This window comes from Kribbella sp. NBC_01484 (genome assembly GCF_036227145.1).
Taxonomy (GTDB): Bacteria; Actinomycetota; Actinomycetes; order Propionibacteriales; family Kribbellaceae; genus Kribbella.
This window is the reverse complement of sequence record NZ_CP109437.1, coordinates 8,554,961-8,667,867: the sequence shown is the minus strand read 5'-3', so window position 1 is coordinate 8,667,867 and position 112,907 is coordinate 8,554,961. Positions and strand designations below refer to the sequence as shown.

General features: G+C 68.2%; 111 protein-coding genes and 1 rRNA gene (2 of these 112 running past the window's edge). 77 read left to right on the top strand and 35 right to left on the bottom strand.

The window, feature by feature from the left end; all coding sequences use genetic code 11:
• The 4 genes from OG555_RS41770 to OG555_RS41755 all read left to right on the top strand — a co-directional run.
• On the top strand, positions 1-1,108 hold the 3' portion of the coding sequence (locus OG555_RS41770; protein WP_329479568.1) for a lytic transglycosylase domain-containing protein. Its footprint begins 53 nt before the window's first position; the window shows 1,108 of its 1,161 coding nt (coding positions 54-1,161); its start codon lies off the left edge, out of view; the stop codon is at positions 1,106-1,108.
• Positions 1,109-1,133: 25 nt separating this feature from the next.
• Positions 1,134-2,222, top strand: a complete 1,089-nt coding sequence (locus OG555_RS41765) for an amidohydrolase family protein (protein WP_329479566.1) — start codon at positions 1,134-1,136, stop codon at positions 2,220-2,222.
• Between the two features lie 83 nt (positions 2,223-2,305).
• Positions 2,306-3,538 carry a sensor histidine kinase gene (locus OG555_RS41760; protein WP_329479564.1) on the top strand — a complete coding sequence of 411 codons (1,233 nt, stop codon included), beginning with the start codon at positions 2,306-2,308 and terminating at the stop codon, positions 3,536-3,538.
• Positions 3,538-4,167, top strand: coding sequence for a response regulator (locus tag OG555_RS41755; RefSeq protein ID WP_442914549.1), 630 nt, complete (start codon positions 3,538-3,540; stop codon positions 4,165-4,167). Before OG555_RS41760 ends, OG555_RS41755 begins: the two co-directional genes overlap by 1 nt.
• A gap of 67 nt (positions 4,168-4,234) precedes the next feature.
• On the opposite strand, the gene OG555_RS41750 is transcribed toward OG555_RS41755, so the two are convergent.
• Positions 4,235-5,584: an SPFH domain-containing protein gene (locus OG555_RS41750; protein ID WP_329479560.1), complete on the bottom strand. Its 1,350-nt coding sequence runs from the start codon at positions 5,582-5,584 to the stop codon at positions 4,235-4,237.
• Positions 5,585-5,624: 40 nt separating this feature from the next.
• Positions 5,625-5,819: a hypothetical protein gene (locus OG555_RS41745; protein WP_184830799.1), complete on the bottom strand. Its 195-nt coding sequence runs from the start codon at positions 5,817-5,819 to the stop codon at positions 5,625-5,627.
• Positions 5,820-5,943: 124 nt separating this feature from the next.
• Between OG555_RS41745 and OG555_RS41740 the strand changes: the two genes are divergently transcribed.
• Entirely contained in the window at positions 5,944-6,327 is a 384-nt protein-coding gene (locus tag OG555_RS41740) for a hypothetical protein (protein WP_329479558.1), read from the top strand.
• 1 nt (position 6,328) lies between these two features.
• Positions 6,329-8,614 (top strand): caspase, EACC1-associated type, encoded by a 2,286-nt coding sequence (locus OG555_RS41735; protein ID WP_329479556.1) that lies wholly within the window; start codon positions 6,329-6,331, stop codon positions 8,612-8,614.
• On the opposite strand, the gene OG555_RS41730 is transcribed toward OG555_RS41735, so the two are convergent.
• The 4 genes from OG555_RS41730 to OG555_RS41715 form a co-directional block, all read right to left on the bottom strand.
• Positions 8,580-9,404, bottom strand: a complete 825-nt coding sequence (locus tag OG555_RS41730) for a carbohydrate ABC transporter permease (protein WP_442914548.1) — start codon at positions 9,402-9,404, stop codon at positions 8,580-8,582. The genes OG555_RS41735 and OG555_RS41730 overlap by 35 nt on opposite strands.
• On the bottom strand, positions 9,404-10,354 hold the full coding sequence (locus OG555_RS41725) for a carbohydrate ABC transporter permease (protein ID WP_329479552.1): 951 nt from the start codon (positions 10,352-10,354) through the stop codon (positions 9,404-9,406). Before OG555_RS41725 ends, OG555_RS41730 begins: the two co-directional genes overlap by 1 nt.
• Positions 10,355-10,469: 115 nt before the next feature.
• Positions 10,470-11,756: an ABC transporter substrate-binding protein gene (locus OG555_RS41720; protein ID WP_329479550.1), complete on the bottom strand. Its 1,287-nt coding sequence runs from the start codon at positions 11,754-11,756 to the stop codon at positions 10,470-10,472.
• Between the two features lie 5 nt (positions 11,757-11,761).
• Complete coding sequence (locus tag OG555_RS41715) at positions 11,762-12,709, bottom strand: carbohydrate kinase family protein (RefSeq protein ID WP_329479548.1); 948 nt, start codon at positions 12,707-12,709, stop codon at positions 11,762-11,764.
• Positions 12,710-12,885: 176 nt separating this feature from the next.
• Here OG555_RS41715 and OG555_RS41710 point away from each other — a divergent pair, with 176 nt between their 5' ends.
• The 11 genes from OG555_RS41710 to OG555_RS41660 all read left to right on the top strand — a co-directional run bounded on the left by OG555_RS41710 (position 12,886) and on the right by OG555_RS41660 (position 21,103).
• A complete protein-coding gene (locus OG555_RS41710) occupies positions 12,886-13,668 on the top strand; it encodes a DeoR/GlpR family DNA-binding transcription regulator (protein WP_329479546.1) in 783 nt (260 codons plus the stop codon).
• Positions 13,665-15,008, top strand: a complete 1,344-nt coding sequence (locus tag OG555_RS41705) for a 6-phospho-beta-glucosidase (RefSeq protein ID WP_329479544.1) — start codon at positions 13,665-13,667, stop codon at positions 15,006-15,008. The genes OG555_RS41710 and OG555_RS41705 overlap by 4 nt, the downstream gene beginning before the upstream one ends.
• 174 nt (positions 15,009-15,182) lie before the next feature.
• Entirely contained in the window at positions 15,183-15,701 is a 519-nt protein-coding gene (gene rpsP, locus OG555_RS41700; RefSeq protein ID WP_329479542.1) for a 30S ribosomal protein S16, read from the top strand.
• A 5-nt stretch (positions 15,702-15,706) separates the two neighbouring features.
• A complete protein-coding gene (locus OG555_RS41695) occupies positions 15,707-15,958 on the top strand; it encodes an RNA-binding protein (RefSeq protein WP_328526964.1) in 252 nt (83 codons plus the stop codon).
• Between the two features lie 96 nt (positions 15,959-16,054).
• Positions 16,055-16,603 carry a ribosome maturation factor RimM gene (gene rimM / locus OG555_RS41690; protein ID WP_329479540.1) on the top strand — a complete coding sequence of 183 codons (549 nt, stop codon included), beginning with the start codon at positions 16,055-16,057 and terminating at the stop codon, positions 16,601-16,603.
• Positions 16,604-16,614: 11 nt separating this feature from the next.
• Positions 16,615-17,814: a tRNA (guanosine(37)-N1)-methyltransferase TrmD gene (trmD, locus tag OG555_RS41685; protein ID WP_329479538.1), complete on the top strand. Its 1,200-nt coding sequence runs from the start codon at positions 16,615-16,617 to the stop codon at positions 17,812-17,814.
• Positions 17,815-17,969: 155 nt separating this feature from the next.
• The gene (gene rplS, locus OG555_RS41680) at positions 17,970-18,329 is read left to right on the top strand and encodes a 50S ribosomal protein L19 (RefSeq protein WP_329479536.1); all 360 of its coding nucleotides are present in this window, start codon (positions 17,970-17,972) and stop codon (positions 18,327-18,329) included.
• A 143-nt stretch (positions 18,330-18,472) separates the two neighbouring features.
• Entirely contained in the window at positions 18,473-19,102 is a 630-nt protein-coding gene (gene lepB / locus OG555_RS41675; protein WP_329479534.1) for a signal peptidase I, read from the top strand.
• Positions 19,099-19,863, top strand: a complete 765-nt coding sequence (gene lepB, locus OG555_RS41670; RefSeq protein ID WP_329479532.1) for a signal peptidase I — start codon at positions 19,099-19,101, stop codon at positions 19,861-19,863. Before lepB (OG555_RS41675) ends, lepB (OG555_RS41670) begins: the two co-directional genes overlap by 4 nt.
• 141 nt (positions 19,864-20,004) lie before the next feature.
• Positions 20,005-20,703 carry a ribonuclease HII gene (locus tag OG555_RS41665; protein WP_329479530.1) on the top strand — a complete coding sequence of 233 codons (699 nt, stop codon included), beginning with the start codon at positions 20,005-20,007 and terminating at the stop codon, positions 20,701-20,703.
• Between the two features lie 76 nt (positions 20,704-20,779).
• Positions 20,780-21,103 (top strand): DUF2469 domain-containing protein, encoded by a 324-nt coding sequence (locus OG555_RS41660; RefSeq protein WP_012922325.1) that lies wholly within the window; start codon positions 20,780-20,782, stop codon positions 21,101-21,103.
• Positions 21,104-21,118: 15 nt separating this feature from the next.
• On the opposite strand, the gene dprA is transcribed toward OG555_RS41660, so the two are convergent.
• From dprA to OG555_RS41640, 4 genes are all read right to left on the bottom strand, one after another.
• Positions 21,119-22,375, bottom strand: coding sequence for a DNA-processing protein DprA (dprA, locus tag OG555_RS41655; protein WP_329479528.1), 1,257 nt, complete (start codon positions 22,373-22,375; stop codon positions 21,119-21,121).
• A gap of 125 nt (positions 22,376-22,500) precedes the next feature.
• Positions 22,501-24,063, bottom strand: coding sequence for a YifB family Mg chelatase-like AAA ATPase (locus tag OG555_RS41650; RefSeq protein WP_329479526.1), 1,563 nt, complete (start codon positions 24,061-24,063; stop codon positions 22,501-22,503).
• Positions 24,063-24,419 carry a YraN family protein gene (locus OG555_RS41645; protein WP_328519468.1) on the bottom strand — a complete coding sequence of 119 codons (357 nt, stop codon included), beginning with the start codon at positions 24,417-24,419 and terminating at the stop codon, positions 24,063-24,065. The genes OG555_RS41650 and OG555_RS41645 overlap by 1 nt, the downstream gene beginning before the upstream one ends.
• Positions 24,420-24,567: 148 nt before the next feature.
• Complete coding sequence (locus tag OG555_RS41640; RefSeq protein ID WP_329479524.1) at positions 24,568-26,052, bottom strand: APC family permease; 1,485 nt, start codon at positions 26,050-26,052, stop codon at positions 24,568-24,570.
• Positions 26,053-26,326: 274 nt separating this feature from the next.
• Here OG555_RS41640 and OG555_RS41635 point away from each other — a divergent pair, with 274 nt between their 5' ends.
• From OG555_RS41635 to OG555_RS41625, 3 genes are all read left to right on the top strand, one after another.
• Positions 26,327-27,268: a tyrosine recombinase XerC gene (locus OG555_RS41635; protein WP_329479522.1), complete on the top strand. Its 942-nt coding sequence runs from the start codon at positions 26,327-26,329 to the stop codon at positions 27,266-27,268.
• Positions 27,269-27,331: 63 nt separating this feature from the next.
• Positions 27,332-27,811, top strand: a complete 480-nt coding sequence (locus OG555_RS41630) for an RrF2 family transcriptional regulator (RefSeq protein WP_328519471.1) — start codon at positions 27,332-27,334, stop codon at positions 27,809-27,811.
• A 69-nt stretch (positions 27,812-27,880) separates the two neighbouring features.
• Complete coding sequence (locus OG555_RS41625; protein ID WP_329479520.1) at positions 27,881-28,279, top strand: VOC family protein; 399 nt, start codon at positions 27,881-27,883, stop codon at positions 28,277-28,279.
• Positions 28,280-28,290: 11 nt separating this feature from the next.
• Here OG555_RS41625 and OG555_RS41620 read toward each other — a convergent pair whose 3' ends face one another.
• Positions 28,291-28,944: a M23 family metallopeptidase gene (locus OG555_RS41620; protein ID WP_329479518.1), complete on the bottom strand. Its 654-nt coding sequence runs from the start codon at positions 28,942-28,944 to the stop codon at positions 28,291-28,293.
• A 291-nt stretch (positions 28,945-29,235) separates the two neighbouring features.
• Here OG555_RS41620 and rpsB point away from each other — a divergent pair, with 291 nt between their 5' ends.
• The 6 genes from rpsB (at position 29,236) to OG555_RS41590 (ending at position 34,142) form a co-directional block, all read left to right on the top strand.
• Positions 29,236-30,273, top strand: coding sequence for a 30S ribosomal protein S2 (gene rpsB / locus OG555_RS41615; RefSeq protein ID WP_329479516.1), 1,038 nt, complete (start codon positions 29,236-29,238; stop codon positions 30,271-30,273).
• A 110-nt stretch (positions 30,274-30,383) separates the two neighbouring features.
• On the top strand, positions 30,384-31,202 hold the full coding sequence (gene tsf / locus OG555_RS41610; RefSeq protein ID WP_329479514.1) for a translation elongation factor Ts: 819 nt from the start codon (positions 30,384-30,386) through the stop codon (positions 31,200-31,202).
• A gap of 44 nt (positions 31,203-31,246) precedes the next feature.
• Positions 31,247-32,008: a UMP kinase gene (gene pyrH, locus OG555_RS41605; RefSeq protein ID WP_329479512.1), complete on the top strand. Its 762-nt coding sequence runs from the start codon at positions 31,247-31,249 to the stop codon at positions 32,006-32,008.
• A 150-nt stretch (positions 32,009-32,158) separates the two neighbouring features.
• Positions 32,159-32,713, top strand: a complete 555-nt coding sequence (frr, locus tag OG555_RS41600) for a ribosome recycling factor (protein ID WP_329484939.1) — start codon at positions 32,159-32,161, stop codon at positions 32,711-32,713.
• Positions 32,713-33,561, top strand: coding sequence for a phosphatidate cytidylyltransferase (locus OG555_RS41595; RefSeq protein WP_329479510.1), 849 nt, complete (start codon positions 32,713-32,715; stop codon positions 33,559-33,561). Before frr ends, OG555_RS41595 begins: the two co-directional genes overlap by 1 nt.
• On the top strand, positions 33,558-34,142 hold the full coding sequence (locus OG555_RS41590; RefSeq protein ID WP_329479508.1) for a GNAT family N-acetyltransferase: 585 nt from the start codon (positions 33,558-33,560) through the stop codon (positions 34,140-34,142). The genes OG555_RS41595 and OG555_RS41590 overlap by 4 nt, the downstream gene beginning before the upstream one ends.
• On the opposite strand, the gene OG555_RS41585 is transcribed toward OG555_RS41590, so the two are convergent.
• Both OG555_RS41585 and OG555_RS41580 read right to left on the bottom strand, forming a co-directional pair.
• Entirely contained in the window at positions 34,119-35,117 is a 999-nt protein-coding gene (locus OG555_RS41585) for an LLM class flavin-dependent oxidoreductase (RefSeq protein ID WP_329479506.1), read from the bottom strand. The genes OG555_RS41590 and OG555_RS41585 overlap by 24 nt on opposite strands.
• Positions 35,118-35,148: 31 nt before the next feature.
• Positions 35,149-35,553, bottom strand: coding sequence for a MarR family winged helix-turn-helix transcriptional regulator (locus OG555_RS41580; protein ID WP_329479504.1), 405 nt, complete (start codon positions 35,551-35,553; stop codon positions 35,149-35,151).
• Between the two features lie 62 nt (positions 35,554-35,615).
• Between OG555_RS41580 and OG555_RS41575 the strand changes: the two genes are divergently transcribed.
• The 4 genes from OG555_RS41575 (at position 35,616) to rlmN (ending at position 38,297) form a co-directional block, all read left to right on the top strand.
• Complete coding sequence (locus OG555_RS41575) at positions 35,616-36,524, top strand: LLM class flavin-dependent oxidoreductase (RefSeq protein WP_329479502.1); 909 nt, start codon at positions 35,616-35,618, stop codon at positions 36,522-36,524.
• Between the two features lie 111 nt (positions 36,525-36,635).
• Entirely contained in the window at positions 36,636-36,767 is a 132-nt protein-coding gene (locus OG555_RS41570) for a hypothetical protein (RefSeq protein ID WP_329479500.1), read from the top strand.
• A gap of 34 nt (positions 36,768-36,801) precedes the next feature.
• Positions 36,802-37,101 carry a SelT/SelW/SelH family protein gene (locus OG555_RS41565; RefSeq protein WP_329479498.1) on the top strand — a complete coding sequence of 100 codons (300 nt, stop codon included), beginning with the start codon at positions 36,802-36,804 and terminating at the stop codon, positions 37,099-37,101.
• 77 nt (positions 37,102-37,178) lie between these two features.
• Positions 37,179-38,297 (top strand): 23S rRNA (adenine(2503)-C(2))-methyltransferase RlmN, encoded by a 1,119-nt coding sequence (gene rlmN / locus OG555_RS41560; RefSeq protein WP_328519484.1) that lies wholly within the window; start codon positions 37,179-37,181, stop codon positions 38,295-38,297.
• Here rlmN and OG555_RS41555 read toward each other — a convergent pair whose 3' ends face one another.
• Positions 38,298-38,990, bottom strand: a complete 693-nt coding sequence (locus OG555_RS41555; protein ID WP_329479496.1) for an alpha/beta fold hydrolase — start codon at positions 38,988-38,990, stop codon at positions 38,298-38,300.
• 31 nt (positions 38,991-39,021) lie between these two features.
• Positions 39,022-40,110, bottom strand: a complete 1,089-nt coding sequence (locus OG555_RS41550) for an LOG family protein (protein WP_329484938.1) — start codon at positions 40,108-40,110, stop codon at positions 39,022-39,024.
• A gap of 61 nt (positions 40,111-40,171) precedes the next feature.
• Here OG555_RS41550 and OG555_RS41545 point away from each other — a divergent pair, with 61 nt between their 5' ends.
• Complete coding sequence (locus OG555_RS41545; RefSeq protein WP_329479495.1) at positions 40,172-41,461, top strand: aspartate aminotransferase family protein; 1,290 nt, start codon at positions 40,172-40,174, stop codon at positions 41,459-41,461.
• 43 nt (positions 41,462-41,504) lie between these two features.
• Here OG555_RS41545 and OG555_RS41540 read toward each other — a convergent pair whose 3' ends face one another.
• The 5 genes from OG555_RS41540 to OG555_RS41520 form a co-directional block, all read right to left on the bottom strand.
• Positions 41,505-42,404, bottom strand: a complete 900-nt coding sequence (locus OG555_RS41540) for an amino acid ABC transporter permease (protein WP_329479492.1) — start codon at positions 42,402-42,404, stop codon at positions 41,505-41,507.
• Positions 42,401-43,090 carry an amino acid ABC transporter permease gene (locus OG555_RS41535; protein ID WP_329479490.1) on the bottom strand — a complete coding sequence of 230 codons (690 nt, stop codon included), beginning with the start codon at positions 43,088-43,090 and terminating at the stop codon, positions 42,401-42,403. Before OG555_RS41535 ends, OG555_RS41540 begins: the two co-directional genes overlap by 4 nt.
• Before the next feature lie 80 nt (positions 43,091-43,170).
• Positions 43,171-44,004, bottom strand: a complete 834-nt coding sequence (locus OG555_RS41530) for a glutamate ABC transporter substrate-binding protein (protein WP_329479488.1) — start codon at positions 44,002-44,004, stop codon at positions 43,171-43,173.
• Positions 44,005-44,052: 48 nt separating this feature from the next.
• Entirely contained in the window at positions 44,053-44,814 is a 762-nt protein-coding gene (locus OG555_RS41525) for an amino acid ABC transporter ATP-binding protein (protein ID WP_329479486.1), read from the bottom strand.
• Positions 44,815-44,967: 153 nt separating this feature from the next.
• Entirely contained in the window at positions 44,968-46,659 is a 1,692-nt protein-coding gene (locus tag OG555_RS41520) for a sigma-54-dependent Fis family transcriptional regulator (protein ID WP_329479484.1), read from the bottom strand.
• Between the two features lie 182 nt (positions 46,660-46,841).
• Here OG555_RS41520 and OG555_RS41515 point away from each other — a divergent pair, with 182 nt between their 5' ends.
• Genes OG555_RS41515 through OG555_RS41470 form a run of 10 tightly spaced genes read left to right on the top strand, consistent with a single transcriptional unit; the run spans position 46,842 to position 56,114 of the window.
• Entirely contained in the window at positions 46,842-48,479 is a 1,638-nt protein-coding gene (locus OG555_RS41515; protein ID WP_329479482.1) for a hypothetical protein, read from the top strand.
• A gap of 56 nt (positions 48,480-48,535) precedes the next feature.
• Complete coding sequence (locus OG555_RS41510) at positions 48,536-49,591, top strand: FAD-binding oxidoreductase (protein WP_329479480.1); 1,056 nt, start codon at positions 48,536-48,538, stop codon at positions 49,589-49,591.
• Position 49,592: 1 nt separating this feature from the next.
• Complete coding sequence (locus OG555_RS41505) at positions 49,593-50,690, top strand: aromatic/alkene monooxygenase hydroxylase subunit beta (RefSeq protein WP_329479478.1); 1,098 nt, start codon at positions 49,593-49,595, stop codon at positions 50,688-50,690.
• A gap of 2 nt (positions 50,691-50,692) precedes the next feature.
• On the top strand, positions 50,693-51,028 hold the full coding sequence (gene mimD, locus OG555_RS41500; protein WP_328526967.1) for a propane 2-monooxygenase effector subunit MimD: 336 nt from the start codon (positions 50,693-50,695) through the stop codon (positions 51,026-51,028).
• 6 nt (positions 51,029-51,034) lie between these two features.
• Positions 51,035-52,054 (top strand): amidohydrolase family protein, encoded by a 1,020-nt coding sequence (locus tag OG555_RS41495; protein WP_329479476.1) that lies wholly within the window; start codon positions 51,035-51,037, stop codon positions 52,052-52,054.
• Entirely contained in the window at positions 52,051-52,776 is a 726-nt protein-coding gene (locus OG555_RS41490) for an iron-sulfur cluster assembly protein (RefSeq protein WP_329479474.1), read from the top strand. Before OG555_RS41495 ends, OG555_RS41490 begins: the two co-directional genes overlap by 4 nt.
• Complete coding sequence (locus OG555_RS41485; protein ID WP_329479471.1) at positions 52,773-53,798, top strand: NAD(P)-dependent alcohol dehydrogenase; 1,026 nt, start codon at positions 52,773-52,775, stop codon at positions 53,796-53,798. Before OG555_RS41490 ends, OG555_RS41485 begins: the two co-directional genes overlap by 4 nt.
• A gap of 13 nt (positions 53,799-53,811) precedes the next feature.
• Positions 53,812-55,461: a chaperonin GroEL gene (gene groL, locus OG555_RS41480; protein WP_329479469.1), complete on the top strand. Its 1,650-nt coding sequence runs from the start codon at positions 53,812-53,814 to the stop codon at positions 55,459-55,461.
• 12 nt (positions 55,462-55,473) lie between these two features.
• Positions 55,474-55,677, top strand: coding sequence for an iron dependent repressor, metal binding and dimerization domain protein (locus OG555_RS41475; RefSeq protein ID WP_329479467.1), 204 nt, complete (start codon positions 55,474-55,476; stop codon positions 55,675-55,677).
• The gene (locus tag OG555_RS41470) at positions 55,674-56,114 is read left to right on the top strand and encodes an ArsR/SmtB family transcription factor (RefSeq protein WP_329479465.1); all 441 of its coding nucleotides are present in this window, start codon (positions 55,674-55,676) and stop codon (positions 56,112-56,114) included. Before OG555_RS41475 ends, OG555_RS41470 begins: the two co-directional genes overlap by 4 nt.
• On the opposite strand, the gene OG555_RS41465 is transcribed toward OG555_RS41470, so the two are convergent.
• A complete protein-coding gene (locus OG555_RS41465; protein WP_329479463.1) occupies positions 56,047-57,573 on the bottom strand; it encodes an amidohydrolase family protein in 1,527 nt (508 codons plus the stop codon). The genes OG555_RS41470 and OG555_RS41465 overlap by 68 nt on opposite strands.
• 101 nt (positions 57,574-57,674) lie before the next feature.
• On the opposite strand from OG555_RS41465, the gene miaB reads away from it, so the two are divergent.
• The gene (miaB, locus tag OG555_RS41460; RefSeq protein WP_329479461.1) at positions 57,675-59,147 is read left to right on the top strand and encodes a tRNA (N6-isopentenyl adenosine(37)-C2)-methylthiotransferase MiaB; all 1,473 of its coding nucleotides are present in this window, start codon (positions 57,675-57,677) and stop codon (positions 59,145-59,147) included.
• Positions 59,148-59,176: 29 nt separating this feature from the next.
• Positions 59,177-59,833, top strand: coding sequence for a phosphotransferase (locus OG555_RS41455; RefSeq protein WP_329479459.1), 657 nt, complete (start codon positions 59,177-59,179; stop codon positions 59,831-59,833).
• A gap of 695 nt (positions 59,834-60,528) precedes the next feature.
• Here the strand turns inward: OG555_RS41455 and OG555_RS41450 are convergent.
• Positions 60,529-61,020, bottom strand: coding sequence for an NUDIX hydrolase (locus OG555_RS41450; protein WP_329479457.1), 492 nt, complete (start codon positions 61,018-61,020; stop codon positions 60,529-60,531).
• Between the two features lie 465 nt (positions 61,021-61,485).
• Here OG555_RS41450 and OG555_RS41445 point away from each other — a divergent pair, with 465 nt between their 5' ends.
• The gene (locus OG555_RS41445) at positions 61,486-62,367 is read left to right on the top strand and encodes an alpha/beta fold hydrolase (protein WP_329479455.1); all 882 of its coding nucleotides are present in this window, start codon (positions 61,486-61,488) and stop codon (positions 62,365-62,367) included.
• Positions 62,368-63,085: 718 nt separating this feature from the next.
• On the opposite strand, the gene OG555_RS41440 is transcribed toward OG555_RS41445, so the two are convergent.
• Both OG555_RS41440 and OG555_RS41435 read right to left on the bottom strand, forming a co-directional pair.
• Positions 63,086-63,331: an antitoxin gene (locus tag OG555_RS41440; protein ID WP_329479453.1), complete on the bottom strand. Its 246-nt coding sequence runs from the start codon at positions 63,329-63,331 to the stop codon at positions 63,086-63,088.
• A 126-nt stretch (positions 63,332-63,457) separates the two neighbouring features.
• The gene (locus OG555_RS41435; protein WP_328519508.1) at positions 63,458-63,700 is read right to left on the bottom strand and encodes a hypothetical protein; all 243 of its coding nucleotides are present in this window, start codon (positions 63,698-63,700) and stop codon (positions 63,458-63,460) included.
• Positions 63,701-63,926: 226 nt separating this feature from the next.
• On the opposite strand from OG555_RS41435, the gene miaA reads away from it, so the two are divergent.
• The 4 genes from miaA to ggt all read left to right on the top strand — a co-directional run bounded on the left by miaA (position 63,927) and on the right by ggt (position 68,007).
• Positions 63,927-64,916, top strand: a complete 990-nt coding sequence (gene miaA, locus OG555_RS41430) for a tRNA (adenosine(37)-N6)-dimethylallyltransferase MiaA (RefSeq protein WP_329479451.1) — start codon at positions 63,927-63,929, stop codon at positions 64,914-64,916.
• A complete protein-coding gene (locus OG555_RS41425; protein ID WP_329479449.1) occupies positions 64,903-65,418 on the top strand; it encodes a SigE family RNA polymerase sigma factor in 516 nt (171 codons plus the stop codon). Before miaA ends, OG555_RS41425 begins: the two co-directional genes overlap by 14 nt.
• A gap of 7 nt (positions 65,419-65,425) precedes the next feature.
• Positions 65,426-66,121, top strand: coding sequence for a hypothetical protein (locus OG555_RS41420; protein ID WP_329479447.1), 696 nt, complete (start codon positions 65,426-65,428; stop codon positions 66,119-66,121).
• 80 nt (positions 66,122-66,201) lie between these two features.
• Positions 66,202-68,007: a gamma-glutamyltransferase gene (ggt, locus tag OG555_RS41415; RefSeq protein ID WP_329479446.1), complete on the top strand. Its 1,806-nt coding sequence runs from the start codon at positions 66,202-66,204 to the stop codon at positions 68,005-68,007.
• 70 nt (positions 68,008-68,077) lie between these two features.
• Here the strand turns inward: ggt and OG555_RS41410 are convergent, their stop codons facing one another.
• A complete protein-coding gene (locus OG555_RS41410) occupies positions 68,078-69,172 on the bottom strand; it encodes a M20/M25/M40 family metallo-hydrolase (protein WP_329479444.1) in 1,095 nt (364 codons plus the stop codon).
• A 98-nt stretch (positions 69,173-69,270) separates the two neighbouring features.
• Here OG555_RS41410 and OG555_RS41405 point away from each other — a divergent pair, with 98 nt between their 5' ends.
• The 5 genes from OG555_RS41405 to OG555_RS41385 all read left to right on the top strand — a co-directional run bounded on the left by OG555_RS41405 (position 69,271) and on the right by OG555_RS41385 (position 74,150).
• A complete protein-coding gene (locus OG555_RS41405) occupies positions 69,271-69,933 on the top strand; it encodes a hypothetical protein (protein WP_329479442.1) in 663 nt (220 codons plus the stop codon).
• The gene (locus tag OG555_RS41400; RefSeq protein ID WP_329479440.1) at positions 69,926-70,570 is read left to right on the top strand and encodes a MurR/RpiR family transcriptional regulator; all 645 of its coding nucleotides are present in this window, start codon (positions 69,926-69,928) and stop codon (positions 70,568-70,570) included. The genes OG555_RS41405 and OG555_RS41400 overlap by 8 nt, the downstream gene beginning before the upstream one ends.
• Positions 70,560-71,675: an o-succinylbenzoate synthase gene (gene menC / locus OG555_RS41395; RefSeq protein ID WP_329479438.1), complete on the top strand. Its 1,116-nt coding sequence runs from the start codon at positions 70,560-70,562 to the stop codon at positions 71,673-71,675. The genes OG555_RS41400 and menC overlap by 11 nt, the downstream gene beginning before the upstream one ends.
• A gap of 17 nt (positions 71,676-71,692) precedes the next feature.
• The gene (locus OG555_RS41390) at positions 71,693-72,523 is read left to right on the top strand and encodes a Na+/H+ antiporter NhaC family protein (RefSeq protein WP_329479436.1); all 831 of its coding nucleotides are present in this window, start codon (positions 71,693-71,695) and stop codon (positions 72,521-72,523) included.
• A 76-nt stretch (positions 72,524-72,599) separates the two neighbouring features.
• The gene (locus OG555_RS41385) at positions 72,600-74,150 is read left to right on the top strand and encodes an N-acyl-D-amino-acid deacylase family protein (protein ID WP_329479434.1); all 1,551 of its coding nucleotides are present in this window, start codon (positions 72,600-72,602) and stop codon (positions 74,148-74,150) included.
• Positions 74,151-74,283: 133 nt separating this feature from the next.
• On the opposite strand, the gene OG555_RS41380 is transcribed toward OG555_RS41385, so the two are convergent.
• Complete coding sequence (locus tag OG555_RS41380) at positions 74,284-74,547, bottom strand: hypothetical protein (protein WP_329479432.1); 264 nt, start codon at positions 74,545-74,547, stop codon at positions 74,284-74,286.
• 104 nt (positions 74,548-74,651) lie between these two features.
• Between OG555_RS41380 and dapF the strand changes: the two genes are divergently transcribed.
• Positions 74,652-75,494 (top strand): diaminopimelate epimerase, encoded by an 843-nt coding sequence (gene dapF / locus OG555_RS41375; protein WP_329479429.1) that lies wholly within the window; start codon positions 74,652-74,654, stop codon positions 75,492-75,494.
• 84 nt (positions 75,495-75,578) lie between these two features.
• Positions 75,579-77,069 carry a GTPase HflX gene (hflX, locus tag OG555_RS41370; RefSeq protein WP_329479427.1) on the top strand — a complete coding sequence of 497 codons (1,491 nt, stop codon included), beginning with the start codon at positions 75,579-75,581 and terminating at the stop codon, positions 77,067-77,069.
• A 63-nt stretch (positions 77,070-77,132) separates the two neighbouring features.
• On the opposite strand, the gene OG555_RS41365 is transcribed toward hflX, so the two are convergent.
• On the bottom strand, positions 77,133-79,508 hold the full coding sequence (locus tag OG555_RS41365) for an immune inhibitor A domain-containing protein (protein WP_329479425.1): 2,376 nt from the start codon (positions 79,506-79,508) through the stop codon (positions 77,133-77,135).
• A 285-nt stretch (positions 79,509-79,793) separates the two neighbouring features.
• Between OG555_RS41365 and macS the strand changes: the two genes are divergently transcribed.
• From macS to ligD, 5 genes are all read left to right on the top strand, one after another.
• Positions 79,794-80,918: a MacS family sensor histidine kinase gene (gene macS, locus OG555_RS41360; RefSeq protein ID WP_329479423.1), complete on the top strand. Its 1,125-nt coding sequence runs from the start codon at positions 79,794-79,796 to the stop codon at positions 80,916-80,918.
• Between the two features lie 279 nt (positions 80,919-81,197).
• Positions 81,198-81,836 carry a response regulator transcription factor gene (locus OG555_RS41355; protein ID WP_328519523.1) on the top strand — a complete coding sequence of 213 codons (639 nt, stop codon included), beginning with the start codon at positions 81,198-81,200 and terminating at the stop codon, positions 81,834-81,836.
• A 149-nt stretch (positions 81,837-81,985) separates the two neighbouring features.
• Positions 81,986-84,286, top strand: coding sequence for a protein translocase subunit SecD (secD, locus tag OG555_RS41350; protein ID WP_329479421.1), 2,301 nt, complete (start codon positions 81,986-81,988; stop codon positions 84,284-84,286).
• A gap of 540 nt (positions 84,287-84,826) precedes the next feature.
• Positions 84,827-86,824: an ATP-dependent DNA helicase gene (locus tag OG555_RS41345; RefSeq protein WP_329479419.1), complete on the top strand. Its 1,998-nt coding sequence runs from the start codon at positions 84,827-84,829 to the stop codon at positions 86,822-86,824.
• Complete coding sequence (gene ligD / locus OG555_RS41340; RefSeq protein WP_329479417.1) at positions 86,821-87,792, top strand: non-homologous end-joining DNA ligase; 972 nt, start codon at positions 86,821-86,823, stop codon at positions 87,790-87,792. The genes OG555_RS41345 and ligD overlap by 4 nt, the downstream gene beginning before the upstream one ends.
• Before the next feature lie 947 nt (positions 87,793-88,739).
• Here the strand turns inward: ligD and OG555_RS41335 are convergent.
• Positions 88,740-89,249, bottom strand: a complete 510-nt coding sequence (locus tag OG555_RS41335) for a glutathione peroxidase (protein WP_328519527.1) — start codon at positions 89,247-89,249, stop codon at positions 88,740-88,742.
• A gap of 48 nt (positions 89,250-89,297) precedes the next feature.
• A complete protein-coding gene (lexA, locus tag OG555_RS41330; RefSeq protein ID WP_328519528.1) occupies positions 89,298-90,080 on the bottom strand; it encodes a transcriptional repressor LexA in 783 nt (260 codons plus the stop codon).
• A 359-nt stretch (positions 90,081-90,439) separates the two neighbouring features.
• Here lexA and OG555_RS41325 point away from each other — a divergent pair, with 359 nt between their 5' ends.
• Complete coding sequence (locus tag OG555_RS41325) at positions 90,440-90,976, top strand: LysM peptidoglycan-binding domain-containing protein (protein ID WP_329479415.1); 537 nt, start codon at positions 90,440-90,442, stop codon at positions 90,974-90,976.
• On the opposite strand, the gene ubiG is transcribed toward OG555_RS41325, so the two are convergent.
• Positions 90,977-91,753, bottom strand: coding sequence for a bifunctional 2-polyprenyl-6-hydroxyphenol methylase/3-demethylubiquinol 3-O-methyltransferase UbiG (ubiG, locus tag OG555_RS41320; protein ID WP_329479412.1), 777 nt, complete (start codon positions 91,751-91,753; stop codon positions 90,977-90,979).
• 39 nt (positions 91,754-91,792) lie between these two features.
• Positions 91,793-92,362: a GNAT family N-acetyltransferase gene (locus tag OG555_RS41315; RefSeq protein ID WP_329479410.1), complete on the bottom strand. Its 570-nt coding sequence runs from the start codon at positions 92,360-92,362 to the stop codon at positions 91,793-91,795.
• 75 nt (positions 92,363-92,437) lie between these two features.
• Here OG555_RS41315 and OG555_RS41310 point away from each other — a divergent pair, with 75 nt between their 5' ends.
• Complete coding sequence (locus tag OG555_RS41310) at positions 92,438-93,028, top strand: TetR/AcrR family transcriptional regulator (RefSeq protein WP_329479408.1); 591 nt, start codon at positions 92,438-92,440, stop codon at positions 93,026-93,028.
• Here the strand turns inward: OG555_RS41310 and OG555_RS41305 are convergent.
• Positions 93,021-93,971 carry a nucleoside hydrolase gene (locus tag OG555_RS41305; protein ID WP_329479406.1) on the bottom strand — a complete coding sequence of 317 codons (951 nt, stop codon included), beginning with the start codon at positions 93,969-93,971 and terminating at the stop codon, positions 93,021-93,023. The genes OG555_RS41310 and OG555_RS41305 overlap by 8 nt on opposite strands.
• 98 nt (positions 93,972-94,069) lie before the next feature.
• Here OG555_RS41305 and OG555_RS41300 point away from each other — a divergent pair, with 98 nt between their 5' ends.
• From OG555_RS41300 to OG555_RS41270, 7 genes are all read left to right on the top strand, one after another.
• Positions 94,070-95,104, top strand: coding sequence for a glycerophosphodiester phosphodiesterase (locus OG555_RS41300; RefSeq protein WP_329479404.1), 1,035 nt, complete (start codon positions 94,070-94,072; stop codon positions 95,102-95,104).
• A gap of 66 nt (positions 95,105-95,170) precedes the next feature.
• The gene (locus OG555_RS41295; RefSeq protein ID WP_329479402.1) at positions 95,171-96,883 is read left to right on the top strand and encodes a GH39 family glycosyl hydrolase; all 1,713 of its coding nucleotides are present in this window, start codon (positions 95,171-95,173) and stop codon (positions 96,881-96,883) included.
• Positions 96,880-97,767: a dihydrodipicolinate synthase family protein gene (locus OG555_RS41290; RefSeq protein ID WP_329479400.1), complete on the top strand. Its 888-nt coding sequence runs from the start codon at positions 96,880-96,882 to the stop codon at positions 97,765-97,767. Before OG555_RS41295 ends, OG555_RS41290 begins: the two co-directional genes overlap by 4 nt.
• Complete coding sequence (locus OG555_RS41285) at positions 97,764-99,467, top strand: dihydroxy-acid dehydratase (RefSeq protein ID WP_329479398.1); 1,704 nt, start codon at positions 97,764-97,766, stop codon at positions 99,465-99,467. Before OG555_RS41290 ends, OG555_RS41285 begins: the two co-directional genes overlap by 4 nt.
• Before the next feature lie 257 nt (positions 99,468-99,724).
• Positions 99,725-100,219, top strand: coding sequence for a transcriptional regulator NrdR (gene nrdR, locus OG555_RS41280; protein WP_328519537.1), 495 nt, complete (start codon positions 99,725-99,727; stop codon positions 100,217-100,219).
• A 94-nt stretch (positions 100,220-100,313) separates the two neighbouring features.
• Positions 100,314-103,208, top strand: coding sequence for a vitamin B12-dependent ribonucleotide reductase (locus tag OG555_RS41275; protein ID WP_329479396.1), 2,895 nt, complete (start codon positions 100,314-100,316; stop codon positions 103,206-103,208).
• A gap of 164 nt (positions 103,209-103,372) precedes the next feature.
• The gene (locus tag OG555_RS41270; RefSeq protein ID WP_329479394.1) at positions 103,373-105,367 is read left to right on the top strand and encodes a glycoside hydrolase family 3 protein; all 1,995 of its coding nucleotides are present in this window, start codon (positions 103,373-103,375) and stop codon (positions 105,365-105,367) included.
• Positions 105,368-105,515: 148 nt separating this feature from the next.
• On the opposite strand, the gene OG555_RS41265 is transcribed toward OG555_RS41270, so the two are convergent.
• Complete coding sequence (locus OG555_RS41265) at positions 105,516-105,872, bottom strand: MerR family transcriptional regulator (protein WP_329479392.1); 357 nt, start codon at positions 105,870-105,872, stop codon at positions 105,516-105,518.
• Between the two features lie 222 nt (positions 105,873-106,094).
• Complete coding sequence (locus OG555_RS41260) at positions 106,095-106,919, bottom strand: aldo/keto reductase (protein WP_329479390.1); 825 nt, start codon at positions 106,917-106,919, stop codon at positions 106,095-106,097.
• A gap of 202 nt (positions 106,920-107,121) precedes the next feature.
• Between OG555_RS41260 and OG555_RS41255 the strand changes: the two genes are divergently transcribed.
• From OG555_RS41255 to OG555_RS41245, 3 genes are all read left to right on the top strand, one after another.
• On the top strand, positions 107,122-107,751 hold the full coding sequence (locus OG555_RS41255; RefSeq protein ID WP_328519549.1) for a hypothetical protein: 630 nt from the start codon (positions 107,122-107,124) through the stop codon (positions 107,749-107,751).
• 437 nt (positions 107,752-108,188) lie between these two features.
• Positions 108,189-108,659, top strand: a complete 471-nt coding sequence (locus tag OG555_RS41250) for a hypothetical protein (protein ID WP_329479388.1) — start codon at positions 108,189-108,191, stop codon at positions 108,657-108,659.
• Positions 108,660-108,680: 21 nt separating this feature from the next.
• Complete coding sequence (locus tag OG555_RS41245; protein WP_329479386.1) at positions 108,681-109,106, top strand: hypothetical protein; 426 nt, start codon at positions 108,681-108,683, stop codon at positions 109,104-109,106.
• 59 nt (positions 109,107-109,165) lie between these two features.
• Here the strand turns inward: OG555_RS41245 and OG555_RS41240 are convergent, their stop codons facing one another.
• On the bottom strand, positions 109,166-109,459 hold the full coding sequence (locus tag OG555_RS41240; RefSeq protein ID WP_328519551.1) for a hypothetical protein: 294 nt from the start codon (positions 109,457-109,459) through the stop codon (positions 109,166-109,168).
• Positions 109,460-109,599: 140 nt separating this feature from the next.
• On the opposite strand from OG555_RS41240, the gene OG555_RS41235 reads away from it, so the two are divergent.
• The 5 genes from OG555_RS41235 to OG555_RS41215 all read left to right on the top strand — a co-directional run.
• A complete protein-coding gene (locus OG555_RS41235) occupies positions 109,600-109,953 on the top strand; it encodes a helix-turn-helix transcriptional regulator (RefSeq protein WP_329479384.1) in 354 nt (117 codons plus the stop codon).
• 51 nt (positions 109,954-110,004) lie between these two features.
• Entirely contained in the window at positions 110,005-110,208 is a 204-nt protein-coding gene (locus tag OG555_RS41230; RefSeq protein WP_329479382.1) for a KTSC domain-containing protein, read from the top strand.
• Positions 110,209-110,280: 72 nt separating this feature from the next.
• Positions 110,281-110,508, top strand: a complete 228-nt coding sequence (locus OG555_RS41225) for a hypothetical protein (protein ID WP_328519554.1) — start codon at positions 110,281-110,283, stop codon at positions 110,506-110,508.
• Positions 110,509-110,585: 77 nt separating this feature from the next.
• Positions 110,586-111,902, top strand: coding sequence for a serine hydrolase domain-containing protein (locus tag OG555_RS41220; RefSeq protein WP_329479380.1), 1,317 nt, complete (start codon positions 110,586-110,588; stop codon positions 111,900-111,902).
• Positions 111,903-112,772: 870 nt separating this feature from the next.
• Positions 112,773-112,907: ribosomal RNA gene (locus tag OG555_RS41215) — 16S ribosomal RNA — on the top strand; it runs 1,383 nt beyond the window's last position.

Here is a 112,907-nt window from a genome sequence, read left to right as displayed (position 1 = left end):
CCCGGTCGCCCCATCGCCTGGAGCCGGGCTGAACAGCGGTGAGTTCGACGAACTGACGATGATCGTGCCGCAGCGTCCCGGTGTGGACGGCCGGCTCGGATCCGACAAGCCCGCCCGCGCCGACGTCCCCGTCCAGGGGGCGACCGACGGCAGATCCGTCGTCCGGCCCGGGCGGCCGGGTGCCGTCAACGGCATCCCGCGCGGGGTCTTCCCCGCCTACCGCCGCGCCACCGCGAACCTCGCCGTCGTCCGGCCGAACTGTGGGCTGACCTGGCCGTTGCTGGCCGGCGTCGGCAAGGTCGAGTCCGACCACGCCAGTGGCGGCCGGGTCGACGTGGCCGGCACCACCCGCGGCAAGATCCTCGGCCCGGTGCTGAACGGCCGGAGCGGCAACGGCCGGATCACCGACTCCGACAAGGGCCGGTACGACGGCGATCCGACCTGGGACCGTGCGGTCGGGCCGATGCAGATCATCCCGCAGGTGTGGGACGAGTTCGGGGCCGACGGCAACGGCGACGGCTTCCGCAACCCGAACAACGTGTACGACGCCGTCACCACGGTCGCGGTGGTGCTGTGCTCCGAGGGTGACGACCTGAAGCAGCCGCGCGACCTGGTCGCCGCCCTGCTGCGGTACCAGCACTCCAAGGACTTCGTTGCCACCGTGCTGAAGTGGATGCGGGTCTACAGCAAGAACGCGGTCCTGATCGCGAACGCCAAGGGCAGCCTCTCGGTGCCGAAGTCGTCTGGCAACGCCGAGCGCAAGGTCGACCCGCGCGCGGTGCCGGACATCCCGGACGACACCACGGCGACCTCTACGACGGCGACACCGCTCCCGACGACGCGGCCGTCCACGCCGATCGGCGAGGCGACGCAGCCGGACCCGGTCACGACGCCGACCACGACGCCGACGCACCGGCCGACCCGGCCGACGCAGACGCCGACCAGGACGCCCACGAGGACGCCTACGCCTACGCAGACGCCGACCCCCACTCCGACCCCGACGCCGACCCCCACGCCGACGCCGACGGACACTCCGTCCGGTACGCCGTGCGCGAGCAACGACCCGACCACCCCGACCTGCACGCCGGGCGGCGGCTCGCACGGGTGACGGAACGCCGGATACGGTCGGCCGTATGACCGAATCCGGCGTACTAAGGCTGGTCGGCACGGTGCTGCCGGCCGGCGAGCAGCGGGAGCTCCACCTGAGCGGTGGGCTGGTCGTCGACCGGCCCACCGCTGCCGATGTCAGCACCGTGCACACCGGTGGCTGGATCGTGCCCGGGCTGGTCGACGCGCACTGCCACATCGGCCTCGACCAGCACGGCGCCGTCGACCGGGAAACCCAGGAGCAGCAGGCGATCGCCGACCGCGCGGCCGGCGCGCTGCTGGTCCGGGATGCCGGTTCGGCCGCGGACACCCGCTGGATCGACGAGCGCGAGGATCTGCCGAAGATCATCCGGGCCGGCCGCCACATCGCCCGGTCGAAGCGCTACATCCGCAACTACGGCTGGGAGATCGAGCCGGACGAGCTGGTCGCGTACGTCGAGCAGGAGGCCGGCCGTGGTGATGGCTGGGTCAAGCTGGTCGGCGACTGGATCGACCGGGACGCCGGCGACCTCACCGCGTGCTGGCCGGCCGAGGCGCTGACCGCGGCGATCGCCCGCGCCCACGAGCTCGGCGCCCGGGTCACCGCGCACGTGTTCGGCGAGCACGCCCTCCCGGACCTGCTTGCCGCCGGCATCGACTGCATCGAGCACGGCACCGGCCTGCTGCCGGACATGCTCGACCGGATGGCCGAGTACGGCGTCGCGGTGGTCCCGACGCTGATCCAACTGGAGAACTTCCCGCAGTACGCCGACCAGGCCGCCGCCAAGTTCCCGGTGTACTCGACCCACATGCGCGACCTCTACGATCGCCGCCTGGTCCGGCTGCGGGACGCTTACGAGGCCGGCGTACCGGTGTACGCCGGGACCGATGCCGGCGGCGTACTCGGGCATGGCCTGGTGGCGCAGGAGATCCAGGCCCTGACCGAGATCGGGATGTCGGGGGAGCAGGCGCTGGCCGCCGGGTCATGGGGTGCGCGCGAGTGGCTCGGCGCGCCCAGTGAGCTGAAGCCCGGCGATCCGGCCGACCTGGTCGTGTACGACGAGGACCCACGGGCGAACCCGGCCGCCCTGACCCACCCGCGGCTGATCGTCCTCCGCGGTCGGGTGGTGGATTGATCCCCCCGCTCCAGCTCACGCCAGTATGAACAGTAGAGCCTGCTGTACCGACGGGCGGCGGTAGGTTGCCGGAGGATTGAGGCATGTTGACCAAGATCTGGCTCCGGGGCCTTCGCGCCAGTGGATACCTGGTGGTCCGCTCTCTGAAGGCGATGGTGCTGCTGGCCGCGCTGCCGATCGGCCTGCTGGTCGGCTGGGCCTTCCCGGGCGGGACCGCAAGCCTGGTCCGGCTCGCGAACAATGAGCGGTACAACGCGACGGGGTACCTCGGTCTGGCGCAGGACCCGCCGCTGCCGCCGGCCGCCCCGCGCAAGCCGGGCGACGTCGTGACGCTGTTCCGGGACAAGTCCTTCAAGCGCAGCCTGTGGATTCTGCTCGGGCCCCTGGTCATGATCCCCGAACTGATCATCGGGGTGATCTCGGTGAGCGGGATCCCCTCGGCACTCCTCAGCATGGCGCTGTGGCCGTTCACCTCAGGCCAGTCCAGCCTGATGGCTGTCGACGTCGACAGCTGGTTGAAGGCACTGACACTCGGCCCGCTGCAGGTGGCAGTCACTCTGGGCTTTCTGGGCTGGGTCGCGCCGGCCGTGGCCCGCGGACACGCTCGAGCGGTACGGCAGCTGCTCGCACCGAGTCAGGCCGAGTTGGACACCGCACGGTTGCAGCAGCGGGTCGTGGAGCTGACCAAGAGCCGGGCCGGCGCCGTGGACTCGCATGGTGCAGAGCTACGGCGCATTGAACGCGACCTGCACGACGGCACGCAAGCTCAACTGGTGTCACTGGCCATGCGGATCGGCATCGCCAAGCAGACCATGGCCGACGACCCGGAGAAGGCGGCCAAGCTGCTCGACGACGCCCGCGACGGTGCAGAGCAGGCGATGAACGAGCTGCGTGGCGTACTGCGGACCATGTACCCGCCGATCCTCGCCGACCGCGGTCTGGACGGTGCGGTCTCCGCACTGTGCGCTCGCTGCCCACTGCCCGTCGACCTCCGGCTGGGCGAGCTCGGGCAGGTGCCGGCACCCGTGGAAGCGGCTGCGTACTTCGTCGTCGCCGAGTCGCTCACCAACGTGACAAAGCACAGTGCCGCCGGGCATGTCGACGTACTGATGGAGCGGCGTGGTTCTGAGCTCTGTCTGGTGATCACCGACGACGGGATCGGTGGAGCGCGGATCAACGAGCAGTCCGACCTGCTGGGTCGGGGGAGTGGGCTGCATGGGATGCTCCACCGGGTGCAGGCGATCGACGGTCAGGTGGAGCTGCAGAGCCCGATCGGTGGGCCGACCACCATCGAGGTGATCCTTCCGTGCGGGTGATGATCCTCGAGGACAACCCGATCCTCGCCGAAGGCCTCAGCCTGCTCCTGGACAACTCCGGCTTCGAGGTCGCCGCGATCGCCACCGACGTCGAGGAGTTCGCGGAGGCGATGGCGACGCACGAGGTGGACGTCGCGGTGGTCGACGTACGCCTCCCGCCGACCTTCACCGACGAGGGCCTCCGTGCCGCGATCGAGGCCCGCCGGGTCCGGCCCGGCCTCCCGGTGCTGGTCTTCTCGCAGTACGTCGAGGAGGTCTACGCGGCCGAATTGCTCGCGGCCGGCAGTGAAGGCGTCGGCTATCTGCTGAAGGACCGGGTGTCCCGGGTCGACGAGTTCATCGAGGCGGTACGGCGGGTGGCCGCGGGAGGGACTGTGCTCGACCCGGAGGTGGTCAGCCAGCTGATGGTCAAGCGGAGCAACCCGCTGGACCGGCTGACGCCACGGGAACATGAGGTACTCGCGCTGATGGCGGAGGGACTCGGCAACACAGCGATCGCCGAGAAGCTGGTGATCTCCGAAGGCGCCGTCCACAAGCACGTCGGCAACGTCTTCCTCAAGCTCGAGCTGCCCCCGACCGATTCCGGTCACCGCCGCGTGCTCGCCGTACTCGCGCACCTCGGGCTCTGAAAGCCGTAACGTCCGAAGAACCGAGCGCTATAGGCCACAGTTCTTCGGACGTTACGCGGGGGGCTTACTACGCGGTCTCGTCGGGGACGGACTCTAGGAGGGGCTTCTCGTTCTTCTTGGTGGCCAGGGAGTCGATCAGCTGCTTGGCCAGGGCGAAGCCGGAGCCACCCATGGTGATGGTCTTCACCAGGGTGTCCTCGATGCCCTGGGCACCGTTCAGCACGACCATGTTGCCGACCTTGTCGAACGACGACGACGCGGCCCGGACGATCTCCGGGTAGGCCTCGGCCAGCTGCTGGGCGACGACCGCGTCGGTGTTGGTGGCCAGCGCCTCGGCCCGGGCCTTGATGCCGGCCGCCTCGGCCATCGCCTTCGCCTGGACGGCGGCGGCCTCGGCCTTACCGGTCAGCTCGGTCGCCTTCGCCTGCGCCTCACCGCGCAGGTGGACCTCCCGGGCCTGCGCCTCGGCGGCCGCGATCTGCGCGTCCCGGGCGGCCTGGGCGAGCGTGCGCTGCCGGTACGCCTCGGCGTCGGCCGGCTTCAGCACGGTCGACTCCAGCTGCTTCTCGGCCAGCGACGCGTTCAGCTTCGCGGTCTCCGTCTCGGCGACCACGACCTCCTGCCGGGCCAGCGCCTCGGCCAGCGGGCCGGACTGGGACGCCTTCGAGTTGGCCTGGTCGACCTCGGCCTGGTAGCCGGCCTGGGCGATCGAGCTCTCCCGGACGGCCGCGGCCTTCTGCGCCGCGGCGGCCTGCTCGCGCTCGGTCGCCTCCCGGTCGCGCTCGGCCTGCGCGATCCGGGCCGCGGCCTCGACCGCGGCGGCCTGCGGGCGGCCCAGGTTCTTGATGTAGCCGGACTCGTCGTCGATCTCCTGGATCTGCAGCGAGTCGACCACCAGGCCGAGCTTCTCCATGTCGCCGGCCAGCGAGCCGCGGATGTTCGTCGTCAGCGTCTCCCGGTCGTGCAGCATCTCCTCGACCGTGGTCGAGCCGACGATCGCCCGCAGGTGACCCGCGAACAGCTCGTGGATCGTGCTCATCACCTGCTCGTCGCTCTGCTCCAGGAACCGCCGGGCCGCGTTCGCGATCGAGCCGTAGTCGTCACCGACCTTGTACGCCGTGACGCCCTTGATGTGCAGCGGGATGCCCTGGCTGGACACGCAGGTGACGGTCAGCGGTGTCGCGCGGATGTCCAGCGGCAACCGCCGTACGGTCTGGAAGCCCGGCAGTACGGCGGTGCCGCGGCCGACCACGATCTTGAAGCCGAGCGTCTCGTTGATCTGCTCGGAGCTCGAGTGCGCGCCGAGGCCGGAGATGATCAGAGCCTCGTTCGGCTCCGCCACCCGCCAGACCATCCGGAACACGATGAGGAGGACGACCACCGCCACCGCGGCGATGATCACGTACGTCCAGAGCATTTCCCCTCCAGGGGCTGTACAGATTCAGAGGAACAGGGAGTCAGATGGCGCGAGCGACGTACACGGTGCGGGGCGGGTCGAAATCGACCACGACCACCTGTGTGCCCACCTCGATCACCTCGTCGGTCGCCGGGTAAGCGTAGAAGGCCTCGGTGGCACCCCGGACCGGCAGCATCACCTCGCCGACGATCCCCGGTGCGATCCGGCCGATCACACGTCCCCGCTTGCCCACCATGACGCCCCTCCGACGTACAGCTGCCACTCTGGGTTCCGCAGCCTACCCGCAGGTCACGCCTTGTCGCCGGGACGGCACAGGAGCATGGTTGAACCACGCGCGGCCTGGGGGGCGGGGAGGGGTCATGAGCGCCGATGTTCGCGTAGGGGTGGTCGAGGAGGGATCCGACGAGGCGCGGCTCGAGGAGCTGGCGCTGTTGCTGCGGGAGGAGTTGCTGACGCTCGACGTCCAGTCGGTCGAGCCTTACTACGAGGGTGCGGCACCCGAGGGGACGCGGAGCGGCCTCGCCGCGCTCGCAGGCGTTCTGTCCGTCTCGCTGGCACCTGGCCTGCAGGCGATCGGCGCGGTTGTCGCCGTCGTGCGAGGGTGGCTGCGCAGGTCCGGCGGCGGGCGGACGGTGAAGCTCACGATCGACGGGGACGTGATCGAGCTGACCGGTGCCAGCGATCGGGCGCAGCAGGAACTCGTGGACGCCTTCATCCGGCGTCACAGCGGCGCGGACGGATGAGATGGGCGGCTCGCGCGTCGCGCTCGTCGTAGCCAACGACGAGTACGCCGATCCTGGGCTGCGCAGCCTGGCCGCCCCGGCCCAGGACGCGGCCGCGCTGGCGGAGGTGCTGACGGATCCGTCGATCGGCGGGTTCGAGGTCCGCGTCCTGCACAACGAATCGGCCCAGGAGATCAGGTTCGCGGTCGAGGACTTCTTCGCCGACCGCGCGCCCGAGGACCTGCTGTTGCTGCACTTCTCCTGCCATGGCTTGAAGAACGCGGCCGGCGAGCTGTTCCTGGCCGTCGCGGACACTCTGCCGACGAGGCTTGCGTCGACCGCGGTGGCGGCGGACTTCGTCAACCGGCAGATGGCCGACAGCCGCGCCCAGCGGATCGCACTGTTCCTGGACTGTTGCTACGGCGGCGCATTCCCGCGGGGCATGGTGGTCCGCGCATCCGGCGAGGCGCAGGTCCGGGACGCGTTCGCCGGGCAGGAGCAGGTCGGCGGCGGGCGTGGCCGTGTGATCGTCACGGCGTCCAGCGCGATGGAGTACGCCTTCGAGGGCGGCCAGCTGACAGCGGATGCGTCGACGCCGGCTCCGTCGGTGTTCACCAGCGCCGTCGTGGACGGCCTGACCACCGGTGAGGCGGACAAGGACGGCGACGGTTGGGTCGGACTCACCGAGCTGGTCGGGTACGTGACCGACCGGGTGCATCGGGTTACGCCGAATCAGAATCCGCAGATGTGGACGTTCGGATCGCAGGGCGAGCTGCTGATCGCACGCAGCCGGATCCGCCGGATCACCCCGGCCCCGCTCGCACCGGAACTGTCGGAGGCGATGGAGAGTCCGTTGCCGGCAGCAAGGTTCGGGGTCGTCGACTACCTGCGCGAGCGCCTGGAGGACGCGGATCTCGGGCAGGCGTATGCCGCTTGGCAGGCACTGCACCGGATGGTCGACGACGACAGCCGCAAGGTCTCCGAAGCCGCGACCGAAGCGATCGCCCAAGGCGTCCCGCGAGTCACGCCGGCCGAGCTGGACCTCGAGCTCGCCGATGGCGTGGCGGTCGGCGAGCTGCGGGTCGAGGGACCACCGATCGCCCGGACCGCCGTCGCGTCATCCGGGGCCGGCTGGGTCAGGGTGGAGCAGGACGGCGCGACCGTGCGGTTGACCGCAGTGCCCACCTCGCCGAGTGACCGCATGGCCTCGGTGGTCGTCGAGGGACCGACCGGGCAGTGCACGGTGCCGGTCCGGCTGACGATGCCGGACACCGAGTCCGAACCACCACCCCCACCGCCCGAACCCGAACCCCCGTCCAAGCCGACCCCGGTCCCGCAGCCACCGGCACCCGAGCAGGCCCAACCGGCGCCGGTTGTCAGCCAGCAATCCGAAAAACCCCGGAAGACACCGGAATCCGAGAAGCCTCCGAAGACGTCGGAATCGGAGAAGCCTCCGAAGACGTCGGAATCGGAGAAGCCTCCGAAGACGTCGGAATCGGAGAAGCCTCCGAAGACGTCGGAATCGGAGAAGCCTCCGAAGACGTCGGAATCGGAGAAGCCTCCGAAGACGTCGGAGCAGGTGCCGTGGTGGGCGATCGCCGCACTGACCGTCGGAGCCCTGCTCCTGGTCCGCCTGAACTGGCCGGGCGCGTACCGGTATGCCTGGTACGACCACGACAACACCGGGTGGTACGTCTACCGCGGCTGGGGCGACCCCGTGATCCTGTCCTCGTTCGCGGCTTTGCTGGCCGGCCTGGCCGCGCGATGGGTGGGACCCATCGCGCTAGGGATCGTCGCCGGATGTGCGGCGTCGCTGATCGAGGGCGGCCTGGTGATCCTCGGCGCCGGCATCTCCTGGAACGAGACCGGCACCTGGGTCGCCACGGTCGCGGTCGCCGCCGCGATGGCCGCCGTACTGCTGATCGTGCTGCGCCCGGCCGGCTGGAGATTCTGGCCGGTCGCGGCGCTGACGGCAGTCCTGATCGTTGCCGGCGGCCTCTTGTTGCTGGCGAGCGCATTGATCAAGCACCCGGACGGTATTTCGTGGTTCACCGTCACCAAGCTGGCCGTGCTGGAGCCCCTCGTCACGGTTGGACTGGCCTGGCTGGCCGTGGCAGCAACGGAGACCAGGACCCGGATCTGGCTGACCACCGCGGTGACGACGTACGCCGTGATCAGCGTCATCGGCAGCATCCCCGCCGCGACTCGGGGCGACTCACCGCCCGCCTTCCTCACCGCACTGCTCGGCAACGCGCTGGTGGCGGCCGCCGTGCTCATCCGCGTACGGCGCCCTCCGTCGCACCCTTGATGAACTGGCGGGCGAAGATCGCGAAGACGATCACCAGCGGCACCATCGCCATCAACGCACCGGTCATCACCATGCTGTAGTCGACGCCATGCGACCGGTTGAGCGTGGACAGCGCCACCTGCAGGGTGAGGTGGTCGGGATTGGTCAGCACGATCAGCGGCCACATGTAGTCGTTCCAGGACGCGACGAACGTGAAGATGCCGAGGAACGCCAGCGCCGGCCGCGCCGATGGCAGTGCGACGTGCCAGTACGTGCCGAGGAACCCGCAGCCGTCGAGCGTCGCGGCCTCGACCAGTTCGTCGTGGATCGAGTTCTGGAAGTACTGCCGCATCCAGAAGATGCCGAAGGCGTTCGCCGCCCCCGGGATGATCAGCGCCTTCAGCGAACCGACCCATCCGAGGATCGCCATCGTCTGGAACTGCGGTACGGCGGCCAACTGCGCGGGCAGCAGCATCGTCGCCAGCAACAGCACGAACAGCGCCTGCCGTCCGGGGAACCGGAACTTGGCGAAGGTGAACGCGGCCAGCGAATCGAAGAACAGCACCAGCAGCGTGGTCGAGATCGCCACCACCGCGGTGTTCGCCATCGACTGGAAGAACGCTACGTTCGCCAGCACGTGCCGGACGTTGTCGTCGAACTGCGACCCGAAGGTGAACTTCGGCGGGAACCGGTAGATGTCCGCCGTACTGTTCGACGCCATGATGACGGTCCAGGCGAACGGGAACATGAACACCAGCAGGGCCAGCACGAGGACGGCGTGCAGCGCGATCCCGCGCCATCGGTAGCGCATCATCGGTCCTCTCCCCGGCCGCGGAAGATCCGCCAGTTGACGGCCGTGAACAACAGCACGAGCAGGAAGATGCTCAGCGCGATCGCGGCGGCGTACCCGTAGTCGTTGTCCAGGAACGCGGCCCGGTAGAAGAACAGGACGACGGTCATCCCGCTCTGCCCGGTGCCGCCGCTGTTGCCGACCATCACCTGCGGCTCGGTGAAGGTCTGCAGTCCGCCGATGGTCGAGATGATCACGGTGAACAACACGACCGGCCGCAGTTGCGGCAGCGTGATCGAGAAGAACGTCCGGACGGCGCCGGCCCCGTCGACCTTGGCCGCTTCGTACTGCTCTCTCGGGATCGCCTGCAGACCGGCCAGATAGATCAGCGTGTTGTACCCGACCCACTGCCACACGATCATCGTCGAGATCGCGATCTTGATCCCCCAGGGCTCGCCGAGCCAGTCCTGCTGCGGGATGCCCAGCGAGCGCAGGGCCGCGTTGACCAGGCCGAAGTTGGTGCTGAACACCGAACTGAAGAAGATCGCCATCGCCACCAGCGAGGTGACGTTCGGGATGAAGTACGCGATCCGGTAGACGTTCGTGAACCGTACGGCGGACTGCAGCATCACCGCGAGCACCAAGGCAATCGCCAGCGTCGGAACCGTGGACATCAGGAACAGGACCACGGTGTTCTTCAGCGCCTGCCAGAACGTCGGGTCCGCAGCCAGGAACCTGAAGTTGTCCAACCCGGTGAACCGGCGGGCGCTCAGACCGTCCCAGCGCTGGAACGCCAGCACGATCGTCGAAACCAGCGGGTAGAGCCCGAAGACCGCGAACAGCACGTAGAACGGCGACAGCGCCAGGTAGAACCGCCAGTACGACCAGACCCGGCGCCCGCGCCGCCGACCAGCAGGGGATCCGGTCAGCGGCGCGGTACTCGTGGCCGGCGCGGTCGCCGTTCCGGTCATGGGGCCTCCCGGCCTGGACTGAGGAGCGGAGGGAGCGAAGCGACTGGAGCGACGAGGGAAGGCCGGGAGCACCAGCCCCATGACCCGCCGCGCCGGAGGCGCGGCCATGACTCAGTCATTGCACGCCCTGGCGCTTGGCGATCGCCTTCGCCTTCGAGACGGCGGAGGCCCAGGCGGCGTCGGAGGTCTTGGAGCCGGTCTGTACGGTCTTGAGCTCGTCGTGGAACGGCGCGGCCACAGCGTCGTCGAACGGGCTCTGGTACGCCACCGGGATGGCCTTGGCGGCCGGGCCGAACGTCTCGATCGGCACCTGCCCGCCGAAGAACGGGTCGGCCGCCTTCAGTTGCGGCTTGTCGTACGCCGCCGGTGCGGAGGGGAAGATCTGGGCATCGGCGAACGCCTTCGCCTCGTTGTCCGGGCTGAGCATGTACTTGATCACCTCGAACGCCTTCTGCGGGTCGGCCGCGTTCTTGGTGATCGCGAGGAACGAGCCGCCGAAGTTCGCCGGTCCGCTCGGTGTCGGGGCCAGCCGCCACTTGCCGACGCTGGTCTTGACCGCCGACTTGATGTCCAGCGCCACCCAGGCGGCGCCGATGTGCGCGGGGATCGTGCCCTGGTCGAGGCCGGCGTTCCAGTCCGGGCCACCGCTCGGCGTCTTGCCGTCGATCTTCAGCGTCATCGCCTTGACCGAGGTGTCCCAGGCCTTGCGGATGTGGTCCTGGTCGCCGATGAACGTGTTGTCCTTGGAGATGTACCGCTCGGTGCCCTGGCCGACGACCATGTCGTACAGGTCGGTGGCGTCCCAGACGAGCGGCGCCTTCGGGTTCGCCTTCTTCAGCTCGACCCCGGCGGCGAAGAAGTCGTCCCAGGTCTTCAGCTGCTCGGCCACCTTGGCCGGGTCGCTCGGCAGTCCGCCCGCCGCGAAGACGTCCTCACGGTAGAACAGCGCGGTCGGGCCGACGTCGATCGGCAGTCCGATCACCTTGCCGTCCAGTGTCGTGGCCTGCTTGACCTTCCAGTCCAGGTAGTCGCCGAGGATCGAGTCCGCGCCGACCGTCTTCAGGTCCACGAACCGCTCGGCCTGCGGCAGCAGCGAGGCGATGTCCTCGCCCTTGAGGCCGGTGATGTCCGGGATGCCCGTACCGCCGTTGAAGGTGGTGATCAGCTTCTGCTTGAAGTCGCCGCCGATCTCGGAGTACTTGATCTTCGGGTCGGGGAAGTGCGCGATCGTGTCGTCGAGCACGGACTTGCCCAGACCGCCCGGCCAGCACCACATCGCCAGCGCGGTGGTGGTGTTCTTCTTCGCCGTCGCCCCGGTGTCCATCCCGGACGAGCAGCCGACGAGGGATCCGCCAAGCACGGCCGTGAAGCCCCCGAGCAGCGTCCGACGTGAGAGCTCCATGGGTTCTACCTTCCTGAGTGGGCGCTGATCAGCGCATGGAGGTGGTGGTCTTCGGGGTGCGCGGCCTGCCAGGCCGCCAGGTCCGCCCAGCGGGGCGCGGCGTCGGCGCCGCCCAGCCGGGTGACCGACAGCGCCGCGGTGAGTGCGGCGAACCGCACGCGCTGCTCGAGTGGCAGCTCCCACAACGTCGCGGCGATGAAACCGGCGGCGAACACATCACCCGCCCCGGTGGTGTCCGCCGCCGGGACCGGATACGCAGGTACGGCGACTTTCTCGCCAGTACTCGCGTCGAGCGCGAGGGCTCCGGCGGCGCCGTTCGACACGACGACCAGCGGCACCTGCTCCGCCAGCCGGTCGAGCGCCTGCTCCGGACTGTCCGTCCGGGTGTAGCTCATGGCCTCGCCGGCGTTCGGAAGGAACACGTCGCAGTGCTCGAGCTGATCGAGGACGGCGGGATCCCACTGCTCGGACGGATCCCAACCCACGTCGGCGAACACCACGCAACCGGCCGCCTTCGCCTTCGCCAGCCACTCGTTCGGCCAGGGGCCGATGTGGGCGGCGACGGCTCGGGCGGCCGGTGGCGCGGTGATCAGCTCGTCGGCCGACAGCGGGGGACGGGTACCGCGGGTGACGAGTGCCCGATCGTTGTCATAGGCAAGGGCCACGGTGAGCGGGGTCCGCCAGCCGGCGAGCTTGCGGGAGAGAGTCAGGTCGATGCCCTCGGCGGTCAGGCTGTCCCAGATGTGGTCGCCTTCGGGGTCCGAGCCGAACGCCGCGGCCAGTCCGGTCCGCAGGCCGAGCCGGGCGAGCGCGACCGCGAAGTTCGCGATGCCGCCGGGGCTCTCGTGCGAATCGGCGGCCCAGACTTCGGTGCCGGGCCGGGGTGGCGTGGCCAGGCCGAGCACCAGGTCCTGGAAGACCAAGCCGGACACCACCACGTCCAGCGCACTCATCCACGTCCTCGCTTCGCTCCGGGCGCGGATGAGGCACGAAAGACGCTGTGTTGGATGGTGAACTCGCTCCGCTCGTCCACGTTTCAGCACACTCCTGCAGGGTCGATCAAACTCGTGCATGAATCTTGGAGCTACTGCGCAAGATCCGCAATACCTGCTCACGACTTTGACGGAAAATGACAGAGTTTGCGTGGTACGGTCTGTCTGTGTTGCCGAAGCAGCGACAGGATCAGATCGTCCGCGCGCTCCGGGCCGACGGGGCCGGGGGCGTCAAGGTGCTGGCCGGCCAGTTGGGGGTCAGTGAGGCTACGATTCGCCGCGACCTCGAGCAGTTGCACGCCGAGGGCCGGCTCACCCGGGTCTACGGTGGCGCGCTCGCGGTTGACGGCGGTGACGAGCCGTTCGCGGACGTGAACGCCGTACATGCCGAGGAGAAGGACCGGATCGCGCGGCGGGCCGCGGAGTTGGTGAGTGACGGCGAGTCGGTGTTGCTCGACATCGGGACCACAGCGCTCCGGGTCGCGCAGCACCTGCACGGCCGGTCGTTGACGGTGGTGACGAGCAATCTCGCCGTACTCGAAGAGTTGCAGCACGACGAGCAGATCGAACTGATCGTGCTCGGCGGGTTCGTCCGGCGGAGCTACCGGTCTCTGGTCGGGTACCTGACCGAGGAGAGCCTGCGGCAGATCCACGTCGACTGGCTGTTCCTCGGGACCAGCGGGGTCCGGCCGGACGGGCGCGTCATGGACAGCACGATGATCGAGGTGCCGGTGAAGCGCGCGATGATCAAGGCCGCCGACCGGGTGGTGCTGCTGGCGGACCGGACGAAGTTCCCGGGGCACGGGGTTGCGCGGGTCTGCGAGCCGGGCGAACTCTTCATGGTGGTGACCGAGCCCGACGCCGACGAGGCGACCCGGGCCCAACTGGCGGAGGCGGGGGTACAGGTGATGTTGGCGTGAGGCTGACCATTCTCGGCGGCGGTGGATTCCGGGTGCCGCTCGTCTATCAGGCGTTGCTGGGTGATCGTGGCGCAGGCCGGATCACGTCGGTGGTGCTGTACGACGCGGACCGGACGCGGCTCGCGTCGATCGCCGCGGTGCTGCGGCAGCAGGCCGCAGCGGTGGCCGACGCTCCGGTAGTCACCGAAACGACCAATCTGGACGACGCGCTGCGTGGTGCGGACTTCGTCTTCTCGGCCATCCGGGTGGGCGGTCTGGAAGGGCGGACTGTCGACGAGCGGGTCGCGCTGGATCTCGGCGTACTCGGGCAGGAGACGGTCGGAGCCGGTGGGATCGCTTACGGCCTACGGACGCTGCCGGTCGCCGTGGGGATCGCCCAGCGGATCGCGGCGGTCGCGCCCGAGGCCTGGGTCATCAACTTCACCAACCCGGCGGGGATGGTGACCGAGGCGATGATCCCGTACCTGGGGGACCGGGTGATCGGGATCTGTGACTCACCGTCCGGGCTGGGCCGTCGGGCGGCGCTGGCGCTCGGACTCGATCCGTCGACTGCCTTCTACGACTACGCAGGGCTGAATCACCTGGGCTGGCTGCGCGGTCTGCGGTCGGGTGGAGTGGATCGGCTGCCTGAGCTGCTGGAGTCGAGCGATGCGCTGGCGTCCTTCGAGGAGGGGCGGCTTTTCGGCGCGGACTGGCTGCGGTCGTTGGGGTGCATCCCGAACGAGTACTTGCATTACTACTACTTCGCGCGCGAGACGCTGGCCGCCGTACAGGGTGTTCGGCAGACGCGGGGGACGTTCCTGCTGGAGCAGCAGTCCGCGTTCTACGCCGAGACCGAGCGGCAACCGGAGCATGCGCTGGAGCTGTGGCAGAAGACGCGGGCCGAGCGTGAGTCGACGTACATGGTGGAGAGCCGCGAGATCGCCGACGCGGGAGAGCGCGACGAGCGGGACATGGCGGCCGGGGGATACGAGCAGGTCGCGCTGTCGCTGATGCGGGCGATCGCCCACAACGAGCGGGCCTCCCTGATCCTGAACGTCCGGAACCGTGGCGTACTGCGTCAGCTGGACGACGACGCCGTGGTCGAGATCCCCTGCACGGTCGACGCCAACGGTGCGCTGCCCGTCACGGTGTCCCAGCTGACCGACCACCAGGCCGGTCTGGTCTGCTCGGTCAAGGCTGTCGAGCGGTCCACGATCGAAGCCGCGGACTCAGGATCCCGGGATGCGGCGTTGCGGGCCTTCGCCTGGCATCCTTTGATCGACTCCGTGACCGCCGCGGGGAAGCTTCTCGACGCGTACGCCGGCCAACTGCCGGATCTCGCCCGCTTCCGGGCGTAATGCCGGATTCGTCGCCGTACCCGACTATCTGGCACAATGGCCTGCTGAGTCCGTCCAGGTTCGTGCAGCCCTCTAACTCCACTGCCTGATGCGGCCCATTCGAGTGGTCACCCGTTGTCCCCACGACGCTGTGCTGCTCACCCAGACATGTAATCCAAGGGAGACCCCACAAACGTGGCAGTCAAGATCCGTTTGAAGCGCATCGGCAAGAAGCGTGCGCCGCACTACCGCATCGTCGTGATGGATGCCCGCACCAAGCGTGACGGCCGCGCCATCGAGGAGATCGGCAAGTACAACCCGAAGACCGAGCCGTCGTTCATCCACGTCGAGTCGGACCGGGCGCAGTACTGGCTGAGCGTCGGCGCGCAGCCGACCGAGGCCGTCGAGGCGATCTTCAAGGCCTCCGGCGACTGGCAGAAGTTCAAGGGCGAGGCCGCTCCGGCGCCGCTGCGGGTCAAGGAGCCGAAGCGGGACAAGCAGGAGATCTTCAACGAGGCCCTCGCCGAGGCGCACGGCACGCTGAAGACCGAGGCCGTCACCGCCAAGAAGACCGCGGCGAAGAAGACGGCCGAGAAGAAGGACGACGCGCCCAAGGCCGAGGAGCCCAAGGCCGAGGAGCCGAAGGCCGAGGCTGCTGAGGCTCCGGCCGAGGCTGCCGCCGAGGCCGCGCCGGCCGACGACGCCAAGGCCTGACGATGATGGAGACCGAGGCGCTCGAGCACCTGGTCCGAGGCATCGTGGACAACCCCGACGACGTCAGCGTCCGGGCCCGGAACCTGCGGCGTGGCCGCACCCTCGAGGTGCACGTCCACCCCGACGACATCGGCAAGGTGATCGGCCGCAACGGCCGGACCGCCACCGCCATCCGTACCGTCGTCGGCGCCCTCAGCTCCGAGTCCTCCCTGCGCATCGACTTCGTCGACGAGCTCAACCGGCGTCCGCGCCGCTGACTCGCAGCAGTCCCCGAAGGGCCGCACCCCACCGGGTGCGGCCCTTCGCCATATCCTCAGGTGAATCGTCGTGTCTGCAGAGAGAGGTTTGTGCGGGTGTTGGTGACTGTCGGACGGATCGGCCGGGCGCATGGTCTCAAGGGCGAGGTCGGGGTGGACGTCCGCACGGATGAGCCGGATCGGCGGTTCGCGGAGGGCGCGACCGTGGTGACGGACTCGAAGGTGCCGCGGACGCTGACCGTGGCCGCGAGCCGCTGGCACAGTGGGCGGCTGCTGGTGAAGTTCGCCGACGTGCCGGACCGGACCGCGGCCGAGCAGTTGCGGAATCTGACCGTGCGATCCGAGGTCTCGGAGGACGAGCGCCCCGAGGACCCGGAGGAGTACTACGACCGCGAGTTGATCGGTCTGGCCGTCCGCACCGACGACGGCGCCCAGGCCGGCGAGATCATCGACGTCGTACACCTGCCTTCGCAGGACCTCCTGGAGATCCGCCGCCCTGCGGGCAACGCCGTACTTGTGCCACTGGTCGAGGAGCTGGTCCCGGAGATCAACGTGGACAAGGGGTACGTCGTCGTGGCCGACCGGCCCGGTCTGCTGGACCCGGAGGGCGCCGAGGTGGCCCCGACCGAGCCGGGCCCGGAGTGAGGCCCGGACAGATGAGACTGGACGTCGTCACGATCTTCCCGGAGTACCTGGCCGCGCTCGACGTCTCCCTGGTCGGCAAGGCGGCCAAGAGCGGCCTCCTGGACATCCACCTGCACGACCTGCGCGACTGGACCCACGACCGGCACCGGACCGTCGACGACACCCCGTACGGCGGTGGCGCCGGCATGGTGATGAAGCCGGAGCCGTGGGGCCAGGCCCTCGACGCCATCGCGCCCGCAGACGGCCCGACGCAACCCCGGCTGATCGTGCCGACGCCCGCAGGCCGCCCTTTCACCCAGGAACTCGCCTATGAGCTCGCGGCTGAGCCATGGCTCGCTTTCGCGTGCGGCCGCTACGAGGGCATCGACGCGCGGGTCGCGTCGTACGCCGGTGAGCGCATGCGGGTCGACGAGGTGTCCATCGGCGACTACGTGCTCAACGGCGGTGAGGTCGCCGTACTCGTCATGGTCGAGGCAGTCGCTCGCCTCCTGCCCGGAGTGATCGGCAACCCGGAATCCCTGGCCGAGGAGTCGCACTCCGGCGACGGCCTGCTCGAGTACCCGGTCTACACGAAACCCCCGAGCTGGCGCGGGTACGACGTACCCGACGTACTGCTCTCGGGGAACCACGGCCTGATCGCGGACTGGCACCACGAGGAGTCGGTACGCCGTACTGCCGAGCGCCGGCCTGATCTGCTCGCGGCGTGGGGCGATGCGGTCGCCGGGAAGGATGATGCCGCGTCTCAGGTCCGGCTGCTGCCGGCCACCGAGGAGGACGCGGGGGAGCTCTACACGCTGCAGCTGGCAGCCTTCCTCTCGGAGGGACGGCTCTACGGCGATCTCGCCATCCCGCCGCTGGCCGAGGAGCTGGACGCGTGTGTCGCCAGGGTCAAGCAGGGCGGCGTGCTCAAAGCGGTCGCGGGCACGCGGATCGTCGGCTCGGTGCACCTGACCGTGGACGGTGAGGTCGGCCACATCGGACGGCTCATGGTCGCGCCGGATTGGCAGGGCCGTGGTCTGGGCGCCCGGTTGCTGCGGGTCGCCGAGCAGCTCGCGCCCGCCGGCGTCACGTCGTACCAGCTCGACACCGGTGCGGAGAGTGACCGCAACCTCGAGCTGTATCGGAAGGCCGGTTACCGTGAGGTACATCGACGGCAGCAGACCGCGAACGTCGAGCTGGTTGTGCTCACGAAGCGTCGCAAGCGGCGCTGATTTCGGTTCCGCTGGCGCGGTGTGGCAAGATTGCTCGTTGCTGCCCTTCGGTGCTCCTGCCACAGGGGGTGACCACCGACCGGCAGCTTTTGATGACTTCATCACCACCGACATTTCGTGGGTGACCTGTGGCACGCGCGAGGAAGAGACACCTGATGAGCAACGTCCTGAACGAGCTCGACAACGCGAGCAAGCGCGACGATATCCCCTCCTTCCGCCCCGGCGACACCGTCAAGGTGCACGTCAAGGTCGTCGAGGGCAACCGGTCCCGCGTCCAGGTGTTCCAGGGTGTCGTGATCCGGCGCCAGGGTGGTGGCCTGCAGGAGACCTTCACGGTCCGCAAGGTCAGCTTCGGCGTCGGCGTCGAGCGGACCTTCCCGCTGCACACCCCGATCGTCGAGAAGATCGAGGTCGTGACTCGCGGCGACGTCCGCCGGGCCAAGCTCTACTACCTGCGCGAACTGCGCGGCAAGGCAGCCAAGATCAAGGAGAAGCGGGACGTCCCGGCCTCCTGAACGTCTTCTAGCGACGACGGTCACCTATGGCGCCGAGCACTGCGACTCGCGCTCGCCCTCGCCCGGCATCGAGGGCACGTCGCAGCAAGGGACGTCACCGCAGGCTGAAGCAGCGCAATCCGCTGCTCAGTCTGCTTGTCGAGATGACCACCGTGACGGTGCTCGCACTCGTCATCACGGTGGTGCTGCGGTTGTTCGTCGCGGAGGCGTTCTACGTCCCGTCGGAGTCGATGTACGACACCCTGACCAAGGACGACCGGATCCTGGCCGAGAAGATCAGCTATCTGCACCGGGACGTCGACCGCGGCGACATCATCGTCTTCAAGGACCCGAGCAACTGGCTGAACGAGGAGCAGGCGCAGCCCGGCCCGTTCCGCAAGGTCGGTGAGTTCGTCGGCATCCTGCCGCGCAGCGGCGAGGGTCACCTGGTCAAGCGCGTCATCGGCATCGGCGGTGACAAGGTGGTCTGCTGCAACAAGGCCGGCCAGATCACCGTGAACGGGATCCCGCTGGACGAGCGCGAGTACCTGCTCAAGGACGCCAAGCCGTCCGAGGTGCCGTTCTCCGTGGTCGTGCCGACCGGCCATCTGTGGGTGATGGGCGACAATCGGGCCGAATCGGCCGACTCCCGTGCCCATATGGGCGGCCCCGGCGGTGGATTCGTGCCGGTCGAGAACGTGGTTGGCCGGGCCTGTTGCGTAATCTGGCCGTCTGACCGGATGACGATGCTGCGTCCTCCGGAAACCTTCAAGAAGCCGGGGCTGAAGAAGTGACCGATACACCGACCAAGACGGACGCCAAATCCGGCCACCGCTCAGGCTTCGGGGCGGCGGCCCGCGAATTCGTGCTGATCGTGGTCGGGGCCCTGATCGTCTCCTCGATCCTGCGGGCGTTCGTCGGGCAGATGTTCATCATCCCGAGCGAGTCGATGGAGAACACCCTGCTGGTCGGGGACCGCGTCGTGGTCGAGAAGCTCACCGACGTGAAGCGCGGCGACGTGGTCGTCTTCGAGGATCCGGGCGGCTGGCTCGGCCCGGAGGAGAGCGGTCAGAAGCGCGGCTCGATCGGCCGGTTCTTCGAGGTCGTCGGCCTGCTGCCCGACTCCAGCCACGGTCACCTGATCAAGCGCCTGATCGGCATGCCGGGCGACAAGGTCGCGTGCTGCGACTCCAAGGGCCGGCTCCTGGTCAACGGTCAGCCGCTCGACGAGACCAGCTACCTGTATCCGGGCGACGCGCCGTCGCAGATGGTTTTCCAGGTCACTGTCCCGGCGGGGCGCGTGTTCGTGATGGGTGACCATCGCTCTGCCTCGGGGGACTCCCGCGTCCATCTGCAGGACACCGACTCCGACGGCGCCAACCAGGGTGACGCCGCCTTCGTCCCGATGGACAAGATCACCGGCCGCGCGATCATGATCGTCTGGCCCGCCGGCCGCTGGGCCAAACTCGGCGTACCGGACACCTTCAAAGCCGTTCCAGCGCCCGGGCCGGCCCCGGACAAACCCTCGATCTCCCTCACCCCACCACCCAAGTGAGAGACCCCCGGTGCCCAACCTCTCGCCCTTCGGCCCCGGCCACACCCGACGCACTCGCCACACCCACCCATCCGCACCCGACCTCCTGCAATGTTGGTCGGTGCGGCTGCCTAGGGTGGGGTGTGTGATGCGGAGGGCTGCATGAGTGCGTTGCCGCGCGGGAGCACGGTCCGGCGGGATGCCGGGTTGTACGGGTACGAGCGGGCTCTGCGCCGCGTCGGCCTGGACCCGATCGCCGGCGTGGACGAGGCCGGCCGTGGACCCTGCGCCGGCCCGCTGGTCGCCGCCGCGGTGATCCTGCCGGAGGGCAAGCGCGGTCAGATCCCCGAGCTCGCCGACTCCAAGCTCCTCACCGCCAAGGCGCGCGACCGCTGCTACGACGAGATCCGCAACCGCGCCCTCGCCTGGTCGGTGGTCTCGATCGAGTCGACGGAGTGTGACCGCCTCGGCATGCATGTCGCCAACGTCGAAGCGCTCCGGCGAGCCCTTTTCCGTCTCGACGTACGCCCGGCGTACGTGCTGACCGACGGCTTCGGTGTCGACGGTCTCGACGTACCGGGCCTGGCGATCTGGAAGGGTGACCGCGTGGCGGCTTGTATCGCCGCCGCATCTGTGATCGCCAAAGTGACGCGGGACCGGGTGATGGAGCACTGGGACAAGGTGTACCCGCAGTACGGTTTCGGGATCCACAAGGGCTACTGCACACCTGAGCACCAGGCGGCACTGGACGAATACGGCCCGTGCCCACAACATCGACGGCGGTTCGAGAATGTCCGCCGCAGTCTGCGGCCCGATATGGGACAGAATGTGACCAGTCCCACCGGAGTGGAGAGCCTGTGAGTGAGCGTAGCGAGCGAACCAACAACTCAGCGCCCCGCAGCGCTCATGCCGGAGCCGAGCGTAGCGAGGTGGCGGCATGAGCGCTGACGACCTCGAGAAGTACGAGACCGATATGGAGCTACAGCTCTATCGGGAGTACAAGGACGTCGTCGGGATCTTCAAGTACGTCGTGGAGACCGAACGGCGTTTCTACCTGTGCAACGCGGTCGACCTGAAGGTCCGCACCGAGGGCGGCGACGTGTACTTCGAGGTGACGATGGCCGACGCGTGGGTCTGGGACGTCTACCGTTCCGCCCGCTTCGTCAAGAACGCCAAGGTGGTCACCTTCCGCGACGTCAACATCGAAGAGCTCGCCAAGTCCGACCTGGAAGTCCCCAAAGACTCCGACTTCGGCCGCTGACCGCCGCACCAGGGCTCATGAGCTCGGCAGGCTTTGGTCTGGTGGTGGAGTTGTTGGGGTCAGGTGCCAGCCGGAGTCGTCGTGCTCGATGAGGTGCAGGTCTGCGAGGGTGTCGAGGCAGCTCTCGGTTGTGGGGAGGTCCAAGCCCGCGGTGGTGGCTATCCGGTCGGCAGGGGCGGAACGGACGACAGGGACGGCGTCGAGCGTGCGGCGGACGTCGTGGTTCAGGTCGTCGATCGGATTCTTGGGGGCGTGCGGGTACGGGCTGAGGTGGGTGCCGAGCGGCGAGATCGCTTCGATGATGTCGGCAACGTTCGTGACGAGGACTGCGTCTCGTTCGCGGACCAAGAGGTGGCTGCCTTCGGACATCCGCGACGTGATCGGACCTGGCACGGCGAGCACAGCGCGACCGCACTGCTCGGCCCAGCCCGCGCTGTTGAGGGCACCGCTGCGTACGGCGGCCTCGATCACGACCGTCCCCAGCGTGCCGGCGGCGATGAGCCGGTTGCGGGACAGGAACCGCAATTTCGTCGGCGAACATCCCGGCGGTAGTTCACTCACGACCAGGCCGTCCTCGACGATCCGGCTGAACAGGGCCGAGTTGCTCTTCGGATAACTGACGTCGACCCCGCACGCCAGCACCGCAACCGTCAGCCCCGACGCCGCGAGCGCGCCACGGTGAGCCGCTGCGTCGATCCCATAAGCCCCGCCGGACACCACCGTGACGCCGTTGTCCGCCAATCCCGACGACAGCTCAGCCGCGACATGCTCGCCGTACGACGAACACGCGCGCGCACCCACCATCGCCACGGCCTGGGTGAGGGCACGCCGCAGGTTCGCCGGGCCGCGGACCCACAATCCGAACGGCACGCCCGCTCGGCGGCTCAGCTGGCCGGCCTCCGCGAGGATCTCCACCTGCTCCGGCCACTCGTCATCCCCAGGAATCACAAACCGTGCCCCCGCCGCAGCCGCTCGCTCCAAGTCGCGCTCCGGCTCAGCCTCAGCCAGCCTGGTAGACCACCGCTCCACCCCAGGAGCCTTCTGCTGCAGCAGCTCCCAGATCTCCAGCACGTCCAACCCGTCGAACGCCTTGAGCGCCGCCAGATCCCCGGGCTCCACCACCCGAGACAACCCGACCCGAGCCAACCGCTCCTCGTCATCACCCCCACCAACCCCAGCCCGACCCGGTCTGTTCGGCGGCGGAGGCGTCTTGAGCGGCAGACTCGCGTCCGTCGCGAGGCCGTTGGTCGTGGTGGCGCAGGTCGAGTTCATATCGGGCTCCTTGTGCGGGACGGCTGTCGGTGGGGTCAGTCAGCCGGGGAGACGGGTGAGGCCGGCCGGTCGCCGCCGGGTCAGGTGAGGGGTGGGTGTTGTTCGGGCGGACGTTGTGCGGTGTTTCAGCTGAGGGGGCGGGTGTCGGCGAGGTTGGTCAGGGGTTCGCCGGTGCGGAGCTGGAAGGCTTGGTGGGTGAGGTCGACGGTGGGTTGGGCGATGCCTTCCAGGTCGGCCAAGGTCCAGGCGAGGCGGACGACGCGGTCGAAGCCGCGGGCGGTGATGCGGCCGCCGGAGTAGAGGTCCTCGAGGAGTTTGTGGCTGGCGGCATCGAGTGGGTAGTCGCGGCGGAGGACCGGGCCGGGGACCTCGCTGTTGAGGATCCAGCCGGTGTCGCGGTAGCGGTGCCCTTGGCGCTCGCGAGCCGACTGGACGCGGGCGGCGACGACTGCGGTCGACTCCGGCTTCTCGTCGTTGATGGCGCGGGCGGCCGGCAAGATCTGGCGCTGGATATCGAGGCGGTCCTTGATCGGGCCGCTGATCCGTTGCCGGTAGCGCGCCAGCACTTGAGGCGTGCAGTTGCAGATCCCTTGGTTCGTCCCGGACAGTCCGCAGGGGCAGGGATTGGCCGCCAGGACGAGCATGAAGCGTGCCGGGAACTTGGCCACGGCGGCCGATCGATGCACCTCGATGTAGCCCGACTCGAGCGGCTGCCGCAGCGTGTCCAAGGTGAGCGGATGCATCTCGGGCGCCTCGTCGATGAAGAGGATCCCGCGGTGTGCGCAACTGATGGCACCGGGCCGCGGCATCCCCGAGCCGCCGCCGACGAGGCTGGAGAGCGACGCCGTGTGGTGTGGCGCGATGAACGGCGGACGAACGACGAGCTCGGCGTCGCTGGTCAGCAGCCCGGCCAACGAGTGCACAGCCGACACCTCCAGCGAGTCGTCCGTGCTCAGGTCGGGCATCAGTCCAGCGAGCCGCTCTGCCAGCATCGTCTTGCCGGACCCTGGCGGCCCATGCAGGAGCAGATGATGCCCACCCGCGGCAGCGGCCTCGATCGCCCGCCGCCCTTCGTGTTGGCCGATGACATCGTCGAGGTCGACCTCTGGAACCCGCGTCAGCGACTCGGACAACAGCCGCGGCTCGGCGCGGGGTGGGGCCTCGTCAGGGACCTCGGTCCCGCGGAGCAGCGCGAGCACCTGCCGCAATGACCGCACGCCGTACACCTCGATGCCGGGGACCAGGCGGGCTTCGCCGGAGTTGAGCTCGGGGACGACGATGCGCTCGAAGTTGGCCCTGGCGGCGGCCAGCGTCATCGCGAGGGCACCGCGGACCTCACGGATCCGGCCGTCGAGTCCGAGCTCGCCGATGATCGCCGTCTGCCGGAGCGGGCCAGGCTCGACCACCCCGGCCGCCGTGAGCAGAGCGAGAGCGATCGCGACATCGTAGTGAGAACCGGTCTTGGGCAGTGTGGCCGGCGAGAGGCCGATGGTGACCTTGCGGTCGGGGAATCGCTCCCCGCTGTTCACGACCGCGGCGCGGACCCGGTCGCGGGCCTCGGACAGCGAGGCGTCCGGTAGGCCGATCAGCGTTGTCTTCGGCAGGCCTTGGGCGATGTCCGCTTCGACCTCGACCAGATGCCCTTCCAGGCCGACCAGAGCGACCGACCACGTCTGTGCGAGCGACATCAGGCCGCCCCCCGCACGTGGTCGACGCTCGGGGGCGTGTTGTGGTCGAAGAGGACCGCGATGATGTCGATCCGGATTGCCGCGGGTCTGAGCTGGTGGGTCTGCAGCCAGCGGCCGGCCAGCTTGCGGAGCGTGGTCAGCTTCCGGTAGGTGATCGACTCCAGCGGGCTGCCGTAGTTCAGCCCGCGGCGCGTCTTCACCTCACAGACGACCAGCGTGTCGCCTTCGCGCGCGACGATGTCGATCTCGCCGAGCTCGCAGCGCCAGTTGCGCTCGAGCACGGCGAAACCGTGCGACGTGAGATACCTCGCGGCGAGATCCTCGCCGTACCGCCCGACTGCGTTCTTGGTCCGCATCGATGACCACCTCCGGCTAAGAACATGCCGGGATCAGGCCACGATTTCAGACCTCAGTTTTCGCCTGTGGACAACTCTGTCACCGATGATGTTGCCGGGGACAACGATCACGGGCACGACGTTGCCGCGGACAACCGCCGGGACGGCGTCAGTTGCGCATGTGCTTGCCGCGGGACGGTTTGTGCTGCTCGTGCGGCGGTGTGCGCACCGCACGCAACTCGTTCGGATCGGGCCGGATGGCCTGCAGGCCGCCGGTCCCGGGATCGGTGTCGCCGATGTCGAAGTCCCAGCTGTCCTCGTTCGCCAGCCGGCTGTGCCAGCGCCCGTACAGGCCGTAGATCGCCAGTCCGATCGCCATCCAGATGCCGAACTTCGTCCAGGTGCTCGTCTTCATGTTGAGCATCAGCCACAGTGTTGCGCCCAGCGACAGCAGCGGGATCAGCGGCACCATCGGCACCCGGAAGCCGCGCTCCAGGTTCGGCTCGGAGCGGCGCAGGGTGAGGACGCCGATCGCACAGAACGCGAAGCAGAACAACGCGCCGATGACCAGCAACTCCTCCAGGTCCAGCACCTTCGGATAGAGCGTCAGCGCCAGGGCGGCGAGGCCGGCAGCGGCCGCCGCGCGGGCGGGGGAGGAGTAGACCCGGCTGACTCGACCAAGGCTCTTCGGCAGGAGACCATCGCGGCCCATGTTGAACAGGACGCGGCTCTGCGCGATGAGAACAACCATGATCACCGTCATCAGCGCCAGCAGGGCGCCTAGGTTGACCACTTTTGCGGCCCAGCCGACACCGACCGCGGCCATCGCCTCCGAGACCGGTGCGCTGCCGCCCAGCTTGCCGTACGGGCGCATTCCGACCAGTACGACGGCCATCGCGATGTAGAGGATCGTGACGGCGCCGACGCCGAGCAGCATGCCCTGCGGAACCGTCTTGCGCGGGCTGCGCGCGTCCTCGGACGCGGTCGCGATCAGGTCGAACCCGATGTAGGCGAACACGATCGAGCTGGCCGCGGTGAAGATGCCCATGATCCCGAAGGAGCCGAACGACGAATCCAGGATCCAGCCGAGCAACGTCGGACTGGCGGTCGCGGGCGCGGCCCGGGCCATCGGCACGAACGGGTGGTAGTTGGCCATGTTGATGTGCGCGGCGCCGACGATCACGACCAGCAGGATCACGGCGACCTTGGCGATCACCACGACCGTCAGCACCCGGGCAGACAGCTTGGTGCCGGTCACGATCAACGCGGTCAGGATCAGCAACAGCACCGGGGCGACGAGGTTGACCTCAGCGTTCGGGCCGAAGAACTTGGCCACACCGGCGGGCAGCGTCACGCCGAATCCGTCCAAGGTGGCCAGGAAGTACGCCGACCAGACGCGGGCGACGATGGCCGCCGCGGTGACGAGCTCGAGCACGAGCGCCCAGCCGACCAGCCAGGCCCACATCTCGCCGAAGGTCACATAGCTGAAGGTGTACGCGCTGCCCGAAACAGGAATGGTGGACGACAGCTCGGCGTAGCAGGCCGCGGCCAGCACACACACGATCGCCGCGATCACGAACGAGATGATCACGGCCGGGCCGGCGACCGTGGCCGCCTGGTTACCGCTGATGCTGAAGATGCCGGACCCGATCATCACGCCCAGGCCAAGTACAACCAGGTCGCGACGACCGAACAAGCGCGGCAGACGGTGTCGCGCGTCCTCGACTCGAGTGAACGCCGACTCGACCGGCAGGCGCCGGCCTACGGTCTGTCCGTTCGCTGAGGGGGCCATGGTCAGGGGTGCCTCCGTTGCTACTAGGGCAATCGGGCCGAACAGTAGTCGACCGTCGGGCTATCGACCAGACCTCCCCTCCTCGACCCCCGCGCGGTGGCTTGCGATGCCGGGCCGGCTCCCGCATCGTCGAGGCATGACGCCGGACGCTGTCAGCACGAACCCCGACTGGCCGGAGGGTTTCGCTGCGTTATTGGCTGACTACGAACGGCATCTGACGGCGGAAAGAGACCTCAGCAGACATTCCGTGAGAGCCTACATCGGAGATGTCGCGGATTTACTCGAACATTTGATTCGGCTTGGTCACGATGATCTCGAGTCCCTCGACATCCGCGGGCTGCGCTCCTGGCTGGCCAAGCAGCAGAGCCTCGGCAAGGCGCGCAGCACGATGTCGCGGCGGGCCACGGCCGCGCGTGTCTTCACCGCGTGGGCGCAGCGGACCGGCCGGATCAGCACGGATCCGGGGGCGTTGCTGGCGAGCCCGCGGCCGCACAAAACCCTGCCCGGCGTGCTGGGCCAGGCCGACACTCGAGCCGTCCTGGATGCCGCCGCGGTGGCAGCGGATGACGGCAACCCGGTCGGGCTGCGCGATCTGGCGATCATGGAACTCCTGTATGCGACCGGCATCCGCGTCGGCGAGCTTTGTGCCCTCGACATCGACGACGTCGACACCTCGCGACGCGTCGTCCGCGTCTTCGGCAAGGGACGCAAGGAACGCTCCGTCCCGTACGGCGTGCCCGCTGCCGAAGCTCTCCAGAGATGGCTGGACGAGGCGCGACCGGAGGTGGCGCGACACGGGAGCGGCCCGGCTGTCTTCCTCGGCGCTCGCGGCGGCCGGATCGACCAGCGAGCGGTACGACGTCTCGTCCACGAGCGGATCGGGGTCGTCGACGCGCCGGACCTGTCGCCGCACGGGCTCCGGCACACGGCCGCTACCCATCTGCTCGAAGGTGGTGCCGATCTTCGCAGTGTCCAGGAACTGCTCGGGCACGCCTCGCTGGCGACCACGCAGATCTACACCCACATCTCGACCGACCGGCTCCGCAAGGCCTACGAGCAGGCCCATCCTCGAGCCTGATCCGCGGCCAGGACGGGGTGTGGATGCGGCGCGGTGGCAGGGCGATGGGGCAGACTGCGGGACATGCGGGTTTCGGCGAAGTCTGACTATGCGTTGCGGGCGTTGATCGAGATCACTCAGCGATGGGTGGCGAACGATCCCTCGGTGGTGTCGGCCGAGGAACTCAGTCGCGCGCAGGGGATTCCGCACGGCTTCCTGCAGGGCATCCTCGCCGACCTGCGCCGCGCCGGCGTGCTGGTGAGTCAGCGCGGCCAGTCCGGAGGGTGGCGGCTGGCCGTCGATCCGAACGAGATCTCGGTCGCCGACGTGATGCGCGCGGTGGACGGACCGATCGTGAGCATCTCCGGGGTGCGGCCCGAGAGCGTCGCGTACAACGAGCGGGCCGTCGTCCTGCAGCGCGTCTGGATCGCCGCGCGGGCCAGCCTGCGCGACGTGCTCGAGCACACCACGCTCATCGACCTCGCCAAGAACAAGCTTCCGGCCGGCGTCGAACGCCGCTCCCGCGACGAGGACGCCTGGCAGGCTCGGGTCCCCGGCAGCTGAGGCTCGCGCTCCGGCCCGGCCATTGCTACAGTGACGACTTATATAAGTCGATACTACAGGAGGGGTTTGATGGCTGAGCAGATCTCCACGTTCCTGATGTTCGAGGGCAGGGCCGAGGAGGCGATGAACTTCTACGTGTCGCTCTTCGACGACGCAGAGGTCGTCTCGATCACTCGGCACGGCGCGGAAGGTCCAGGCCCCGAGGGGTCGGTGATGACCGCGGTGTTCACGCTCGCGGGGCAGCGGCTCATGTGCAGTGACAGCTTTGTGCAGCACCAGTTCACCTTCACTCCGTCGGTGTCGCTGTTCGTCGACTGTGCGGACGAGGCCGAGCTCGACCGGCTGTACGCCGCCCTGTCCGAGAAGGGCGGGGTGCTGATGCCGCTCGGGGAGTACGGCTTCAGCCGGAAGTTCGGATGGGTCAACGACCGCTTCGGGGTCTCATGGCAGGTCAATCTGCCCGCCTAGGTCTGGCCGGACTAGTGGCGCCTGATCAGCAGTCCGCCGGCCAGCATCAGGGCTGCCGTCGCGCCGACTATGGCGGCGGCCGTCCGCTCGCCGGCTCGGGACGTGTCGTGTGGCGCGTCGGCACGCTCGGCGCGCGGGCTTGGTTCAGGTGGCGGAGCTGCCGCCCGGGGTGGCGGATCTGGGCTGAGTGGAAGTAGGCGGACCGGGCGGTCGGGGACCAAGGTGAGGGGGTTGAGGTACTGCTTGCCCTGGATGAGGCCCCAGTGCAGACAAGTCGCGGGTCTGCAATGCGAGCCGGCGGCAGAGAGATGGCCGATCAGGGTGCCAGGGGTCACGGCGGTCCCCACCGCCAGCGCCGGGACGACCGGCTCATAGGTCGTACGGCGAGGGCCGGTCGAGACCGTGACCACGCCGCGTCCCGCGAGCGGACCGGCGTACGTGATGGTGCCGGTGGTCGCCGCGAGGACGGGTTGGCCCGGGGTGCCGGCCAGGTCGACGCCGCGATGGCCCGGGAGCCAGGGTTTGGCCGGGAGTTCGAAGCCGTGCACGACCTGTGGTCGTGGCTGGAGAGGCCACGCCGGTAGCACCGGCGGGGCCGCCGTGGCGGGTGGGGTGGTTCCGAGAGTCAGCGCGGCTGTGGTCAGGGTCAGGAGGATGAGCTTCATACCCTGGAACATGCCGTCGGGATGGGCGGTTGCGGACAGTGAGTTCGCGGCCTGTGGACAACCGGTGGCCGGTTCGCCTTCGGCGGGGCTGGTCCCGTACACTTCCGGTGGCGTCCCATGTGAGTGGGACGACTACGCATGCCCGCACAACAGCGCGTTTCCCTCGGTCCCGGGACCTCCCGGGTGGGTTCGTGCGACGGGCATCAGGAGCGGCGGGCCACCCGGTTCGGCGCGAGACAACCGAGAACAGCGCCCGCGCGAGCAGCCGGGCGCGACAGGAGGAACACCCTCATGGCCGTCGTGACCATGAAGCAGCTCCTTGAGAGCGGCGTGCACTTCGGGCACCAGACCCGGCGCTGGAACCCGAAGATGAAGCGCTACATCCTCACCGAGCGCAACGGCATCTACATCATCGACCTGCAGCAGTCGCTGTCGTACATCGACCGCGCCTACGAGTTCGTTCGTAGCACGGTCGCCTCCGGCGGCGCGATCCTGTTCGTCGGCACCAAGAAGCAGGCCCAGGAAGCCATCGCCGAGCAGGCGACCCGGGTCGGCATGCCGTACGTGAACCAGCGCTGGCTGGGTGGCATGCTCACCAACTTCCAGACCGTGAACAAGCGGCTCCAGCGGCTCAAGGAGCTGGAGCTGATCGACTTCGACGACGTCGCGGCCTCCGGTGTCACCAAGAAGGAGCTGCTGCAGAAGCGGCGCGAGCACGACAAGCTGCTGAAGACCCTCGGCGGTATCCGCGACATGGCCCGGGTTCCGGCCGCCGTGTGGATCGTGGACACCAAGAAGGAGCACCTCGCGGTCGACGAGGCGCGCAAGCTGAAGCTGCCGATCATCGGCATCCTGGACACCAACTGCGACCCGGACGAGGTCGACTTCCCGATCCCGGGCAACGACGACGCGATCCGTTCGGTCGGCCTGCTGACCCGCGTGGTCGCCGACGCCGTCGCCGACGGTCTGATGTCGCGTGGTGGCCAGGGCGCTGCCGCGGCCGGCGAGGAGCTGGGCGCCGAGGAGCCGCTGGCCGCCTGGGAGCGGGAGCTGCTGGAGAGCCAGAACGGCACCACCGAGGCCAAGGCCGCTGACGCCCCGGCCGCTGCCGAGGCCCCGGCTGCCGAGGTCCCGGCTGCCGAGGTCCCGGCTGCCGAGGCTCCGGCTGCCGAGGCTCCGGCCGCTGAGGCTCCGGTTGCCGAGGCCCCCGCCGCGGAGGCCCCGGCCACCGAGGTGCTGACCGAGCCGATCGCGACCGACGCCGTCGTGGTCGAGGGGACCGAGTCCGAGGCCAAGGCCGAGGAGACCCCGAAGGCCGACGAGGCCTGACAGCCACGGATGCCGCCCGGTCCGCCGGGCGGCACCCCGCTGCGCCGCATGGTCCGCAACCGGGCCTGCCCCGCTCATCCAGCCGCATCGACAAGACGAGAGAACGAGGAATGGCGAACTACACCGCCGCTGACGTGAAGAAGCTCCGCGACGCCACCGGCGCGGGCATGATGGACGCGAAGAAGGCGCTCGAGACCACCGACGGCGACTTCGAGAAGGCGATCGAGGAGCTGCGCATCCACGGCGCGGCCAAGGCCGCCAAGCGGGGCGCCGAGCGCTCCGCCACCAACGGTCTGGTGGCCGCGGCGGAGAACGCGCTGGTCCAGCTCAACTGCGAGACCGACTTCGTCGCCAAGAACGAGCAGTTCCAGCAGCTCGCCGCCGACATCGTCGCGCACGCCGCCGCCAGCAAGGTCGGCGACGTCGAGGGCCTGCTGAGCGAGAAGCTGGCCGACGGCAAGTCGGTCGCCGAGAACATCGAGGCCCTGGCCGCGGTCATCGGCGAGAAGCTCGAGCTCGGCAAGGTCGCCGTGTTCGACGGCCAGGTGACGGCGTACATGCACAAGCGCGCCGCGGACCTGCCGGCCCAGGTCGGCGTGCTGGTCGAGTTCGAGGGCGACAACGTCGAGGCCGCTCGCGGTGCCGCCATGCAGGCCGCCGCGATGCGCCCGCTCTACACCACCCGCGACGAGGTCCCGGCCGAGACGGTCGAGAACGAGAAGCGGATCGCCGAGGCGACGGCCCGCGAGGAAGGCAAGCCGGAGCAGGCCCTGCCGAAGATCGTCGAGGGCCGGGTGAACGGGTTCTTCAAGGATGTCGTGCTGCTCGAGCAGGCGTCGGTCCAGGAGAGCAAGAAGTCCGTGAAGGCCGTGCTCGACGAGGCCGGTGTGACCGTGAAGCGGTTCGCCCGCTTCGAGGTCGGCGCCTGATCGCAGGAAAAGCACAGTTCTTCATCGACGAGGAGGCCGGAATCGTGACGGAAACCCTGGGTACCGAGACGAGTCCGGCCTCTTCGCCGTTCGCGCCCGCCTACCATCGGGTGCTGCTGAAGCTCTCGGGTGAGGTGTTCGGCGGCGGCAAGCTCGGCGTCGACCCCGACGTGGTGAACTCGATCGCCAAGCAGATCGCCGAGGTGGCCCGGTCCGGTGTCCAGGTCGCGGTCGTGGTCGGTGGCGGCAACTTCTTCCGCGGCGCCGAGTTGCAGCAGCGCGGGATGGAGCGCAACCGGGCCGACTACATGGGCATGCTGGGCACGGTGATGAACTGCCTGGCGCTGCAGGACTTCCTGGAGAAGCTCGGGATCGAGACCCGGGTGCAGACCGCCATCACGATGGGCCAGGTCGCCGAGCCGTACATCCCGCGCAAGGCCGAGCGGCACCTGGAGAAGGGCCGCGTGGTGATCTTCGGCGCCGGCTCCGGCATGCCGTACTTCTCCACCGACACGGTCGCCGCCCAGCGTGCGCTGGAGATCGGCGCCGAGGCGCTGCTGATGGGCAAGCAGGGCGTGGACGGGGTGTACGACTCCGACCCGAAGAAGAACCCGGACGCGGTGAAGTTCGACCAGCTGTCGTACGACGACTTCCTGGCCCGCGGCCTGCGGGTGGCCGACGCGACCGCGATCAGCCTGGCCCGCGACAACGCGCTGCCGATCGTGATCTTCGGGCTCGAGGAGGGCAACATCGCCCGGGTCGTCCACGGCGAGAAGATCGGCACCGTCGTTTCCCCGGGCCAGTAGCCCCAGGTACGCCGTACGCGCCCGTACGACTAGGATCGTTCGACACGGGTGGATGTCCGTTATCTGGTAAACCTGCGTTCGTAGGGTTCCTGTGTTCGTTGGTTGGAGTGGCCGCGCCGAGGCGGCCCTGAGGAAGCGAGGAATGTCGTGATCGACCAAGCTCTCCGCGAAGCCGAGCAGAAGATGGCGAAGGCCGTGGAGGTCGCGAAGGACGACTTCGCCGCGATCCGCACCGGCCGGGCGCACCCGCAGATGTTCGCGGGCATCCTGGCCGACTACTACGGCACGCCGACGCCGCTGCAGCAGCTGGCCGGTTTCCAGGTGCCGGAGCCCCGGACCGTGCTGATCTCGCCGTACGACAAGGGTGCGATGACGGCGATCGAGAAGGCGATCCGCGACTCGGACCTGGGTGTGAACCCGGGCAACGACGGCGCGGTGATCCGGGTGGTGATGCCGCAGCTGACCGAGGAGCGGCGCAAGGAATACATCAAGGTCGCCAAGACCAAGGCCGAGGAGGCCAAGGTCTCGGTCCGCAACATCCGCCGGCACGCGATGGATCAGGTGCACAAGACCGTCAAGGACGGCGATGCGGGCGAGGACGAGGGCAAGAGTGCTGAGAAGCGCCTCGACGGGTTGACGAAGAAGTACGTCGACTCGATCGACGAGCTGCTCAAGCACAAGGAAGCCGAACTGCTCGAGGTGTGATGGGCGTCGAGAGCACGCCCGCGCCGAGTCCCAGCCCGAGCCGCGCCGGGCGGAACCTGCCTGCGGCGATCGCCGTGGGTGTCGGCCTCGGCGCGCTGATCCTCGGATCGCTGTTCTGGCAGAAGGTGCTGTTCACCGTCCTCGTGCTGGCGGTCGTACTGATCGCCGTCGACGAGATGATCAAAGCGCTGCGGACCGGCGGGGCGATCATCCCGCGGGTCCCGCTCTTCGTCGGTACGACGGCGATGCTGCTGTCGGCGTACTTCGGCGGACCGATGGCGCTGCTGGTCGCGCTCGCGCTGACCGTGCTCGGGACGATCTTCTGGCGGGTGCCGGGCGGGACGGTCGGGTTCGTGCGGGACGCGAGCGCCGGGGTCTTCCTGATCGGCTACGTGCCGCTGCTGGCCGGGTTCGCGATCCTGCTGGTCCAACCAGAGGTGGACGGCCCCGAGCGGGTGGTCACGTTCTTCCTGGTCGTGGTCGCCAGTGACGTCGGCGGTTACGCGGCCGGTGTTCTGTTCGGCAAGCACCCGATGGCGCCGACGATCAGCCCGAAGAAGTCCTGGGAGGGCTTCGCGGGCTCGGTGCTCGCCTGCATCGGAGCCGGTATCGCCTCGGTCGTCTGGCTGCTCGACGGGGACTGGTGGGCCGGTGCGATCGTCGGTGCGGTCGCGGTGCTGACTGCCACGGTCGGCGACCTCGCCGAGTCGATGATCAAGCGCGACCTGGGCATCAAGGACATGTCGAACCTGCTGCCCGGGCACGGCGGCGTGATGGACCGGCTGGACTCGTTGCTGGCGACGGCGCCCGCGGTCTGGCTGGTGCTGCATCTCCTGGTGAAGCCATGACGGTCGCACCGGACGGACGGTCCCTGGTGGGCGGCGTCGTACGACTGGACCGGCTGCGGGACAGCGACATCGAGGAGCTGTACGCCGCGATCGGCAACGAAGAGGTGTACGCCGGGGGATTCGGCGGCGGTCGTGGGCCCGAGAGCGCGGAGGCGATGCGGGCCGCGTGGATTCCGGCTGCGGCGAAGCGGTTCGCCTACGCGGTGCGGTTGGTTGCCGACGGCACGGTTGTCGGTACGTCGAGCCTCGGGGACGTCGACCTGGTCAACGAGAGCATCCACCTCGGCTGGACCGGCTACGCGCCGGCGGTCTGGGGTACGGCGGTCAATCCGGCGACGAAGCTGCTGTTACTCCAGCATGCCTTCGAGGACTGCGGATTCGGCCGGGTGAAGATCCAGACCGGCTCGAAGAACACCAGGTCTCAGGCAGCCATCGCGAAGCTCGGTGCGACGCGTGAGGGCGTGCTGCGCCGGCACAAGAGACTGGCCGACGGCTCGTTCCGCGACACTGTCGTGTTCTCGATCCTGGCCGATGAGTGGCCTGAGGTCCGCAAGGGCCTAGAGGCGCGCATCAACCGGTAGCGCCAGCTCCGCGAGGGCGGCGTACGACGCCAGCAAGTCAGCCCGGTCGTAGGTGTTGGTCGTGATCAACACTTCGTCGACGGCGGTACGGCGTACCAGACCGCCGAGTGCTGCGTCGACCTCGTCAGGCGTGCCGTAGATCTGGCCACGGAGACCGTTCTCGAAGAACTCTTGCTCGCGAGCGGTCATCTCGGGTGGAACGTCCGGCTGCAAAGGCGGGAACACGCCACGCGTGCGTGAGTACGCGCTGGCCCATGCCTCGGGCAACAGGATCTGCCGGGCAGCTTCGGTGGTGTCCGCGACCGCGGCGGTGACGGCGAGGATCACGTAGGGCTCCAACGCCCAGGCTGATGGTTGGAAGCTCGTGCGGTACTGGTCGAGGGTCTCGAGCACCTGAGACTCGGAGCGAGCGGCGAGGACCACCGGCAGGCCCAGAGATGCTGCGATCGCGGCGCCTTCGCCGACCGCCAGGATGAACGGTGGGATGTGCAGACCTTCGCCTGGGCGGGCGTGGACCTGGTTCTGCTGGGTGCCGGCGAGATACGCCAGCAGTTCGCGGACCTGGGCGGCGAAGTCTTCGGTCGCATCCTTCTCGACGCCCAGGGCACGACGGATGCCGTTCGTGAAGCCGACTGATCGGCCGAGGCCCATGTCGATGCGGCCCGGGTACAGCGACTCCAGCACTCCGAACTGCTCGGCCACCACGAGCGGCCGGTGGTTCGGCAGCATCACACCGCCGGTGCCGACGCGGATGCGACTAGTACGGGCGGCCACTGCCGCAGCCAGCACTGTGGGAGCGGAGCCGACCACTCCGGGGACACTGTGGTGCTCTGACACCCAGAAACGCTTGTAGCCAAGCTCTTCGACCTGCTGAGCCAGCTTGACGCTTGCACGCAGTGTCTCGGCTTCCGTCTCACCTACTCGCGTCCGCGAGCGGTCCAGCACGGATATGGGAACGCCGGAGAGTGCAGCCATGATGCAGAGTCCAACGGGCGCGGCAGAACCGTCATTCCCCCAGCAGGGCCTGAAGATCCGACCGGAAGCGTTTCCCGTCGCGCAGGGGAGCGAGGAATTCGCGCTCGACCTCGAGCCGGATCCGTTCGGCCGTGGCGTAGGTGGATTCGCCCAACTCGGTCAGCGCGACTACGTTGCGGCGCCGGTCCTCGGGGCTCCGTCGGCGCTCCACGAATCCTCGGTCCTCCAGGCCGTCGATGAGGTCGCCGATCGAGGTCCGGTCGACGCGGAGCCTGGATGCGACCTCGAGCTGTGACAGCGGCTCGCCGGACGCGACTGCGGACAGCACGGCCAGATCGCGGCCGTTCAACCCGTGCGGGGCCAGCGCCTTGGTCTGCGCCTCGGTCAGCCGCGCCAGGACGTGTTTGAGCAGATACCCCAGCCGGTCCGACACCATACGAGCAAATCTACCGGCAACCTGATCGTCAGGAGAGCTGATCATCAGTTATCCTGATGATTATGGAACTGTCTTTCGGTCTGAAGACCACCCCGATGCATGTCCCGTACGCCGACATCCAGCGCGTTTGGCTGGAGGCCGACGAGGTTCCGCAGCTCCGTGACGCCTGGCTCTGGGACCACTTCCTGCCGCTGGTCGGCCCCAAGGACGGCGACGTGCTCGAAGGCTGGACGCTGCTCACCGCGCTGGCCGCACAGACGACCCGGCTCCGGCTCGGGCTGCTAGTCACCAGCAACCGCATCCGCCCGCCGGCGGTGCTCGGTAAGATCGCCAGCACGCTGGACGTGATCTCTGGTGGGCGGCTGATCATGGGTCTGGGTGCCGGCGGTACGCATCAGCCGGCCGGTACGGGCGGCATCCCGGGCCCGAACCCGGCCGTTGCGGAGTACGCGGCGTACGGCCTGACGCTCGTACCGCCAGGGGAGGGCGTGGATCGGCTGCGCGAGACGATCGAGATCCTGCGCGGGATGTGGACGCAGGACGTCTTCGACTTCCACGGCCGGTACTACACGCTCGAGGAGAACCGGAACGAGCCGAAGCCGATCCAGCGACCGGGTCCGCCGCTGCTGATCGGCGGCTGGGGCAACCGGATGATGAGGCTCATCGCGGAGTACGCCGACATCTGGAACATCGCCGGCCCGCCGCACAACGACTTCGACGTCCTGACCGATCGCGTACGGCGGCTGGACGCGGAGTGCGCGCGGATCGGCCGCGACCCGGGCACGATCAGCCGGTCACTGCAGCAGATCGTCTCGTACGACGATCCGGCGTCGACCCGGGCGATCGTGCACCGCGCCGCCGGACTGGGGTTCGATCACATCGTGCTGTCGCTGCCGAGGCCGTATCCGGAGCGGGCGGTGCGCTGGCTGGTCCGGGAGATCATCGAGCCCGTGGAGGAAGCTGCCGCCTGACCTTTCGAGCTGGGTGGAAAGGGTTGGAGAATAGTCGTCGCCAACATCGTTGCCCCGGCCAACAACCACCCGCCGGGCTACCCGAACTACACGATCTACCACTACTTCACCGTGATCGGGTACGACTCCGGTGACCTGACCGTGCTGATCGCCGACCCGGCCGGCTTCGCCCCGACAGCGACGTACTGGCTCACCTTCAACCAGCTCGCCACCCTGATCCCGCCGAAGGGCCACTCGGCCTGAAGACGCCCCTCGTCACGGCGATACCGTTGTCGCCGTGACGAGGGAACCGCGGTTGGAGATCGAGTACTGCACGCAGTGCCGGTGGTTGTTGCGGGCGGCCTGGACCGCGCAGGAGTTGCTGACCACCTTCCCGAAGGAGCTCGGGGAGGTCGCGCTGATTCCGGGCACCGGTGGCGTCTTCGAGGTGCGGCTGGACGGGGAGACGTTGTGGTCGCGCAAGGCGGAGGGTGGATTCGCCGAGATCCCCACGCTGAAGCAGTTGGTGCGTGACCGGATCGCGCCGGACCGCAAGCTCGGTCACTCGGATCGCAAGGAGCCGGCCGCCGAGAGCTGACCGGGTCTGTGATTCTGGGCACGTGGGGGATGTGAATTTGTGAATGTGGTCGGCGGCAAGGGACAATCGGGGATGTTATGACTACCTCCCTTCCTCTTGTCTTCGATGAGCCGCGCCGTGCCAAGAAGCCGCCGCGGCATCTGGCCGACCTCACCGGGGAGGAGCGGCGTACGGCGGTCGCCGCGCTGGGGGAGCCCGCATTCCGGGCCAAGCAGCTGTCGAACCACTACTTCTCCCGGCTGGTGTCCGACCCGGCCGAGATGACCGACCTGCCGGCCGCGACCCGCGACAAACTGGTCGCGGAGCTGATGCCGCCGCTGCTGACCCGGGTGCGCGACCTGGAGTGCGACAACGGGGAGACCCGCAAGACGCTGTGGAAGCTGCTCGACGGCTCGCTGGTCGAGTCCGTCCTGATGCGGTATCCGGGTCGCACCACCATGTGCGTGTCCTCGCAGGCCGGGTGCGGGATGGCGTGCCCGTTCTGTGCGACCGGCCAGGCCGGACTGACGCGCAACATGACCACCGCCGAGATCGTCGAGCAGGTCGTCGACGGTGCGCGGGCGCTGTCCCGCGGTGAGATCGCCGGCGGGCCGGGACGGGTCAACAACATCGTGTTCATGGGCATGGGCGAGCCGATGGCCAACTACAAGGCCGTGATCGGCGCGGTGCGGCGGTTCACCGACCCGTCGCCGGAGGGCCTCGGGATCTCGGCGCGTGGTGTGACCGTGTCGACGGTCGGGCTGGTGCCGCGGATCAACCAGCTCGCGACCGAGGGGATCCCGGTCACGCTCGCACTGTCGCTGCACGCGCCGGACGACGAGCTGCGGGACGAGCTCGTGCCGATCAACAACCGCTGGAAGGTCGACGAGGTCCTCGACGCCGCCTGGGCGTACGCGCGGCAGACCAAGCGCCGGGTGTCGATCGAGTACGCGATGATCCGCGACATCAACGACCACGCCTGGCGGGCCGACCTGCTGGCGGAGAAGCTGCGGGCCCGCGGCGACTGGGGTTGGGTGCACGTCAACCTGATCCCGCTCAACCCGACCCCCGGTTCCAAGTGGACCGCCTCCGACCCGGCCGACGAGCGCGAGTTCGTCCGCCGCCTCGAGGCCGGCGGCATCCCCACCACCGTCCGCGACACGCGCGGCCAGGAGATCGACGGCGCCTGCGGCCAGCTCGCCGCCGCCAACAAGTGATCAGCAGCCGCTGAGGATCTTCGCCAGGGCGGTTGGTTGGGAGAACATCGGCCAGTGGCCGGTGGGGAGCTCGACCAGGTCCCAGGTCGGGGACTCGAGGTGCTTGGCCACGTCGGATGACGGGGTGGCGCCGTCCAGCAGGCACTTGATGTAGGTCGTCGGGAGCTCGGTGATCGGGCGGGTGACGACAGCTGGCTCGGTGATTGCGCGGCCGGGGTGTGGGGTGCTGCGGGAGACGATCGTGGCGATGACCTCGTCGGAGAGGTCCTGGTCGGCGTAGTCCTCGGCGGTGAGTGGCGGCCAGAAACCGCCGGACGCGGTCAGCTGCTCCTGAACCCAGGCGCGGCCTTCGTCGGACCAGCCGTCGACGAACGACTTCCCATCCGTCGGGATGTTCGAGTCGACGTACACCACCCGCCGCAGCCGATCACCGATCCGCCCGGCCGCCTGACCGACCGGGATCCCGGAGTAGCTGTGGCCCGCGAGTACGACGTCCTGCAGGTCGTTGTCCTCGATGACCGCCACGATGTCGTCGACATGTTGCTGCTGACCGGCGTCCGGACCACGCCGCTCGGCGACCCCGCTCAGCGTCACCGGGTAGACCCCATGCCCGTCCGCACGCAGGGCCGCGGCCACCTCGTCCCACGCCCACCCACCGAGCCACGCCCCAGGCACCAACACGAAGTTCATCATGCCGGGGACCGTAAACCACGCCACCGACAGTTCAGCCGACGAGGGCAGCGGCCTCGTCGATGGTGTCGACCAGCTGGATGGAGCGGGCCATCGGGCGGTCGGAAGCGAGGGTCTGCAGGAGAGGCCAGACGGGTAGCTTCACGGTCCAGTGGTCGATGCCGACGAGGATGAGCGGGATCTGGGTCGCCGGGTCGCCGTAGTAGTTGGGGGTGACGGCCTGGAAGACCTCCTGCACGGTGCCGGCCGCGCCGGGCAGGTAGATGATGCCGCCACGTGCCCGGCTGAGCAGGACGTCCTCACGCTGCGCGTTGGAGAAGTACTTCGCGATGGCCGACGCGAACACGTTCGGCGGCTCGTGGCCGTAGAACCACGTCGGGACGGACACACCACCGTCGCCCGGGAACTCACGCCGTACGTCGAGACCCGCGGCAGCCCACGCGGCCACAGAGGGTTTGAACGACGGTACGCGCGCTAGTGCGGCGAGTGCACGGGCGATGGCGGCGTCGTCGTATTCGGAGAGTGACGCACCGAGGTTGGCGGCCTCCATTGCACCGGGGCCGCCGCCGGTGACCACCATGCGCTTGCGGCGAGCGAGCGTACGACCGAGGAGCACAGCGGCTCGGTAGCTGTCGTCGCTCCGGAGTACGCCGTGGCCGCCCATCACACCCACCCAGGGCTCGTTGCCGGGCAGATCGTCGAGAGCATCGCCGATGGCGTGGTCGTGGAGGGCCGCGGCGAGGGTCCGGCTGGTGTCGCCCTTCTCGTCGTGTTGCCGGGACCACGCGTAAATCCGGGCGTCCGGTGTGGCGTCGTACCCGTGCTCGAGGCCGGCGTACAGCTCCTCGGCGTCGTACAGCGTGCCGCGGTAGGCGTCGAAGGGGAGGGACGGGATGGCGGGGAAGACGAGTCCGCCGCCGTCGCGAATCCAGCTGTCCGCCTTCTCCTCCAGCAGGCAGCCGAGGAACAGGGCGCCCATCGGGCGCAGGCCGAGCAACTCCGCCGTCCGTCCGGTCAGATCGACCGACTGCACCCGCCACCCATCCATCGAGGTGGCCCCGGCGGCGACGATCCGGTCGAAATGCTCCAGGGACTCGATGTCCACATGCGGAATGCTCGGCATTGTCACGGAGAGCACCCTAACCGCGATAGACGTGCACTATGAGTTGAGGTAAAGGTTGGACATGACACATGCGGAGCTCTGGGAGCGTCACAAGGCCGTCATGCCGGACTGGCTCGCGTTGTACTACGAGGAGCCGATCGAGATCGTGGAGGGAACGGGTCGCCGGGTCACCGACGGTGAGGGCGCCACCTACCTCGACTTCTTCGCCGGCATCCTGACCAACGCGATCGGCTACGACATCGCGGAGATCTCCGACGCGGTGCGCGAGCAGCTCGGCAGCGGGATCGCGCACACCTCGACGGTGTACCTGATCCGCAAGCAGATCGAGCTGGCCGAGCAGATTGCCGAGTTGTCCGGCATCCCGAACGCCAAGGTCTTCTTCGCCAACTCCGGCACCGAGGCGAACGAGACGGCGCTGCTGCTCGCCACCCAGAACCGCCGCTCCAACCAGGTGCTGGCGATGCGGAACTCCTATCACGGCCGCGCCTTCGGGACCGTCGCGATCACCGGCAACCGCGGCTGGTCCGCGAGCAGCCTGTCCCCGGTGAACGTGCAGTACGTGCAGGGCGCGTACCGGTACCGCAGCCCGTTCCGCGACCTGCCCGACGCGGACTACATCAAGGTCTGCGTCGACGACCTGCGCAACGTCATCGAGACCACCACCGCCGGCGACGTCGCCTGTCTGATCACGGAGCCGATCCAGGGCGTCGGCGGGTTCTCGTCACCCCCGGACGGCTTGTACGGCGCCTTCAAGGAGGTGCTCGACGAGTTCGGGATCCTCTTCATCTCCGACGAGGTGCAGACCGGGTGGGGGCGGACCGGTGACCACTTCTGGGGGATCCAGGCGCACGACGTCGTACCGGATGCCATGACGTTCGCGAAGGGGCTCGGCAACGGGTTCGCGATCGGCGGCGTGGTCGCCCGGCCCGACCTGATGGACAGCATCAAGGCGAACTCGCTGTCGACCTTCGGCGGCAACCCGATCTCGACCAGCGCGGCGAAGGCGACCATCGACTACCTGCTCGACCACGACCTGCAGGCGAACGCGGCCAAGCGCGGCGCCCAGCTGGCCGACGGACTGCGCGGCATCTCCGAGGAGTTCCCCGAGCTCGGCGACGTCCGCGGCAAGGGTCTGATGCTGGCCGCCGAGATCGTGAAGCCGGACGACAACAGCCCCGACGCCGCCACGACCGCCAAACTCCAGCAGGAGACCAAGAACCGGGGCCTCCTGGTCGGCAAGGGCGGCCTCTACGGCAACGTCCTGCGGATGGCCCCACCGATGACCCTGACCGAAGACGAAACCGCCGAGGCCCTGGAGATCATCCGAGACTCCTTCAACACCCTCCGCTGACCAGAGAAGAGCCCCTCCATCGAGGGGCTCTTCTCTTCGTCGCTCAGATCGGCGGGATGGCGCCGGCTGCCGCGGTGGCGACGGCGGTCTGGTCGATCTGGTCGGGGGCGATGGGGCCCCCGGCGGAGCGGCCGCGGCGGCGCGTCAGGCCTTCGACCCACTGGGCGAGCCGGCCGAGCAGGTAGTTCAGGATCACGAAGATCGCGCCGACGACGATCAACGCCGGAAGCAGGTTCGACTTGTAGTTGCCGATCTGCTCCGCCTTCCGGAGCAGTTCCTCGTACGTGATGATGTAGCCGAGCGCGGTGTCCTTCAGGATCACCACCAGTTGCCCGACGATGGCCGGCAGCATCGCGGTGATTGCCTGGGGCAACAGGATCAGGCGCATCGTCTGCCCGCTGGTCAGGCCGATCGCTTTGGCCGCCTCTTCCTGCCCCTTCGGCAGGGAGTAGACGCCGGAGCGGACGAGTTCGGCGACCACCGCGCCGTTGTACAGCGTGAGGCCGGTGACGACCGCGGCCAGGGCGAGCCGATCCGGCGGGACCACCTCGTAGTTGGCGTACAGGGCGTAGGTGAACAGCATCATCAGCAGCACGGGCACCGAGCGGAAGAACTCGACGATCACGCTGCAGGGCCACCGGATCCACGCCGCGAGCGACAGCCGCCCGATACCCAGCAGCGTCCCGAAGACCAGCGCCAGGACGACCGAGATGGCGGCCGCGGTCAGCGTGCCGATCAGGCCGGGGATCAGGTACTGGGTCCAGATCTCGCCGGTCAGGAACGGCTTCCACTTCGCCGCGGTGAGCTGCCCCTTCTCGTTGAACTTGGCGAGGACGAACCACAACACCAGGACCAGCACGACGATGCTGCCCACGCCGACGGCGGCGTACAGGCGCTTGGCCCGCGGGCCGGGCGCGTCGAACAGAACGCTGCTGTTGCTCATCGCTTCACCGCCAGGCGCTTGGACATCGAGGTGAACAGCACGCCGACCGGCAGCGTCAGGATGACGAAGCCGACCGCGAAGATGCCGAACACCACGAAGATCACGTCCGGCCGGTTCTCCATCATCACCTTCATCACCGCGGAGGCCTCGGTGACACCGATGACGGAGGCAACCGTCGAGTTCTTGGTCAGGGCGATCAGCACGTTGCCCAGTGGGGCGATCGCACCGCGGAACGCCTGCGGGAGTACGACGTACCGCAGCGTCTTCAGGAACGGCAGGCCGATCGCTCGCGCCGCTTCGGCCTGGCCCAGCGGCACGGTGTTGACACCGCTGCGGATCGCCTCGGCCACGAACGACGCGTGGTAGACCGACAGGCCGAGGACGGCGAGCCGGAAGTTGTTGTCGGTGATGAAGGTGTCCGAATCCTTGTTCGCCAGCGAGACGCCGAGCTGCAGGAACAGCCCGAGGTTGCAGAACACGATGACCAGGGTCAGCGGGGTGTTCCGGACGATGTTCACGTAGGCGGAGCCGATCACTTGCAGCACCCGGACGGGGGAGACCCGCATCACCGCCACCCCGGTGCCGATCAGCAGCGCGAAGAACGCCGACAGCAGCGTGAGGTAGATGGTCGTCCAGAAGGCTTGCAGACCGTCGTACTCGACGAAGAACTCCGAAATCACGTCCATGTTTCTCCAGCTGGGAACGAGGTGGAGATCAGCACGCCGGGGAGAGACCGCGCGAGCGGCCTCTCCCCGGCGATGTCAGATCAGGCGCAGGCGTCGAAGGTCTTCGGCGGGTTCGTCGCCGGGTCGAGCTTCAGCCCGGACGGACCCAGGTTCTTGTCGAAGGCCTTCTGCCACTCGCCGGAGTCCACCATCTTCTTCAGCGCGTCGTTGACCTTGGTGCAGGTCTCGGTGTCGCCTTTCTTCAGGCCGACGCCGTACCGCTCGGTCGAGAACGTCTTGCCGACCACCTTGAACTTGCCCTTGTTCGCCTCCTGCGAGGCGTAGCCGGCCAGGATGGTGTTGTCGGTGGTCACCGCGTCGATCGCGCCGGCGCCGAGGGCCTCCACGCACTTGGAGTAGGTGTCGTACTCCTGCAGTTGCACGGTGCTGGCGAACTTGTCCTTGACCTTCTGCGCCGAGGTCGAGCCGGTCACCGAGCACAGCTTCTTGCCGTTCAGCGTCTCCGGACCGGTGATATCGGTGTTGTCGGCCTTGACCAGCAGGTCTTGACCGGCGGTCAGGTACGGACCGGCGAAGGACACCTTCTCCTTGCGCTTGTCGGTGATCGAGTAGCTCGCGAAGATCATCTTGACCTGGCCGTTGGCCAGCAGCGTCTCGCGCTGGGCCGACGGGGACTCCTTGAACGTGATGTCCTCGTTGTAGCCGAGCTCCTTGGCGACGTACTTCGCGACGTCGACGTCCATGCCGGTGTAGTTCGCGCCTTCCTTCAGGCCGATACCAGGCTGGTCGAACTTGATGCCGATGGTGACCTTCTCACCACCGCTGGAGCCCGAGCTGTTGCTCGAGTCGTCGCCGCAAGCGACCAGTCCGGTCGCAGCCAGGCCCGCGATGCCGAGGGCAGCGATGATTCGCATTGTCTTTTTCCTCCGTTGTTCGGTACTGCTTGGGAACGGCGCGAGGGGTCAGTGGGTGAGGATCTTCGAGAGGAAGTCCTGCGCCCGCCTGGTCTGCGGATCGGTGAAGAACTTCTCCGGCTCGGCTTCCTCGACGATCTGACCGTCGGCCATGAAGACGACCCGGTTGGCCGCCCGGCGGGCGAAGCCCATCTCGTGGGTGACCACGACCATCGTCATGCTCTGGCCGGCCAGGTCGACCATCACGTCGAGGACCTCTTTGATCATCTCCGGGTCCAGGGCCGAGGTCGGCTCGTCGAACAGCATCACCTTGGGATCCATCGCCAGGGCGCGAGCGATCGCCACCCGTTGTTGCTGACCACCGGACAGCTGCGCCGGATACTTGTCGGCCTGGGCGGTGACGCCGACCCGCTCGAGCAGACCGCGAGCCTTCTCGTCCGCCTCGGCCTTGGACAGACCGCGCACCTTCGTGGGACCGAGGGTGACGTTCTGCAGGATCGTCTTGTGCGCGAACAGGTTGAACGACTGGAACACCATGCCGACGTCGGCGCGCAGCTTGGCCAGGGCCTTGCCCTCGCTGGGCAGCGGCTGCCCGTCGAGGGTGATGCTGCCCTCGTCGATCGGTTCCAGCCGGTTGATCGCGCGGCAGAGCGTGGACTTTCCGGACCCGGACGGACCGATCACCACGACGACCTCGCCCTTGGCGATGGACAGGTTGATGTCCTTCAGGACGTGCAGCTCGCCGAAATGTTTGTTGACCCCGGTCAGCGCAACCAGACCGGTTTTCGTCAAGGTACCGGAATCGCTCATGGCCCAGAACCTAGCGGAGCCTAGGGTGCGGTCGCAGCGCTGGGCGGTTCCACGGTGGTAACGATCTGCAATAACCGGCGCGTACTGTGATGGAAGCCTCACAGGCTGTCCATCTGTATTACCACCCGATGTGAACCGATCAGGCGAGGGCCGTCAGGTGACGATTCCGTAGTCGCGGATCTTGCGGTAGATGGTCGCCCGTGACATCCCCAGCGCGGCGGCCGCGGCCTGCTTGTCGCCGTCGTACATCGAGAGCGCGTCGACGATCGCGTCCCGCTCCAGCGCCTCGATCGGCGTCAACTGCCGACGGGTCGTGGCCCGGCACTCGGGTGGCAGATCTGCCAGCTCGACCACGCCGGACCGGCGTCGCTTGGCGACCGCGGTGAGGGCGGCGCGCAGGTGGGTGATGTTGCCCGCCCACGGCAGCCGCATCAACTGGTTCATCGTCGTGGTGGAGAAGGTCAGGCCGCTGACGCCGGCCTTGGCCAGCAGCGATCGGACCAGTGCCGGAATGTCTTCGAGATGGTGCCGTAGCGGAGGTACTTCGACGGTCCTGGGGAAGAACGCCAGCAGTTGGTCGGCGATCTCGGACCGGTCCGCCGGCAGGGTGAGCGCGACCCAGGCGTCCCCGGCGATCGCGCCGTCGCGGACGCTCTGCAGTACGTCGGTCAGGCCGTAGAGGACCTCGCCGGTCAAGAGGTTGGCCCGCCGGATGATCAGGTCGGAACCGGATTCCAGTTCGGCCCGGGCCTCGGCCGGCAGGTCGTCGCCGGTCACCGCGGGATCGAGAACGGCCAGCCGCCGGTCGGGGGACACGTGCCGGCGGACCGCGCGCAGCAGGGACAGCTTGCCCGCGCCCGGTTCGCCGTCGGCGATCAGCCACTCGGACCGGCGGCACGCGTCCAGCATCTCCTGGGTGACGTGCTGCCAGACCGCGCTGGACCCGGTCGTGCCAGGAACCAAGGGGGCGCGGGCGGGTTGCTGACTGCGGGCCGGTGGCCGTTGCTCCTTGATCTGGATGACGCCGCCGGCCAGGGTGTCGCCGAGGAAGGTCGGCCGGTAGGCCAGCCGGGCGGTCGTCCCGCTGGGCAGGTCGGTCAGGATCACCAGCGGCTTGGTGCCACCCCGGGCGTCCCGGGTGCGGTCGATCAGCGCCGCTTGGTCGACGGCGTCGAACCGGGCCTGCGCGTAGGCGTTCATCATGAACACTTCGTCCCCGAGCGCGAGCACCGGGCCGCCACTGTGCCGGCAGGCGGCGTAGTAGTCGCTCAGCAGCGCGTGGTCGAGCGCGTTCGCCTCCTCGACGACCCGTTCGTGGATCCGCCGGGCCGCGAGCTTGGCGAACGACAGCAGGATCGAGTTCGAGTTCCGGGCCTGGGTGGTGATGTCCAGTACGCCGAGCAGGCCGCCGGTGACCGGATGGGTGATCGGCGCCCCGGCGCAGGAGAACATCCGCAGCTTGTCGTTGTAGTGCTCGGGCCCGTGAATCAGGATCGGGCCGCCCACCTCGAGCGCCGTACCGATCCCGTTGGTCCCGACCTCGGACTCGGCGTACCGGAATCCGGGCGCGAGGTCGACGGAGTCCAGCCGCCGCAGCAGGGACGGGTCGCCGCCGCGGCGGTCGAGGACGACGCCCTTCGCGTCGGTCAGGATGATGCAGACCGGCTCGTTGGTGAGCTCCGACGACAGCGCGTCGATGACCGGCCGGGCGGCCCGCATCAGCGTGGTCTCGCGGTCGATCCGGTCGAAGTACTTCGGGGCGGGGCGGTCAACGTCCACCTGAGATGCGTGTGAACGCTCCCATGAGACCCGGATCGGATCCCGGACCGGCAGTGCAGCGCTCATGGGTCGCCTCCTTCACGTCCGTCACCAGCGGAGTTCCCACCACGGTAGCCGCCCCGTGTGTGACCGCCATCTCACATTGAGACACGGACGCCGCCCCCGGACGGCTTTCATCCCTTCTTAACGCAGCCCGCCGTACCGCAGGAGCCGGGCCGAGAGCCGGCTCCCGATCATGGAGGCAGACATTGAGTAGGCAGAGTCTCACCAAGGCGCACGCCAAGATCACCGAACTGTCGTGGGAACCGACCTTCGCGACCCCGGCGACCCGGTTCGGCACCGACTACACGTTCGAGAAGGCGCCGAAGAAGGACCCGCTGAAGCAGATCATGCGGTCCTACTTCCCGATGGAGGAGGAGAAGGACAACCGCGTGTACGGCGCCATGGACGGCGCGATCCGCGGCAACATGTTCCGCCAGGTGCAGCAGCGCTGGCTGGAGTGGCAGAAGCTGTTCCTGTCGATCATCCCGTTCCCGGAGATCTCCGCCGCCCGGGCGATGCCGATGGCGATCGACGCCGTACCGAACCCGGAGATCCACAACGGGCTCGCGGTGCAGATGATCGACGAGGTCAGGCACTCGACGATCCAGATGAACCTCAAGCGCCTGTACATGAACAACTACATCGACCCGGCCGGGTTCGACATGACCGAGAAGGCGTTCGCGAACAACTACGCGGGCACCATCGGCCGGCAGTTCGGCGAGGGGTTCATCACCGGTGACGCGATCACCGCCGCGAACATCTACCTGACTGTGGTCGCGGAGACCGCGTTCACCAACACGCTGTTCGTGGCGATGCCGGACGAGGCCGCGGCCAACGGCGACTATCTGCTGCCGACCGTCTTCCACTCGGTGCAGTCCGACGAGTCGCGCCACATCAGCAACGGCTACTCGATTCTGCTGATGGCCCTCGCCGACGAGCGCAACCGGCCGCTGCTCGAGCGCGACCTGCGCTACGCGTGGTGGAACAACCACTGCGTCGTGGACGCGGCGATCGGGACCTTCATCGAGTACGGCACGAAGGACCGCCGCAAGGACCGGGAGAGCTATGCGGAGATGTGGCGCCGGTGGATCTACGACGACTACTACCGCAGCTACCTGCTGCCGCTGGAGAAGTACGGCCTCACGATTCCGCACGACCTGGTCGAGGAAGCCTGGAAGCGGATCGTCGACAAGGGCTACGTGCACGAGGTCGCGCGGTTCTTCGCCACCGGCTGGCCGGTGAACTACTGGCGGATCGACGCGATGACCGACAAGGACTTCGAGTGGTTCGAGGAGAAGTACCCAGGCTGGTACTCGAAGTACGGCAAGTGGTGGGAGAACTACAACCGGCTCGCCTACCCCGGCAAGAACAAGCCGATCGCCTTCGAGGAGGTCGGGTATCAGTACCCGCACCGCTGCTGGACCTGCATGGTGCCGGCGCTGATCCGCGAGGACATGGTGGTCGAGAAGGTCGACGACCAGTGGCGCACGTACTGCTCGGAGACCTGCTACTGGACCGACGCGGTCGCCTTCCGCGGCGAGTACGACGGCCGCCCGACACCCAACATGGGACGCCTGACCGGCTTCCGTGAGTGGGAGACCCTGCACCACAACAAGGACCTGGCCGACATCGTCCAGGACCTCGGGTACGTGCGTGACGACGGCAAGACGCTGATCGGCCAACCGCACCTGGACCTGGACGACCCGAAGAAGATGTGGACCCTCGACGACGTCCGCGGCAACACGTTCATGAGCCCGAACGTGCTGCTGAACGAGATGTCCGACGCCGAGCGCGAGGCCCATGTGGCGGCGTACAAGGCCAACGGAACCAAGCCCGCGGCCTGACGCGATGAGCTGTCTCGTCTGGCACTGAATCCACCGAGCATCAGGAGGAGGCCGACATGGCCGACACCCACCGGATCCGCTTCGAACCGGTCGACATCGAGATGGACGTCACCGAGGACGACAAGATCCTCGACGCGGCGTTCCGGCAGGGCATCCACCTGATGCACGGCTGCAAGGAGGGGCAGTGCTCCGCCTGCAAGTCGTACGTCCTGGACGGTGACCTGCAGATGGAGCGCTACTCCACGTTCGCGTGCAACGACGCCGAGGTGGCCGAGGGGTACGTGCTGCTGTGCCGGGCGCATGCCTTCAGCGACTGCACGATCGAGCTGCTCAACTACGACGAGGACGAGTTGCTCGGCGGCGTTCCGATCCAGACCGTGACCGCCCGGGTCCTGGTGATCGAACCCGTCACGCGGGACATCGTCTCGCTCCGGATGAAGACGGAGCAGGCGTTCGAGTTCAGGCCGGGTCAGTACGTCGACATCACCATCCCCGGCACCGACGACCACCGCTCGTTCTCGATGGCGACCACCCAGTCGACGCCGGACGAGCTCGAGTTCCTGATCAAGAAGTACCCGGGCGGCCGGTTCTCGGCCCTGCTCGACGGCGAGCTCGCGGTCGGCGACGAACTGTCGCTGACCGGGCCGTACGGCTCGTCGACCCTGAAGGACGGCCATGTGCTGCCGGTCGTCTGCGTGGCCGGCGGGGCCGGGATGGCGCCCATCCTGTCCATCCTGCGGCACCTGCGCGAGACCGGCAGCACTCGTCCGGTCCGCTTCTACTACGGCGCTCGTACGGCGGCCGACCTGTTCTACCTCGAGGCGATCAAGGAACTCGGTGCGGAGCTCACCGGCTTCGAGTTCGTCGCCTGCCTGTCCGAGTCGGCCCTGTCCGAGGCGACTGAGCACACGGACGGGCTGAATGTCGAACAAGGCAACGTCACCGACATCGTCGAGCGGCGGGAGGCCGAGCTGCACCGCAGCGAGGTCTACCTGTGCGGGCCGCCGCCGATGGTCGACGCCGCCCTGGCGTTGCTGGAGGCAAGCAACGTGCCGAAGGACCAGGTCTTCTACGACAAGTTCACCAGCCCAGCGACTACCGATGGAGTCTGAGATGCCAGAAACCAAGCACCGCAGTTTCCCGAAGATCGAGTTCACCGACTCTGAGGCCGGCGCGCTGGAGTTCCCCAGCTCGCAGAGCCGGTCGTACAACTACTACAAGCCGGCCAAGCTGCGCGCGACGATGTACGAGGACGTCACGGTCGACGTGCAGCCCGACCCGGAGCGGCACCTGAGCCAGGGCTGGATCTACGGCTTCGGTGACGGTCCCGGCGGCTACCCGAAGGAGTGGACCGCCGCGAAGTCCTCGAACTGGCACGCCTTCCTCGACCCGAACGAGGAGTGGAACCAGACGATCTACCGGAACAACTCCGCGGTCGTCCGCCAGGTCGACCTCGGCCTGCAGAACGCCAAGCGGGCCCGGGCGTACGACGCCTGGAACCCGGCCTGGCTGAAGTTCGTCGAGCGCAATCTCGGCGCCTGGATGCACGCCGAGAACGGCCTTGCCCTGCACGTGTTCACCAGCATCCAGCGGTCCGGTCCGACGAACATGATCAACACCGCGGTCGCCGTCAACGCCGCCCACAAGATGCGGTTCGCCCAGGACCTCGCCCTGTTCAACCTGGACCTGTCCGAGGCAGACGTACCGTTCGACGGCGCGGCCCACAAGGAGGTCTGGAAGAGCGCGCCGGAGTGGCAGCCGACGCGTGAGGTGGTCGAGCGGCTGACCGCCGTCGGCGACTGGTGCGAGCTGTTGTTCGCCACCAACATCGTGTTCGAGCAGCTGGTCGGGTCGCTCTTCCGCACCGAGCTGGTGATGCAGATCGCGGCCCGCAACGGCGACTACATCACGCCGACCATCGTCGGCACCGGCGAGCACGACTACGACCGCGACCTCGGCTACAGCCGCAACCTGTTCCGGCTGCTGACCCGGGACGCCGAGTTCGGCGAGACCAACAAGGTGCTGTTCGGCGAGTGGCTCGCGACCTGGGTGCCGCGCTGCCTCGACGCTGCGCACGCGCTGCAGCCGATCTGGTCGCAGCCGGCCGACAAGTCGGTCACGTTCGCGGACAGCCTGGACGCGGCCAAGCAGAAGTTCCGTTCCCTGCTCGAGGATCTCGGGCTCGACACTCCGAAGGAGCTGGACCAGTGAGCATGCAGTTCGGATCTGCCGCCGAGTTCTCCAACAAGACCGGTGTGACCCTGATGAACACGCCGATCGGCCGCGTCGTCGCCCAGGTGATGGGCGCCAAGGACGGCGTCGAGCTGACCGAGTATCCGTCGATGATCCGCGTCGACGGCACCGGGTTGCTCGACTTCGACTACGCCGAACTGTCCGACGCGCTCGGGATGGAGTTCGACGGCTCGGTCTTCGAGGAGATCTCCTCCACCCACTACGGCCGGATGGTGCACCTCGACGACAAGACCATCCTGTTCGCCAGCCCCGAGGACGCCGCCGAGTACATCGGTTTCGACCTCACCACGAAGTGAGGCCGCATGTACGAGAAGAACGGTGAGAAGTACTACATCGTCGACGCCCACATCGCGCTGTGGGACGCCCGGGCGGAGAACCAGCGCAACATCCACGGCAAGCAGTTCATCGACTGCTTCTACGACTACCACAAGAACCTCAGCCCCGAAGAGGTCGTCTGGGACTACGACACCTACACGTACTACGGCGAGCAGCGCCTGCTGAAGGACCTGTTCGAGGACGGGTACGTCGACCACGCGATCTTCCAGCCGGCCATCCTGAGCGACTTCTACAAGCGGGGTTTCGGCCAGACCGAGGACGCCCTCGCGCTGACCCGGGCGAACCCCGGCAAGCTCACCTACAACCACGCATGGGACCCGCGCCACGAGGAGGCCGGTCTCGAACAGCTCCGCAAGGACGCCGACCGGATGGGGCTGAAGGGCGTCAAGCTCTACACCGCCGAGTGGCACGGAGACTCCCGCGGCTACAAGCTGGACAGCCCGTGGTCGCGCCGCTATCTCGAGGAGTGCCTGAAGCTCGGGATCAAGAACATCCACGTGCACAAGGGCCCCACCATCCGGCCGCTGGACCGGGACGCGTTCGACGTCGCGGACATCGACCAGGTGGCGACCGACTACACCGACCTGAACTTCATCGTCGAGCACGTCGGCCTGCCCCGGCTGGAGGACTTCTGCTGGATCGCCACCCAGGAGCCCAACGTGTACGGCGGTCTGGCGGTGGCGATGCCGTTCATCCACACCCGGCCGAAGTACTTCGCGCAGATCATCGGGGAGTTGCTCTACTGGATCGGCGAGGACCGGATCCTCTTCTCGTCGGACTACGCGCTCTGGACGCCGAAGTGGCTGGTGGAGAAGTTCGTCGACTTCCAGATCCCGGCGGACCTGACCGAGTACGCGCCGCTGACCGTCGAGCAGAAGAAGAAGATCCTCGGACTGAATGCGGCCGGCCTGTACGACCTCGACGTACCCGAGGAGCTCCGGCTTCCCGCTGACGCCGGATCGCGGGAAGAAGCCGTGGCGTCATGATCACGGTCGCGGTGTCGCTGGAGGCCGGCGTCGCGGCGGCGCTCGCGACGGTCGTCGACCCCGAGCTGGACCAGCCGATCACGGAGCTGGGCTTCGTCCGGTCGGTCCGGATCGACGACGCCGGCGTGACCGTCCATCTGCGGTTGCCGACCTCGTTCTGCGCGCCCAACTTCGCCTACCTGATGGCATCCGACGCGGTCGACGCCCTGCGTCGGGTGCCGGAGGTGGGCACGGTGACGGTACTGCTCGACGATCACCACGACTCGGACAAGATCAACGCCGGTCTGGCCGCGGACGCGGGCTATGTCGGCACGTTCGGATCCGAGGCCGAGCAGAACCTGGACGAGCTGCGCCGGACCTTCCAGCGCAAGGCGCATACCGCGGCGATGGAGCGGTGCGTGATGGCGTTGCTCCGGTCCAGCGGTACCACCGTCGACCAGTTGTCCGGGCTCACCCTCGGCCAGCTGGTCGGTGGTCCGCACAAGGAGGCCCTGCTCCGGCGGCGCACTGACATCGGACTCGGCATCCGGCCCGACGACCTGGTGCTGGTCGACGACGACGGCGTTCCGGTGCCGCCCGAGGCGATACCGATGCGGCTGCGATTCGCGAAGGCGGTCCGGATCTCCGTCGAGGGCAACGCGCACTTCTGCCGCGGCCTGCTTGCCACCCGGTACGACGACGAGCCGGGCGGCCTGATCACCAATACGAGGAGGACGAAATGAGAGCCGTCCAGGTCATCGGCTATCACGAGAAGTTGCAGCTGTCCGACGTACCCGAGCCGAAGGTCACCGGGCCGCTCGACGTCGTCGTCCGGATCGGGGGAGCGGGGGTCTGCCGGACCGACCTGCACATCCTCGAAGGGCAGTGGGCGGAGAAGAGCGGCGTACGGCTCCCGTACACGATCGGCCACGAGAACGCCGGCTGGGTCCACGCGGTCGGCGACGCGGTCACCAACGTGGCGGTCGGCGACAAGGTGATCCTGCATCCACTGATCACCTGCGGACTCTGCCGGGCCTGCCGCTCCGGCGACGACGTGCACTGTGAGGCGAGCAGCTTCCCGGGCATCGACACCGACGGCGGGTACGCGGAGTATCTGCGCACCACCGCCCGGAGCGTCGTACGAATCGACGACTCACTCGAGCCGGCCGATGTTGCGGCGCTCGCGGATGCCGGACTGACCGCGTACCACGCGGCAGCGAAGGCGGCCCGGGCGCTCAGGCCGGGCAACGTCTGCGTGATGATCGGCGCGGGCGGACTGGGGCACATCGGGATCCAGGTGATGAAGGCGATCTCGGCGGCGACCGTGGTCGTTGTCGACCGCAACAAGGCCGCCCTCGACCTGGCCGTCGAGATCGGCGCCGACCACGGAATCGTTGCCGATGGCACCCAGGTCGAGCAGGTCCGGGAGCTGACCGGCGGCGCCGGTGCGGAGGCGGTGATCGACTTCGTCGGCGAGGGCGGCGCCACCGCCGATGGGATCGCGATGCTGCGGCGGGCCGGCAACTACTACGTCGTCGGGTACGGCGAGAACCTCGACGTACCGACGATCGACGTGATCTCGACCGAGATCAACTTCCTCGGGAATCTGGTCGGCTCCTACAACGACCTGCAGGACCTGATGGAGCTCGCGGCCCAGGGCAAGGTCGCGCTGCACACCACGAAGTACCCGCTGGCCGAGTTCCAGCAGGCCATCGACGATCTCGACCACGGCCGGGTCCGCGGCCGGGCGATCCTCATCCCCTAGAAGGAGGCTGACCATGGCGAAGGAACTGCGGTTCAACACGGACGCGCGGCGGTTGCTCGAGTCCGGCGTGAACGCGCTCGCGGACGCGATCAAGGTGACGCTCGGGCCGAAAGGCCGTAACGCGGTGCTGGAGAAGCTGACCGGCCCGCCGACGATCACCAACGACGGCGTCACCATCGCTCGCGAGATCCAGCTGCGCGAACCCTTCGCCAACATGGGCGCGCAGCTGGTCAAGGAAGTCGCGATGAAGACCAACGGGGTGGTCGGCGACGGCACGACCACGGCCACCGTGCTGGCCCAGGCGATGGTCCGCGAAGGCCTCCGTGAGGTCGACGCGGGCGCCAACCCGATGCGGGTCCGGCGCGGGATCGAGCAGACCGTTCCGGTGGTGATCGAGACGCTTCGGGAGTGGGCGGTCGAGGTCCGCGGCCGCGACGAGCTGCGGCACATCGCGACGTTGGCGGCCAGTGACGACGAGGTGATCGGCGCGGTGATCGCGGACGCGGTCGACTGGGTCGGGCGCAACGGCGTCGTCACCACCGAGGAGTCGGACACGCTCGGGATGTCGGTCGAGGTGGTCGACGGCATCGAGTTCGACCACGGCTACGTGTCGGCCTACATGGTGACCGACCGGGAGCGGATGGAGACCGTCTACGACCACCCGGTGATCCTGCTGACGAACAAGAAGATCACCCAGGTGCAGGAGATCATGCCGGCCGTCGAGGTGGCGCAGCGTGCCGAGCGGCCCCTCGTCGTCCTCGCCGAGGAGGTCGACGGGCCGGCGCTGCAACTGCTGGTCGGCGGCAACATGCACAACACGATGCGCTCGGTCGTCGTCCGGGCGCCCGGCTTCGGCCACCGCCGGATCGCCGAGCTGGAGGATCTCGCCACCGCGCTCGGCGGTTCGGTGATCGCGAAGGACACCGGGCTCGACCTGTCCGACGTGAGCCGCGAGCACCTCGGGTCCTGCGACCGGATCACGATCACCGAGGACTCCACGACGATCGTGGGCGGGCACGGGGACGCGTCACTGGTGGAGGCGCGGATCTCCCAGCTGGAGAAGCAGTTCGAGCGAGCCAAGATCGAGGCCGACCAGGACAGCCTGCAGCTGCGGATGGCCCGGCTGGCCGGCAAGGTCGCGGTGATCCGGGTCGGCGGCGCGACCAGCGTCGAGCTGAAGGAGCGGATGCTGCGGGTCGAGGACTCGCTGGCCGCGACCCGGGCCGCGCTCGAGGAAGGTGTGGTGGCCGGCGGCGGGACCGTCCTGGTCCAGGCACAGGCCGTGCTGTCGAAGCTGGAGCTGTCCGGCGACGAGGCCATCGGCCGCGAGGTGGTCCGGCGAGCACTGCCGGAACCGCTGCGGTGGATCGCGATCAACGCCGGGTACGACGGCGACGAGGTGGTGGCGCGGGTCGCCGAGCTGCCGAACGGGCACGGCTTCAACGCGCTCACCGGCCAGTACGCCGACCTCGTGGACGACGCGGTGATCGACCCGCTCAAGGTCACCCGGGCGGCGCTGGAGAGCGCGGCCTCGATCGCGGCGCTGCTGATCACCACCGAGACCGCCGTCGTCGAAGAGATCCTCGGCAACCCCGGCGCGATCATGGCGCCCGGCTTCGGCGATCTCGCCGAGGGCATGGTCCGCCCGTCCAACATCTACTGACAGGAGCGTGCCATGGGCGACCGACGGCATCAGTTGCTGGAGACCTTTCTGCACCGGGTCCTCGGCGTCGGCCTCGACGAGGTGCACGCGGAGGCCGTCGTACTCGCGCAGGGCCTCAGCGACCGGCTCGAGGAGCTGATCGACACCGCCCTCGGATACCCGACGCGGGATCCGCGTGGGGTGCCGATCCCACCCAAGGCGCGCGTGGACGCATGATCGAACCGACCTCGCCGCAGCTCGCTACCGCGGCCCGCACCTTCGGGCTGTTGCTGGCGCCGGTCCGGCTGCATCTGGTCGCACTGGCGAGCTGCGGTGAGTACGACGTCGGCACGCTGGCCGCCCGGGTGGGCGTCAGCGTGCCGACGGCGAGCCAGCACCTGGCCAAGCTGCGACTTGCCGGCCTGGTCAGCGCCCGGCGGGAGGGCCGCCGGCAGTTCTACACCGTCGACGACCCGCACGTGATCGCGCTGGTCGAGCAGATCTTCCAGCACGTCGCCCCCGACGGCTCCCTCGCGCCGGACCCTCCCCGGCAGCAGTCTCTCCCGGACCGGCAGCCGGCGGTCTCCGGTCCGGGAGGCAGTCTCGTCAGCGACTTGGCCGGCCACCGCAGCAGCCGCCGGCAGCGAGCGCCGTCGCCGCAGGCGGCTCCTTGACCGCGGCCTCCACATCGGCGAGCATCCGCTGCCGCGCGGCTGGCGAGATCACCCGGCCGCGCGTGACGACGGAGTGGATCTTCCGGGTGTTCCGGATGTCCGTCAGCGGATCCGCATCCAGTACGACGAGATCCGCGATCTTCCGTGGTTCCACCGAGCCCAGGTCCGCGGTCAGCCCGAGGAACCTGGCCGGCTCGACGGTGGCGGCGTACAGGGCCTGGCGTGGGGTGGCACCGGCCGTCACCAGGTGCTCGAGTTCCTGGTGCAGGGCGAAGCCGGGGACGGAGTACGGCGTACCCGTGTCGGTGCCGGCCAGGATCGGGACATCGTGGGCGAACAGTTCACGGACGAACCGCTCCCGCCACGCCCACATCTGCCGCTGGTGCGAGATCTCCTCGGCGGTCCGGTTGGCGGCGTACAGGTTCTCCATCACGTAGTCGTAGGTGCCGATCGAGTCGGCGCTCAGGTACTTGGCGAGCGCGGGATCGAGCCGGGTGTAGTCGGGTTGGTCGAGGACGTTGTGCATGGTCAGCGTCGGCGTCACCCGGGTGCGGTTGCGACGCAGAGTGCCGAAGACGTCCGCGGCCCGGGCCGGGCTGTAGGTGTTCGCGGCGATCCACTCGATCGGGTGCAGTTGCCGGAACCAGGCGTTGTAGTCGCCGGTGTTCACACTGATCGCGCGGACCATCCGCCGTACCTCGGCCTCGCGAGTGGACACGGACAGGCCGAGCGAGTGTATGTGCTCGATGCTGCGCTGGCCGGCGTTGCTGACCTCCTTCGAGGTGAGCTCGTCGGGTCCGTGGCCGTGGACGGTCAGTCCGACCTTGCGGGCCTCGTCGAGGATGGCGGCGTACGCCAGCTTGTTCAGGCGCGAGTACACCTTGACGAAGTCGGCGCCCTCGGCCTTGACCTGGCGTGCGGCGGATCGCGCGGCGGCCGCGTCGTCGACGACGAGGACGTGCAGGAGATTCGGGTCCCACAGGGTCGGGTCGCCGTCGATGATCTGGCTGGCCACGATCATCCGCGGGCCGACCAGCGTGCCGGCGTCGATCCGGTCGCGCCAGTCGTAGAGCATCGGGTTGGAGGCGGCCATCTCGCGGACCATGGTCAGGCCGTTGGCCAGGTACAGCGGGGGAGACACCCGCTCGTCGCCGAGGCTGTGGACGTGCATGTCGGCGAGTCCCGGGATGACGTACTTGCCGGTCGCGTCGATCACGGTCGCGCCGCGCGGGACGGGGAGCCGGCCGACGCCGATGATCCGGTCGCCGCCGATCAGCACGGTCTGGTTGCGATCCCCCCGGCCGGTGGCGACGTCGATGACGGTGGCGTTGATGAGGGCGGTGAGTTGCTTTTGGGGCTTTGCCGAGGCTGTGGAGGTGCTTGTCGAGAACGAGCCACCGGCGATCACGGCGGCGCCGGCGGCGGTACGGGCGAGGAACTGACGGCGAGAACTGTTCATGCCCCTCACTATTCTCGCCGGGCGCGCGCCGGTCAGGGGTTACAGGCAGCCGGTCCCCGGTAGGGAAATGTCTACCTCGGCACGTACTCTTGGTGGCTGTCATGCGTACTTATGAGGTCCGCACCTACGGGTGCCAGATGAACGTCCACGACTCCGAGCGGCTCCGCGGCCTGCTGGAGGACGCGGGTTATGTCCGCGCGCCCGAGGGCGACCAGGCCGATGTGGTCGTCTTCAACACCTGCGCGGTCCGGGAGAACGCCGACAACAAGCTGTACGGCAACCTCGGCCACCTGGCGCCGGTGAAGGCGAAGAAGCCCGACCTGCAGATCGCCGTCGGCGGTTGCCTGGCGCAGAAGGACAAGGCGTCGATCGTCCGCAAGGCGCCGTGGGTCGACGTGGTCTTCGGGACGCACAACATCGGCTCGCTGCCGGTGCTGCTGGAGCGGGCGCGGGTGGAGCAGGAGTCGCAGGTCGAGATCCTCGAGTCGCTCGAGGTCTTCCCGTCGACACTGCCGACCCGCCGCGAATCGCCGTACTCGGCCTGGGTGTCGGTGAGCGTCGGCTGCAACAACACCTGCACGTTCTGCATCGTGCCGGCGCTGCGCGGCCGGGAGAAGGACCGGCGGCCGGGCGACGTCCTGGCCGAGGTCGAGGCGCTGGTCGCCGAGGGCGTCCTCGAGGTGACCCTGCTCGGCCAGAACGTGAACTCGTACGGCGTCGAGTTCGGCGATCGTTACGCGTTCTCGAAGCTGCTCCGTGCGTGCGGCGGGATCGACGGCCTGGAGCGGGTCCGGTTCACGTCGCCGCATCCGCGGGACTTCACCGCGGACGTGATCGAGGCGATGGCCGAGACGCCGAACGTGATGCCCTCGCTGCACATGCCGCTGCAGTCCGGTTCGGACCGTGTTCTGAAAGCGATGCGGCGCTCGTACCGGCGTGATCGGTACCTTCGCATCATCGAAGACGTCCGGGCGGCGATGCCGGATGCCGCCATCACGACCGACATCATCGTCGGGTTCCCGGGGGAGACCGAGGAGGACTTCCAGGGCACGCTCGACGTGGTGCGGCAGGCGCGGTTCGCGGGGGCGTTCACCTTCCAGTACTCCAAGCGTCCTGGTACGCCGGCTGAGTCGATGGAGGATCAGGTCCCGCGCGACGTCGTCCAGGGTCGCTACGAGCGGCTGGTCGCGTTGCAGGACGACGTGGCCTGGGACGAGAACAAGGCGATCGTCGGTCGGTCGCTCGAGGTGCTCGTCGCCGAGGGGGAGGGGCGCAAGGACGCCGCGACCCATCGGCTCAGCGGGCGGGCCCGCGACAACCGCCTCGTCCACTTCGCGCTCCCCGAAGGCGTCGACACGCCACGGCCGGGCGACCTGGCCACGGTCGAGGTCACCTACGCCGCCCCCCACCACCTGGTCGCGGACGTCTTCGGCGCCGTACGTCATACTCGCGCCGGCGACGCGTGGGAACGCGCGCAGGACGCACCGGCCGCTACACCTGGAGTGATGTTGGGCATGCCAACGATCGGAGCCACGCCCCTCGAACCGGCAGCCGGCGGCTGCCAGGCCGGATGACGGGCCGGCCGGGCGGGGGGTCTCCCCTCGTGCCACCCGACGCGGAGCCGTTTGCCGCGGGGCGAGACGCGGACATCTTCTCGATCGACGACCAGTGGGTCCTGCGGCGCTACCGCGACGGGTACCCGGTGCGCGACGAGGCGGAGTTCATGCGGCACCTCGCGAAGTACGACTACCCGGTGCCGGCGGTCCGTGAGATCGACGGTCCGGACATCGTCATCCAGCGACTCGACGGTCCGACCCTCGGCGACGCGGCGATCGCCGGTGAGGTCACTGCGACGGAGGTCGGCGAGATCCACGCCGATCTGCATCGCCGCCTGCAGGCGATTCCCGCACCCAGCGGTGCGCCGGGCCAGGTCGTGATCCACGGAGATCTGCACCCGCTCAACGTGATCGCGACCGCCCGTGGTCCGGTCGTCATCGACTGGCGCAACGCCAGGGAAGGCACACCCGAGTACGACATTGCGATGTCCGCGATCATCTTCGCCCAGGTCGCGCTCGACCCCGCCTTCGAAGCACTCTCGCCGTTGTTGCGCGAAGCCCTCGCCACCTACCTCGCGAACTCCATCGACCCGACCTCCGGCCTGCCCGCCGCACTCCAGGTCCGCGGCAGCAACCCGACCCTCACGCCCGCGGAACTAGCGCTGCTGCCCGCGCAGGAAGAGCTCATCCGCTCACTCCTCTAGCGCCACGCCTGGTGGGCTGGGACACCCGGTTGCGGGCGGAGACAGGCAATAGCTTGTCTCCGCCCACCAGAAGGCGTCCCAACTCCCGACAGTTGGCTGCCGAGGCTAGGCGTTCAGGAACTGTGACGGGTTCAGCGCGCGGGTGACGATCCGGAGCTCGCCGAGGTGGCCGGCGAATGCCTGCTCGATCACGTTGGCGTAGTGGTTCGCGCCCAGCAGCCACGGTTTGCCGGCAGTCGCGAGCCCGTTGGACGACGTCGATCGTGTTCCGGGCCAGGTCGAAGTGGTAGAGCCGGATCATGCCGGACCCGCCGTAGTACCGGTCCTGATAGTTGGTCAGGTGCAGGTGCAGGTGCAGGTGCAGGTGCAGGTCGTGGCCGGTGGCGTTCTGCCGGACCACCCGGCCGGGCGGCCGCCAATCCATTGCCAGCAGCAACCACTGCCGTCCGGCCGCCCGGAACACGTGGTACGAGTTGTACCGGTTCGCCGTCGAGCCGCTCAGCGGCGCCGGGTCCCCCCGGTCCTGATCGAACTGATACTGCGTATCCGGTACGACGGCCAGCGTGAAGCGCGGGTGCTCGGTGTCGATCCGTCCCGCCGTCTTGCTCGCCGTACCGGCCGCAACTGCTGCCGTCGAGCCGCGGCCGGATGCCGCGGCATTCCCGGTGGTGAGAGGCGAACCCTGGAAGCAGAATTCAGAACCCGTGCGCGATCACGGCAGGCAGTCCGTCACCGGCGATCCCCGCCAGCACCCGAGCCTCATGCGGCACCACCGGATCGGGCAACTTATCCAACGAGAACCAGTCCAACCCATCCGCCTTGTCCGGCTCCATCAACCGAGGCTCACCCGACCACCGAGTCGTCGTGAAGAAGAAGTCCACCCGCTCATCAATCGGATCCCCGTTCCCGCCGGTCCGATGCATCGCGGTCACCGGCACGAGATCACCCGGATCGATCTCCACCCCAACCTCTTCCCGAACCTCCCGCACCGCGGCCGCAACCGCCGACTCTCCCCGCTCCACATGCCCAGCCGGCACCGCCCAATACCCATCCATATAGCCGGTATTGGCCCGCAGCATCATCAACACCTCGTCCCCCCGCCGCAACACCACATAAGCCGCCGGCACCACCCGAAACCGATCCATACCCCAGACCCTAATAGCCCCCACCGACACCCGTTTCACCACGGCAAGGACACCGCGAAAGGGCACGCCTCCGGCGCGACTGTTCTTTCGGCCGCCTCCGGCGGCGCGCACACTGTGGACACGGATCACCGCGATCGGCGAATCAACTCGGGCGCGCGGCCACGTCCCACTGGGGAGTTGGGGCCAGCTGTTCGCCAGCCGCCGCAGGCTTCGGAGTCACCGTCGTAGCGGTCTCCTACCAAGCAGTCTCCCTTGCACGGCGTCCGCTACGTCCCCGTCACCGGCCACCAACTCACCCTCCAACTCGCCTGGTCCGCCGACAACACCAACACCACCCTCCCCGCCTTCTTACAAACCGCCCGCCAAACAACCCAGCTCCGGAGTTAGCCAGTAGAAAAACAGTTGGCTCGCTCGACCGGGTGATCGTGTAGAACCACGTGCATGGTTCTTCCGACTGAAGTCGTTGCGCCCGAGAGGATCGAAGTCCGTGATGGCCACCGCCTTGCGGTGCGGCGTCGTGGGGATGGCGGCGTACCGCTGCTGCTCATCCACGGGTTCCCGTGCACGAGTCGCATTTGGTCGCACAACATCGTCCCGCTGGCCGAGGCGGGCTTCGACGTCGTCGCGCCGGACCTGCGCGGGTACGGCGACTCCGACTTCGCACCGGATGACTTCTACGACCTCAACGCGTTCAACACCGACCTGACCGCCTTGTTCGACAAGCTCGGCTGGGATCGCGCAGTCATCGCCGGGCACGATCTGGGCGCGATGATCGCCGTCGACATGGCCAACCGCCACCCCGACCGGGTGGACCGCTTGGTGATCCTGGACGACTCCATGCCCGACCTGGCCGAGACGTTCGCAGCGGCGGGCATCCCGCCGAGCCGGCCCAAACCCGCCGTCTACGACTACCACCGCCTCCAAGGGCGCCACGCCGACGCCTTGGTCGCAGACCTCAACACCCCCGAACAGCGGCGGCGTTACATAGCTGAGTTCTACGGACATCGCCTGTGGTGTCCGCCCGATGCCTTCGGCGAAGACGATTTGGCCTTCCTGACCGAGCCGTACGGCGACGCGGACCGCCTGCGCGCCTCTTTCGCCGACTACGAGGTCGTCATGGGCACCCGGCCACTGTCGGCCCCAGAAATGCTCGACCGCCCGGTCCAGCAGCGCGCCCTGGTACTGATCGGCGCCGACCAGGTAACCATCGGCGACCACGCCGAGCAGCGATGCGCACTCGCCTTCCCGGAAGCAGTCGGCCCCTTCTGGGTCAAGGGCGCCGGCCACTTCATGCCCTGGGAGCGCCCCGAAACAGTCAACCGAGCCATCCACTCCTTCTGCGGCGACCTCCTAGCGACCGCCGCCACGCGCCCCGGCGCTCACATCTGAACCTCCTCCGAGCACCACAGCCCTGCTCGTCATTCGCCGCTGACGAGTTCCACTCGGCTTGGCAGGGGGAGTGCGGCTACTGCCGCGTCACGCAGGGTTGGGGCGGTAGTCCGGAGTGACCGCCAGCCCGAAGCCGGTCCTGGCGGCCAGGTGCGGGGTTCACCCCTCATCTGGTCCCTTCACCCCCGGTATGCGGTGGGTAGAAGGGTGCACTTGCGAGGTTCTCCCCTTAAATTGACCGGGGCGGAAGACAAGTGCGGTAACGACCTCGACGTTTCGTGGCGAGGCACGAGCTTGCCCGGTGCATCGGCCAGCAGACCGCCAGTTGCTCCCCCTCCGCTCGTTATCGGCCCGGTATTTGTTCATGCCGGTTCGCCTTCCTTCGGAACGACTTAGCTGCGCCGATCACGACGGCTCGTGTTGTGGCGCGCGCCCTTCTAGCTAAGCTGTTTCGCCGATTTGCGGTGGTCCGTGTCACCGGTGTGCGCGCCGCCGAAGGCGGTACAGAACGGCCGCCGCCGAAGGCGGTGTCCAATGCCGGCCGGGCGCTTCCATGGGTTTCCGCGCCGAGTGCGCCATCCGTGTCAGCGGTTCGCGGCGCCGCCGGAGGCGGCCAGAAGAGTTGGCGCTGCGAAGCGGTGTCCTTTGGGCGGTGTTCACCCCTGGACATGACGAAAGGGCCGCAAGGGGGTTTCCCTTGCGGCCCTTCGGGTGGTGATCAGGCGGGCTGGTTCGGGCCGTCCGGGATGTCGTCGTTCTGGCCGTCGAGGCCGTCCAGGCCATCCTTGGCCTTCTCGACACCCTGGGCGATCTTGTCGCCGTACTTGCCGCCCGTCTTCTCGTCGACGAAGTCACCGGCCTTGTCGAGACCCTCGCCAACCTTGTCGCCGTGCTGGTCGACCAGGTCGCCGGCCTTTTCCTTCAGGCCCTCGGCCTTGCCCTTGAACTTGTCGAAGATGCCCATCTCCGGGCTCCCATTCCTGCGTAGTTAAGTGCTTACAGACAGCTTGCGGCGATCTTCGCACCTGCAACGCCAGAACTGTGGGATCTCCGCGAGTGCCATGCGGACGGCCCGGAGTCGGACCGAGACTCAGACGCCGTCGCCAGACGGCTCCGACTCTACGTCACCACCGCTGTCTTCACCCTCGTCGCCAGTGGACTCGACGTCTCCACCACTGAACTCGACGTCGCCGCCACTCCTGGACTCGACGTCGCCGCCGCTGCGCTTGAATTCGACGTCGCCGCCACTCTTCGCGGCGAACTCATCGGCCTCGTCGCCCAGCCCCAACTTCTCCTTGGCCGCGTCGGACTCTTCCTCGAACGGATTCGACACTGGTTTCCTCCCGTAGACGTAATGCGATCTGCAGTGTTCCTACCGAACTTTCCGGGTCAACCACAAGGCCAGTCCTGCCCTTTTGGCCGAGTCTTCATAAGGACCCTGACCGGGGCGGCGGGGCGGGGGAGGAAAGAACCCTGACGGGGGCGGCGGGGCGGGGGAGGAGACAACCCTGACCGGGGCGGCGGGGCGGGGGAGGAGACAACACTGTCAGACTGGAGCGATGCCCGATCCACTCGTCGTCGCGGTCGTCGGTCCCACCGCCGCCGGCAAGTCCGACCTGTCCGTTGCCTTGTGCAAGCGCCTCGGCGGCGAGGTGGTGAACGCGGACGCGATGCAGGTCTATCGCGGCATGGACATCGGTACGGCGAAGATCAGTACGACGGAGCGCGACGGCGTACCGCATCACCTGCTGGACATCCTCGATGTCACCGAGACCGCAACCGTCGCCGAGTTCCAGCAGCTCGCGCGGCAAGCGATCGACGACTGCATCAACCGCGGCAAGGTCCCGGTGCTCGCAGGCGGTTCCGCGCTGTACATCCGCGCGATCCTCGACGACTTCGTCTTCCCCGGCACCGACCCCACCGTTCGCGCCCGCCTGGAAGCCGAGCTGGCAGACAAGGGCTCCAGGGCACTGCACGAGAAGCTGACGCAGATCGACCCGAAGGCGGCCGAACAGATCCTGCCCAGCAACGGCCGGCGGATCGTCCGGGCCCTCGAGGTCGTCGAGATCACCGGCGGCCCGTACGTCGCGACCCTGCCCGAGCATCGGTACGTGTATCCGGGTGCGGTCCAGCTCGGTCTCGACGTACCGCGACCGGAGCTGGACGAGCGGATCGGGCGGCGGGTGGACCGGATGTTCGACGCCGGATTCGCCGACGAGGTGCGAGGTCTGCTGAACAAGGGTTTGATTGAGGGGAAGACGGCCAACCGGGCGCTCGGCTACTCGCAGGTGATCGCGTTGCTGAACGGTGAGATCGACGAGGTGGAGGCGCGGGAGCGGACCGCGCAGGCCACGCGTCGCTTCGCGCGCCGGCAGGACTCGTGGTTCCGTAAGGACCAACGAATCAGTTGGCTGCCGTACGACGCCCCCGATCTGCTGGAGAAGGCACTCGAAGTGATAGCCGAAGGCAACCGGAAGCCGAGCAGCGGCGTAGTCGGGGTGGAAGAAGGCCCGAGTCATCAATCAGGGGCCGTCGATGCGAGGGGGTGACCGTGAGGCCGAGTTCCGCGAGTACCTGCTCGCGGACCGCACCCGACTGATGAGGACGGCTCTCCTGCTGACCGCGGGGGACGTACACACCGCCGAAGATCTGGTCCAGACCGCCTGCACGCGGGTCTACGTGCACTGGCACCGGATCAAGCACGAAGGCGCCGGCCCGTATGCGCACCGCATCCTGGTCAACGCCTTCCTGGACGAGCGTCGCCGCGCCGGCCGCCACCCCGAGGTGGTGACGGCGGAGACGCTCGAGCCGCGGCTGTCCGACGACGCGGACCCGGTGGACACCCTGGCCGTGCGCGGGGCGTTGCTGGATCTCGCGCCGCGGCAGCGGGCGGTGCTGGTCCTGCGGTACTTCCAGGATCTCGACGTGGCCACCTGCGCGCGGATCCTGGAGTGCACCGAGGGGACCGTGAAGAGCCAGACGGCGAAGGCGTTGAAGCGTCTGAAAGAACTGATGTCCGAGGAAACGGATCGTACGACGGGGAGTAGTTGAGAACACGGTGGACGAGGTCAAGAGGCTGTTGGAGGGGTTCGCGGATACTGCGGCCGATGGGTTGCCGGACGCGGACATCGAGGCGGACGTCGCCCGCGGCCGGCGCGCGCTCCGCCGGATCAAGCGCCGGCGCCGGGTCACCGGACTCCTGTGCGTGGCCGCCGTGTCGGCCGCTGTCCTTGCGGTCGGCAACCAGGTGAAGTGGTGGGGGACCGGCGGCAGCACCGAGGTCGCGGGCGGATCGGGCGAGCCGGAGACCGCCGCCGCGAGTACGACCCCCTCGACAGCCCGACCCGCTCCAGCCAAGAGCGGCGAGACGATGTCCATGTTCGGCGCGACCGTGGCGGAACTGGTGGCGAACAACAAGCCCTGGCGCACGATCGACTGTGCGCTCGCGCCGAAGGGCTGGACCGCCGAGACCCCGATCACCGCCGGCCGCGTAGTACTCTCGCAGCCGGAGATGCGGACCGCGGACACCGCCGCCAAGATCGTGCTGCAGGCAGCTCCACAGGCGCGCAGTCTGATGTCGGTCCGGGTCACCGACGGGGCCGGCAAGACCTTCCACATCGGCACTCTCGACGGCCGGCTGACCGGCCAGGTGAAGCTCGCCGACAAGTGGCTGCTGGTCCAGCTCCCGAGCGGCACCGTGGAGTGGCCCGACGACGTCCTGCGCCAGTTCATGGACTCCTGCGCCATCAAGTAGGCGCGCCTCGAGTGGCGCACAGCCTCGCCGTGGGATAGGCAAGGGCTTGACCCTGTCGCCGACGCCCCGCGGGAGAACTCGTGAAGAAGCTGGTCGCATCTCTGTCTGCAGGTGCCCTTCTCCTGTCCGGTCTGAGTGCGAGCGGAGCCGTCGCGAGCCCGCCGGACCAGAGCCCGGTCAGACAACCGACCGCGGTCGGGTTCGGCGGCGCGGTGTCGTCGGTCGACCCGAACGCGACCAAGATCGGCCTCGACGTACTGCGGCGTGGCGGCAACGCGGTCGACGCCGCGGTGGCCACAGCCGCCGCCCTCGGGGTGACCGAGCCGTACTCCGCCGGTGTCGGCGGTGGCGGGTACTTCGTCTACTACAACGCCAAGAAACACAAGGTGTTCACGATCGACGGCCGCGAGACCGCACCCGCGGACATGCCGTCGGACGCGTTCATGAACAAGGCGACGGGTCAGCCATACCCCTTCGCGCAGCTGGTGACCTCTGGTGTGTCGATCGGTGTGCCGGGCACGCTGGCGACCTGGGACAGCGCGCTGCGGCAGTGGGGTTCGCTGCCGCTCGGCAAGGCGCTGACTCCGGCCGCCGACCTGGCCGATCGCGGCTTCGTGGTCGACCCGACGTTCCGGCTCCAGACGCTCGAGAACAAGGACCGGTTCGCGCAGGTCGTGCCGACGGCCAAGCTGTTCCTGCCCAACGGCGACGCGCCGCAGGTCGGGTCGGTGTTCAAGAACCCGGAGCTCGCCGACACCTACCGCCTGATCGCCAAGCAGGGCGCGTCGGTGTTCTACCGCGGTCCGCTGGCCGACGAGATGGCCGCCGTGGCCGAGAACCCACCGAAGACCGCCGACGCCACGCTGCCGTTCTTCAGCGGATACCTCGCCACGGGCGACCTGGCGAAGTACAAGGCGATCGACCGCCAACCGACCAGCGTTCGGTACGACGGCCTGGACGTGTACGGCATGCCGCCGTCGTCATCCGGCGGCATCACCGTCGGTGAGGCGCTCAACATCCTGCAGCCGCAGCACCTGAGGCAGCAGAGCACCACGCAGGCGCTGCACACCTACCTCGAGGCCTCCGCGCTGGCCTTCGCAGATCGCGGTGCGTACATCGGTGATCCGGCGTACGTCGACGTACCGCAGAAGGAACTGTTGTCACCGGGCTTCGGCGCCGAGCGGTCGTGCTTGATCGACCCGCAGAAGGCCGCGGTCAAGCCGGTGCCGGCAGGCTCGCCGGACGGCAAGTACTCGCCGTGCGCGCAGGGCACGACCGCCGAGCAGCGGCCGGACACCGAAGGCCGTTCGACCACGCACCTGGTCACCGCGGACAAGTGGGGCAACGTCGTCTCCTACACGCTGACGATCGAGCAGACCGGTGGCAGCGGCATCACGGTCCCCGGACGCGGGTTCCTGCTGAACAACGAACTGACCGACTTCTCCGCGGTCCCTGACCCCAAGGACCCGAACATCGTGGCGGCCGGCAAGCGGCCACGGTCCTCGATGTCGCCGACGATCGTGCTGCGCGGCGGCAAGCCGTACATCGCGATCGGATCGCCCGGCGGCTCGACGATCATCACGACCGTCCTGCAGACGCTGACGAACCGGCTCGACCGTGGCATGACCCTGCCGGAGGCGATCGCCGCACCGCGCGCGTCCCAGCGCAACACTGCGTCGGTCACCGCCGAACAGTCCTTCATCGACACCTACGGTTCGGCGCTCGCGCCGTACGGCCACACCTTCACGCCGGCGGGTGCTCCCGGGAGCTCGGCGGCCGAGATCGGAGCAGTCGCGGCGCTGGAGTTCCTGCCCGGCGGCGCGATCCTGGCGGCCGCGGAGCCGACCCGCCGAGGCGGCGGATCCGCGGGAACTGTCCGGCCCTGACCGACCCGTTGCGTCCGAAGATGTGAGGGCTATAGACCACGGATCTTCGGACGCAAGGGGTGTTCTGGCGCTAGAGCGAGGTGATGATCGCGGCGACCAGGTCGGCTCGTTCGGCCAGGCTCGCCGCGATCACCTGTTCGTGGACAGCGTGGGCGCCTTGACCCAGCGGCCCCAGGCCGTCCAGCGTCGGAATCCCGAGCCAGCCGGTCAGATTGGTGTCGGCGGCCCCTGAAGCCGCCGCTCCATCGACTTCCTGGCCAACAGACCGTCCGGCTGCGATCACCTTCCCCAGCAACTCGTCGGTCGCCGGCGACGGCTGCCAGGCCGGGCGATTCGACATCACACGCACCTGAATCTCCGCGTTCGCACGCACCGGCTCGAGACCGGTCACCGCGTCGAGTACCGCCCGCTCGGTCTCCGGATCGACGAACCGGAAGCCGATATCGGCCGCCGCAAACCCCGGTACGACGTTCGTCCGGCCGCCTCCGGTGATCGTGCCGACATTGCACAACACCTCGGCGTACCTGCTGACCACTGCGCGGACGAGGATCAACTGGTCGACGAGTTCGTCGATCGCGGAGACGCCGCTGTCGGGGTCGAGGGCGGCGTGTGCTTCGCGGCCGGTGACCTCGATCCGGACCCGGGTGCTGCCCCAGCGCGATGTCTTGAGGTCACCGTTCGGATGCGGTGGCTCGAGGCCGAAGGCGGCGTACACCCCGGCCGACTCGGCGGTGACGAGATCGCGAGCCGAGGGGGAGCCGATCTCCTCGTCGGCGACCACCACGACACGCACCGGACGGTGGTCGAGGTCGGCGACCTGTTCGAGCGCCGTTTCCAGGACGACGAGTCCGCCCTTCATGTCGAAGACACCGGGACCGTGGATGACGCCGTCCTGCTCACGCCAGGGCATCGCGTCCCACAGTTGCCCGACCGGCCAGACGGTGTCGTGGTGCCCGAGGAAGAGCAGCGGCGCCTCCGCGGCCCGCGGCCCCCGGCCGGGGAAGTCGGCAACGATGTGGTCACCGGTCGGTGCTGCGACGCGACGGGCGGTCCCGCCCAGCTCGCGATACCGGGCCAGGAGCCGGTCGGCGAACGCGTTCAGAGCCTGGCTGTCACCGGTCGGCGTCTCGTGCCCGACGTACTCCCGAAGACGATCTGCGGTCATAGATAGAGAACGTATCATCATTCGGGCATCGGTTGACTCGGTTGTTCTGAACAGATTAACTCCGGTTATCTGATACGTATCTTCGAGAGGAGTGGCCGGTGCACGACAGTTTCCGGACCGTCTCGCTCACCACCGGTGCGCAGTACGCCGAGGCCTCGTCGCTGTACCGCGAGGTGTTCGGCTACCAGCAGCCGGACTACGGGCTGAACCCGCGACTCCTCGGTGCGCTGGCGGGCAACGGCGGCTCGGTCGTCGGTGTGCTGGACGAGGCGGATCGGCTCGTTGCCTTCGCCTACGGCTTCTGTGGCACCGACGGCCGCGGCTTCTACCACTACTCGCAGTCGGCCGTGGTCGCCGCGGGACAGCAGGGGCGCGGCCTGGGCCGACGGTTGAAGCATGCGCAGCGCGAAGTGGCCCTCGGTTCCGGTATGACGCGGATGCGCTGGACCTACGATCCGTTCCAGATCCGCAACGGGCACTTCAACCTGGATGTGCTCGGCGCCCGCGGCCGCTGGTACGTCCCGGACATGTACGGCCCCGGCACCGACCGGGTGGTCGTCGAGTGGGATCTGACCCGCGAACCCGAGCCCACGGAAGTGGCCGCTCAGCTGGTCCTGCCGGCCGAGGTCACGGACGAGGTCCGGCAGGTGTGGCGAGACAGTTTCGTGGAGTTGTTCGGCAAGGGCCTCGCCGCGGTGTCGTGCCGCCGTCGCCCCGACGGGACTGCCGGCTACGACTTCGGACCGGTGGACGATGACTGAAGAGGCCCGCAACCGCGAACTGGCCAGCCCGCACCAGCGGTACGACGCCCGCCTGCAGAGGCGATCGTCGACCCAGTTGCAGCGCCGCGTCGTCGAGCAGGAACGCGCCTCGATCGAGCAGGCACTCGACCGGATCCTGGCCGACGACTCGATCGCCCAGGCGGCAGCCCGGATCGTGGCCGCCCGCCGCCGGTTCATCATCGGCTCGGCGAAGTCGTTCTCCTACGCCTCGCTGCTCGCCTTCGACCTCAGCGCCGGCCTGTCCCAGGTCACGCTGATCGACGGCACGGTCGTCCGCGGTGTCGACGTACTGTCCGACGTTCGGTCCAACGACCTGATGGTCGCGTTCTCGCTGCGCCGCTACCGCCGCGACACCGTGGAGATCGCCCGCGCCTTCGTCGAGGCCGGCGGTGAGCTCGTCGCCGTCACGGACTTCGAGGACGCGCCGCTGGCGAAGATCGCGAACCAGAGCATCTACGTCGCCACCGGGAGTGCGTCGTACGTCGATTCGCCCACGGTGGTGGCGTCCGTGCTGCACGTGCTGGCGACCCTGACCACGGCGAGCGCGAAGGGCGCGCGCCGGCGGCTGGGAGAGCGCGACCGCCTGAACACGGAGCTGGGACTGTATGTCAACTGACCTGAAGATCACCGCTGCCCGGCTGCACCGGGTGCGGATGCCGCTGGTGCACGCGTTCCGCACCAGCTCGCACCGTAAGACGTTTCTCGATCACATCCTGGTCGAGCTGGAGGACGCGTCCGGAGCTGTCGGCTGGGGCGAGATCGCTTCACCGTCCGATCCGTACTACGCCCCGGAGACGGTCGAGACCTGCTGGCAGATCGCCGAGCATTACCTCTTGCCGGCCGTGCTCGGTCAGCAGTGGCAACACCCGGAGCAGGTCTCGCGATTGTGGGCGAAGGTCCGCGGCAACCAGTTCGCCAAGGCAGGTGTGGATGTCGCGGCCTGGGTGTTGTGGTCGGCCGTGCGGGGAGTGCCGTTGGCCGAGGCGCTCGGCGGGACCCGGACCGAGGTGGTCGCCGGGGTCTCACTCGGGATCGAGCCGACGATCGACGACCTGCTGGCCGAGGTCGAGCGGCAGGTCGCGGCCGGCTATCCGCGAGTGAAGCTGAAGATCGCGCCCGGCTGGGACGTCGAGCCGGTGCGAGCGGTGCGCGCCGCCTACCCGGAGCTCGACCTCCATGTCGATGCCAACGGCATCTATTCCGGGAACGACCTGGACTACCTGCGGGCCCTGGACGAGTTCGGCCTGACGATGATCGAGCAGCCGTTCGCGCCGCGGAACCTGCTGGATCACGCCCGCCTGCAGCGACAGGTGGCGACCCCGATCTGCTTGGACGAGAGCATCGAGACGCTCGACGACCTCGAGACCGCCGTATCCGTCGGGGCGTTGAAGGTGCTCAACATCAAGGTCTCGCGGATGGGCGGACTGACGACAGCCCGCGCCGCGCACGACCGCGCGCAGCAGGCCGGGATCCCGGTCTGGTGCGGGGGCATGCACGAGTTCGGCGTCGGCCGCGCGGCCAACGTCGCGCTCTCCAGCCTGCCCGGTTTCTCCCTCCCGTCGGACGTGTCCGCCTCGGGCAAGTACTACGCCCAGGACGTCATCACCCCTCCGGTGACCGCGTCCCGAGGTGTCGTCCAGGTGCCGACGGGACCAGGTCTGGGTCACGCGCTCGACACCGACCTGATCGCCGCGAACACCGTGGCCACGCTCGCTCTCTGACAGAACAGGACCCTTGGATGAGTCAGGACCTACGCACGGACGCCCCGGCGAACGCTTACCAGACGAAGCTCGCGACCGGCCGTCGACACTGGCTGAACGCGATCGCCGCGATCGGGTTGCTGGCGTCGGTCGTCGCCGGGCTGCTCACGGACGGCCCGACGTTGTGGGGCCTGCTGCCGGTCGTGCTGTACGCCGTCTTGTGCCTGCTGGGCATGGACATCGTCGTCGGTACCGTCACCTCGGTGCTGTCCGGCATTCTGATCGTCGGGCTGAGCCCGATCGAGACCGGCACGTTGCTGGGTAAGTCGCTGGCCGACTCGGTCACGGCGATCGGCCTGATCATCGTGCTGGGCGCCGGCGTCGGCGAGGTGCTCAGGGTCACCGGCGTGGCGACGACGATCGTGTCGGGCGTGATGCGCGTCGCCGGGGATCGCAGCCGGGTCGCGGTCGTCGTCGGTGTGATGGTGTCGTGCCTGGCCCTGGTCGCCAGCCTCGGCACGCTGGCCGGTGCGCTCGCCATCGCGGCGCCGATCGTGCTGCCGATCACCGCGCGGCTGGGCTACACCCGCGCGGCGACCGCCTCGATGATCTTCATCGGCGGCTGCGCCGGCCTCACGGTCGCGCCGTTCGCGGGATCGAACGTCGCGATCATGACCGCGGCCGACGTCAACTACCTGACCTACCTCGGGTACGGCGCCGGTCCGCTGGCCGTGCTGTCTCTGGTGCTGGGCCCGTTCGTGGTGGCCTACATCCAGTGCTGCTGTTCGCGTCGAAGGCGGACACGTACGGGCCGTTCCCGAACGCCAACATGGTCGGTGCGATGGGCCTGGCCCGGTCCTCGGACCTGAAGAGCATGCTCATCACCGGCTGGATGATGCTGGTGCCCGCCTGCGTCATGTACGCCGGGATCCTGCTGGTGACGACATGATCGCGATCACCGGCGGACTCGTCCTGGACGGCACCGGGACAGAGCCGGTTGCGGCGACGGTAGTGGTCGACGGTGACCGGATCGCCGATGTCCTGCCGCCCACCTCGCAGCCGGCCGACGCCGAGGTGATCGATGCCGCAGGCAACATCGTGGCGCCGGGCTTCATCGACCTGCACTCGCACGCGGACTTCAGTGTGCGTACGTCGCCCGGGGCGACCACCCAACTGCATCAGGGTGTGACCACCCTGGTCACCGGGAACTGCGGCTGGTCCCCGTTCCCGATCACGGACCTGGAGTCCATGCGGACCGGTACGGCGTTCCTCGACCCGCAGCACGACTGGTCGTGGCGGGACACTGGCGAGTTCGCCGCATCCCTGGAGCCCGCTGCCGTGAACGTCGCGCTCCAGGTCGGCCACTCGGCGCTGAGGATCGCGGCGATGGGCAACGCGGAGCGGGCGCCGTCACCGGACGAGCTGCGGACGATGCAAGACCTGCTGCGCATCGCCGCGGAGCAAGGCGCTGTGGGCTTCTCGACCGGCTTGATCTACGCGCCGGGTGCCTACGCGGAGTCGTCCGAAGTCGCCGCCCTGGTGGCGACCGCGGCCGACTGCGGGCTGCTCTACTCGACCCACATCCGCAACGAAGGCGCGGGTCTGCTCAGCGCATTGGACGAGGCGATGACCGCGGCAAGGGCAGCCGGCGCAAGACTCGAGGTCTCGCACCTGAAGGCCGTCGGCGAACGAAACCACGGTCTGGTCAGCACGGCGCTCGAACGCCTCGACCAGGCCCGCGCAGATGGTCTGGACGTCACCTGGGACGTCTACCCCTACACAGCCTCCAGTACGACGCTCACCGCCCGGCTGCCCACTTGGGCGATGGACGGCGGCACGCAAGGTCTCCTGGCCAGGCTCGCCGATCGGACCGAACGCGAGCGGATCGCCGCCGCTCTCCGCACCGGTGACCTGTTCGATCCGGACGCGGTCGTGATCGCCTCGGTGCCACCCGGCCGGTACGAGGACTGTCGCGGCCTCAGCCTCGCGGAGATCGCCCGGCGCGACGAGGTGGACGCGGCCGAAGCCGCACTGAGGGTGCTCGAGCACCACCGGGCCGCGGTCAGTGTGGTCAACCACGCGATGAGCGAGGACGACCTCGTGACCGTGCTGCAGCACCCGTGCACGAGCGTCGCGAGCGACGGCTGGATCCTCGACGCCACCGGGCCCGGCCACCCGCATCCGCGCAACTTCGGCACATTCCCCCGGGTCCTCGGCCGGTACGCGCGGGACCTCGGCGTACTCTCCCTGCCCGAGGCGATCCACCGGATGACCTCACTGCCCGCGTCCCGGCTGGGTTTCTCCGACCGCGGTGTGATCAAACCCGGTGCCGTCGCCGACCTCGTCGTACTCGACCCATCGCGAGTCGCCGACAGGTCGACGTACGACGATCCCTGGCAACTGTCCGTCGGCATCGAGCACCTGCTTGTCGGGGGTCAGCAGGTGCTGACCGACAGCGTACCGACGGGTAAGCGGCCGGGGCGCGTCCTCAGTTGACGCGCTGTCCCCGGGTTCGCCCTCCCAGCGGACGTGTCCGCCGCGGAGAAGTACTACGCCCGGGACCGGCGGCCAACCCTTTGGAGGCGAGGTAATCGATGCCACAGGCAACATTGTGGCATCGATCGTCCGCTCAGGTCGTCTTGAACCGCCTGGGTTCGCTCGGCAACGGGGGAGGCGTGACGGCGGCGTCCTCGGCGGTCGTCTCGAGCCATCCGTCGTGCTCGGTGAGCAGATCGTCGAGTTCGCTCCGATCCACATCGCGCAGTACGACGACCCACGGGTGGTCCTCGTCGTCGTCCTCGCCGTGGAAGCGGCCGCGCCGTACGTCACCGTCCAGCCGGGCGGCGACCGTCTCGGCGTCCTCCTGCTCCCAGAAGTAGGCGATCAGCTCCATGGGCAACACCGTACGATCTTCCTCATGGGCGAGCGAAGCGAGGCCATCAGAAGGCACAGTGCATCTCGTGTCTCATCCGCGCCCGGAGCGAAGCGAGGACGTGGATGAGCAAGTTTGCTTGGCTGAAGGGGCACGGCACGGAGAACGACTTCGTGATCCTGCCCGACCCCGACGGCACGATCCACGGCGAGCTGGACGCATCGGTGGTGCGCTTCCTCTGCGACCGGCACGCCGGCCTCGGGGCGGACGGGGTCCTCCGGGTGATCGAGGGCGGCCGGCAGTCGTATGTCGAGGACGGCGGCGACTGGTTCATGGATTACCGCAACGCCGACGGCTCGATCGCGGAGATGTGTGGCAACGGCGTCCGCGTCTTCGTCCGATACCTGACCGAAGCCGGGCTGACCGGGGGCAAGCCGGTCCGGGTCGGCACCAGAGCCGGCGTCAAAGAGGTCGTGCTGAACGACGACGGCACGCTGACCGTAGACATGGGCGAGCCCACGCTGCCCGGTCCGGCGGGCGTGGTCGTGGAGGCGAACGGGCACCAGTGGCCGGCTGTCACCGTGGACATGGGTAACCCGCACGCGGTCGCCTTCGTCGACGACCTCCGTGAGCCCGGCAACCTGTGCGACCAGCCCACCTGGTCCCCCCAGGAAGCGTTTCCCGACGGCGTGAACCTGGAGTTCGTCGTACGGCGGGGTCCGCACGACGTCGAGATGCGGGTGCACGAGCGCGGATCGGGGGAGACGCGGTCCTGCGGGACCGGGACCTGTGCCGTGACCGTGGCGGCCGCGCGGGCGGCCCGGGACGAGCTCCCGGTCACGTATCGCGTCGTCGTACCGGGCGGTGAGGTCAGCGTGACGTGGCGTGCGGACAACCATCTGGAGCTGACCGGACCGGCCGTGATCCACGCTCGCGGAGACTTCGATCGGGCCTGGTTACCGGCCTGAAGGGGAATTCAGGTACCGCGTGGGGCGTTGACGTGGTTAATCGGGTCGCCTGTACTAGGTGGCCCGTGCCACGATGGAAGGTATATGACGACCCATTCGAACTTTTACGACGAGACCACCGACGTCGAACTTGACCTCACTGAGGGCGATGACTCCGGCGATTCGTTGACGGGTCACGACTCGCACGACTCCGAGCTGGGCACCGAGGGGCTCGAGCTCGAGGAACGCCAGGCCCTGCGCCGTATCGTCGGCATGTCGACCGAGCTGACCGACATCAGCGAGGTCGAGTACCGCAAGCTGCTGCTCGAGCGGGTGCTGCTGGTCGGCGTCTGGACCGAGGGCAGCGCCGAGGACGCGGAGAACTCGCTGGCCGAGCTGAAGCTGCTCGCCGAGACCGCCGGTTCCGAGGTATTGGACGGCGTGATCCAGCGGCGGAAGAAGCCCGACCCGGCGACCTTCATCGGTTCCGGCAAGGTGGCCGACCTGCGCAACCTGGTCGCGTCGCTCGGCGCCGACACGGTGATCGCCGACGGCGAGCTGGCCCCGGCGCAGCTGCGCAACCTGGAGGACAAGCTCAAGGTCAAGGTGGTCGACCGGACCGCGCTGATCCTGGACATCTTCGCGCAGCACGCGAAGAGCAAGGAAGGCAAGGCCCAGGTCGAGCTGGCCCAGCTGCAGTACATGAAGCAGCGCCTGCGTGGTTGGGGTGGCAACCTGTCCCGCCAGGCCGGTGGACGCGTCGGCGCGGCCGGTGGCGGTATCGGTGGCCGTGGTCCCGGTGAGACCAAGATCGAGACCGACCGGCGCCGGATCAACACCAAGATCTCCAAGCTCCGCCGTGAGCTGAAGGACATGAAGGGCACGCGGTCGACGATGCGCCAGGAGCGCCGCCGGCACTCGATCCCGTCGGTCGCGATCGCGGGTTACACCAACGCCGGCAAGTCCTCGCTGCTGAACAAGATCACCGGAGCCGGTGTCCTGGTCGAGAACGCGCTGTTCGCGACGCTGGACCCGACCACCCGGCGGACGACGACCTCCGACGGCCGCGTGTACACGTTCACCGACACCGTCGGGTTCGTCCGGCACCTGCCGCACGACATCGTCGAGGCTTTCCGCTCGACGCTGGAAGAGGTCGCGGACGCGGATCTGCTGCTGCACGTGGTCGACGGTTCGCACCCCGACCCGCTGGCCCAGATCCAGGCGGTCCGCGAGGTGCTCGGCGAGATCGGCGCGACGGACGTCCCGGAGATCATCGTGATCAACAAGGGCGACCTGGCCGACCCGATCGCGCTGGCCCCGATCCTGCACCGCGAGCCGGGCGCGATCATCGTCTCGGCCCGCACCGGCGACGGCGTCGACAAGCTCAAGGCGCTGGTCGAGGCATCGCTGCCCCAGCCGGACGTGGCCGTCGACCTGCTGCTTCCGTACGACCGCGGCGACCTGGTCTCGCGGATCCACTCCGAGGGCTCGGTCGGCCAGCTCGAACACACCGCCGACGGCACCCGCCTCACCGCCAAGGTCCATCCCGACCTGGCCGGCGACCTGACGCCGTACCAGGTGGCAGCGGCTCAGTAACCGAACACGAAACAGCCCCCGAGGTCTTGGCCTCGGGGGCTGTTCTTTGTCCTGCTCAGGGTGTCACTTGCGCTTGGAGACCTGGACCGTCATGGTCGTGCCGTTGCGCGAGAGGACCTTGATGTTGACGCTGTTGTTCGGCACCTTGACGCCGTTCTGCGGCTGCTCCGGGTACCAGTACTGCTTGCTGTCGTTGAAGGTGGAGACAGCGTTCTGGCCGCGGATGTAGTTCGCCTGCCCGTTGACGTGCAGCGTGAACGAGTCCGCCTTCTCCAGACCGAACGGAGCGTCGTACCCGGCGACCCGCGGCCGCCAGATCTGGCCGTCGAGACGGTTGATCGGGACCGGGTGGCTGTCGATCGGCAGCACCAGACCCTGACCGGGGTGCTCGTTGGTGTTGTTGTCCTCCTGCGAGGTGTCCCAGTACCAGAGCAGCAGACCGTCCTGGTACGGGAAGTGCTCGACCTTGTCCGGCAGCGTGCTCGCCCAACCGAAGTTGTACGGGCCGGTCTGCAGGTACTGGTCGTGGTCGACGTAGTTGATGTGCGACGCCATGTAGTAGTTGTCGTGCAGGGTGGTGAAGCTGGCGCCGGCCGCGCTGAAGCCGTTCAGCGTCCAGCCGTCGGGCGAGGTCTCGGCACCGGACGTGACCACCGCGGTCGTGCCTGAGGTCACCGCGATCTCGTCGGCGAAGAAGCCCTTGCCGCCGGCCGCGGGGTCGGTGGTGTAGCGGAACTGCAGGCCGATCGTCTTGCCGGCGTACGCCGACAGGTCGAAGGTGGCCGGCTGCCAGCCGGTGCTGGTGCCGTCGATGCCGTTGCCCTCGGCCGCCTTGGTGATGTTGCCGGCGATCGGCTTGTAGCCGGTGCCGTCGTTCACCTCGACGTAGGCGTAGTCACAGGCCTCCGCGCCACAGTCCTCGATGTCCCAGTTCGCCTGGAAGGTGAGGCTGGCGGGCTGGCCGGCCGGCAGCGTGACCTGACGGTTCATCGTGTGGGTGAAGTTGTTGCCTTCACCACTCCACCATGACTTGGTGCCGGCCGCCGGTGGCACCAGGTCGTGCACCAGGGGCTTCTTCGGCAGCGTCACCACCAGGCTCTGGGGTTTCTTGGTGTTGTACTCGTGCGGGCCGAGCTCGACGGTTCGGTTCTGACCGGCCGCGACGATCTCGTAGTCCAGCCAGCCGAGCTGCAGCTTGTCCCACGCGTTGAAGTCGGCCGCCTGCTCGCCGATGCCGCCGTCGGTCGGCTTGCCGACCCGGCTCTGGGCCATGATCGTCCACCAGTTCACGCCGTTCTCGACCGGCGCGCCGGAGGTGTCGTACTCGTCCGGCAGACCGAGGTCGTGGCCGTACTCGTGGGCGAAGACGCTGATGCCGCCGTTCTCCGGCTGGATCGTGTAGTCGCCGACGTACAGGCCGGTGTCGCCGATCTGGGCGCCGCCGCGGTTCGGCTGGTTCACCGGGCCGCCGGGGAAGTTGGCGTACCAGCGGTGCGACCAGATCGCGTCCTCGCCCTGCTGCGGGTCGCCGTCGGCCTGGTCGCCGCCGGCGTGGACGATCTGGAAGTGGTCGATGTAGCCGTCCGGCTCGTTGAAGTTGCCGTCACCGTCGTAGTCGTAGCGGTCCCACTGGTCGAACGTCTTCAGGTCCGCGGTGATCTGCGCGGTGGTCCGGCCGGCCGCCTTCTGGTCGGCGACCCACTGGTTGACCGCGTCCTGGATCAGGAACCAGGTGTTGTTGCAGACGTTGCCGGCACACGGGAACCCGTTCGACCGGCCGTAGCGGGCCTCGTTGTACTTGACCTTGACCCAGTCGGTGACCTCGCCGTCGACGCTGTACCGGCCGGACGACTGCTTCTCGTAGTACTTCTTCACCGAGTTGCCGGTGCCGAAGTACAGGTCCTGGAAGTGCTTCTGGTCGTAGTTCGGCTGCCAGACGGTCGAGTTGTCCACCGACCGGTCCGGCGCCGGGATCTGGTTGTTCAGCGGGCCTTCGAAGGTGGCCGGGCCGGGGATGCCGGCGTTCTGGTCCTTGTCCGGGTAGCTCGGGTGCCGCTCGTTGCCGAACTCGGCCAGCACGACGAAGATCTTGTCGGTCTTCTCCCGGCTCAGCTCGACGTACTGGTCGACCCGGCCGTTGGCGTTCTTCACACCCTTCGCGCCGACCTGCTTGCTGCCGAGGTTGACGACGGTGCTGCCGTCGCGCTGCTCGACCTTGGCGGTGCCGTTCAGCACCTTCGTCAGGGCCTCCTGCCGCAGGTCACGGCGCTTGTCTTCCTGCGGGCTGGACAGTTCGTCCGGCGCGGGTGCCGCCTCACTCGCGACCGGCGCGGCGCCCATCTCCCGGGGCGGTGTGGCGGCATCGCTGGCCGAGGCCCACCCGAGCCCGGCCGTTGCCGCCAGTGCCAGGCTGAATAGCCCGGCGGGTAGCTTGCGCACGATTCCCCTCCATGCTTGGTCGATGCCAGCCGCGTATGGTGACGCGGCGTAGTCAGTTGCTCCCCCGAGCGTGTTTTGCGCGAGAGTACGGGGAAAATCGGCAGAGCTGAAGTATTTGCCGGAAATTCCGGCAAAGCTGCGGGGAATCCTGCGGCAGGAAGTCAGAGCCCCCATACCGCGCCGCGCCGGAGGCGCGGCATCCAACACCGTCATCGGTGGAACTACTCAATCAGCCGCGTACGACGCCTCACCCGCGGCAGCCCCCGGAGTTGGCAGACTGTGCTGGTGGAGCGCGAGACGGTCGACCTGCTGCAGCCCCTGTGGCGTGCGCTCGTCGTGTTCCGCGTGATCACCTGGGCGTTCGCCTGCTTCGGGGTCTGGTCCCGCTGGGACGGGATCGTCCGGCCGTCCGGCGCGCTGCTCCTGCTGGCGGTCATGGGCGCCTGGACGGTGGTCTCCTCGATCGGCTACAGCCGGCGCTGGGGACGGCGGAACACCCGGCTGGCGTTCGCCGACCTGATCGTGACCGTCGGCTGTATGTACGCGACCTTGTGGGCGCAGCCGCTGGTCGACATCCGGGCCGGAGCCTCCGTGCTGACCTCGGTCTGGGCGGCCGGGCCGGTGCTCGCGCTGGCGATCTCCCGCGGCCGGGACGGCGGTCTTCTCGGTGCGGCCACGATCAGCCTCGCGCTGCTGTCGCTGCGCGGTGTCGAGAATGCGGCGGAGATCCTCGCCAACGTGCAACTGCTGCTGGTCGCGGGCCTGGTCGTCGGGTACGCCGCCTCGACTCTGCGGCAGGCGGGAGCCCGGCTCCGGAAGGCGATCGCCACCGAGAGCGCGACCGCCGAGCGGCTGCGGCTCAGCCGGTCCATCCATGACGGTGTCATGCAGGTACTGGCCCAGGTGCAGCGCCGCGGTACGGCGATCGGCGGCGATGCGCTCGAGCTGGCCGAGTTGGCCGCCGAACAGGAAGTTGCCCTGCGCACCTTGATGTCGATCCGGCCGACCGCTGCCGGGGGCGACCAGGTCGATCTGTGCGGGTTACTGTTGCCGTTGGCCACACCGCGGGTGGATGTCGTCGTACCGGCCGGCCAGGTGTTGTTGCCGGCCGCAACCGCGGACGAACTGGTTGCCGCGGTCAAGGAAGCGCTGAGCAACGTGACCAAGCACGCCGGTACCGAGGCCCGTGCCTGGGTGGTGGTCGAGGACCTCGGCGACGCGGTGGTGGTGTCGATCCGCGACGATGGGATCGGTACGACGCCGGCCCGGCTCGAGCAGGCCCGGGTCGACGGGCACCTCGGCGTGAGCCAGTCGATCCGGGGCCGGATCACAGACCTGGGCGGCACAGTCACAGTCCGGACCGGCCCGGGCGAGGGAACCGAGTGGGAGTTGAAGGTGATTGCGCCATGACTGTGTTGAATTCCGCGCCTCCGACGCGGGGGTCATGGGGCTTTGACTCCCGCCCTTCCCTCGTCGCTCCGGTCGCTGTGCCTTTGGCCGAACCTCCGGCACGGCGGGTCATGGGGCTCTTGCTCCCGGCCTTCCCTCGTCGCTCCAGTCGCTTCGCTCCCTGCGCTCCTCAGTCCAGGGCGGGAGGCCCCATGACCGGGCTCCCTGCGCTCCTCAGTCCAGGGCGGGAGGCCCCATGACCGGGCTCCCTGCGCTCCTCAGTCCACGGCGGGAGGCCCCATGACCAGGGTCATGATCGTCGACGACCATCCGATGTGGCGTGAGGGGGTGGCGCGCGATCTGGGTAGCCGCGGGTACGACGTCTGCGCGACGGCGTCGGACGTGTCGGGCGCGGTGAAGATCGCGCTGGCGACCCGGCCGGACGTGGTGGTGATGGACCTGCAGCTCGGCGACGGTTCCGGTGTCGACGCCACCCGGGAGATCACGACGGCGTTGCCGGACACGCGAGTACTGGTGTTGTCGGCCAGCGCCGAGCAGGACGACGTACTGGCGGCGGTGAAGAACGGCGCGTCGGGGTATCTGGTGAAGTCGGCGTCGCTGGACGAGTTCGACGACGCGGTACGGCGTACTGCCGAGGGCGATGCGATCTTCAGCGCCGGCCTGGCCGGGCTGTTGCTGGGGGAGTACCGGCGGCTCGGGGCTGCTGGGCCTGAGGTGCCGAAGCTGACCGACCGGGAGACAGAGGTGCTCCGGCTGGTCGCGCGCGGGCTGACCGCCCGGCAGATCGCCACCCGGCTCGTGCTCTCGCACCGGACGGTGGAGAACCACGTGCAGAACACGCTCCGGAAGCTGCAGCTGCACAACCGGGCCGAGCTGGTCCGCTACGCGATCGAACACGGCTTGGACACACCCGAGTAGCCTCAGGCGCTGGTTACAGTCGCGACCTGGTCGCTTGTGCAATTGTTCGCCGTACCGCTTGAATGACTCCGTACACTATGCGTTCCACCCTCGGTGGATGCTCTCTGTCACGACACCCGCACTATGGGTGCCCAGCTCCGGAGGCTGTAGTGAACCGGTCGTCCCTCATCCGTGCGCTGCTTGCGTTCTTCGTGCTCGCTGCATCGACGTACGTCGTCCTGACGGCCCGGCCGCAACTCGGCCTCGACCTGCGCGGCGGCACGCAGATCGTGCTGGAGGCCAAGGACTCGCCGACGGTCAAGGCGACCAAGGAGACCACCGACAAAGCGACCCAGGTGCTGCACCGGCGGATCGACGCCCTCGGCGTCAGCGAGCCGAACGTGACCCGCCAGGGCGAGAACCGGATCATCGTCGAGCTGCCTGGCGTGCAGGACCCGCGCGAAGCAGCGAAGGTGATCGGCAAGACCGCGCAGCTCACCTTCCACGAGGTGCTCGACCAGGTCGCCGCGAAGCCGGCCAAACCGGCAGCGGGTGAGGTCTACCTGCCCAGTGACACCGGGCAGGGCTTCCTGCGGCTGGCCAAGCCGGCGATGACGGGCGAGCTGGTCAGCGGGGCCGAGGGGTTGCTCGATCCGCAGCAGGTCGCCCAGGGCTGGTTCGTCGAGATGAAGTTCAAGGGCGACGGCGGCAAGATCTGGGCGAACATCACCGGCAAAGCCGCGTGCCAGCCGGTCAACACACCGCAACGCCTGATCGCGATCGTGCTCGACAACGAGATCATCAGCGCACCGCAGGTCGACCCGAACGGTGGCAACCAGCTCTGCAACCTCGGCATCTCCGGCGGCACCACCACGATCTCCGGCTCGTTCGCCGAGGCCGACGCCAAGGACTTGGCCGCGCTGATCTCCGGCGGCGCGCTGCCGGTGCCGGTCGAGGTGATCGACCAGCGCACGGTCGGCCCGTCGCTGGGGCAGGACGCGATCCAGGCCAGCGCACTGGCCGCGATCATCGGACTCGCCCTGACCGCCTTGTTCATCGTGATCGTCTACCGCCTGGTCGGCCTGATGGCGGTCCTCGGCTTGGTCGGGTACGCCGGGATGTCGTACGCGGCCCTGACCGCACTCGGAGCCACCCTCACCTTGCCTGGTCTGGCCGGCTTCGTGCTGGCGATCGGGATGGCGGTCGATGCGAACGTGCTCGTCTTCGAGCGCGCCCGCGAGGACTACACGTCCGGCCGCACCGACGGCCTGCGCCGGTCGCTGCGCAGCGGCTTCCAGAACGCGCTGTCCGCGATCGCCGACTCCAACATCACCACCCTGCTCGCCGCCGGCCTGCTCTTCTTCCTGGCCGCCGGCCCGGTCCGTGGCTTCGGTGTCACGTTGAGCATCGGCGTGGTGGCCTCGATGCTGTCCGCGCTGGTCGTGACCCGAGTGCTGGCCGAGTTCGCCGTCTCGCGTGGTTTCGTACTGCGGCACCCGCGGCTGAGCGGGATCGCGGGGCACGGCCGGGTGCGGACCTGGCTGGAGTCGCGGCGGCCGTCGCTGATGAAGCACAGCCGGCGGTGGTTGCTGATCACCGCGGTGGCGATCGTCGTCGCCGTCGCGGGGGTTGCGGTGCGCGGGCTGAACCTCGGCATCGAGTTCACCGGTGGGCGGCTGCTCGAGGTGAGCACGGCCCAGCGGATCACGCCGGACCAGGCGCGGGCCGCGGTGGCGGAGGCCGGCTATCCGAGTGCCGTGGTGCAGGCGTCGGGCACCGACGACATCACTGTGCGGACCGGGACGATCAGCGACGACGAGGCAGAGAAGATCCGCGAGTCCATCTCCCGGATCGGCGGCGGTACCGAACTGGTCCGCAACGAGAGCATCGGCCCATCACTGGGTGAGGAGCTGCGGAACAAGGGCCTGATCGCGCTCGGCATCGCGCTGCTCGCCCAGTTGCTGTATCTGGCTGTCCGATTCCGCTGGACCTTCGGCGCCGGCGCCGTCCTCGCACTCCTGCAGAACGTCGCGGTCGTGGTTGGCGTGTTCGCCTGGACCGGGAAGCCGATCGACGGCATCTTCCTGGCCGCGATCCTGACGATCATCGGCTACACCGTGAACGACTCTGTCGTGGTCTTCGACCGCATCCGCGAGACCCGCAACGCCCGCTCGACGGACAACCTCGGCAGCATCATCGACACCGCGATCGTCAACGTCCTGCCACGCACCATCAACACCGGCATCTCGACGCTCTTCATCCTGAGCGCGCTGCTGTTCCTCGGCGGCGACTCACTGGCGGACTTCGCCCTCGCACTGCTCCTCGGCATCTTGGTCGGCACCTACTCGTCAAACCTGACCGCGGCCCCGCTCCTGCTCGAACTCGAACGCCGCTACCCGGCACCGCCGCCGCGCCCGAAGCGCCCACTGGTCGACCGCGACGCCCAACCCGACCGCGGCGCAGTCGTGTAACCCCGCCCCCCACCACCTCGCCTCGCCCTCCACCACCTCGCCTCGCCCTCCACCACCTCGCCTCGCCCTCCACCACCTCTCACCCACCCCTGCCGCTCTTCGACTTTGTGCACCGGCCAACCGTCCGCGGCCCGGTTCGATGGTTGACCGGTGCACAAGGTCACGACGTGTGGTCGGTTGTGTGGTTGCGCGCCGCGGATGGGTCGCTGGCGGCGGTCGTCCGGGGTGGCTGACCAGCCGTCCTCCGACCAACCGCAGCCCCCAGGGCGCTGCCGCTTTGTGCACGGACCAACCGTCCGCGGCCCGGTTCGATGGTTGACCGGGGCACAACGTCGCCATGCGTGATGCGCGCCGCACCCGCCTACTCCCCTTCGCCGAGTCGTGGGTTCCGGTCGATGGTTCGGCGGTGTGTCTGACCGTGATCCACGACTCGGGGGGTGGCGTGCGGCGGGGTGGTTGCGGGAGTGGGCGGTGGTGGGGGATGGGTTGTCCACAGGAGGGGCGGCGGACCGGAAATGTGTCTGTCCCGCGGGCTAGGGTGTGGCGGTGGGTGTTGACGTACGCGAACTGCTCGAAGCCGCTGTCTCCGGAATCAACGGTCAGACACGACCTGGTCAGGTGGAGATGGCCGAGGCCGTCAACACCTCTATGCACGACGGCTCCCACCTCCTCGTCCAGGCGGGCACCGGCACAGGTAAGTCTCTCGGCTACCTCGTCCCGGCGCTCCTGCACGCGATCGAGGACCGCCGCGTCGTGGTCTCGACCGCGACTCTCGCGCTCCAGTCCCAGCTGGTCGACCGCGACGTCCCCGCCCTCCTGGACGCGACGGAGAAGCTCCTCCCGCGTAGACCGTCGTACGCGATCCAGAAGGGCCGCAACAACTACGCCTGCCTGCACCGCATCCGCGAGGGCGCGCCGGACGACGACGGCATGCTCATCGACGTCCCACCGCCCGGGCAGGTCGGCCAGCAGGTGCTCGAGCTCCGCGACTGGGCCGAGCAGCAGCTGCTCGACGGCGAGGCCGGCGACCGCGACCACGCGCCCTCGCATCAGTACCAGGCCTGGCAGCAGGTCGCCATCGCCGCCCGCGAGTGCCTCGGGGCGCAGAAGTGCCCGTACGGCGAGGAGTGCTTCGCGGAGAAGGCCAAGGAGCAGGCCCGCAAGGCCGACATCGTCATCACGAATCACGCGCTGCTCTCGATCGACGCGTTCGAGAACCGCACTGTCCTGCCCGAGCACGACGTCGTCATCGTCGACGAGGCCCACGAGCTGCCGGCCCGGGTCACCGGCGCCGCGGGTGACGAGCTCTCGCCGCAGATGGTCGAGCGCGCCGCCAAGCGGTCCCGCCGCTTCGTCGACGACGACAAGGCCGACGACCTGATCGACGCCTCCGACGCTCTCCGCGCCGCCCTCGACGGGACCCGCGAAGGCCGCATCGAGGCGTCGAACGGTCCCGTGCTCGAGGCCGCCGCACTGGTCCGCGATGCGGCCCGTGGGCTGTACTCCGACCTGAACAAGAAGTCCGACGACAAGGACGACGACCCCGACGGCGCCAAGCGGCAGGCCAAGGGCGCGGTCAAGGAGATCTTCGACGTCTCCGAACGCGTCGCCGCGCTGAGCGACCTCGACGTCGTCTGGATGACCGACCGCGACCGCTTCGGCCGCGAGCTCCGGATCGCCCCGCTCACGGTCGCGGGTCTCCTCCGCGAGCTGGTGCTCAAGGACCGCACCGCCGTTCTCACCTCGGCGACGCTCTCCCTCGGCGGCGACTTCGACGCGATCGCGCGCCAGGTCGGCCTCCGCCCGGCCGACAAGCTCGAGGACGACGACGAGATGCCGGAGGTCGACTCGGATTCCGAGACCGGCCCGCTCCCGTGGCGCGGTCTCGACGTCGGTTCGCCGTTCGAGTACGAGAAGCAGGCGATCCTGTACGTCGCCAAGCACCTGCCGCCGCCGCATCGCGACGGACTGGGCCAGAAGCAGTTCGACGAGATCATCGATCTGGTCACCGCCGCGGGCGGCCGGACGCTCGGCCTGTTCTCGTCCCGGCGGGCTGCCGAGGCGGCGACGGCCGCGGTCCGCGAGGCGACCGACCTGAAGGTGCTCTGTCAGGGTGACGCGCAGCTGGGCGAGCTGGCCCGCGAGTTCGTCGACGACCCGGAGACGTCACTGTTCGGCACCTTGTCGCTCTGGCAGGGGATCGACGTACCGGGGTCGACCTGCAACCTGGTGATCATCGACCGGGTTCCGTTCCCGCGTCCGGACGAGCCGCTGATGGCCGCCCGCCAGCGCGCCGTCGACGAAGCCGGCGGAAACGGGTTCATGGCCGTCGCCGCGACCCACGCCGCGCTGCTCCTCGCGCAGGGGACCGGCCGGCTGATCCGTCGCAGCTCGGACCGCGGGGTGGTCGCGATCCTGGACCCACGCATCGTCACCCAGCGGTACGGCGCCTTCCTGCGCGCCTCCTTGCCGCCGATGTGGCCGACCGCCGATCGTGAGAAGGTGCTCGGAGCCTTGAAGCGATTGCAATCGACATGAGTCCCGTGACCGGTCCGCCCGTGCTGCCGATGATGGCGGCGCTGGGGGAGATGCCGTCAGGCGCGGGCTGGTCGTACGAGATGAAGTGGGACGGCATCCGCGTCATCGCCGAGGTGGAGTCCGGTGTCTGCCGGCTCTGGTCGCGGAACAGCCGGGACGTGTCCGGCGGCTACCCCGAGCTGATCGGCCTGGCCGAGGCGCCGGGTTTGCGGCTCCCCGCCGTACTGGACGGCGAGATCGTCACCCTGGACGAGTACGGCGCACCCTCGTTCGGCCTGCTGCAGCGACGGATGCACGTCCGCGATCCGCGCCACCTGCGTCACCTGATCACCGAGGTCCCGGTCTCTGTGCGGCTCTTCGACGTACTTCGCCTCGACGGCAAGTGGTTGCTAGAGGCAACGTATGACGATCGCCGTGGACTGCTGGACTCGTTGGAGATCGGCGACCCGTTCTGGGAGACACCGCCCGCGTACGACGACGGGGAGGCGGCGCTGAAGTTGTCGGCGTCGACCGGGCTCGAGGGAGTGGTGGCGAAGCGCCGGAAGTCGCGGTACCTGGCCGGCCGCCGCAGCAGCGACTGGATCAAGGTCAAGCCGGTGCAGACGCGCGATGTCATCCTGTGTGGCTGGCATCCGGGAGAGGGCAACCGCGAGGGCAAGATCGGCTCGTTCTACTGCGGCGCGTACGCCGAACCGGGCGGCGACCTGGTCCTGATCGGCAAAGTCGGCTCCGGTCTCGACTTCGCCACCCTGGACATGCTGTCCGCCGAGCTGGCCGGCTTGGAGATCGACCGCCCACCCTTCGACCCTGCCACGATCCCCGGGCCTGACCGCCGTCGCGCCCACTGGCTCGACCCGGTGCTGGTTGCTGAAGTCACCTACTCCGGCTGGGCCGCCGACGCCCGCCTCCGTCACCCCGTGTGGCGGGGCCTCCGCTTGGACATCAACCCCGAAGCGGTTCTCGTCTGAATCCCTCGCCGCGAGTCCCCCCAGTCCGTCCCACGCCGCGCTCGCATCAGGCCGACACTCAGCCGCACACGCCGGCCCGGCTCCGCTCCCGTAAATGCACTCCCTGCGCAAACCCGAACGTCCGCCCAGCACGGGGCTGGCCGGCACCGGGCACCTCCACTGGGCACCGGCACCCGGCCACTGGGCACCGGCCCCCGACGACCGAGTTGGCACCGGGCACCGGGCAAACCCGCAAGGTTGGCACGGGGCACCCGGCCACTGGCCCCCGACCACCGAGTTGGCACCGGGCAAACCCACAGGGCCGGCATCGGACACCCTCCACTGGGCACCGGCCCCCGACCACCGAGTTGGCACCGGGCACCGGACAAACCCACAGGGCCGGCGCCGGGCACCCTCCCGGACTCGCACACCCCTCGGGCGACCTCCGATCGGGACCTTGCACACCATCTGGGGGCCTGGAACAGGTCGTGCCATGTTCGAGGACCCCATGACTTGTTCGAGGCCCCGCCCGAAGGAAGCTGAGCAGCGTGTCGAGCACCCGGCATCCCGGCACCCCTGGCAGCAGGCAGGCCTTCCGCGGCACCTGGCACCCGCGGCAGCCGTCGCCTGCGCCAGCCGTCGCCTGCGGCACCAGGCGCCCGCGGCATCCGGCGTCGGGGGCTTCTGGGCTTGTTCGGCGAGTGTCCAGGCAGGGTTGATGACGCAGCGAGTGTGCTAACGCGTGGGAATGTTCACGTGCAGCAGCGGAAAGCCCGGGCTGCCAGAACATGCGGTCACCAGGCCGAAATGTTCGGAATGCGGAGAGAAAACCTGCTGCGCTGAGACGGCAGCTGTTCAGGTGTCGCAGAAAACGGCGATTTTCAGCCAATGACGAGGAGAACTCCGGTGCTCTTCACGCAAACGACTGTTGCACGCGGCCATGATTCCCTCGAGGCCGCATCCGTAGGTCAGTCGTTCGCTTCCCGGGACGGCGCCGGAATCTCCAGCGCAGCCTCGATCTTGTCGGCCAGTTTCTCCGGTGAGTGAGTCGGCGCGTAGCGCGCGATCACCCCGCCGTCGCGGCCGATCAGGAACTTGGTGAAGTTCCACTTGATCCGTCCGCCGAGCAGGCCGCCTTGCTCACGCTTCAGCCAGTTGTACAGCGGAAGCGTCTTCGACCCGTTCACATCGATCTTGGCGAACATGGGGAACGTGACGTGATAGATCGTCGAGCAGAAGTTCGCGATCTCCTTCTCGTCACCGGGCTCCTGGTGGCCGAACTGGTCGCAGGGGAAGCCAAGCACCGAGAAGCCCTGCCTGCGGTATTTCTTGTAGAGCTTCTGCAGGCCGGAGTACTGCGGGGTCTGGCTGCACTGCGAGGCCGTGTTCACCACCAGGAGCACCTGGTCGCGGAAATCGGCAAGAGACTGTTCATTGCCTTCGATCCGCACGGCGCTGAAGTCATAGACAGTCGTCATGACTCAATGCTGACACGACACGCCCGACTTCGCGCGGCGTCTGACATGTCAGACTCGGCGCAGAACTGTTACGACCTTTCCGAGAATGATCGCGTCCTTGCCGTCGATCGGCTCGAAGGCGGGGTTGTGTGGCAGCAGCAGGATCTCGGTCTTCGTCTTCTTGAACGTCTTCACGGTGGCCTCGCCGTCGATCATCGCGGCCACGATGTCACCGTTCTCCGCGGTCGGCTGCTGCCGGACGACCACCCAGTCGCCGTCACAGATCGCCGCCTCGATCATCGACTCACCCTTGACCCGCAGCATGAACAGCGTGCCCTCGCCGACCATTGCCTTGGGCAATGGGAAGACCTCTTCGATCTCCTGCTCGGCCAGGATCGGCCCACCGGCGGCGATCCGGCCGACGACCGGCACGTAGGCGGCGTCCGGATGCGCGTCGCCGGCCCCGGTCTCGTCGTACGTCGTCTGCCGCACCGAACCGAGCGCTGTCCGCCGGGCCGCGGCGTCGACCTCGCCCGGGTAGCGGACCTCGATCGCCCGTGGCCGGTTGGGATCGCGGCGGAGCAGGCCCTTCTGCTCCAGCACGCGCAGCTGGTGGGACACCGAGGACGAGCTGGTCAGGCCGACCCGCTCGCCGATCTCGCGCATCGACGGCGGATAGCCGCGGCTGTCGACCGAGTCCCGGATGACGTCCAGCACGCGGCGCTGGCGCGGCGTCAGACCGGTCGCGTCGGCCGGGCCGTCGGGCAGCTCGGCCACGGTCCGGTCCGCCGGCTGACCGGCCCCCGCGGCGCGGCGCTCGTCCTTGCTGGAACCGCTCGGCGTCCTGGCCATCGGTGATTGCTCCTCTGGTCGGGCCGGCGGTCGCACACCGGCCAAAAGCTTGCTCGACTGACACGACCGTAGACCGAATCCTGAGATTCTTCAAACATCTGTTCGAAGGCGTGTCGGTTCGCACGTCTGTTCGTGTGTCGGGTTATAAGCCGCGGGCGAGGCGGCCGGGATGGTGGGAATTTACCGGGCGTGTCGTGGTTGGAAGTGGTTGCGCGACGGGCGCCTGTCGGTTAATCATTCGTACAGGCGTTCGATCGAACAAGTGTTCGGGCCGGTCGGTTTCCGGAAACTGTCGGAGGGGACCGGTAGACACAGATCGACAGCGCAAGACGTGGTCTGGACGAGGTCTGGAGGATCCGATGAGCACAACGGCTCTCGCGGCAGATGCACTGGTGGGCCGCCAGGCGCCTGAGGTCGCGCCGTCCCCGAGTGGGACCCCGCGCCGCCGCCCCAGGATCGCCGGCACCACCACCGAGCCGCTGCCGGTCCGCGGCTGCTCCGGTGAGGTTCTCGGCCGCCGGGCGGCCGACGTGCGTCGCGTCGACGCTGGGTCTACTCGGGTCCGGCGTCAGGCGGTCGCCGAGGCTGAGGCACCCGCTTTGCGGCTCACCCGCCGCGGCCGGATGCTGCTGACTGCCATCTCCGTCGTCGTCTTCGGATCGGCGATGGTCGTCCTCGGCCTGCGCGTCACCGGAGTCCTCGTCCCCGGCCCGGACTTCTCCCACACGGTCCCCGTCCAGGTGGCCCCGGGCCAGACCCTCTGGTCGATCGCCCAGGACACCAACCCGACCCAGGACCCGCCCACCGTCGTCGAGAAGATCGCCGACCTCAATAAGCTCGCCAGCCCGGCCGACGTCGTGCCCGGCCAGACGCTCCAGATCCCGATCGCGCGCTGATCAGACCGTCTTGGTGGCGCAGCCGATGTAGGACACAGCGGTCCCCTTCACCTGGCCGACGTCCATCAGCCGGCTGAGCCGGCCGAAGGTGATCCGACCGCGGCGGGCGCGGGTGAAGTTCCACAGCAGCGAGGCTTTGTTCGCACGTGGCCCGAGCCCGGTGATCTCGTCGAGGCGTAGCCCGTGCCGGTGCAGGATCTCCTCGAGCTCCGCCGGCTTGATGAACAACGCCCAGGAGTGCAGTTCGGTATCCACGACTCGCGTCAGTCGCCAGTCCTGCAGCAGTTTGACGGCCAGCAGTTTCGACGTGCGGGTCCGGTTGATGGTGTCGAACAGGTAGAGGCCACCGGGCTTGAGTACGCGCGCAGTCTCGCCCACCACCCGTTCCAGGTCCGACACGTGTTCGAGCACATCGCAGCAGTACGCGAGATCAACACTCGCATCGGCCAACGGCAGCCGCTCGCCCGCGGCCACGGCGTACCCGACGCCCAGTCCCGACGACTCCGCATGATCGCGTGCCGTTCGGACCGATACCTCCGACGGATCGAGGCCGACGACCCGGCACCCCAGCCGTGCGAACCCCTCGGCCAGGAATCCGCCTCCGCACCCGATGTCGACGGTACGCAGGCCGGCTGGATCGCGTCCGGTCCGACGGAGTACGCCGCCGAAGTAGGCGAGCCGCCCAGGCGTGAAACTGCCGTTCAGCGCGTTCAGTGGGTTGGCCTCGTCCCACCAGCCGCCGCCCAACCGGTCGTAGATCTGGTTGTCGATGCCCATCGCGGCCCCTGATCCCAGTAAACAACTTCGCTGGGAACCTCAGGCCCGGGCGGCCCGCCACTCGTCCTCGAGCAGGGCGTAGACGTACTCGTTGGCCCATTCGCCCTTGAAGATGAGCGCATGGATGTGGTGCGCCTCCCGGCGCATCCCGAGGCGTTCCAGCAGGCCGGCGGACGCGGTGTTGCGGTCATCCAGGATCGCAACGATCCGGTGTAACCCAAGATCCTCGAATCCAACTCGCAGCACCTCGCGCGCAGCCTCGGCCGCGAGCCCCTTGCCCTGGTAGTCGGTGTGCAGGGCGAAGCCGATCTCGCCCTGGCGGTCGGTCTCGCTGGCCCATTTCAGCAGCACCTCGCCGATCACGGTCCCGGTCTCGCGGAGCTCGATCGCGAGCACCAGCCACTGGCCCGGTTCGGTCAACTCGCCCTGGCTCAGCTTCTTCTCTAGGGCGACGCGGGTCTCGTCGCGATCCCGGACCGGCCAGGGCGTGTAGCGCACCACCTCAGGTCGCGAATGGAACGCGAACAGATCGTCCAGGTCGTCCATCAGATGCGGCCGCAGGTCGAGTCGCTCGGTTCGCAGCGGGTAGGTGGGGCGTAATCCAGGCACGGAGCCGTCCTCGAGTAGGCTGTCTAATGTCGTTAGACAATAGCTGCCCAGCTCGAGAGTCGACAACGAGGTTTAGTGACCAGACGCGACCCGTCCTCCCATGCCGCGGCCGGGATATCGACGGCCGCCATCGCCGACGCTGCACTGGCTGTCATCCGCGCCAGTGGCGTCGACGGTCTCACCATGCGCTCTGTGGCCGAGCGCCTGCAGGTCCGCGCCCCGTCGCTGTATCACCATGTCCACAACAAGTCCGAGCTCCTCGACCTGGTCGCCCGGAACGCGTTCGACCAGTTCACCGCGGACAAAACGGCGTACGTCGAACTCGGCAGCGTCGACGAGTGGATCGCGGTCACCAAGGCCGGCGCGCTGGAGCTGCGAGCGTTCTACGCCGAACACCCCGGCCTGGCCGGCCTGATCCAGTCGAAGGCCACCCCTGACCGCGACCAAGGCGAAGGCTCACGCGCCGAGTTGGTACGCGCGCAGATCCAGTCGCTCGTCGACCTCGGCGTACCCGAGTCTCGAGCGCGCCACATCTTCGAGGTGAGCGCCCGGTGGACGTTGGCTGCCGTGGTCGCGGAGTCCCCAGGCTCGACGGATCTCTTCAGCGATGGCCTCAATCTCTTCCTGGACGGCGTTCGCGCCCGCCTGCAGGAGTTGGCTACTTGACCGTGTCCAGCCACAACTGGGCATAGCGAGCACCGTCGACCGCGGTCGCCACCTGTACGGCGGTCGACGACGGCCCGTGGGGATCGCTGGAGAGATCCGCGGACCAGTCCCGCGTGTCGACGATCGTGCGACCCCGGGACCAGCTCCCCGCCAGCTCCACTCGCAGCGGGAAGCGCTGAGTCGTCAGCCCGGACGGATCGATCACCGCACACACCGCGCCGCCGTCCCCGATGCTCGCCCCGTCGGAGTTGTAGAGCTCGCTCCGCCTCTCGATCAGCTTCCGCGCCAGCTCCGCCGACGGCGATCCGCCCAACCCGCGCGCCTGGTCCAGCGAGATCACCACGTCGTAGAAGACATCCAGCCCGTACATCGTCACCGGTACGCCGCGCTCGCCGGCCGCACTGAGCACGATCGCAGCCGCCTCCGGGTCGGTCCAGATGTTGAACTCCGCCGACGCGGTCGCGTTCCCGATCCCGGCCGCGCCGCCCATGAACACGATCTCGCGGAGTCCCGCAGCCGCTTCGGGATAGGTGCGCAGCAGGAGCGCGATGTTCGTCATCGGTGCCAACGGGACAAGCGTCACCAGGTCGCCGGTCGTCGCGGCGTCCCGCAGTACGTCGCGCAGTAACTCGACCGCATGCCGGGAGTCCGTCGTACCGGTGGATCGCGGCCAATCGAGATCGCCGAGCCCGTCGACGCCGTGGACATGCGGAGCGGCCCGCACCGGCTGGAGCAGCGGTAGCGCGGCGCCACGAGCGACCGGAACGTCGGGCCGGCCGGCAGCCTCCAGCACGGTCAGCGTGTTGATCACCACGTCGTCCAGTCCGACATTGCCGCCGACGCAGGTCACGGCCTTGAGGTCGAGCTCGGGGTGCCGAGCGGCCAGTAGGAGGGCACAGGCGTCGTCCAGTCCTGTGTCGACGTCGAGAATCACCGGCTTCATGGCGCCATCCTCACGCATGCCGGGTTACATCCGGAGTTGGCGGTCAGTTCATCACCGGCTTGAGCGGTGTTCGCGTCGCCTTTCTACGGTCGATGCCTGTGACCCTGACCGTCGCGCGGCCCGTGCGGGAGTCGTTCGTTCGCGAGCCCGGAGCGCCGCTGCGCATCTGGGCACACCGCGGTGGTTCCTCGGCGGCGCCGGAGAACACGGCCGCGTCCGATGAGGTCGCTCGCCGCGCCGGGGTCGAATGGATCGAGAACGACGTACAGCCGACGAAGGACGGCGTACCGGTGGTCCTGCACGACGAGACCGTCGACCGGACCACGGACGGGACCGGCGCGATCAGGTCGCTGACGGCGGCTCAGGTGGCCGAGTTGGATGCTGGGTCGTGGTTCGCGCCCGGGTACGCCGGTCTGCGGGTGCCGACCCTGGCGTCACAGCTTGATGGGTTCCAGGTGCGTGGTGGCAATCTGCTGCTCGAGATCAAGGGAGCGCACCCGCGCGAGTCGGTCGCGCGGATTGTCGACGAGATCCACGGCCGCGGGATGAGTCGCCGGGTGTTCGTACAGAGCTTCGAGCCGGAGCACCTGCGCTGGGTCCGGGAGTTCGCTCCCGAACTGCCGCTCGGTCTGCTGCGATCCACGCTCGATCCGGATCCGCCGGTGATTGCGAAGGATCTCGGGTTGTCGGCGTACAACCCGTCGGAGACCGCGTTCGGGATCCGGCCGGACATCGTCGCCGACCTGCACGCGGCCGGAGTCGCGGTCAACATTTGGACTGTCGACAATCCGGCCAGCTGGAACGCGCTGGAGCGTGCCGGTGTCGACGGCATCATCACCAACCGCCCGGCCGAGCTGGCCGGCTGGAACGCGGCGTTCGGCCAGCGGGTCAAACCTGCCGCGACGATCCTGAGCCCGACGGCGGGGGAGCTGATCGAGCCGGGCCAACGCCTGCGAGTTGCCGTCGGCAACAATTCGCCCGAGCCCATCGCGATCACCCTTGACGGGGCGCCGGTCGTCAACGGCGCCTCGATCGACACGACGCTGCTGACGACTGGGTGGCACACGGTGACGGCGACCGTCGCGGGATCGACAGTCGAGATCACCTTCGAGGTGATCGCGCCGCGCTTGTAGGCTGGCTCGGAGCTGTTTATCGATACAGCGCTCGTGCCATGAGCAGCACCGGACCGAAAGGCCGATATGACTCAGAACGCCTCGCCCAGCGCAGTGCAGCGACTCGCCTACGCCCCCTCCGACCCCGAGGCCACACCGATCCGCCGGGCACGCGTCACCGTCGACGCGGCGCACGACCTCGGCGTACTGGACCGCCCATGGGCGAGCCTCGGGTACGACGAGATCAACTGGACCTACACGCCGCAGGGACGCCGGACCCTGCGGACCATCGGTGGCTTCGCGGAGACGCCGTACCACGTCCGGCCGCACAACATCTTCAACAGCGGCACCGGGGCCGGCCTGCCGCACTGGGGCAGCGGCAACGTCTACCACGAGGACGCGGACGGCAAGCCGTACTACGACTTCACCATCGCCGACCTGACGTACGACGCCATCGTCGGCGCCGGCCACCATCCGCTGGTCGAACTCGCGTTCACCCCGCTAGCGCTCGTACCAGAGGAGGCGAAGACGGACTTCGCCTTCGAGGGCAGCCCGAGTCAGTACAGCGCCTATGAGGCCGGCTGGTGGTCCTATCCGCCCAAGGACTACGCCAAGTGGGGCGGACTGGTCGCGGCACTCATCGAACACGCTCTGGAGCGCTACGGCGCCGACGAGGTCCAGCACTGGCTCTGGGAACTGTGGAACGAGCCCGACATCTCCTACTGGCGCGGTACGCCGGAACAGTTCCACGACCTGTACGACGTGACGGTCAAGGCGATCCGTGGTGTGTATCCATCCGCCAAAGTCGGTGGACCCGCGGTCACCGGCGGGGACGAGGGCGCGGTCTTCCTGCGCGGCTTCCTCCAGGCCTGCGCCGACCGTGAACTGCCCGTCGACTTCGTGTCCTTCCACACCAAGGGCTCGCACTTCACTCCGTGGCGCACGTACGGCCCGATCGGCGCCCCGGCTCCGATCCAGCAGTCTCCGTCGACCCCGAAGATGCTCCGCGAGATCGACCGCGCGCTGGCCGTCATCGAGGAGTTCCCGCAGTACGCCGGGCAGCCGGTGATCGTGGACGAGTGCGACGCGTCGGTCCCGGCGCACTGGGGGATCTACGACAACGCGAACTTCGCCTATCGCAACAACGAGTACTACCCGGTGTTCCAGGCCAAACTGATGAAGAAGGTGCTCGACCTCAACGCGCAGCACACCGCGAAGGTGCACGAGGCAACCACCTGGAGCTTCTCGATGGAAGGTGAACGGTACTTCGAGGGCACCCGGAGCTTCGTCACCGCGTCCGGCATCGAGAAGCCGCTGATGAACGTCTACCGCGCCTTCGCCCGCCTCGGCCACCGCCGGTTGGCCGCCGCCTCGGACCAGGCCGCGGACATCTCGGATATCAGTGCCCTAGGCAACGGTCTTCCCGAGGAGATCGACGTCATCGCCGGTTCCGACGGCGACCAGATCACGATCCTCGTCTGGCGCCACACCGACGATCAGTACGCCGCCGACCCGGCCACGGCCCGCGTCGACCTCGAGGTGAACGGGCTGGATTCCGGCCCGTGGACCGTCCAGCACTTCCGGATCGACCACAGGCACAGCAACAGTCACACGATCTGGCAGGAACTCGGCGCACCCCAGGATCCGACGCCTGAACAGCTCGCGGCTATCACCGCCCGCCAAGGTCTCGAGCGATTCACCGACGATGTGGTGGTCGAGATCGACGGCGGCTTCACTATGCCGTTGGACCTCCCGCGACCGGCGCTTAGTCTCGTCGTGCTGAAGAGGGGAACGGTATGACTTTGGATCCCGGCGTGTGGGGCGTGCTGGCGACTCCGCTGACCGCGGACGGTTCGGCCGTCGACACGGAATCGCTGGCGCGACAGGTCCGGCACTACGAGTCGATCGGTGCGACCGGGCTGACCGTGCTCGGCGTCTTCGGCGAAGCGGCCCGGCTGAGCCCCGCCGAGCGCCGTACGGTCGTTGAGACGGTGGTCGCGGCGTCGTCCCGGCTGCCGCTCGTCGTCGGGATCAGCGCGCTGGAGCTCGACGAGGTGTGCGCGGAGGCCGCCAATGTGCTGCCGGCGGTCGATTCCCGCCTCGCCGGACTTATGGTTCAAGTGAACTCCAGTGATCCCGGTGCGCTGAGCAATCATCTGAATTCCGTTGCCGAGCGCACCGAATGTCCGATCGTGGTCCAGGACTATCCGGTCATCACGGGCATCCGGATCACGACCGCCGATCTGATCGCCGCCGTACGCGATGTGCCGTCCGCCGTCGCGGTCAAGTCCGAGTCGTCCCCGAGCCCACCCGCCGTCGCCGAATTGGCGGCCGGACTCGACGTACCCATCTTCGGTGGCCTCGGCGGCACCTGTCTGCTCGACGAACTCGCTGTCGGCGCTGCCGGCGCGATGACCGGCTTCTCGGTGCCGGAAGGCCTGATCGCGTGTGTGACGGCGTACCGCGACGGCGGCTTCGACGCTGCTCGCGAGGTGTGGCGGGACTACCTTCCGCTGGTCAACTTCGAGTTCCAGGCCGGGATCGCACTCGGTCTGCGCAAACACAGTCTCGTCCGGCGCGGCTTGATCGCATACGACGCCGTCCGGGCGCCGGCCGCCGTACCGCCGGAGAGCATGTTGCGGCTGCTCGCCGAGCATCTGCGGAACACGCCTGGCGTGTCATGAGCGGCATCTACCGCGGGCTGGTGAGCTACGGGGATCCGGAGTTCTCGCGGTATCTGCGGCGCGCGTTCCTGCACGCGAGCGGGCGGTCGCCGGAGTCGCTGGAGCGGCCGGTGATCGGGATCGCCACCTCGGCCAGCGATTTCAACCCGTGCCACCGGCAACAACCGGAGCTGGTGAAGTCCGTTGCCCGCGGCATCATCGCGGCCGGCGGGCTGCCGATGGAGTTCCCGACGATCTCGCTGGGCGAGAGCTTCCTCGAACCGACTGCGATGGTCTACCGCAACCTGATGGCGATGGATGTCGAGGAACTCGTCCGGGCTCAGCCGATGGACGGGGTCGTGCTGGTCGGCGGGTGTGACAAGACCGTGCCGGCGCAGCTGATGGGCGCGTTCTCGGCCGGTCGTCCGGCGATCCAGCTCGTCACCGGCCCCATGTCGACAGGTCGGTATCAGGGCGAGCGGCTGGGCGCATGCACCGACTGCCGACGGTTCTGGGCGCGCTATCGGGCCGGTGAGGTGCCGGAGGACGAGATCGGTCGGGTGGAGCGGAACCTGGCGACCACAGCCGGGACCTGTGCGGTCATGGGGACTGCTTCGACGATGGCCTGCCTGGTAGAGGCGCTCGGCATGGCGCTGCCGGACAGCGCGGCCGCACCGGCGGTGCACGCCGACCGTTTGCGGATCGGTGAGGCGACGGGTGCCGCTGCGGTGTCGATCGCCGCGGCCGGCCGTACGCCGGCCCAGATTGTCACGGCAGCCTCGATTCGCAACGCTCTGCGGGTGCTCCTCGCCATCGGTGGATCCACGAACGCGCTGATCCACCTCACTGCCATGGCCGGGCGACTCGGGCTCCGGATCGATCCGGCGGAGTTGAACGAGTTGAGCGAGACCACGCCGGTCCTGGTGGAGTTGAAGCCGACCGGTGCGCACTACATGGAGGATCTCCATGCGTCGGGCGGACTACCCGCCGTACTGCATGAGCTGCGGGACCTGCTCGACCTGTCCGTTCTGACGGTGACCGGCGAGACGCTGGGGGAGCGGCTCGGTGACAGGCCGGCGTGGGTGGACCGGGACGTCGTACGGCCGCTGAGCACGCCGAGTCGGCCGAAAGGCGGGCTGGTGTGGTTGAGCGGGTCACTGGCACCATCTGGTGCGCTGATCAAGCCGTCTGCCGCGGACCCGGCGCTTTTCGAGACAACCGGCCGGTCCGTGGTCTTCACGTCGCTGGAAGACCTGGCGGCCCGGATCGACGACCCAGACCTGGACGTCGAGCCGACTGACATCCTGGTCCTGCAGAACGCCGGTCCACTCGGCGCCGGCATGCCCGAGGCCGGCTACCTCCCCATCCCGGCCAAACTGGCCCGGCGCGGAGTCCGGGACATGGTCCGCATCTCCGACGCCCGCATGAGTGGTACGGCGTACGGGACGATCGTTCTCCACGTCACTCCGGAAGCCGCCCTCGGTGGACCGCTGGCGCTGGTACGCACCGGCGACCGGATCCGCCTCTCGGTGTCCGAGGCCCGGCTCGACCTCCTGGTCCCACCCGAAGAGCTCGAGACCCGCTGGGCCGCTCTCGCACCACGCCGTACCCCTGAGCTCACCGGTTACCGACGGTTGTTCCGCGACCACGTTCTGGGAGCAGACCGGGGCTGCGATTTCGATTTCTGTCTACCGGCCGGTGAGCCGGTCGCGGGACCGTAGTCTGCGCCTCCGCAGGCCCGTTCCGGCGGCGCCACGCGGGAGTACACGGGGTCGCGCGGGTGTTGAAACAGGGAGACGCGCGCGAGATTCGATCGTTCTTGCAAACTGTCGGAGCAGCGATCTAGGATCCCTAGATGTAGTGGTTACACGGGTGTAATTTTCCACAGGTAGTGGTTGGTTGCACACAGGTCATGCACAGGTTGTCCCCAGGCTGATCCACAGACCGCCCCCTCGGCGGCCGACGGGAGGAGTGATTCGTGCACTGTCCGTATTGCCGGCACGCCGACTCCCGAGTGGTCGACAGCAGGGTGGCCGAGGACGGCGGAGCGATCCGCCGCCGGCGGCAGTGCCCGGTCTGCGAGAAGCGGTTCACCACCGTCGAGCAGATGCAGTTGACGGTCGTGAAGCGCTCCGGCGCGACCGAGCCGTTCAGCCGGGAGAAGGTCATCAACGGCGTCGGCAAGGCCTGCAAGGGCCGGCCGGTGGACGTGGACGCACTGGCCCGGCTGGGCCAGAAGGTCGAGGACGCGCTCAAGGCGAGCGGCTCGCCGGAAGTGCCCGCGCACGAGGTCGGACTAGCGATCCTCGGTCCGCTGCGGGAGCTGGACGAGGTCGCCTACCTGCGGTTCGCGAGCGTCTACCGGCAGTTCGAGTCCGCCGACGACTTCGAGACCGAGATCGCGCTGCTGCGGGCGGAGAAGGAGCCTCAGGGCACCGAGCCGCGCCCGCTGAAGCCGACCCAGCAGACATAAATCGGGGATTCAGCAACACCTGCAACACCTGGCGTTACTCAACGGGGCGGTCCCGACAGACCGCGGCGGTACAGACACAGGGCGAGGAGCAACCATGACAGAGACGGTGACCGGCCACTCGGGGTCGACCAAGAGGTCGGCGGCCGGGTTCCGCAGGGGCAAGAACGTGCCCGCGGGACTCACCATCGAGCGCATCTTCACGACCGAGGGTGTGCACCCGTACGACGAGGTGACCTGGGAGCGTCGCGACGTCGTACAGCAGAACTGGAAGACCGGTGAGACCGTCTTCGAGCAGCGCGGGGTCGAGTTCCCCGACTACTGGAGCGTGAACGCGTCCACCATCGTCACCACGAAGTACTTCCGCGGCGCGGTCGGTCACGACAACCGCGAGTGGAGCTTGAAGCAGTTGCTCGACCGGGTCGTGAAGACCTACCGCAAGGCCGGTGAGGAGTACGGCTACTTCGCCACCCCGGCCGACGGCGAGGTGTTCGAGCACGAGCTCGCCTGGATGCTGCTGCACCAGTACTTCAGCTTCAACTCGCCGGTCTGGTTCAACGTCGGGACCGCGTCGCCGCAGCAGGTGTCGGCCTGCTTCATCCTCGCCGTCGACGACTCGATGGACTCGATCCTGAACTGGTACAAGGAGGAGGGCCTGATCTTCAAGGGCGGCTCCGGCGCCGGTCTGAACCTGTCCCGGATCCGTTCCTCCAAGGAGCTGCTGCAGTCCTCCGGCGGCACCGCCTCCGGCCCGGTCTCGTTCATGCGCGGCGCGGACGCCTCCGCCGGGACGATCAAGTCCGGCGGCGCCACCCGGCGCGCGGCGAAGATGGTCGTGCTCGACGTCGACCACCCCGACATCGAGGAGTTCGTCGAGACCAAGATGCGCGAGGAGGAGAAGATCCGCGTGCTGCGCGACGCGGGCTTCGACATGGACCTCGGCGGCCGCGACATCACCTCGGTGCAGTACCAGAACGCCAACAACTCGGTCCGGGTCACCGACGAGTTCATGCGGGCGGTCGAGGAGAAGGGTGAGTTCGGGCTGCGGGCGCGGCTGGACAACTCGGTGATCGAGACCGTCGACGCGCGTGAGCTGTTCGACAAGATCTCGCACGCCGCGTGGGCCTGCGCCGATCCCGGCCTGCAGTACGACGACACCATCAACGACTGGCACACCACGCCGGAGACGGGCCGGATCACCGCGTCCAACCCGTGCTCGGAGTACATGCACCTGGACAACTCGTCCTGCAACCTGGCGTCGCTGAACCTGATGAAGTTCCTCCGCGACGACGACCTGTTCGACTCGCAGAAGTTCGTCAAGGCCGTCGAGCTGATCATCACCGCGATGGACATCTCGATCTGCTTCGCCGACTTCCCGACCGAGGCGATCGGCGACACCACCCGCGCGTACCGGCAGCTCGGCATCGGCTACGCGAACCTCGGTGCGTTGCTGATGGCAACGGGGCACGCCTACGACTCCGACGGTGGTCGCGCACTGGCGGGCGCTATCACGTCGCTGATGACGGGGACGTCGTACCGGCGGTCGGCCGAGCTGGCCGGCGTCGTCGGCCCGTACGACGGCTTCGAGCGGAACAAGGACGCCCACACCCGGGTGATGCGCAAGCACGCGGCGGCCAACGACGCGATCCGGACCGTGCACCAGATCGACAAGGACGTGCACAAGCACGCCACCGCGGCGTGGGACGGCGTACTGAAGATCGGTGGCAAGAACGGCTGGCGGAACGCGCAGGCCTCGGTGCTCGCGCCGACCGGCACCATCGGCTTCATGATGGACTGCGACACCACCGGTATCGAGCCGGACTTCTCGCTGGTCAAGTTCAAGAAGCTGGTCGGCGGCGGCTCGATGCAGATCGTCAACCAGACGGTCCCGCGGGCGCTGCGCCAGTACAGCTACACCGAGGAGACGATCGAGGCGATCGTCGAGTACATCGCCGAGCACGGTCACGTCGTCGACGCGCCCGGCCTGAAGCCGGAGCACTACGAGATCTTCGACACCGCGATGGGCGAGCGGGCGATCAAGCCGATGGGCCACGTGCGGATGATGGCGGCGGCACAGCCGTTCCTGTCCGGCGCGATCTCGAAGACGGTGAACCTGCCGGAGACCGCGACGGTCGAGGAGATCGCCGACGTCTACTTCCAGGGCTGGAAGCTCGGCCTGAAGGCGCTCGCGGTCTACCGCGACAACTGCAAGGTCGGCCAGCCGCTGGCGGACGCGAAGGCGAAGAAGACTGCTTCAGCCGCGGCCGAGACTGGCACTGTCGCGGAGAAGATCGTCGAGAAGGTGATCGAGTACCGGCCGACCCGCAAGCGCCTGCCGAAGTCACGGCCGTCGCGGACCACGTCGTTCTCGGTCGGTGGCGCCGAGGGCTACATGACCGCCGGCTCCTACCCGGACGACGGTCTCGGTGAGGTCTTCCTGAAGATGGGCAAGCAGGGCTCGACCCTGGCCGGGGTGATGGACGCCTTCTCGATCGCGATCTCGATCGCGCTGCAGCACGGCGTACCGCTGGAGACCTACGTCCAGAAGTTCACCAACCTGAAGTTCGAGCCGGCCGGTCTGACCGACGACCCGGACGTCCGGATGGCGCAGTCGATCATGGACTACATCTTCCGCCGCCTGGCCCTGGACTACCTGCCGTTCGACGACCGGGCCGCCCTGGGTATCTACTCGGCGGACGAGCGGTCCCGGCAGCTCGACACCGGCTCCTACGAGCCGGCTCCGGTCGAGGTGTCCGAGGCGGAGTCCCTGAAGTCGGTCGAGCCGGTCGCTTCGGACGTCGCCGACAAGCCGGTCGAGGCGGCCGCCGCGAAGCCGGTCAAGGGCGAGGCCCACACCACCGCCGAGATGCTCGAACTGATCACCGGCACCTCGGTCGACGCACCGCTCTGCTTCACCTGCGGCACGAAGATGCGCCCCAGCGGTTCCTGCTACGTCTGCGAAGGCTGCGGCAGCACCTCCGGCTGCAGCTGACCACCAGCTGAAAGCATCACGGCCCCCGGGAACTTCCCACATTCCCCGGGGGCCGAGGTGCGTCGCTCAGCGCATGAAGTGCGGCGAGTCCTTGACCGTAGCGGTCGATCGCCGGAGGGTGACGAAGAGAGCGCTCCACTCCTTTCTCGCCCATGGAGAACGTCATGCGTTTGAGTAAATCATCGCATCGCACCTGGGCCGCGTTCGTCACCGTCGGCCTGGTGATCGCACTGGTTTCGGTCCCGTCGTCGGGAGCTGCTCCCGACCGTGGGTCGTTCGATGCAACGGCCCGCCCGCAGATGCGCAACAGCGGGCAGGCCTACCTGAACACCAGACTTCCCATCAAGGCGCGGGTCGAAGACCTCCTGCGCCAGATGACGCTGGAAGAGAAGGTCGGCCAGATGACCCAGGCCGAGCGAGGTGCAGTGACGAACGACGCCTCGCTCGTCACCACCTGGCGGCTCGGCTCGGTGCTGTCCGGCGGCGGCTCGGTGCCGACCCCCAACACGCCAGAGGCCTGGGCAGACATGGTCGACAGGTTCCAGGCCGCCGCTCTGCAGACCCGCCTGCAGATCCCGATCCTGTACGGCGTCGACTCGGTGCACGGCCACGGGAACTTGCTCGGGGCAACGGTTTTCCCGCACAACATCGGACTCGGATCGACCTGGGACCCCGAACTGGTCCAGCGGATCGAACACGTCGTGGCCGAGGAGACCCGTGCCACCGGGCCGCAGTGGGTGTTCGCCCCGTGCGTCTGCGTCGCTCGCGACACCCGGTGGGGCCGCACGTACGAGAGTTTCTCGGAGAGCCCCGCTCTGGTGAGCCGCTTTGCGGCCGCGATCGAAGGATTCCAGGGCAAGAACCTCGCCGCGACGGATCGGGTACTCGCCAGCGCCAAGCACTTCGCGGGTGATGGTGACACCGAGTTCGGATCAGCCGCCGGCGACTACACCATCGACCAGGGCATCACGGTGACGAACCGCCAGGACTTTGCCCGGTTCGACCTCGCCCCGTACCTTCCCGCCGTCGGCAAGTACGACGTCGGCACGGTGATGCCGTCGTTCTCCAGCATCGACTGGACCGAGGACGGCGTCGGTAACCCGATCAAGATGCACGCGAACCGTGAGCTCATCACCGACCTGCTGAAAGGCAAGCTCGGGTACGACGGTTTCGTCATCTCCGACTGGGAGGGAATCCATCAGCTCCCGGGGGACTGGGCAGAGCAGGTCCGGACCGGGGTCAACGCCGGCATCGACATGTTCATGGAGCCGAACGCGTACCAGTCCTTCGAGACCACGCTGCTCGACGAGGTGCGCGCCGGCCGAGTGTCCCAGGCCCGGATCGACGACGCCGTACGGCGGATCCTGACCAAGAAGTTCGAGCTCGGGCTGTTCGAGAAGCCCTACACGGACCGCACACATCTCGCCGAGGTCGGCTCGGCACAGCACCGTGCGCTCGCGCGTGAGGCCGTCGCCAAGTCACAGGTGCTGCTGAAGAACTCCGACGGGCTGCTGCCGTTGAAGAAGAACGCCAAGGTGTACGTCGCCGGCCGCAACGCCGACGACCTGGGGAACCAGGCAGGCGGCTGGACGCTCAGCTGGCAGGGCGCGTCGGGACAACACCGAATTCCTGGCAACACGATTCTCGACGGCATCCGGCAGGTTGCTCCTCAGGCACAGGTGACCTACAGCAAGGACGGTTCGGCACCGACGGCGGGCAGCGACGTGGCTGTGGTGGTCGTTGGCGAGACGCCTTACGCGGAGGGCTTCGGAGATGTCGGAGGTCCGCAGTGGGCGTACGATCCCGAAGACGCCGGAGTGCCGCGAGAACCGAAGAGCCTGGATCTGCAACCGGTGGACCGAGCGGTCATCGACAAGGTGTGTGGGGCGATTGCCAAGTGCGTGGTGCTGGTCGTCTCCGGCCGCCCACAGGTCATCCCGCCTGCGCAGCTCGCCACGATCGACGCCCTGGTCGCGTCCTGGCTGCCTGGCTCACAAGGCGAAGGCGTAGCCGACGTGCTGTTCGGGAAGCGCCCCTTCACGGGCAAGCTCTCCCACAGCTGGCCACGCAGTGCCGACCAGGAGCCGATCAACATCGGCGACCCGAACTACCATCCCCTGTACCCCTTCGGCTGGGGACTCCGCACCAGAAGTCACTAGCTACTGACCCCAGCGCGTCGCGGTCAGCTGCTTGCGTAGCTGACCGCGACGACGCTCGAACTGCTGTTGATCCCCAAGCAACCGCGTCGGATCCGACTCGGTCGTCACCGGCACCTTCACAACCTGAGCCGGTCGGTTTGCCCTCGGGTCAGCTCTTGTTGCTTTCGGCAACCGTGATGGCCTGTTCCAGTGTCTGGCGAGCGCGCGCCAGCTCGGCTGCGCGCTCGTCCAGCCGGCTGAGTTGCAGGCGCAGCTTGTCCAGCACACCTGGGCACGGACTCAGCGAGCCATCGGTATCGGCACACGGCAGCACCAGCTTGATGATGCTGGTCGACAAACCCGCGGCCAGCAAAGCGCGAATCTGCCTAACCGTCGGCTCAGCCGCTTCGTCGTACTCGCGATACCCGTTGGCCTGCCGCCTCGACGCAAGCAGCCCGACACGTTCGTAGTACCGCAGCAGCCGCTCACTCGTACCGGTGCGCTTAGCCAACTGCCCAATCAACATCAGATCTCCGCTGAACTCGACCGTGCCCCAATGCCAACGTCCAACCCCGCCCCAACCCACCGCATTCCGCCGTCCGCCCGCGCACCTGGTCGGCCGCGCATTCAACCCAGGGATAGCGTCCGCACGCGGTGCACGCTCGCGCGGCTCGTTTGTCGTGCACCTCGCGGCATTCGTACGGCGTATTGCGGCGGGTGCTCGTGTCCAATGAGGCGGGCGCGGGGGTTAGTGGCCGGCGCGGTCGGAGTCGGCGGAGGGTTTGGCGGTGCCGTCGAGGGCTGACAGGGCGGCGAGCTCGGCGTCGGTCAGGTCGAAGTCGAAGACCGCCAGGTTGTCCTCGAGGCGTCCGCGGTCGCTTGACTTCGGGATCGGTACGACGTCCTGCTGTGTCTCCCACCGCAGGACCACCTGACCCGGCGACCTCCCGTGCGCCTTCGCGATGTCCTGCACCGCCGGATGACTCAGGAGCTCGGTCCCCTTCCCGAGCGGGCTCCAGGCCTCCGTGACGATCCCGTGCGCTGCGTGGAAATCCCGCTCGGCCGCCTTCGCCCACACCGGACTGAGCTGGACCTGGTTCACCTCCGGCGCCTCACCGGTCTCGTCGATCAACCGCTGCAGATGCGCGGGCTTGAAGTTCGACGTACCGATCGCCCGCACCAGTCCTGCCTCCCGCAGCGCGATCAGCCCACGCCATGCGTCGACGTACCGATCCTGCTGCGGATTCGGCCAGTGGATCAGCAGGAGGTCCAGGTACTCCACGCCGAGCTTGTCTGCGCTCGCCTCGAACGCGACCCGCGGACCCTCGGCGCTGTGCCACCGCTTGTTGAACTTTGACGTCACGAACACCTCGCCCCGAGGCACGCCCCGTAGCGCCCGCCCGACGCCGACCTCGTTCCGATAGTTCTCTGCCGTGTCGACCAGCCGATACCCCAGCTCGAGCGCCACACTCGTCGCCCGTTCCGCATCTGCGTCGTTCATCGGCGACGTCCCCAACCCCAGCCGTGGCATCACCGCTCCGTGACTCAACGTGACTGTCGGAACCTGGCTCATCCATCTCCTCCTTCGGCGAACGCTGCCCGGCCACCGTATGTCGATCACGATCCGCGCCCACGGCCCGGGCGACCCGATCCCGTCGTACGTCGTAAGGTCCAGGCGGCCAGTCTCAGCACCGGCAAACAGGGCGCGAACTGTCGGATCCGTGGTTCATCATGGTTGCTGGCGGGGGATCGAAACACGTTGGAGGGATGGGCGTATGAAGAACCGGCTGATCACTCTGGTGGACCTCGGTCTGGACAGCTCGTTCGACGCGTCGATGTCCTTCGTCCAGGGGATCACCGGGAACATCAACGCCGGCTGGGACCAGCCGGTGATCGACGTGAACTTCGTCCGCACCCGCGACCACGAGACCGCCTTCTCCGCGCTCACCACCCCTTCGACGGTGCTGCACGTGATGGCACACGGTGACCACAGCGAGGAGCCCTCCTTCCTGTCCACCGACGGCCAGACCCAGGTCTCGCTGCGGTCGCTGGCGGAGTGGTTCCTGGACCGCCAGTGGGGGATCGCCAGTGGCGTGGTCATCGCCGACGGCTGCAAGACCGGCATCGGCAAGTGGCAGCGCGCCATCCGCGATTGCCTCCAGGACGACATCACTTATATCGGCACCAGCACCGTCATCGGCTGGTACGAGGCCACCGTCTTCTGCTCCGCCTTCTACGGCGCTCTGGTCCGCAACCGCGGCCTCGGCCGCACCCCGGCCGAACAAGGCTGGGACGCCGCCAACCGAGCCATCCGCGCCTACGAAACCCTCACCGACGCCCGCTGCCCCTACAAACCCGTCCTCCTGACCCCTTCCCGCCGAGCCCTCCGTTCTCTCACTGGCTAGCCCGCGCCCGCGCACTACCTCTCCGCGTGGACCGGATCCTGGACCGCGAACCGGTAGACGTCGGACCATGCGGTTGGCGCCCGGCCGTGTGGAGGGTTGTCGGCCGGGTACCAACCGCTGTCTTGGTCGCGGCGACTCCGCCATAGCCCCTGGGGTAGGCCCGACACGCGCGGTGCGACTACTTTGGGTTAGCCATGTGAAACTTTTGGTGGGCACGTCGTGTGGCGCGTCCGTGGTCTGGGTTGCCGGTGACCTGGATGGAGTAGGGACGGGGGAAGCCGTCCAGTACGCATTCCCCGACCTGCTGACGTCCGCCCGACGTGGTGAAGGAACGCCACCATGAAGTTGCACCGGAATACCCTCCTGACCGCTGCCGCGATTGTTCTGATCCTGTACGTCGTTTCGCTCATCGTCGGCCTGCCGCGATCGTGCTCACTGTGGTCCTGCTCGTCCTGCTGGCTGTGGTCTGGAAGCAGCCCGACGAACCCCGTCCCGTCGTGACCAAGCCGGCACCGGCGCCGTCCGTCGTACTGCCTGATCGGGAGCCGGTCTTCTCCGGACCGCCGACGCGGACGGTCGCCGACGTACGGCTGCCGTCTGCTTCGCCGGACTTCCAGTTCAGCTTCTCGGCGATCGTGCAGTGGTCGACCGTGTTGTCCGGTTCGCGGCACGCCGACCTCGGTGCGGTCGCGGTCGATGCCTTGCTCGAGCGCGCTCGAGCCCTGACCGCGAGACAACAGGTCACTGAGGAGTCGCTCAACCAGCACCGCCTGGCCGCGCTCCTCGGCGAACCCGCCCTCGACGAGAAGGGGCAAGTGCGCAGTTGGGCCACCGAGGTGCGGCTGCGATTGCCGGACGCGGATCAGAAGCACCTCCAGCACCTCGCCGCCCTGCACCGCCGGGAGTAGACGACTCTGCTCGAACGCCGGATGGAGCAAGACAAACGTGCGTACCTGAAGGAGGACGTCTTCGCCACGCCTGGATCGGCCGCGGTCTGGTGGCTCGTCAATCACCCCGGGGAGGTCGAGAACGCGGTCGGCCTCCTCGACACTCTTTCCGAGCTGTCCGCCGCCGCGAACGATCTCCCGGTTCAACGCGCGGAAGCGATCGACCCTCCTCCGCCGACCCGCGCCGAACTCGCCTTCAGCGCCGCGGTCGACGACCTTGCTCAGGCAGAAGACGCGAATCATCCGACGGACGAGTCCCAGCAGAGGTCCGTCCCGCGGCATGCCGGCGCCCAGCAAACCAAGGACCGCACCAGGGCCGGCGCCGCCAGGACCGACCTGAACGGGTCGGCGACGAAGTCGGCCAAGGACGCCCAAGGCGAGTACCGAGAGCAGTTCTATTCGGAGTAGGCCGGTGAGGCGGGCCGGCTGCAGGGTAGGCCCGCCCCACCGAGATCGGGAGCGCATGCTCATTCGTCCAGCCAGCGAATGACGGTCGCGCCGCTGTGACCGTGGATGCTGAGGAGGGCGTCGACGCCGTCCGGCCAGACCGTGGTCGTCGGATAACGTCCGCCCCAATGCAAGGCGACCGTGCCGTCGGACCACTCGACTCCCTCCGCGACGACGCCCGTACCGCTGATGCCAGAGACGTCGACGTGACGGACCAGCTGGAAGCAGCGTGGCCCGGACTTGTTCGCGACTTTCAGATGACGCCGTCGCGGGGTCCGCAGCAGCGTCGCGGTTCTACCGCTGATCTCGTCCATGCGCAGAAGTCAACCGGTGGTTCGTCGGCCTCACCAGGAACTCAACCGGTATCCACAGGGCAGAAATTCTGCCCTCCGACGGTGACTTGATCGCCATATCCTCATTGCAGGGAGTGATCGACACGCAAGGAGTGACAGCGATGACAATCATCGAAGAATGGACCGGCCGGCACGCACACGCCCTGCGTACGGCGCTGCGGTTGACCAACGAGGCGTTCGCCGACCAGCTCGGCATCTCGCCACGCACGGTCACCAAATGGCGTGAGAGACCTGAGATGGTGCCGAGCCCGCACCTCCAGGATGCTCTCGACACCTTTCTCAGTCAGGCGTCGCCCGACGCCGGGGTCAGATTCGCGGCCAACCTGGGCCTGGATCACCGCCGATCACCGCTCGACCATTCGGCGCTGAGCCAGCTCAACGCGGCGCTCGGCGATCTGGCCCGTGCCCTGGCACGCCTCGAGACCGAGGATCCGGAGCGATCACGGGCGCACTGATGGACGGTGCAGACTGGCGGGCGCAGCACGACGTATCGAGAGGAGCTGCGGATGAGGCGACGCCTGGTGAACTCGTCGAGCGTGCGGTCGGTCGGTTGGTCCGGCGGCACGCTGGAGCTCGAGTACGTCAACGGCTACACCTACCAGTACTACGAGGTGCCGCAGCCGACGTACGCCGCTCTCCTCGCCGCGCCGAGCATCGGCGCGTACGTCAACGAGCACATCAAGCCGTACTACGAGGTCCGGGAGATCTGAGTTTCCGGCGGGACTTCGGCGGGCACCGGCTGGGACGGTCCACACGGGGGTGCGCCCAACCAGGAGGTGGATATGCGCACTCGTAGAGCCTCTACGACTCGTTCCCGCACCATCACGATCGTTCTTGTCATCTGGCTGCTCATCGGCCTGGCGGCCGCCACGCAGAGGAACTACTTCGCGGGATCCGACGCGACGTGCGCCAAGGTGGGCACGACGCTGGTCACCATCGTCGCCGGCCCACTCAACTACATCGGTGCCAATCCGAAGATCGACTGCAACGCGCCTGAGCCGTCGAGGTAATCCCTCCTCGCGGCGAACCGCGTCCGCCGTACCGTTCCCTCCCAGAGGCTCTGAATCACGGAGTCGAGGGAGGGAACGTGGACGTTCTGCGCGATGAGATCGAGACGGATCTCGAGGAGTTCAAGGTGCCCGGCGCGAGCTGGGCGGTGTTCGAGGACGGTGGGATCCGCCAGACCGGGACGGCCGGTCTGGCGGAGGCCGGCGCGCCTGCGGCCGTCACGCCGGACACGTTGTTCCAGGCTGCCTCGATCAGCAAGCCTGTCGCCGTACTGGCGATGCTCAGGCTGGTGGACCGTGGATTGCTCGACCTCGACGAGGACGTGAACCGGAAGCTCACGTCATGGCAGGTCCCGCGGACAGGCTATTGGCAGCCGGTCGTGACGTTGAGGCAGTTGGCCAGCCACAGTGCGGGCCTGACTGTGCATGGGTTCCCTGGATATCGCCATGACGATGCGCTGCCGACAACAGTGCAGATCCTCGACGGCGTGCGCCCGACGAACACCTTCGGCGTCCGGGTCGACCTGATCCCTGGGACGCAGTTCAGGTACGCCGGCGGCGGCACGATCGTCATGCAGCAGCTACTCGAGGATGTGACAGGCACGCCGTTCCGCGAACTGGTCCGTGAGCTCGTGCTGGAACCATTCGGCATGTCTGACAGCGACTACGTGCAGCCGCTGCCACCAGAACTTCACGCGAGAGCAGCGACTGCACACGATGAACTCGGCTGCCCGCTCGACGGCAGATGGCACGCTTACCCCGAGCTGGCGGCCGCAGGGCTCTGGACGACGCCGACGGACCTCGCGAAGTTGGCCATCGGTGTCCAGCGGACGTACGCCGGGACCGACGACGCACTCCTGTCGCCCCAGCTGGTCCGACAGATGCTCACGTCCCAGATCACCGCAAGTCAGCGGATCGGCGGGCTGGGTCATCTGGGACTGGGGTTCTTCCTTGACGACACTGGGCAGCGTTTCGGACACAGTGGCGGCAATGCGGGGTTCCGCTGTCATCTGCTGGCGTACCGCGACACCGGACAAGGCGCCGTCGTCATGACCAACGGTGACAACGGCTCGTGGGTGGTCATGAGGGCGTTCGCTGCTATTGCGTCGACGTACAGCTGGGAGGGCTACCCGCAGGATGTCGAGCTCCCGGATCTACCGGCTGACGAGGTGCTGGCTGACCTCGTCGGCTCGTACCGGTTGGACGGCAGGATGGCGTTCACGATCGAGCGGCGGGGGAGCGGCCTGGAGGTGACGTTCGACGGTCAGCCGCCGCTGCGCTTCATGCCGCGGTCGGCGACGCGGTTCGTAGTCGGCACTGGCACCGAGCTCGAGGTACGCGACGGCGGACTGGTCTTCCACCAGGAGGGCGCGGAGCTCGTCTGCACGCGGGAATAGGAGCTGGGGTGGCCTGGTTACACCTGATGCCGCTCGGTTCATGACCCCGGGCCCCAACTCAAGCCGCTACGAGCGGCCACTCGCCGAGAGGCGTCTGCTGGGCGGTGCGTTACGTGACAGGTGGGAGTCGGTTGACCGGCTCCCACCTGTTCAGTTCCTGGTACGACGGTTGTGCCGGGAGCGACCGTACGACGGTGTGGTGGCGGTGCCTGTGGATGGCCCGCGCAAACCGCTTGCGTGGTGCGGCATCATGGAGATGTCGCTCGCGGAGACGCGAGTGAGTGATGTGACCAGAGGGACGACCACTGCTTCGTCTCGACATCGGTTGGCCGGTGTCGAGGGGGGTGCAGAGGGAGCCCGGACAGGGTCCGGGACCCCGATTTGCATCTGCACCGCGAATGTCAGTAATGTTCTTCTTGTTGGAGCGAGGCGCGGGACGCGAAAGCGGCCGGCAGCTCCGACAAACTCCCTGAAGGTCTTGGATGCCGAAACACGCCTCGGCGGGTTTCGGTCACTGAGTCGCGCAGGGGGACTGGGACGAAAGAGGCCGATTTGACCGGCCCCGGACGAAACAGTAAAGTTGGGCGAGTTGCCCCGGAGCTTCAAACGAAAGTCTGAAGCGCGGTGTGCGTCCGATTCTTGAGAACTCAACAGCGTGCCGAAAGTCAATGCCGAAATTGTATTATCCCCGTACATGGGCTTCGGATGATGTTCTGCCAGGGATCTTTGTGGTTTTTGGTGGGGGTTGTTTGTTGTCTGTGTCGGATTCCTTTGAAATATTTTCTGGATTCAAGTCAGTTTGATTTGTTTCTGATGTTCAGAGGATCACTCGATGTGTCGGCTCACCGGTTTTCCGGTTTGTCATATTTTTCAACGGAGAGTTTGATCCTGGCTCAGGACGAACGCTGGCGGCGTGCTTAACACATGCAAGTCGAGCGGTAAGGCCCCTTCGGGGGTACACGAGCGGCGAACGGGTGAGTAACACGTGAGCAACCTACCCTCAAC

What these genes read in the sequence shown, in the direction of transcription:
- OG555_RS41305 (WP_329479406.1), bottom strand. Translation starts at nt 93,971, where the DNA reads ATGAAGCCGGTGATTCTCGACGTCGACACAGGACTGGACGACGCCTGT.
- OG555_RS41530 (WP_329479488.1), bottom strand. Translation starts at nt 44,004, where the DNA reads ATGCGAATCATCGCTGCCCTCGGCATCGCGGGCCTGGCTGCGACCGGA.
- OG555_RS41745 (WP_184830799.1), bottom strand. Translation starts at nt 5,819, where the DNA reads ATGGTGGGCAAGCGGGGACGTGTGATCGGCCGGATCGCACCGGGGATC.
- OG555_RS41495 (WP_329479476.1), top strand. Translation starts at nt 51,035, where the DNA reads ATGTACGAGAAGAACGGTGAGAAGTACTACATCGTCGACGCCCACATC.
- OG555_RS41750 (WP_329479560.1), bottom strand. Translation starts at nt 5,584, where the DNA reads ATGCTCTGGACGTACGTGATCATCGCCGCGGTGGCGGTGGTCGTCCTC.
- rpsB (WP_329479516.1), top strand. Translation starts at nt 29,236, where the DNA reads ATGGCCGTCGTGACCATGAAGCAGCTCCTTGAGAGCGGCGTGCACTTC.
- OG555_RS41630 (WP_328519471.1), top strand. Translation starts at nt 27,332, where the DNA reads ATGCGGGTTTCGGCGAAGTCTGACTATGCGTTGCGGGCGTTGATCGAG.
- OG555_RS41715 (WP_329479548.1), bottom strand. Translation starts at nt 12,709, where the DNA reads ATGAGTGCGCTGGACGTGGTGGTGTCCGGCTTGGTCTTCCAGGACCTG.
- OG555_RS41525 (WP_329479486.1), bottom strand. Translation starts at nt 44,814, where the DNA reads ATGAGCGATTCCGGTACCTTGACGAAAACCGGTCTGGTTGCGCTGACC.
- OG555_RS41735 (WP_329479556.1), top strand. Translation starts at nt 6,329, where the DNA reads ATGGGCGGCTCGCGCGTCGCGCTCGTCGTAGCCAACGACGAGTACGCC.
- lexA (WP_328519528.1), bottom strand. Translation starts at nt 90,080, where the DNA reads ATGGCCAGGACGCCGAGCGGTTCCAGCAAGGACGAGCGCCGCGCCGCG.
- trmD (WP_329479538.1), top strand. Translation starts at nt 16,615, where the DNA reads ATGAGACTGGACGTCGTCACGATCTTCCCGGAGTACCTGGCCGCGCTC.
- OG555_RS41590 (WP_329479508.1), top strand. Translation starts at nt 33,558, where the DNA reads ATGACGGTCGCACCGGACGGACGGTCCCTGGTGGGCGGCGTCGTACGA.
- tsf (WP_329479514.1), top strand. Translation starts at nt 30,384, where the DNA reads ATGGCGAACTACACCGCCGCTGACGTGAAGAAGCTCCGCGACGCCACC.
- OG555_RS41470 (WP_329479465.1), top strand. Translation starts at nt 55,674, where the DNA reads ATGATCGAACCGACCTCGCCGCAGCTCGCTACCGCGGCCCGCACCTTC.
- dapF (WP_329479429.1), top strand. Translation starts at nt 74,652, where the DNA reads ATGAGCAAGTTTGCTTGGCTGAAGGGGCACGGCACGGAGAACGACTTC.
- OG555_RS41625 (WP_329479520.1), top strand. Translation starts at nt 27,881, where the DNA reads ATGGCTGAGCAGATCTCCACGTTCCTGATGTTCGAGGGCAGGGCCGAG.
- OG555_RS41730 (WP_442914548.1), bottom strand. Translation starts at nt 9,404, where the DNA reads ATGCGCTACCGATGGCGCGGGATCGCGCTGCACGCCGTCCTCGTGCTG.
- OG555_RS41555 (WP_329479496.1), bottom strand. Translation starts at nt 38,990, where the DNA reads ATGATGAACTTCGTGTTGGTGCCTGGGGCGTGGCTCGGTGGGTGGGCG.
- OG555_RS41765 (WP_329479566.1), top strand. Translation starts at nt 1,134, where the DNA reads ATGACCGAATCCGGCGTACTAAGGCTGGTCGGCACGGTGCTGCCGGCC.
- ubiG (WP_329479412.1), bottom strand. Translation starts at nt 91,753, where the DNA reads ATGGGCATCGACAACCAGATCTACGACCGGTTGGGCGGCGGCTGGTGG.
- OG555_RS41390 (WP_329479436.1), top strand. Translation starts at nt 71,693, where the DNA reads ATGAGTCAGGACCTACGCACGGACGCCCCGGCGAACGCTTACCAGACG.
- OG555_RS41265 (WP_329479392.1), bottom strand. Translation starts at nt 105,872, where the DNA reads ATGTTGATTGGGCAGTTGGCTAAGCGCACCGGTACGAGTGAGCGGCTG.
- OG555_RS41410 (WP_329479444.1), bottom strand. Translation starts at nt 69,172, where the DNA reads ATGACCGCAGATCGTCTTCGGGAGTACGTCGGGCACGAGACGCCGACC.
- rlmN (WP_328519484.1), top strand. Translation starts at nt 37,179, where the DNA reads ATGACTACCTCCCTTCCTCTTGTCTTCGATGAGCCGCGCCGTGCCAAG.
- OG555_RS41490 (WP_329479474.1), top strand. Translation starts at nt 52,051, where the DNA reads ATGATCACGGTCGCGGTGTCGCTGGAGGCCGGCGTCGCGGCGGCGCTC.
- OG555_RS41380 (WP_329479432.1), bottom strand. Translation starts at nt 74,547, where the DNA reads ATGGAGCTGATCGCCTACTTCTGGGAGCAGGAGGACGCCGAGACGGTC.
- OG555_RS41290 (WP_329479400.1), top strand. Translation starts at nt 96,880, where the DNA reads ATGACTTTGGATCCCGGCGTGTGGGGCGTGCTGGCGACTCCGCTGACC.
- OG555_RS41225 (WP_328519554.1), top strand. Translation starts at nt 110,281, where the DNA reads ATGCGCACTCGTAGAGCCTCTACGACTCGTTCCCGCACCATCACGATC.
- OG555_RS41585 (WP_329479506.1), bottom strand. Translation starts at nt 35,117, where the DNA reads ATGGCTGCACTCTCCGGCGTTCCCATATCCGTGCTGGACCGCTCGCGG.
- OG555_RS41485 (WP_329479471.1), top strand. Translation starts at nt 52,773, where the DNA reads ATGAGAGCCGTCCAGGTCATCGGCTATCACGAGAAGTTGCAGCTGTCC.
- OG555_RS41540 (WP_329479492.1), bottom strand. Translation starts at nt 42,404, where the DNA reads ATGAGCAACAGCAGCGTTCTGTTCGACGCGCCCGGCCCGCGGGCCAAG.
- rplS (WP_329479536.1), top strand. Translation starts at nt 17,970, where the DNA reads ATGAGCAACGTCCTGAACGAGCTCGACAACGCGAGCAAGCGCGACGAT.
- OG555_RS41505 (WP_329479478.1), top strand. Translation starts at nt 49,593, where the DNA reads ATGCCAGAAACCAAGCACCGCAGTTTCCCGAAGATCGAGTTCACCGAC.
- OG555_RS41355 (WP_328519523.1), top strand. Translation starts at nt 81,198, where the DNA reads ATGACCAGGGTCATGATCGTCGACGACCATCCGATGTGGCGTGAGGGG.
- OG555_RS41550 (WP_329484938.1), bottom strand. Translation starts at nt 40,110, where the DNA reads ATGCCGAGCATTCCGCATGTGGACATCGAGTCCCTGGAGCATTTCGAC.
- groL (WP_329479469.1), top strand. Translation starts at nt 53,812, where the DNA reads ATGGCGAAGGAACTGCGGTTCAACACGGACGCGCGGCGGTTGCTCGAG.
- OG555_RS41620 (WP_329479518.1), bottom strand. Translation starts at nt 28,944, where the DNA reads ATGAAGCTCATCCTCCTGACCCTGACCACAGCCGCGCTGACTCTCGGA.
- OG555_RS41640 (WP_329479524.1), bottom strand. Translation starts at nt 26,052, where the DNA reads ATGATCGGGTCCGGCATCTTCAGCATCAGCGGTAACCAGGCGGCCACG.
- OG555_RS41660 (WP_012922325.1), top strand. Translation starts at nt 20,780, where the DNA reads ATGAGCGCTGACGACCTCGAGAAGTACGAGACCGATATGGAGCTACAG.
- OG555_RS41295 (WP_329479402.1), top strand. Translation starts at nt 95,171, where the DNA reads ATGACTCAGAACGCCTCGCCCAGCGCAGTGCAGCGACTCGCCTACGCC.
- OG555_RS41520 (WP_329479484.1), bottom strand. Translation starts at nt 46,659, where the DNA reads ATGAGCGCTGCACTGCCGGTCCGGGATCCGATCCGGGTCTCATGGGAG.
- OG555_RS41545 (WP_329479495.1), top strand. Translation starts at nt 40,172, where the DNA reads ATGACACATGCGGAGCTCTGGGAGCGTCACAAGGCCGTCATGCCGGAC.
- OG555_RS41440 (WP_329479453.1), bottom strand. Translation starts at nt 63,331, where the DNA reads ATGGGCATCTTCGACAAGTTCAAGGGCAAGGCCGAGGGCCTGAAGGAA.
- OG555_RS41535 (WP_329479490.1), bottom strand. Translation starts at nt 43,090, where the DNA reads ATGGACGTGATTTCGGAGTTCTTCGTCGAGTACGACGGTCTGCAAGCC.
- mimD (WP_328526967.1), top strand. Translation starts at nt 50,693, where the DNA reads ATGCAGTTCGGATCTGCCGCCGAGTTCTCCAACAAGACCGGTGTGACC.
- OG555_RS41260 (WP_329479390.1), bottom strand. Translation starts at nt 106,919, where the DNA reads ATGAGCCAGGTTCCGACAGTCACGTTGAGTCACGGAGCGGTGATGCCA.
- OG555_RS41230 (WP_329479382.1), top strand. Translation starts at nt 110,005, where the DNA reads ATGAGGCGACGCCTGGTGAACTCGTCGAGCGTGCGGTCGGTCGGTTGG.
- OG555_RS41465 (WP_329479463.1), bottom strand. Translation starts at nt 57,573, where the DNA reads ATGAACAGTTCTCGCCGTCAGTTCCTCGCCCGTACCGCCGCCGGCGCC.
- OG555_RS41665 (WP_329479530.1), top strand. Translation starts at nt 20,005, where the DNA reads ATGAGTGCGTTGCCGCGCGGGAGCACGGTCCGGCGGGATGCCGGGTTG.
- OG555_RS41710 (WP_329479546.1), top strand. Translation starts at nt 12,886, where the DNA reads ATGACAGAGTTTGCGTGGTACGGTCTGTCTGTGTTGCCGAAGCAGCGA.
- OG555_RS41650 (WP_329479526.1), bottom strand. Translation starts at nt 24,063, where the DNA reads ATGTCGCTCGCACAGACGTGGTCGGTCGCTCTGGTCGGCCTGGAAGGG.
- OG555_RS41695 (WP_328526964.1), top strand. Translation starts at nt 15,707, where the DNA reads ATGGAGACCGAGGCGCTCGAGCACCTGGTCCGAGGCATCGTGGACAAC.
- OG555_RS41595 (WP_329479510.1), top strand. Translation starts at nt 32,713, where the DNA reads ATGGGCGTCGAGAGCACGCCCGCGCCGAGTCCCAGCCCGAGCCGCGCC.
- OG555_RS41325 (WP_329479415.1), top strand. Translation starts at nt 90,440, where the DNA reads ATGAGCACAACGGCTCTCGCGGCAGATGCACTGGTGGGCCGCCAGGCG.
- OG555_RS41235 (WP_329479384.1), top strand. Translation starts at nt 109,600, where the DNA reads ATGACAATCATCGAAGAATGGACCGGCCGGCACGCACACGCCCTGCGT.
- OG555_RS41645 (WP_328519468.1), bottom strand. Translation starts at nt 24,419, where the DNA reads ATGCGGACCAAGAACGCAGTCGGGCGGTACGGCGAGGATCTCGCCGCG.
- OG555_RS41335 (WP_328519527.1), bottom strand. Translation starts at nt 89,249, where the DNA reads ATGACGACTGTCTATGACTTCAGCGCCGTGCGGATCGAAGGCAATGAA.
- OG555_RS41475 (WP_329479467.1), top strand. Translation starts at nt 55,474, where the DNA reads ATGGGCGACCGACGGCATCAGTTGCTGGAGACCTTTCTGCACCGGGTC.
- OG555_RS41635 (WP_329479522.1), top strand. Translation starts at nt 26,327, where the DNA reads ATGACGCCGGACGCTGTCAGCACGAACCCCGACTGGCCGGAGGGTTTC.
- OG555_RS41755 (WP_442914549.1), top strand. Translation starts at nt 3,538, where the DNA reads ATGATCCTCGAGGACAACCCGATCCTCGCCGAAGGCCTCAGCCTGCTC.
- lepB (WP_329479534.1), top strand. Translation starts at nt 18,473, where the DNA reads ATGACCACCGTGACGGTGCTCGCACTCGTCATCACGGTGGTGCTGCGG.
- OG555_RS41510 (WP_329479480.1), top strand. Translation starts at nt 48,536, where the DNA reads ATGGCCGACACCCACCGGATCCGCTTCGAACCGGTCGACATCGAGATG.
- OG555_RS41385 (WP_329479434.1), top strand. Translation starts at nt 72,600, where the DNA reads ATGATCGCGATCACCGGCGGACTCGTCCTGGACGGCACCGGGACAGAG.
- OG555_RS41740 (WP_329479558.1), top strand. Translation starts at nt 5,944, where the DNA reads ATGAGCGCCGATGTTCGCGTAGGGGTGGTCGAGGAGGGATCCGACGAG.
- OG555_RS41270 (WP_329479394.1), top strand. Translation starts at nt 103,373, where the DNA reads ATGCGTTTGAGTAAATCATCGCATCGCACCTGGGCCGCGTTCGTCACC.
- OG555_RS41725 (WP_329479552.1), bottom strand. Translation starts at nt 10,354, where the DNA reads ATGACCGGAACGGCGACCGCGCCGGCCACGAGTACCGCGCCGCTGACC.
- OG555_RS41245 (WP_329479386.1), top strand. Translation starts at nt 108,681, where the DNA reads ATGGAGCAAGACAAACGTGCGTACCTGAAGGAGGACGTCTTCGCCACG.
- OG555_RS41580 (WP_329479504.1), bottom strand. Translation starts at nt 35,553, where the DNA reads ATGGTGTCGGACCGGCTGGGGTATCTGCTCAAACACGTCCTGGCGCGG.
- dprA (WP_329479528.1), bottom strand. Translation starts at nt 22,375, where the DNA reads ATGAACTCGACCTGCGCCACCACGACCAACGGCCTCGCGACGGACGCG.
- OG555_RS41575 (WP_329479502.1), top strand. Translation starts at nt 35,616, where the DNA reads ATGGAACTGTCTTTCGGTCTGAAGACCACCCCGATGCATGTCCCGTAC.
- OG555_RS41425 (WP_329479449.1), top strand. Translation starts at nt 64,903, where the DNA reads ATGCGAGGGGGTGACCGTGAGGCCGAGTTCCGCGAGTACCTGCTCGCG.
- miaA (WP_329479451.1), top strand. Translation starts at nt 63,927, where the DNA reads ATGCCCGATCCACTCGTCGTCGCGGTCGTCGGTCCCACCGCCGCCGGC.
- OG555_RS41255 (WP_328519549.1), top strand. Translation starts at nt 107,122, where the DNA reads ATGAAGAACCGGCTGATCACTCTGGTGGACCTCGGTCTGGACAGCTCG.
- miaB (WP_329479461.1), top strand. Translation starts at nt 57,675, where the DNA reads ATGCGTACTTATGAGGTCCGCACCTACGGGTGCCAGATGAACGTCCAC.
- hflX (WP_329479427.1), top strand. Translation starts at nt 75,579, where the DNA reads ATGACGACCCATTCGAACTTTTACGACGAGACCACCGACGTCGAACTT.
- OG555_RS41275 (WP_329479396.1), top strand. Translation starts at nt 100,314, where the DNA reads ATGACAGAGACGGTGACCGGCCACTCGGGGTCGACCAAGAGGTCGGCG.
- OG555_RS41760 (WP_329479564.1), top strand. Translation starts at nt 2,306, where the DNA reads ATGTTGACCAAGATCTGGCTCCGGGGCCTTCGCGCCAGTGGATACCTG.
- OG555_RS41285 (WP_329479398.1), top strand. Translation starts at nt 97,764, where the DNA reads ATGAGCGGCATCTACCGCGGGCTGGTGAGCTACGGGGATCCGGAGTTC.
- OG555_RS41400 (WP_329479440.1), top strand. Translation starts at nt 69,926, where the DNA reads ATGACTGAAGAGGCCCGCAACCGCGAACTGGCCAGCCCGCACCAGCGG.
- menC (WP_329479438.1), top strand. Translation starts at nt 70,560, where the DNA reads ATGTCAACTGACCTGAAGATCACCGCTGCCCGGCTGCACCGGGTGCGG.
- ligD (WP_329479417.1), top strand. Translation starts at nt 86,821, where the DNA reads ATGAGTCCCGTGACCGGTCCGCCCGTGCTGCCGATGATGGCGGCGCTG.
- OG555_RS41240 (WP_328519551.1), bottom strand. Translation starts at nt 109,459, where the DNA reads ATGGACGAGATCAGCGGTAGAACCGCGACGCTGCTGCGGACCCCGCGA.
- OG555_RS41720 (WP_329479550.1), bottom strand. Translation starts at nt 11,756, where the DNA reads ATGGAGCTCTCACGTCGGACGCTGCTCGGGGGCTTCACGGCCGTGCTT.